Source organism: Haladaptatus sp. DYF46, assembly GCF_021083305.1.
In the GTDB taxonomy this organism is placed as follows: domain Archaea; phylum Halobacteriota; class Halobacteria; order Halobacteriales; family Haladaptataceae; genus Haladaptatus.
Map to the genome: position 1 here is coordinate 1868118 of NZ_JAJFAY010000001.1, position 112906 is coordinate 1981023.

110 protein-coding genes, 4 tRNA genes and 1 other RNA gene (2 of these 115 only partly in view) are annotated in these 112906 nt (G+C 63.5%); 54 read left to right on the forward strand and 61 right to left on the reverse strand.

The window, feature by feature from the left end; all coding sequences use genetic code 11:
• On the forward strand, positions 1-1019 hold the 3' portion of the coding sequence (locus tag LJF34_RS10285) for a PINc/VapC family ATPase (protein WP_231184876.1). It extends 820 nt beyond the left edge of the window; 1019 of the gene's 1839 nt are visible here — the last part of the coding sequence; its start codon lies off the left edge, out of view; it ends in the stop codon at positions 1017-1019.
• A 32-nt stretch (positions 1020-1051) separates the two neighbouring features.
• On the opposite strand, the gene LJF34_RS10290 is transcribed toward LJF34_RS10285, so the two are convergent.
• Positions 1052-2071, reverse strand: a complete 1020-nt coding sequence (locus LJF34_RS10290; protein WP_231184877.1) for an NAD-dependent epimerase/dehydratase family protein — start codon at positions 2069-2071, stop codon at positions 1052-1054.
• A 114-nt stretch (positions 2072-2185) separates the two neighbouring features.
• The gene (locus tag LJF34_RS10295; RefSeq protein ID WP_231184878.1) at positions 2186-2464 is read right to left on the reverse strand and encodes a winged helix-turn-helix domain-containing protein; all 279 of its coding nucleotides are present in this window, start codon (positions 2462-2464) and stop codon (positions 2186-2188) included.
• A gap of 285 nt (positions 2465-2749) precedes the next feature.
• Here LJF34_RS10295 and LJF34_RS10300 point away from each other — a divergent pair, with 285 nt between their 5' ends.
• The 3 genes from LJF34_RS10300 (at position 2750) to LJF34_RS10310 (ending at position 6251) form a co-directional block, all read left to right on the forward strand.
• On the forward strand, positions 2750-3061 hold the full coding sequence (locus LJF34_RS10300; RefSeq protein WP_231184879.1) for a hypothetical protein: 312 nt from the start codon (positions 2750-2752) through the stop codon (positions 3059-3061).
• 2 nt (positions 3062-3063) lie between these two features.
• Positions 3064-4875, forward strand: a complete 1812-nt coding sequence (locus tag LJF34_RS10305; RefSeq protein ID WP_231184880.1) for a ribosome biogenesis/translation initiation ATPase RLI — start codon at positions 3064-3066, stop codon at positions 4873-4875.
• Between the two features lie 122 nt (positions 4876-4997).
• Positions 4998-6251: a hypothetical protein gene (locus tag LJF34_RS10310; protein ID WP_231184881.1), complete on the forward strand. Its 1254-nt coding sequence runs from the start codon at positions 4998-5000 to the stop codon at positions 6249-6251.
• Here LJF34_RS10310 and LJF34_RS10315 read toward each other — a convergent pair.
• Complete coding sequence (locus LJF34_RS10315) at positions 6248-7618, reverse strand: cytochrome P450 (protein ID WP_231184882.1); 1371 nt, start codon at positions 7616-7618, stop codon at positions 6248-6250. The genes LJF34_RS10310 and LJF34_RS10315 overlap by 4 nt on opposite strands.
• A gap of 81 nt (positions 7619-7699) precedes the next feature.
• On the opposite strand from LJF34_RS10315, the gene LJF34_RS10320 reads away from it, so the two are divergent.
• On the forward strand, positions 7700-8365 hold the full coding sequence (locus LJF34_RS10320) for a helix-turn-helix domain-containing protein (RefSeq protein ID WP_231184883.1): 666 nt from the start codon (positions 7700-7702) through the stop codon (positions 8363-8365).
• Here LJF34_RS10320 and LJF34_RS10325 read toward each other — a convergent pair.
• Positions 8347-8883 (reverse strand): archaemetzincin family Zn-dependent metalloprotease, encoded by a 537-nt coding sequence (locus tag LJF34_RS10325; protein WP_231184884.1) that lies wholly within the window; start codon positions 8881-8883, stop codon positions 8347-8349. The two genes, LJF34_RS10320 and LJF34_RS10325, sit on opposite strands and share 19 nt — an antisense overlap.
• Positions 8884-8922: 39 nt before the next feature.
• On the opposite strand from LJF34_RS10325, the gene LJF34_RS10330 reads away from it, so the two are divergent.
• On the forward strand, positions 8923-9312 hold the full coding sequence (locus LJF34_RS10330; RefSeq protein ID WP_231184885.1) for a UPF0146 family protein: 390 nt from the start codon (positions 8923-8925) through the stop codon (positions 9310-9312).
• A 15-nt stretch (positions 9313-9327) separates the two neighbouring features.
• On the opposite strand, the gene LJF34_RS10335 is transcribed toward LJF34_RS10330, so the two are convergent.
• The gene (locus LJF34_RS10335; RefSeq protein WP_231184886.1) at positions 9328-9939 is read right to left on the reverse strand and encodes a class I SAM-dependent methyltransferase; all 612 of its coding nucleotides are present in this window, start codon (positions 9937-9939) and stop codon (positions 9328-9330) included.
• Positions 9940-10038: 99 nt separating this feature from the next.
• Here LJF34_RS10335 and LJF34_RS10340 point away from each other — a divergent pair, with 99 nt between their 5' ends.
• The 8 genes from LJF34_RS10340 to LJF34_RS28930 all read left to right on the forward strand — a co-directional run bounded on the left by LJF34_RS10340 (position 10039) and on the right by LJF34_RS28930 (position 17400).
• On the forward strand, positions 10039-10911 hold the full coding sequence (locus LJF34_RS10340) for a TIGR01548 family HAD-type hydrolase (protein WP_231184887.1): 873 nt from the start codon (positions 10039-10041) through the stop codon (positions 10909-10911).
• Between the two features lie 25 nt (positions 10912-10936).
• On the forward strand, positions 10937-11326 hold the full coding sequence (locus LJF34_RS10345) for a hypothetical protein (RefSeq protein WP_231184888.1): 390 nt from the start codon (positions 10937-10939) through the stop codon (positions 11324-11326).
• A 129-nt stretch (positions 11327-11455) separates the two neighbouring features.
• Complete coding sequence (locus LJF34_RS10350; RefSeq protein WP_231184889.1) at positions 11456-12889, forward strand: PKD domain-containing protein; 1434 nt, start codon at positions 11456-11458, stop codon at positions 12887-12889.
• 71 nt (positions 12890-12960) lie between these two features.
• Positions 12961-13509, forward strand: a complete 549-nt coding sequence (locus LJF34_RS10355; RefSeq protein WP_231184890.1) for a GMP synthase subunit A — start codon at positions 12961-12963, stop codon at positions 13507-13509.
• A 36-nt stretch (positions 13510-13545) separates the two neighbouring features.
• Positions 13546-15399: a DUF2070 family protein gene (locus LJF34_RS10360; protein ID WP_231184891.1), complete on the forward strand. Its 1854-nt coding sequence runs from the start codon at positions 13546-13548 to the stop codon at positions 15397-15399.
• A 65-nt stretch (positions 15400-15464) separates the two neighbouring features.
• On the forward strand, positions 15465-16856 hold the full coding sequence (locus tag LJF34_RS10365) for an FAD-binding oxidoreductase (RefSeq protein WP_231184892.1): 1392 nt from the start codon (positions 15465-15467) through the stop codon (positions 16854-16856).
• Between the two features lie 38 nt (positions 16857-16894).
• Positions 16895-17053, forward strand: coding sequence for a hypothetical protein (locus LJF34_RS10370; protein WP_231184893.1), 159 nt, complete (start codon positions 16895-16897; stop codon positions 17051-17053).
• Positions 17054-17268: 215 nt separating this feature from the next.
• On the forward strand, positions 17269-17400 hold the full coding sequence (locus tag LJF34_RS28930) for a hypothetical protein (protein ID WP_255665835.1): 132 nt from the start codon (positions 17269-17271) through the stop codon (positions 17398-17400).
• Positions 17401-17481: 81 nt separating this feature from the next.
• On the opposite strand, the gene LJF34_RS10375 is transcribed toward LJF34_RS28930, so the two are convergent.
• A complete protein-coding gene (locus LJF34_RS10375) occupies positions 17482-17733 on the reverse strand; it encodes a DUF3194 domain-containing protein (protein ID WP_231184894.1) in 252 nt (83 codons plus the stop codon).
• 3 nt (positions 17734-17736) lie between these two features.
• A complete protein-coding gene (locus LJF34_RS10380; RefSeq protein ID WP_231184895.1) occupies positions 17737-18132 on the reverse strand; it encodes a prefoldin subunit beta in 396 nt (131 codons plus the stop codon).
• Positions 18133-18247: 115 nt separating this feature from the next.
• On the opposite strand from LJF34_RS10380, the gene LJF34_RS10385 reads away from it, so the two are divergent.
• A complete protein-coding gene (locus LJF34_RS10385) occupies positions 18248-19234 on the forward strand; it encodes an NAD-dependent epimerase/dehydratase family protein (RefSeq protein ID WP_231184896.1) in 987 nt (328 codons plus the stop codon).
• Positions 19235-19252: 18 nt separating this feature from the next.
• Here LJF34_RS10385 and LJF34_RS10390 read toward each other — a convergent pair whose 3' ends face one another.
• From LJF34_RS10390 to LJF34_RS10410, 5 genes are all read right to left on the reverse strand, one after another.
• Positions 19253-19546, reverse strand: coding sequence for a hypothetical protein (locus LJF34_RS10390; RefSeq protein ID WP_231184897.1), 294 nt, complete (start codon positions 19544-19546; stop codon positions 19253-19255).
• Positions 19547-19686: 140 nt separating this feature from the next.
• Positions 19687-19953: a KEOPS complex subunit Pcc1 gene (locus tag LJF34_RS10395; RefSeq protein ID WP_231184898.1), complete on the reverse strand. Its 267-nt coding sequence runs from the start codon at positions 19951-19953 to the stop codon at positions 19687-19689.
• A 5-nt stretch (positions 19954-19958) separates the two neighbouring features.
• Positions 19959-20093, reverse strand: a complete 135-nt coding sequence (locus tag LJF34_RS10400) for a DNA-directed RNA polymerase subunit P (RefSeq protein WP_066144577.1) — start codon at positions 20091-20093, stop codon at positions 19959-19961.
• Positions 20090-20368: a 50S ribosomal protein L37ae gene (locus tag LJF34_RS10405; protein WP_231184899.1), complete on the reverse strand. Its 279-nt coding sequence runs from the start codon at positions 20366-20368 to the stop codon at positions 20090-20092. The genes LJF34_RS10400 and LJF34_RS10405 overlap by 4 nt, the downstream gene beginning before the upstream one ends.
• A gap of 42 nt (positions 20369-20410) precedes the next feature.
• Positions 20411-20566, reverse strand: a complete 156-nt coding sequence (locus LJF34_RS10410; RefSeq protein ID WP_231184900.1) for a hypothetical protein — start codon at positions 20564-20566, stop codon at positions 20411-20413.
• A 194-nt stretch (positions 20567-20760) separates the two neighbouring features.
• On the opposite strand from LJF34_RS10410, the gene LJF34_RS10415 reads away from it, so the two are divergent.
• Positions 20761-22305, forward strand: coding sequence for a hypothetical protein (locus tag LJF34_RS10415; RefSeq protein ID WP_231184901.1), 1545 nt, complete (start codon positions 20761-20763; stop codon positions 22303-22305).
• An 81-nt stretch (positions 22306-22386) separates the two neighbouring features.
• Positions 22387-22773 (forward strand): NifU family protein, encoded by a 387-nt coding sequence (locus LJF34_RS10420; protein WP_231184902.1) that lies wholly within the window; start codon positions 22387-22389, stop codon positions 22771-22773.
• A 331-nt stretch (positions 22774-23104) separates the two neighbouring features.
• On the opposite strand, the gene LJF34_RS10425 is transcribed toward LJF34_RS10420, so the two are convergent.
• Complete coding sequence (locus LJF34_RS10425) at positions 23105-24532, reverse strand: DUF402 domain-containing protein (RefSeq protein WP_231184903.1); 1428 nt, start codon at positions 24530-24532, stop codon at positions 23105-23107.
• Between the two features lie 112 nt (positions 24533-24644).
• On the reverse strand, positions 24645-24818 hold the full coding sequence (locus tag LJF34_RS10430; protein ID WP_231184904.1) for a hypothetical protein: 174 nt from the start codon (positions 24816-24818) through the stop codon (positions 24645-24647).
• A 161-nt stretch (positions 24819-24979) separates the two neighbouring features.
• Between LJF34_RS10430 and LJF34_RS10435 the strand changes: the two genes are divergently transcribed.
• Positions 24980-26221, forward strand: coding sequence for a PrsW family intramembrane metalloprotease (locus tag LJF34_RS10435; protein ID WP_231184905.1), 1242 nt, complete (start codon positions 24980-24982; stop codon positions 26219-26221).
• On the opposite strand, the gene ribE is transcribed toward LJF34_RS10435, so the two are convergent.
• Positions 26218-26889: a riboflavin synthase gene (gene ribE / locus LJF34_RS10440; RefSeq protein ID WP_231184906.1), complete on the reverse strand. Its 672-nt coding sequence runs from the start codon at positions 26887-26889 to the stop codon at positions 26218-26220. The two genes, LJF34_RS10435 and ribE, sit on opposite strands and share 4 nt — an antisense overlap.
• Positions 26890-26979: 90 nt before the next feature.
• Between ribE and LJF34_RS10445 the strand changes: the two genes are divergently transcribed.
• Entirely contained in the window at positions 26980-27222 is a 243-nt protein-coding gene (locus LJF34_RS10445) for a hypothetical protein (RefSeq protein ID WP_231184907.1), read from the forward strand.
• A gap of 120 nt (positions 27223-27342) precedes the next feature.
• Here the strand turns inward: LJF34_RS10445 and LJF34_RS10450 are convergent, their stop codons facing one another.
• The 4 genes from LJF34_RS10450 to cca form a co-directional block, all read right to left on the reverse strand.
• The gene (locus LJF34_RS10450; RefSeq protein ID WP_231184908.1) at positions 27343-28848 is read right to left on the reverse strand and encodes a carboxypeptidase M32; all 1506 of its coding nucleotides are present in this window, start codon (positions 28846-28848) and stop codon (positions 27343-27345) included.
• A gap of 85 nt (positions 28849-28933) precedes the next feature.
• Complete coding sequence (locus tag LJF34_RS10455) at positions 28934-30760, reverse strand: ATP-dependent helicase (RefSeq protein ID WP_231185063.1); 1827 nt, start codon at positions 30758-30760, stop codon at positions 28934-28936.
• 261 nt (positions 30761-31021) lie between these two features.
• Positions 31022-31201 carry an HVO_0416 family zinc finger protein gene (locus LJF34_RS10460; RefSeq protein ID WP_231184909.1) on the reverse strand — a complete coding sequence of 60 codons (180 nt, stop codon included), beginning with the start codon at positions 31199-31201 and terminating at the stop codon, positions 31022-31024.
• Positions 31202-31322: 121 nt separating this feature from the next.
• Complete coding sequence (gene cca / locus LJF34_RS10465; RefSeq protein ID WP_231184910.1) at positions 31323-32672, reverse strand: CCA tRNA nucleotidyltransferase; 1350 nt, start codon at positions 32670-32672, stop codon at positions 31323-31325.
• A 102-nt stretch (positions 32673-32774) separates the two neighbouring features.
• On the opposite strand from cca, the gene LJF34_RS10470 reads away from it, so the two are divergent.
• The 3 genes from LJF34_RS10470 (at position 32775) to LJF34_RS10480 (ending at position 33890) form a co-directional block, all read left to right on the forward strand.
• Positions 32775-32847 (forward strand) — tRNA-Asn (locus tag LJF34_RS10470).
• A 103-nt stretch (positions 32848-32950) separates the two neighbouring features.
• Positions 32951-33057 (forward strand) — tRNA-Ile (locus tag LJF34_RS10475).
• A gap of 344 nt (positions 33058-33401) precedes the next feature.
• Positions 33402-33890, forward strand: coding sequence for a histidine kinase (locus LJF34_RS10480; protein ID WP_231184911.1), 489 nt, complete (start codon positions 33402-33404; stop codon positions 33888-33890).
• A gap of 67 nt (positions 33891-33957) precedes the next feature.
• Here LJF34_RS10480 and LJF34_RS10485 read toward each other — a convergent pair whose 3' ends face one another.
• Together LJF34_RS10485 and LJF34_RS10490 are read right to left on the reverse strand one after the other, a co-directional pair.
• The gene (locus LJF34_RS10485; protein ID WP_231184912.1) at positions 33958-34737 is read right to left on the reverse strand and encodes an SDR family NAD(P)-dependent oxidoreductase; all 780 of its coding nucleotides are present in this window, start codon (positions 34735-34737) and stop codon (positions 33958-33960) included.
• A gap of 190 nt (positions 34738-34927) precedes the next feature.
• Positions 34928-36145 carry an acyl-CoA dehydrogenase family protein gene (locus tag LJF34_RS10490; RefSeq protein ID WP_231184913.1) on the reverse strand — a complete coding sequence of 406 codons (1218 nt, stop codon included), beginning with the start codon at positions 36143-36145 and terminating at the stop codon, positions 34928-34930.
• A 174-nt stretch (positions 36146-36319) separates the two neighbouring features.
• Between LJF34_RS10490 and LJF34_RS10495 the strand changes: the two genes are divergently transcribed.
• The 3 genes from LJF34_RS10495 to LJF34_RS10505 all read left to right on the forward strand — a co-directional run bounded on the left by LJF34_RS10495 (position 36320) and on the right by LJF34_RS10505 (position 40000).
• Positions 36320-37405: a phosphotransferase family protein gene (locus tag LJF34_RS10495; RefSeq protein ID WP_231184914.1), complete on the forward strand. Its 1086-nt coding sequence runs from the start codon at positions 36320-36322 to the stop codon at positions 37403-37405.
• Positions 37406-37554: 149 nt separating this feature from the next.
• Positions 37555-39561 carry a 3-hydroxyacyl-CoA dehydrogenase NAD-binding domain-containing protein gene (locus tag LJF34_RS10500; RefSeq protein WP_231184915.1) on the forward strand — a complete coding sequence of 669 codons (2007 nt, stop codon included), beginning with the start codon at positions 37555-37557 and terminating at the stop codon, positions 39559-39561.
• Between the two features lies 1 nt (position 39562).
• Positions 39563-40000: a MaoC/PaaZ C-terminal domain-containing protein gene (locus LJF34_RS10505; RefSeq protein WP_231184916.1), complete on the forward strand. Its 438-nt coding sequence runs from the start codon at positions 39563-39565 to the stop codon at positions 39998-40000.
• A gap of 9 nt (positions 40001-40009) precedes the next feature.
• Here LJF34_RS10505 and LJF34_RS10510 read toward each other — a convergent pair whose 3' ends face one another.
• Both LJF34_RS10510 and LJF34_RS10515 read right to left on the reverse strand, forming a co-directional pair.
• Positions 40010-40537 (reverse strand): winged helix-turn-helix domain-containing protein, encoded by a 528-nt coding sequence (locus LJF34_RS10510; RefSeq protein WP_231184917.1) that lies wholly within the window; start codon positions 40535-40537, stop codon positions 40010-40012.
• Between the two features lie 807 nt (positions 40538-41344).
• Complete coding sequence (locus LJF34_RS10515) at positions 41345-42490, reverse strand: acyl-CoA dehydrogenase family protein (protein ID WP_231184918.1); 1146 nt, start codon at positions 42488-42490, stop codon at positions 41345-41347.
• A gap of 218 nt (positions 42491-42708) precedes the next feature.
• Between LJF34_RS10515 and LJF34_RS10520 the strand changes: the two genes are divergently transcribed.
• Positions 42709-45057: a xanthine dehydrogenase family protein molybdopterin-binding subunit gene (locus LJF34_RS10520; protein WP_231184919.1), complete on the forward strand. Its 2349-nt coding sequence runs from the start codon at positions 42709-42711 to the stop codon at positions 45055-45057.
• 165 nt (positions 45058-45222) lie between these two features.
• Here LJF34_RS10520 and LJF34_RS10525 read toward each other — a convergent pair whose 3' ends face one another.
• Entirely contained in the window at positions 45223-45930 is a 708-nt protein-coding gene (locus LJF34_RS10525) for a nucleotidyltransferase family protein (protein WP_231184920.1), read from the reverse strand.
• On the reverse strand, positions 45927-47156 hold the full coding sequence (locus LJF34_RS10530) for a molybdopterin molybdotransferase MoeA (protein WP_231184921.1): 1230 nt from the start codon (positions 47154-47156) through the stop codon (positions 45927-45929). Before LJF34_RS10530 ends, LJF34_RS10525 begins: the two co-directional genes overlap by 4 nt.
• A gap of 153 nt (positions 47157-47309) precedes the next feature.
• On the opposite strand from LJF34_RS10530, the gene LJF34_RS10535 reads away from it, so the two are divergent.
• The 7 genes from LJF34_RS10535 to LJF34_RS10565 all read left to right on the forward strand — a co-directional run bounded on the left by LJF34_RS10535 (position 47310) and on the right by LJF34_RS10565 (position 55093).
• A complete protein-coding gene (locus LJF34_RS10535) occupies positions 47310-47909 on the forward strand; it encodes an SRPBCC domain-containing protein (protein WP_231184922.1) in 600 nt (199 codons plus the stop codon).
• A complete protein-coding gene (locus LJF34_RS10540; protein WP_231184923.1) occupies positions 47906-48400 on the forward strand; it encodes a (2Fe-2S)-binding protein in 495 nt (164 codons plus the stop codon). Before LJF34_RS10535 ends, LJF34_RS10540 begins: the two co-directional genes overlap by 4 nt.
• A gap of 3 nt (positions 48401-48403) precedes the next feature.
• Positions 48404-50785 carry a molybdopterin cofactor-binding domain-containing protein gene (locus tag LJF34_RS10545; RefSeq protein WP_231184924.1) on the forward strand — a complete coding sequence of 794 codons (2382 nt, stop codon included), beginning with the start codon at positions 48404-48406 and terminating at the stop codon, positions 50783-50785.
• Positions 50785-51681 carry a xanthine dehydrogenase family protein subunit M gene (locus LJF34_RS10550; RefSeq protein WP_231184925.1) on the forward strand — a complete coding sequence of 299 codons (897 nt, stop codon included), beginning with the start codon at positions 50785-50787 and terminating at the stop codon, positions 51679-51681. The genes LJF34_RS10545 and LJF34_RS10550 overlap by 1 nt, the downstream gene beginning before the upstream one ends.
• Before the next feature lie 89 nt (positions 51682-51770).
• A complete protein-coding gene (locus tag LJF34_RS10555) occupies positions 51771-52673 on the forward strand; it encodes a MoxR family ATPase (RefSeq protein WP_231185064.1) in 903 nt (300 codons plus the stop codon).
• Positions 52670-53977 (forward strand): VWA domain-containing protein, encoded by a 1308-nt coding sequence (locus tag LJF34_RS29255; RefSeq protein WP_231184926.1) that lies wholly within the window; start codon positions 52670-52672, stop codon positions 53975-53977. Before LJF34_RS10555 ends, LJF34_RS29255 begins: the two co-directional genes overlap by 4 nt.
• Positions 53978-53983: 6 nt before the next feature.
• Complete coding sequence (locus tag LJF34_RS10565) at positions 53984-55093, forward strand: XdhC/CoxI family protein (RefSeq protein WP_231184927.1); 1110 nt, start codon at positions 53984-53986, stop codon at positions 55091-55093.
• Between the two features lie 89 nt (positions 55094-55182).
• Here the strand turns inward: LJF34_RS10565 and LJF34_RS10570 are convergent, their stop codons facing one another.
• Both LJF34_RS10570 and LJF34_RS10575 read right to left on the reverse strand, forming a co-directional pair.
• A complete protein-coding gene (locus LJF34_RS10570) occupies positions 55183-55647 on the reverse strand; it encodes a FlaD/FlaE family flagellar protein (RefSeq protein ID WP_231184928.1) in 465 nt (154 codons plus the stop codon).
• Between the two features lie 91 nt (positions 55648-55738).
• On the reverse strand, positions 55739-56104 hold the full coding sequence (locus LJF34_RS10575) for a hypothetical protein (protein WP_231184929.1): 366 nt from the start codon (positions 56102-56104) through the stop codon (positions 55739-55741).
• 136 nt (positions 56105-56240) lie between these two features.
• On the opposite strand from LJF34_RS10575, the gene LJF34_RS10580 reads away from it, so the two are divergent.
• A complete protein-coding gene (locus LJF34_RS10580; protein ID WP_231184930.1) occupies positions 56241-57035 on the forward strand; it encodes a response regulator in 795 nt (264 codons plus the stop codon).
• Here LJF34_RS10580 and LJF34_RS10585 read toward each other — a convergent pair.
• From LJF34_RS10585 to LJF34_RS29180, 7 genes are all read right to left on the reverse strand, one after another.
• Complete coding sequence (locus LJF34_RS10585) at positions 57027-58490, reverse strand: lipopolysaccharide biosynthesis protein (RefSeq protein WP_231184931.1); 1464 nt, start codon at positions 58488-58490, stop codon at positions 57027-57029. The genes LJF34_RS10580 and LJF34_RS10585 overlap by 9 nt on opposite strands.
• Positions 58487-59818: a sulfatase-like hydrolase/transferase gene (locus LJF34_RS10590; RefSeq protein WP_231184932.1), complete on the reverse strand. Its 1332-nt coding sequence runs from the start codon at positions 59816-59818 to the stop codon at positions 58487-58489. Before LJF34_RS10590 ends, LJF34_RS10585 begins: the two co-directional genes overlap by 4 nt.
• The gene (locus LJF34_RS10595; protein WP_231184933.1) at positions 59815-60735 is read right to left on the reverse strand and encodes a hypothetical protein; all 921 of its coding nucleotides are present in this window, start codon (positions 60733-60735) and stop codon (positions 59815-59817) included. The genes LJF34_RS10590 and LJF34_RS10595 overlap by 4 nt, the downstream gene beginning before the upstream one ends.
• Entirely contained in the window at positions 60732-61403 is a 672-nt protein-coding gene (locus tag LJF34_RS10600) for a glycosyltransferase family A protein (protein ID WP_231184934.1), read from the reverse strand. Before LJF34_RS10600 ends, LJF34_RS10595 begins: the two co-directional genes overlap by 4 nt.
• Positions 61375-62550, reverse strand: a complete 1176-nt coding sequence (locus LJF34_RS10605) for a glycosyltransferase (protein WP_231184935.1) — start codon at positions 62548-62550, stop codon at positions 61375-61377. Before LJF34_RS10605 ends, LJF34_RS10600 begins: the two co-directional genes overlap by 29 nt.
• Positions 62551-62653: 103 nt before the next feature.
• Positions 62654-63670 carry a histone deacetylase gene (locus LJF34_RS10610; RefSeq protein ID WP_231184936.1) on the reverse strand — a complete coding sequence of 339 codons (1017 nt, stop codon included), beginning with the start codon at positions 63668-63670 and terminating at the stop codon, positions 62654-62656.
• Positions 63667-64098 carry a histone gene (locus LJF34_RS29180; RefSeq protein ID WP_231184937.1) on the reverse strand — a complete coding sequence of 144 codons (432 nt, stop codon included), beginning with the start codon at positions 64096-64098 and terminating at the stop codon, positions 63667-63669. Before LJF34_RS29180 ends, LJF34_RS10610 begins: the two co-directional genes overlap by 4 nt.
• A gap of 113 nt (positions 64099-64211) precedes the next feature.
• On the opposite strand from LJF34_RS29180, the gene LJF34_RS10620 reads away from it, so the two are divergent.
• Entirely contained in the window at positions 64212-64418 is a 207-nt protein-coding gene (locus LJF34_RS10620) for a hypothetical protein (RefSeq protein ID WP_231184938.1), read from the forward strand.
• A 39-nt stretch (positions 64419-64457) separates the two neighbouring features.
• Here LJF34_RS10620 and LJF34_RS10625 read toward each other — a convergent pair whose 3' ends face one another.
• Both LJF34_RS10625 and LJF34_RS10630 read right to left on the reverse strand, forming a co-directional pair.
• On the reverse strand, positions 64458-65888 hold the full coding sequence (locus tag LJF34_RS10625; protein ID WP_231184939.1) for a single-stranded DNA binding protein: 1431 nt from the start codon (positions 65886-65888) through the stop codon (positions 64458-64460).
• A 162-nt stretch (positions 65889-66050) separates the two neighbouring features.
• Positions 66051-66650, reverse strand: coding sequence for a twin-arginine translocation signal domain-containing protein (locus tag LJF34_RS10630; RefSeq protein ID WP_231184940.1), 600 nt, complete (start codon positions 66648-66650; stop codon positions 66051-66053).
• Positions 66651-66814: 164 nt separating this feature from the next.
• On the opposite strand from LJF34_RS10630, the gene LJF34_RS10635 reads away from it, so the two are divergent.
• A tRNA-Arg gene (locus LJF34_RS10635) sits at positions 66815-66887 on the forward strand.
• A 590-nt stretch (positions 66888-67477) separates the two neighbouring features.
• Here the strand turns inward: LJF34_RS10635 and LJF34_RS10640 are convergent.
• Positions 67478-68224, reverse strand: coding sequence for a class I SAM-dependent methyltransferase (locus LJF34_RS10640; protein WP_231184941.1), 747 nt, complete (start codon positions 68222-68224; stop codon positions 67478-67480).
• 344 nt (positions 68225-68568) lie between these two features.
• Here LJF34_RS10640 and LJF34_RS10645 point away from each other — a divergent pair, with 344 nt between their 5' ends.
• Together LJF34_RS10645 and LJF34_RS10650 are read left to right on the forward strand one after the other, a co-directional pair.
• Positions 68569-69186: a DUF309 domain-containing protein gene (locus LJF34_RS10645; protein WP_231184942.1), complete on the forward strand. Its 618-nt coding sequence runs from the start codon at positions 68569-68571 to the stop codon at positions 69184-69186.
• 98 nt (positions 69187-69284) lie between these two features.
• Positions 69285-69725: a metal-dependent transcriptional regulator gene (locus tag LJF34_RS10650; RefSeq protein WP_231184943.1), complete on the forward strand. Its 441-nt coding sequence runs from the start codon at positions 69285-69287 to the stop codon at positions 69723-69725.
• A 23-nt stretch (positions 69726-69748) separates the two neighbouring features.
• Here LJF34_RS10650 and LJF34_RS10655 read toward each other — a convergent pair whose 3' ends face one another.
• The 6 genes from LJF34_RS10655 to LJF34_RS10680 form a co-directional block, all read right to left on the reverse strand.
• Positions 69749-71452 (reverse strand): acyl-CoA dehydrogenase family protein, encoded by a 1704-nt coding sequence (locus LJF34_RS10655; protein ID WP_231184944.1) that lies wholly within the window; start codon positions 71450-71452, stop codon positions 69749-69751.
• Positions 71453-71496: 44 nt separating this feature from the next.
• Complete coding sequence (locus LJF34_RS10660) at positions 71497-71907, reverse strand: DUF5809 family protein (protein ID WP_231184945.1); 411 nt, start codon at positions 71905-71907, stop codon at positions 71497-71499.
• 24 nt (positions 71908-71931) lie between these two features.
• Positions 71932-72360 carry a DUF5810 domain-containing protein gene (locus tag LJF34_RS10665; protein WP_231184946.1) on the reverse strand — a complete coding sequence of 143 codons (429 nt, stop codon included), beginning with the start codon at positions 72358-72360 and terminating at the stop codon, positions 71932-71934.
• Positions 72361-72406: 46 nt separating this feature from the next.
• Positions 72407-72877, reverse strand: a complete 471-nt coding sequence (gene rimI, locus LJF34_RS10670) for a ribosomal protein S18-alanine N-acetyltransferase (protein ID WP_231184947.1) — start codon at positions 72875-72877, stop codon at positions 72407-72409.
• Between the two features lie 488 nt (positions 72878-73365).
• Positions 73366-75345 carry an aconitate hydratase gene (locus LJF34_RS10675; RefSeq protein ID WP_231184948.1) on the reverse strand — a complete coding sequence of 660 codons (1980 nt, stop codon included), beginning with the start codon at positions 75343-75345 and terminating at the stop codon, positions 73366-73368.
• A gap of 130 nt (positions 75346-75475) precedes the next feature.
• Entirely contained in the window at positions 75476-76240 is a 765-nt protein-coding gene (locus tag LJF34_RS10680) for a hypothetical protein (protein ID WP_231184949.1), read from the reverse strand.
• A gap of 127 nt (positions 76241-76367) precedes the next feature.
• Here LJF34_RS10680 and LJF34_RS10685 point away from each other — a divergent pair, with 127 nt between their 5' ends.
• The 3 genes from LJF34_RS10685 (at position 76368) to LJF34_RS10695 (ending at position 80068) form a co-directional block, all read left to right on the forward strand.
• Positions 76368-77054: a hypothetical protein gene (locus LJF34_RS10685; protein WP_231184950.1), complete on the forward strand. Its 687-nt coding sequence runs from the start codon at positions 76368-76370 to the stop codon at positions 77052-77054.
• Between the two features lie 58 nt (positions 77055-77112).
• Entirely contained in the window at positions 77113-77622 is a 510-nt protein-coding gene (locus LJF34_RS10690) for a deoxyuridine 5'-triphosphate nucleotidohydrolase (protein ID WP_342765869.1), read from the forward strand.
• A 472-nt stretch (positions 77623-78094) separates the two neighbouring features.
• Positions 78095-80068: a 5'-nucleotidase C-terminal domain-containing protein gene (locus LJF34_RS10695; RefSeq protein WP_231184952.1), complete on the forward strand. Its 1974-nt coding sequence runs from the start codon at positions 78095-78097 to the stop codon at positions 80066-80068.
• Positions 80069-80098: 30 nt separating this feature from the next.
• Here LJF34_RS10695 and trpB read toward each other — a convergent pair whose 3' ends face one another.
• From trpB to LJF34_RS10725, 6 genes are all read right to left on the reverse strand, one after another.
• Entirely contained in the window at positions 80099-81268 is a 1170-nt protein-coding gene (trpB, locus tag LJF34_RS10700; RefSeq protein WP_231184953.1) for a tryptophan synthase subunit beta, read from the reverse strand.
• An 88-nt stretch (positions 81269-81356) separates the two neighbouring features.
• Positions 81357-82862: an FAD-dependent oxidoreductase gene (locus LJF34_RS10705; RefSeq protein ID WP_231184954.1), complete on the reverse strand. Its 1506-nt coding sequence runs from the start codon at positions 82860-82862 to the stop codon at positions 81357-81359.
• Positions 82863-82918: 56 nt separating this feature from the next.
• Complete coding sequence (locus LJF34_RS10710) at positions 82919-84544, reverse strand: alkaline phosphatase family protein (RefSeq protein WP_231184955.1); 1626 nt, start codon at positions 84542-84544, stop codon at positions 82919-82921.
• Positions 84545-84700: 156 nt separating this feature from the next.
• Entirely contained in the window at positions 84701-86125 is a 1425-nt protein-coding gene (locus LJF34_RS10715; protein WP_303646673.1) for an MATE family efflux transporter, read from the reverse strand.
• A gap of 703 nt (positions 86126-86828) precedes the next feature.
• Positions 86829-86901 (reverse strand) — tRNA-Arg (locus LJF34_RS10720).
• A 145-nt stretch (positions 86902-87046) separates the two neighbouring features.
• Positions 87047-87622: a 2Fe-2S iron-sulfur cluster-binding protein gene (locus tag LJF34_RS10725; protein ID WP_231184956.1), complete on the reverse strand. Its 576-nt coding sequence runs from the start codon at positions 87620-87622 to the stop codon at positions 87047-87049.
• A 170-nt stretch (positions 87623-87792) separates the two neighbouring features.
• Between LJF34_RS10725 and LJF34_RS10730 the strand changes: the two genes are divergently transcribed.
• Positions 87793-88545: an FkbM family methyltransferase gene (locus tag LJF34_RS10730; protein WP_231184957.1), complete on the forward strand. Its 753-nt coding sequence runs from the start codon at positions 87793-87795 to the stop codon at positions 88543-88545.
• Between the two features lie 51 nt (positions 88546-88596).
• Here the strand turns inward: LJF34_RS10730 and gnd are convergent, their stop codons facing one another.
• Positions 88597-89496 carry a phosphogluconate dehydrogenase (NAD(+)-dependent, decarboxylating) gene (gene gnd, locus LJF34_RS10735; RefSeq protein ID WP_231184958.1) on the reverse strand — a complete coding sequence of 300 codons (900 nt, stop codon included), beginning with the start codon at positions 89494-89496 and terminating at the stop codon, positions 88597-88599.
• A 380-nt stretch (positions 89497-89876) separates the two neighbouring features.
• Positions 89877-91067, reverse strand: a complete 1191-nt coding sequence (locus LJF34_RS10740) for a CAP domain-containing protein (protein WP_231184959.1) — start codon at positions 91065-91067, stop codon at positions 89877-89879.
• A gap of 341 nt (positions 91068-91408) precedes the next feature.
• On the opposite strand from LJF34_RS10740, the gene LJF34_RS10745 reads away from it, so the two are divergent.
• The 6 genes from LJF34_RS10745 (at position 91409) to LJF34_RS10770 (ending at position 98519) form a co-directional block, all read left to right on the forward strand.
• Positions 91409-91603 carry a hypothetical protein gene (locus tag LJF34_RS10745; protein ID WP_231184960.1) on the forward strand — a complete coding sequence of 65 codons (195 nt, stop codon included), beginning with the start codon at positions 91409-91411 and terminating at the stop codon, positions 91601-91603.
• Positions 91604-91755: 152 nt separating this feature from the next.
• Complete coding sequence (locus LJF34_RS10750) at positions 91756-94464, forward strand: valine--tRNA ligase (RefSeq protein WP_231184961.1); 2709 nt, start codon at positions 91756-91758, stop codon at positions 94462-94464.
• Positions 94465-94723: 259 nt separating this feature from the next.
• Complete coding sequence (locus LJF34_RS10755; protein WP_231184962.1) at positions 94724-95800, forward strand: metal ABC transporter substrate-binding protein; 1077 nt, start codon at positions 94724-94726, stop codon at positions 95798-95800.
• Positions 95797-96534: a metal ABC transporter ATP-binding protein gene (locus tag LJF34_RS10760; protein WP_231184963.1), complete on the forward strand. Its 738-nt coding sequence runs from the start codon at positions 95797-95799 to the stop codon at positions 96532-96534. The genes LJF34_RS10755 and LJF34_RS10760 overlap by 4 nt, the downstream gene beginning before the upstream one ends.
• Positions 96527-97348, forward strand: a complete 822-nt coding sequence (locus LJF34_RS10765; RefSeq protein ID WP_231184964.1) for a metal ABC transporter permease — start codon at positions 96527-96529, stop codon at positions 97346-97348. Before LJF34_RS10760 ends, LJF34_RS10765 begins: the two co-directional genes overlap by 8 nt.
• A gap of 73 nt (positions 97349-97421) precedes the next feature.
• Positions 97422-98519 (forward strand): aminopeptidase, encoded by a 1098-nt coding sequence (locus LJF34_RS10770; RefSeq protein WP_231184965.1) that lies wholly within the window; start codon positions 97422-97424, stop codon positions 98517-98519.
• A 145-nt stretch (positions 98520-98664) separates the two neighbouring features.
• On the opposite strand, the gene LJF34_RS10775 is transcribed toward LJF34_RS10770, so the two are convergent.
• Together LJF34_RS10775 and rnpB are read right to left on the reverse strand one after the other, a co-directional pair.
• Positions 98665-99693 carry a matrixin family metalloprotease gene (locus LJF34_RS10775; protein WP_231184966.1) on the reverse strand — a complete coding sequence of 343 codons (1029 nt, stop codon included), beginning with the start codon at positions 99691-99693 and terminating at the stop codon, positions 98665-98667.
• Between the two features lie 401 nt (positions 99694-100094).
• An RNA gene (rnpB, locus tag LJF34_RS10780) (RNase P RNA component) lies at positions 100095-100566 on the reverse strand.
• Positions 100567-100682: 116 nt separating this feature from the next.
• Between rnpB and LJF34_RS10785 the strand changes: the two genes are divergently transcribed.
• Positions 100683-101285, forward strand: a complete 603-nt coding sequence (locus LJF34_RS10785; RefSeq protein WP_231184967.1) for a TIGR00296 family protein — start codon at positions 100683-100685, stop codon at positions 101283-101285.
• Position 101286: 1 nt separating this feature from the next.
• Here the strand turns inward: LJF34_RS10785 and LJF34_RS10790 are convergent, their stop codons facing one another.
• Positions 101287-102426, reverse strand: coding sequence for a nicotinate phosphoribosyltransferase (locus LJF34_RS10790; RefSeq protein WP_231184968.1), 1140 nt, complete (start codon positions 102424-102426; stop codon positions 101287-101289).
• Between the two features lie 139 nt (positions 102427-102565).
• Positions 102566-104071, reverse strand: coding sequence for an Hvo_1808 family surface protein (locus LJF34_RS10795; RefSeq protein WP_231184969.1), 1506 nt, complete (start codon positions 104069-104071; stop codon positions 102566-102568).
• Positions 104072-104186: 115 nt separating this feature from the next.
• On the opposite strand from LJF34_RS10795, the gene LJF34_RS10800 reads away from it, so the two are divergent.
• Positions 104187-104759, forward strand: a complete 573-nt coding sequence (locus LJF34_RS10800) for an isochorismatase family cysteine hydrolase (RefSeq protein WP_231184970.1) — start codon at positions 104187-104189, stop codon at positions 104757-104759.
• Between the two features lie 147 nt (positions 104760-104906).
• On the opposite strand, the gene LJF34_RS10805 is transcribed toward LJF34_RS10800, so the two are convergent.
• Complete coding sequence (locus LJF34_RS10805; RefSeq protein WP_231184971.1) at positions 104907-105779, reverse strand: hypothetical protein; 873 nt, start codon at positions 105777-105779, stop codon at positions 104907-104909.
• Positions 105780-105831: 52 nt separating this feature from the next.
• Here LJF34_RS10805 and LJF34_RS10810 point away from each other — a divergent pair, with 52 nt between their 5' ends.
• The 4 genes from LJF34_RS10810 (at position 105832) to LJF34_RS10825 (ending at position 109266) form a co-directional block, all read left to right on the forward strand.
• Positions 105832-106521, forward strand: a complete 690-nt coding sequence (locus tag LJF34_RS10810; RefSeq protein ID WP_231184972.1) for a lipoate--protein ligase family protein — start codon at positions 105832-105834, stop codon at positions 106519-106521.
• A 27-nt stretch (positions 106522-106548) separates the two neighbouring features.
• Entirely contained in the window at positions 106549-107820 is a 1272-nt protein-coding gene (locus tag LJF34_RS10815) for a dihydroorotase (protein WP_231184973.1), read from the forward strand.
• 36 nt (positions 107821-107856) lie between these two features.
• Positions 107857-108567, forward strand: a complete 711-nt coding sequence (locus LJF34_RS10820; protein ID WP_231184974.1) for a sugar phosphate nucleotidyltransferase — start codon at positions 107857-107859, stop codon at positions 108565-108567.
• Positions 108568-108636: 69 nt separating this feature from the next.
• Positions 108637-109266, forward strand: a complete 630-nt coding sequence (locus LJF34_RS10825) for an alpha/beta hydrolase (RefSeq protein WP_231184975.1) — start codon at positions 108637-108639, stop codon at positions 109264-109266.
• A 33-nt stretch (positions 109267-109299) separates the two neighbouring features.
• Here LJF34_RS10825 and LJF34_RS10830 read toward each other — a convergent pair whose 3' ends face one another.
• The 5 genes in view from LJF34_RS10830 to LJF34_RS10850 are tightly spaced (at most 51 nt apart) and all read right to left on the reverse strand, a layout consistent with a single transcriptional unit that may run on beyond the window.
• Positions 109300-109518 carry a hypothetical protein gene (locus LJF34_RS10830; RefSeq protein WP_231184976.1) on the reverse strand — a complete coding sequence of 73 codons (219 nt, stop codon included), beginning with the start codon at positions 109516-109518 and terminating at the stop codon, positions 109300-109302.
• 39 nt (positions 109519-109557) lie between these two features.
• The gene (locus LJF34_RS10835; RefSeq protein WP_231184977.1) at positions 109558-109914 is read right to left on the reverse strand and encodes a hypothetical protein; all 357 of its coding nucleotides are present in this window, start codon (positions 109912-109914) and stop codon (positions 109558-109560) included.
• Entirely contained in the window at positions 109914-110840 is a 927-nt protein-coding gene (locus LJF34_RS10840; protein WP_231184978.1) for an ABC transporter permease, read from the reverse strand. The genes LJF34_RS10835 and LJF34_RS10840 overlap by 1 nt, the downstream gene beginning before the upstream one ends.
• Positions 110837-111850: an ABC transporter permease gene (locus LJF34_RS10845; protein WP_231184979.1), complete on the reverse strand. Its 1014-nt coding sequence runs from the start codon at positions 111848-111850 to the stop codon at positions 110837-110839. Before LJF34_RS10845 ends, LJF34_RS10840 begins: the two co-directional genes overlap by 4 nt.
• A 51-nt stretch (positions 111851-111901) precedes the next feature.
• Positions 111902-112906, reverse strand: the 3' portion of a protein-coding gene (locus LJF34_RS10850; protein WP_231184980.1) for an ABC transporter substrate-binding protein. 711 nt of this gene lie beyond the right edge of the window; the window shows 1005 of its 1716 coding nt (coding positions 712-1716); its start codon lies beyond the right edge, outside the window — the gene reads right to left on this strand; the stop codon is at positions 111902-111904.

Consider the following 112906-nt stretch of genomic DNA (forward strand, 5'->3'; position numbering starts at 1 on the left):
CCACCTTCGCACAGGCCGTCGCGGAGTTCCTCGCCGACAGCGACTTCGCCGTGAAAACGATGGAGAAACCCCGCGACTTGCAGGTCGGACCCGAAGTGACTCAGTACACCGAGTTGGCGGGCGAGATGGAGAAGACGGCCGACTCCCTGTTGATGGTCCGTCCGGACTACACCATCTACGACGAGGTGCGGAAGACGAACGACTTCGAGGTGTTCGCGGACATGCGCCTCGCGGGCGTCGGCATGGTCGGCGTCGTCCACGCCACCCGCCCCATCGACGCGCTCCAGCGACTCATCGGCCGGGTCGAACTCGGCATGATTCCGCAGATCGTGGACACCGTCGTTTACATCGAGGCCGGACAGATCGAGAAAGTCTACGACGTACGGACCGAGGTCAAAGTGCCGGCGGGCATGACCGAGGAGGACCTCGCGCGGCCCGTCATCCTCGTGGAGGAGTTCGAGACCGGAACGCCGGAGTACGAAATCTACACCTTCAACCGGCAGGTCGTCACGGTCCCGTTGGAGGACGCTGACGGGAAGGAGACCGGCGTGTCGCGCCTCGCCAGACAGGAAATCGAGCGCGAAATCCAGTCGGTGTCCCGCGGCCACGTCGACGTGGACCTACAGGGCCAGAACAAAGCCGTCGTCTACGTGGACGAGGACGACATCTCCTACGTCATCGGCAAGGGCGGCGGTCGGATCGACGACATCGAGAACCGCCTCGGCATCGACATCGACGTGCGAACGCACGACGAGAAACCGTCTTCCGTCGGGAGTACGAAGGGGATGGAGACGCCGCGCGGCGACGTCGTGACCCCCGAAATCACGTCGCGGCACGTCATCATCCCGCTGGACGGCCACGCCGGGGAAACGGTCGAAGTGCAGGCCGACGGCGAGTACCTGTTCACCGCGACGGTCGGCCGCGGCGGCGACATTCAGGTCTCCCGCGGCAGCGCCATCGCCGAGGAGTTGGAGTACGCCATCGATAGAGAGCGTCAGATTACGGTCGTATCGGCGTAAGCCCCGAAATCGCGGTCATCTCTCGTTTTCGATTACCGATACTCCGACATCTCCGCGACCACGTCGGACGTGGCGACTCGCCACGTCTCGATGAGCGCGTCCTCGAACGGTTCGTCCTCCCAGTCGTCGATTTTCTCGTTCTCCTCCAACCATTCGACCGTTCGGGCGATGCCGGTCTCGAAGTCTATCGTGTACTCGTAATCCAGGTCGCGTCTCGCCTTGCGGTTGTCGAACGTCGTCGCGTACTGGAAGTGGTCGCGGAGCATTCGGGTTCGCTCCGGTGCAATCGAGGTGAGCACGTCGGTCGGGACGTGGATTAGTTCCGGGTCGGGCGCACCGATGGCGCTGGCGACGCGACGGTGGTACTGGTTCCACGTGATGAACTCCTCGCTCGTGACGTGGTAGGCCTCGCCGTACGCGTCCTCGTTACCGATGGCGTTGACGAACGCGCGGGCCACGTCGTCGCGGTGGCACGCGCCCCAAATCGAGGTGCCGTCACCGTGGACGACGACGGGTTTTCCGGCGCGGAGACGGTCGAGGTAGTACGTTCCCTTCCCGAAGGTGTGGTTGATGGCGCCGCCCTCGCCGTAGGTGCTCCACGGGCGGATGACCGTCGTCTCGAACTCGCCGCGTTCGTGGGCGTCCATGAACACGTCCTCTGCGTCCGCCTTGTTCCGGCCGTAGTCGCTCACGTTCGGGTGTCGTGCGGTGTCCTCCGTGATGGGATTTCGTTCGGGCGGGCGATGGTAGACATCGACGGTGCTACAGAAGACGTACTGGTCGACGTGGGAAGCGACGGCGTCCACCGTCTCACGCGCCGTTTCCGGCGAGAAGCAGACCATGTCCACCAGCGCGTCGGGGTCGGCCTCCGCGACGGCCGCTTCGAGGGAGTCCGTGTCGTGTCTGTCGCCCTGTGCGTGTGTGACGCCGTCCGGTAGCGCCGCGTCGTGGTTGCCGCGCGTGAACACCGTCACGGATTCGCCCGCATCGGCGAGTTGGTCGACGATACCGGTGCTGATGAGGCCGGTGCCGCCGATGACGAACACGTTCATATCCGGATGTCCACACGGGAATACAAAGTGGTGTGGATAGCGGATACCGCGGTTTTTGTGGGAGACAAAGGAAGGGGAAGGAGAAAGGGAGAGTCGGCGAGAGAAACGGCGCGGCTATTCCGCGCACTGAGCGTCCGCACTGTGATCCGCATCCGGTTCCGTCGGGACATCGATTTCGTAGAGGTTCTGGCGGGCGTCGGCGAAGTAGATGTCCTCGTCGACGACGCCGATGTCTTCGAGTCGTTCGAGCGCGTAGCGAACCGTCCGTGCGGACAACATGGATTCGTCCACGATCTGTTTCTGGGTGAGGGATCCCTTGTATTCGAGAACCTTGAAAACGAGTTTGGCACTTGGTGGAAGGTCGTCGATTTGTTCCCGTTCAGTCTGGCTCATCATCGTTACGAATCGAAACACGCCATCGCCATAAAACTATTGAGATGGAGTGGCATGGAAAGGCTTCACAGTGGCCACTACGGGAAGACGAATTCGAAGGACGAAGCCGGTCTCGGAGCGTTTTCGACGGCACCCTGTGCCGACGTTGGTACACTGTCACACGCACACCCCAAAAGTCACCCACCGTCTGTATTCGGGTCCGACGTTCGGACGGTTCTCGACGGGGTGGAGACGGGGGTAGGTACAAGCGAACGTCTTTTGAGGCAGGGTACCCGATTGCCACGCATGGCGACTGAAAAGGCATCAGAGCGACGGGCGGCCCATATCCGGAGCATTACCGTCACGTCGCTCGCTTCGATATCTGGCATCGTCGCCGGGTTCGCGTCCGCTCTGATAGTGGGGACGTCGAACGCGGCGGCGACGGACCAGATGGGATTGACCATCATGCTCGCGTTCGTGATCGTTCAACTCCCGCTGCTGTATCTCATGGGATACGAGTTGGACGGAATCAAAGACACTCTCTTCGTCGCGTTCATGACGTTCTCGCTCTGGTTCATCACGTGGGGTATTCTCCTCATCAACCACGTGGAGCTCTAAGCATGGCGGACGACAGTATCGCGGTCGTGGACTTGGAGCGTTGCTCACCCGACCGCTGCAACTACGAGTGTAAGAACTTCTGTCCCCCGAACCGGACGGGGAAGGAGTGCATCACGCTCCGCGGCGAGGACACGGCCGAAGGGCAACCCGATCAGGTACACATCAGCGAGGAGATTTGCCTCGGCGAAACCTGCGGTATCTGCGTCGAGAAGTGCCCGTTCGACGCCATCGAGATCATCAACCTGCCGAGCGAGCTACAGGAGGACCCCGTCCACCGCTACGGCGAAAACGCCTTCTCGCTGTACGGACTGCCGATACCCCAAGAGGGACAGGTCACGGGGATTCTGGGCCCGAACGGGAGCGGGAAAACGACGGCAGTGAAGATTCTCGCGGGCGAACTCGCGCCCAACCTCGGCCAGTTCGAGGACCCGCCGGGATGGGACACCATCCTCGACCGCTACCGCGGAACCGAACTGCAGGACTACCTCGGTGAAGTCCGGGACGGCGACGTCACCGTCGCACGAAAACCCCAGTACGTCGATAAGATCCCCGACCGATTCGACGGCAGCACCGCCGAGTTGCTCTCCCGAACCGACGAGCGCGGCGTGCTGGACGACCTGCTGGAACGACTCGAAATCGAGCACGTGATGGACCAGGACATCGACAGCCTCTCCGGCGGCGAACTCCAGCGTGTGGCGCTGACGGCGGCACTGGCCCGCGACGCCGACTTCTACTTCCTCGACGAAATCACGCCGTACCTCGACATCAGCCAGCGCGTCACGGTCGCCCGCCTGCTTCAGGAGATGGCGAACGAGCAGGGCCGCTCCATGCTCGTGGTCGAACACGACCTCGCCATCCTCGATTTGGTGGCCGACAACCTGCACGTCGCGTACGGCGAACCCGGCGCGTACGGTGTCATCACGACGCCGAAATCGGTGCGTAACGGCATCAACGAGTACCTGAAGGGCTACCTCAACAACGAGAACATGCGGATCCGTCCGAACGCGATCGAGTTCGACGAACACGCCCCGCGCGAGTCGATAACGTCCGACCCGCTCGTGGAGTACCCCGACCTCCACAAATCGTACGGCGAGGGCGAGTTCTCGCTCGACGTGGAAGGCGGCACGATTTACGAGAACGAGGTGTTGGGCATCGTCGGCCCGAACGGAATCGGGAAATCGACGTTCGCACAACTCCTCGCCGGACGACTCGAACCGGACGAGGGCGACGCGGACTTCGCGCTCGACATCTCGTACAAACCGCAGTACATCGAAATCGACCAGCCGATGCGCGTGGACGTGTTCCTCTCGTCGCTGACCGACGACATGGGAACCTCCTACTGGGACACGGAAATCTCACAACCGCTCCAACTCGAACGCATCATGGAGCAGAACTTGATGGACCTCTCCGGTGGGGAGCGCCAGCGCGTCGCCATCGCGGCCTGCCTGTCGAAACCCGCCGACCTCTACCTGCTGGACGAACCCTCTGCGTACCTCGACGTGGAACAGCGCGTCCGTGCGACGCGCGCCATCCGCCGCTACGCCGAGATTCAGGATGCCACCGTGTTGGTCATCGACCACGACACGTACATGATCGACCTGCTCTCGGACCGCCTGATGGTCTTCGACGGCGAACCCGCACAGCACGGTCACGCCGGACGCCCGAAGGGGATGCGCGACGGGATGAACGACTTCCTCGCCAACCTCGACATCACGTTCCGCCGCGACGAGAACGTGGGTCGCCCGCGCATCAACAAGCCCGGCAGCCAACTCGACCGGCAGCAGAAGAGCGACGGCGAGTACTACTACAGCTAACTCCTCCGTTTCCGTTTTCGACGGTTCGACGCGCCAGCAACTCGTCTTCGGGGAAACCGCCGACATCGACGCCTGACCACGGAACCGAATCTCTTTTTCCCCCGTCCGCGTAGACCCGAATAGTGATTTCCACGCTCTCCTCGTGGCTTTCGGCCTCCGACAACCGGGCGAAACTCTTCGCTGCCCTCGCGGTGGTTCTGTTCGCCACCGCCGGAGTCGGGGCGCTGACGGGACAGGACAGCCCCTACCTGTCCGTGGACGAGCAGCGTCCCGCGACGAACACCCTCGTCGCGTTGCAAGACTATCAGGACGAGGGACGCGCCATCGAGGTGAACCCCGCCGGAAAGATCGTCTGGGAGTACACCGAGGCGGACGACGTGTTCGACGTGGAAGCGCTGGGGAAGAACCGGGTCCAAATCGCGGTGGCCGACGAATTCCCCGATGAGGAGTGTCCGTCCGAGTATCGGGACGACGGCTACGATAACTGCGTTCGGAACTCGCTCCGGGTCGTGGCACAGGACACGAACGAGACCCTGTGGGAGTACTCGTGGTTCGACGCCAAACTGCACGCCCACGAACTCCACGACGCCGACCACTACGTCGTGAACGGGAAGGACCGCTGGGTGATGGTGGACATGGGCAACGACCGCGTGTTCGCCGTGAACCGCGACGAGGAAATCCTCTGGCAGTGGAACGCGACCGACCGCTACGATTTCCCGGAGGACATGGACGAGGAGGGCGACTGGACGCACGTCAACGACGTGGACCGGATTCGACCGGGTGTCTTCCGAATCAGCCTCAGAAACTTCGATACGGTCGCGGATTTACACGTCGAGAACGGGTCCGCTCGCCTCGAACCCGTCGTCGGACCGAACTCATACTCGGAATCCGGGGAGATCCTCTACGAACAGCACAATCCCGACACGCTCGGCGACACGCTCCTCGTGGCCGACAGCGAACACGACCGCATCGTCGAGATCCGAAACGGAACCCTCGTCTGGGAGTACGGCGGGAGCGGCGTCTTCGACTGGCCCCGCGACGCCGACAGACTGCGAAACGGCCATACGCTCGTCGCCGACTCGTACAACGACCGGGTGGTCGAACTGAACGAGAACGGCGAAATCGTCTGGTCGGTCGAAACAGGGTCACTTCCGTACGAAGCGGACCGCCTGCCGGGCGAAGGGAGCAACGGTCCGACCGCACGCGAGGCCGGGATTCCGAACAAGACTCACGAAACGTCCCCCGTCAACGAACGGGTCGCGTGGAGCATCGCGATGGCGAAGTACGTCGTTCCCAACAGCCTCGCACAGGAGTTGATCGTCATTCTCCTCGGCTTGGTGGCGCTCGTCGGCACCGTCGTCGAACGGTGGCGTTAGCGCTTTTTCACGGTTATCTCGATGGGGTTCGTCGGTTCGAGCGTCGTTCCCATCCGCAAATCGAGGTCGGCGGGCGGGGACCCGAACTCGACCCGTTGTGCGAGCGTCGCCAGCACGAGCCGAATTTCGGCGTTCGCAAAGCGCATCCCGATGCAGTGGCGCGGACCGCCGCCGAACGGGAAGTAGGCGTACTCCGGCAGGTCGGCTTCCATCGCGGGCGTCCAGCGTTTGGGTCTGAACGCCTCGGGGTCGTCGAACCAGCGCTCGTCGTTCTGAATCACGAACTGCGGGAGCGTCAGCGAGGTTCCCTCAGGAACCCGATACCCGTCGAAAACGACGTCCCGTTTCGTCTCGCGGAAGACGACGTAGGCGGGCGGGTAGCGTCGCAAGGCCTCGGTGACGATCTTGTCGGTGTAGTCGAGCGCATCGAGGTCGGCCATCGTCGGCGCGTCGCCGTCGAGGACGGTGTCGAGTTCGTCGTTCAGCTTTCGACGCACCCGCGAATGGGTCGAGAGGAGATACAGGCAGTAGGTGAGCGCGAGTGCCGTCGTCTCGTGACCCGCGAAGAGGAACGTCGCCATCTCGTCGCGGAGGGCTTCCTCCGACATCCTCTCGCCGTCCTCGTCCGTCGCGTGGAGGAGAATCGAGAGGAAGTCGTCGCCCGGGGGTTCGTTCCGGTGTTTCTCGATGAGGCGTTCGACCGCCTCGTCGAACCCCTCGATGGCGCGTCTGAACCGACGGTTGGTCGCGGTGGGAACCCAATCCGGGAGGAACGCGTCCACGGACCCCGCATCGCTCTTCTCGTTGATGGCTCGCGTGATGTTCCAGGTCGCATCACGAATCGGGGATCGTTCCCCCCGAATATCCAAATCGAACAACGCCGCCGAGAGGATTCGAAGCGTCAACCGCCGCATCTCCTCCTGTAGCATAATCGTCTCCCCGGTGGTCCACGAGTCGGCGGCCTCCGCCGCGAACTCGACCATCGGGTCGGCGTAGGTGGCGATGCGCTCGCGGTAGAAGGCGGGTTGCATCCTCGTGCGCTGACGTCGCCAGAACTCCCCTTCGCTCGCGACGAGGCCGTTTCCGATGAACTTCTCGCCCGCCTCTCGAATGAATCCGCTCTTTCCGAACTTCGACTCCTCCGTGACGAGCACCCGTTTCACGTGGTCGGGGTGGAGGAGCGTGCAAAACGGCTCGCCCGCCACGGAGTACGAGACCACGTCGCCGTACTCGCGGAGGCCGTCGTAGAACGAAAACGGGTCGCGGAGGAAACCGAGCGTGTTCCCCACGGCGGGATACGATTTCGGACCCGGTGGAAGCGGGTGGTCGTCCGGGCGCTCCGTCGGCGCGGTTTCGGGGGTCGTCATGGTTAGATGTCGGTTCGGCGGCCCGAAGCCGATTCCGTCGAATCCACTAGAGAATTTATAAGCGAAGCCGTATGTCCCGGTATGAAATACGTTCGGCTGACGCTTCGCCACCCGCGGGAGATGCGAAACCCGATGCGGTCGTTCATCATGGAACACGAGGCGATGGAACGGGCGGAACTGCTGAACTGGAACCTCTCACACCCGGAGCGCGATTACGTCCTCTTTCGAATCGTCGGGGAGATGGCACCGTACGCCGATGCGGTGGACGCGGCCCCGCTGATTCTCGATTACGAGTTGACGCCGCTGGACGACGGCTCGTTTTACGCTTCCATCGAACACGAAAAACGCGACGTTGACACCGACTTTCGCACCGCGTTCGCGGGGACGAGCATCCTCGTGATTCCGCCCATCACGTACACGAGCGACGGCGCGATGCTGATGGAGCTCGTCGGGAAAGCCGGCGACATGCGGGCCGTGATGGACGACGTGGACGCCGACATCGACGTCGCCGTCGAACAGGTCGGGGAGTACGACTCGCCGCGGGCGCGGTTGTGGTCGACGCTGACCGAGCGACAGCGGTCGGCGCTCGAAACGGCCGTGGATATCGGTTACTACGCGGTGCCACGCGAAGCGGGCGTCGAAGCGGTAGCAGAAGAGATGGACTGTGCGCCGAGCACGGCGTCGACGCACCTCCGAAACGCGGAGTCGAGGGTCGTCCGCAAACTGGTTCAGAGCACCTGTCGCTGACAGGTGCCACAGAGGTTCTCCTCCTTCACGTCCACCTCGCGGACCGTGGGCGAGAAGTTCATCACACAGCGGTTGTTGTCGCAGTGTTCGAGGCCGAGCGTGTGTCCGATTTCGTGGACGACTTCCTTTCGAACGCGGTCCGAGAAGACGTCCTCGCGCGGTTTCGTCGAGATGCCGCCGTCGGAGGAGAGGCCGTCGGTCGCGGGTTGGAGTCGATAGGTGGAGATGACGCTGCCGCTTCCGTCGAGATAGGCGAGACCGAAGACGTAGTTTCGGCGGCGATAGAAGAGGTCTTGGGGCGTGATGGCGATGTTCTTCTCCCCCGTGCCGACGCGACTCGCCAAGTCGATGAAATCCTCGGCGCGAAACTGGTCGCGGTTGGGGTCGTGAGACCCGGAGGGGATTTCCTGTCGCTCGTGGACCATCACGTCGCAGTCGTAAATCGACCGAAGGGCCGCTGAAGCCTCCCGTTTGACCCGTCCCGTAACGTCCCCCACGGGGACGATGTCAATCAACATGGCAACCCCTATGACCGGACGACCCATAAACATCCCGCCGTGGACCCCAAAATTCGCGACGGAATCGTCCGCAGTCTTGCCGATTTCCGGCGCGCCGTCGAAATCGGAATCGGCAATCGACCGGACGTCGCCGAGGGACTCGCCGCGTCCGGCGTGGCCGTCACCTCAACGGACATCGAACCGCGACCGGTTCCCGACGGCGTGGTGTTTCGTCTGGACGACGTGACCGACCCGGAGTTGGGAGTGTACGAGTCCGCCGACGTGATTTACGCACAGAACCTCCCGCCGGAACTCCACCGCCCCGCACTCTCCGTGGCCGAAGAGTGCGACGCCGTCTTCGTCTTCACGACCCTCGGCGGCGATCAACCGACGGTTCCGGTTCGGCGCGAGACGATTCCGGGCGAGACGCTGTTTTGGGCGCGAGAATAGGAAGGACGGGGACGATTATTCGTCCGGCTTTTCCGCAATTATGGTCTCCGCGGCGTGTTGGTGCGGTTCTCCTCCCGAATCGTCGTCGAAGACGAGTTCGCCCTCCCGCAGGATGTTCCAATCGTCGTAGTAGTCACGGAGTTCGCCGGGTTGGTAGAAGTGTTCGTTGTCCCCCCAGTCGGGTGCGGTCGGAATCTCGGGGTGGTCGACGAACGCGAACAGGACGTGAACTCCACCGTCCGTGGTCGCGGTCTTGAACCGCGCGAACTGTTTCTCGCGGTTCTCCGGACGGAGGTACTGGAGCGCACCGCAGGAGTACACGACGTCCATCGACGGGAAGTCGAGATCGTTGACGTCCGCACATCGCGTCTGGATGTGGACGCCGCGCTCCTTGGCGAGTCGTTCCGCCTTCTCCAAGCCGTTGGGAACCGGGTCCACCGCGAGGACGCCGTAGCCGTGTTCGGCGAGGTACACCGCGTCCCGACCCTCGCCGCTGCCGATGTCGATCGCGGCGGGTGCGGTGCGTTCGGGCGCGAACTCCAGTACCGTCTCGGCCAAGCCGTTCGGCTCCGTCCCCCAATAATAGTCGTCGTGGCCGTAGCGTTTCTGGAGTTCGTCGTGGTCCATGGGGTGCCGTTCGGAAGGGAGCGCCATAGGCGGTTCGCCATATCCCTGATACGCTCGGCGATTCGGCAAACCCTTATCGCCGCGGACGAACGCGATGGTATGAACGTGGACGCGGTCGTACTGGACATCGACGGGGTACTGGTGGACGTGGCGGACTCCTACCGGCGGGCGATAATCGAGTCCGTCGAACGGGTTCACGGCGACACCATCCCCAAGGACGCCATCCAGTCGTTCAAGGACGCATCGGGGTTCAACAACGACTGGGAACTCACCTACGCGGCGGCGCTGTACGTCCTCGCGTCCCGCGAAGGGCTGGACGAAACCGTCGAGGAGTTCACAGACGGCATCGCGGCGAACGGTGGCGGCCTCGACGCCGCCGAGGAAGTCGTCGCGGCGGAACTGCCCGACGACGCCCACGATAGGGTTCGGGCGGCATGGGACCCCGAAACGCTCCGCGACGTGTTCCAACAACTCTACCTCGGCTCCGACCTGTACGCCGAACTCGAAGGCGAAGCGGCGACGCTCGACACGCGGGGATACATCAACGACGAACCCGTCCTCCTCGGGTCCGAGACGGTCGAAACGCTCACCGCGAACTATCCGGTCGGTATCGTCACCGGCAGGCCGAGCGCCGAGGCCGACATCGCCCTCGAACGCGTCGGACTGGACGTAGCCGACGACCACCGATTCACCATGGACGATTGGGAGCAGGGCAAACCACATCCCCACGCCCTGATGACGCTGGGAGAGCGCTTCGACGCCGAGCGCGTCGTCTTCGTCGGCGACACCTTGGACGACGTTCGCACCGCGGTGAACGCCGACGGGACGGACCCCGACCGCGAGTATTTCGGCGTCGGCGTTCTGACCGGTGGCTTGACGGGCGAATCGGGTCGCCGAAAGTACGAAGGAGCAGGCGCGGCGGCGGTCATCGACTCCATCGACGATCTTCCGGCGCTTCTCGGGGGAAACTGATATCTTTCGGTCACGATTCTCCCGTATGGTATCCATCGACCGTCTCGTTCGTATCCTCGTCCTCGCCCTGCTGTCGGCGTTCGTCTTCAGCGCACTCTTCAGTCCGCCCGACCCGTTCACGCAAGTCGTGTTCGCGCCCGTGCTGTTCGTCGCCTCCCTCCCGGTCGCCAGTCTGGCGTCCGACGACCGGTGGACGCTTCGCAACCACAGCCTGTTCTTCCTCGTCGCGTGGGTCATCGGGTTCGCCGGACAACCGCTCATCCGCGGGCTGACCCTCGACGGCACGGCGTGGTTCGTCGCCACCGTCGCGTGGGTTGCCCTCGCCATCCTGTTCGCTGGATGGTTCACCTATCTCGGCCCGGCGGCGAGCGTTTCCCTGAAGGGACCGCCTAAGGAAGCAACAGGCGGAACATAACAAAGCCAATCACGACCTTCCTGTGATTCGATACAGCCACGCTGTCGAGCGTGGCCTTCGGAGAATCGTGTTTATGACGGCTTACACACTGCTACGCACCCAGCATCGCACTCGGAGGCGACCCGTTCGATGAAGCTTCGTCCGGTACTTATCGTCCTCCTCGTCCTCTCCCTGTTCGGAACCGCCGTCGCGCTTCCACCGCCGGGTCTGCCCGGCGACGACCTGCCGGATGCGCCGACGAACCATCACGACACCTACGCCGTCGAGCAGGGTGCGTCCTGTACGGAAGTCAGTCCGATTCAGGGCAACACGAGCGTCGTGGATTTCTACGACTATCGCACCCCGTACACCAATTCGAGCAGTTGGGCGTACGGCTACTTCGGGCCAAAATCGTTCACCCGCGACAACGGGAGCACGATGTTCCTGTATCAGGCCCCCAGCGGCGTGACCAGCCTCGTGATGATCCACGACCGGATGAACGAGACCCGAACCGGCGACAACAACCCGATGAGTACGGTGACGTTCGGGTTCGACGGCCTGCCGAGTTCCGGGCAGTGGGTGCTGATGGACGACACGTACCCGCACCGGGACGACCAGTGGTCGAGAACGCGCCTCGACTGGATATGGGCCGGGTCCCGCACGGACGGCGGCGTCTTTCGCGGTCTGTCCGGGGATTCCGAGATAACCGTCACCCCGTCGTGGAACGAGGATGCGACGCTCTACAACCCGCAACTCAAGCACGAACCGGTCACCTCGTGGGCGTTCCTCTCGGGAAGCGGTGCCAGTCCGAGCGCGACGGGACTCGACATGAACTCGCCCGTGACCGTCCACCCGGGGACGTGTGGTGCCTCGCTACAGGTGACGCTCCGCGCCGCGGGCACGGCCAGCGCCGGAACCCCGATCACCCTCGATGCGAGCCGGACGACGGACTCGGAGGGAACGCCGAAGAAGTACCGCTGGGACTACGACGACGACGGAACGATAGACGAGACGACGACACATCCGACGACGACCCACACCTACACGAAGCCCGGCGAACACGTCGCGCGGGTGACGGTCACGGACAGCAACGGTCACACCGCCAGCGCGACGACGCCCGTGACGGTGAAGCGAACCGAAGCGGACATCCACGTGACGAGCGCGTCGCTCGACCGAACGCAGGTTTCGAAGGGAAAGAAGGTGAAAGTCACCGCAACGTTCAAAAACACGGGCGACGGCGACGGGACGATTCCGGCCGTCCTCGCGGTCGGCGATTCGGTCGGTGACAGAAAACGCGTTCACGTCGCCGCCGGGGGGACGAAAACGGTCACGTACACCTACGAAGCGACCGCCTCCGGGAAACAGGAAGTGGCCGTGAACGGCGTTTCGGCGGGGACGCTCGCGGTCCAGCGATCGACCACGAATCAGGAGACGACGCACACGAAACCCGGCGACAGAACGACCCACGACTTACACGACTCCCAGTCGCTCCCGGGGCCGAACGTGGTGTTCGACCATCCCGGCGTGAGCGGGTTCGTCGTCGCGCTCTTGCTCCTCGGCGCGGCGTTCGTGGTCCGTCGGTAGGTCGACACCCCCTCGGTTCCGGCACGACGGTGACGAGGCGTTTTTAACCGTGCTCTCCATATCGCCCGCCAATGACGAAAATCCTCGTCGTGGACAACCACGGACAGTTCACCCATCTCGAACACCGGGCGCTTCGGGACATGGGCATCGAAACCGAACTCATCGACAACGACACGCCGCCGGAGGACATCGACGCCGACGGCCTCGTCCTCTCCGGCGGCCCGTCGATGGACGACATCGGCAACTGCGCGGCGTACCTCGAACTCGGGGTTCCGGTTCTCGGCATCTGTCTGGGCATGCAGGTCATGGCGCACGTGCTCGACGGCGAAACCGGGGAGGGGGAGTACGGTGGCTACGCCGACGTGAGCGTCGACATAACGAGCGACGACGATCCGGTCGTCGGGTCGCTCGCACCCGAAACTCGCGTCTGGGCCAGCCACGCGGACGAAGTGAAGCGGGTTCCGTCCGGGTTCGAACGAACCGCCACCAGCGACGTCTGCGGCATCGAGGCGATGAGCGATTCCGACCGCGACCTGTACGGCGTCCAGTGGCATCCGGAAGTGGCACACACCGAGGACGGCGAGGAAGTGTTCGAAAACTTCCAAAGCGTTTGTGAGTAGTATACTTTAACTCTCCGCGGCGTAGCCTTTCGCCCAATGACAGCGACCCAGAGCGACCTGGCGAGCCTGTCCCGATACATCTTCCGTGCGCCGCAGTGGTACGCGAGCGTGGGATTCGCGCTCCTCATCGCCGCGATCGCGGGTATCGGGGCCTTCGACTCGCAGTATATCCTACAGGACGCGTGGGAGGGGATCTTCTTTATCGGGATTCCGACGGTCGTCGCGAGCATCTTCACGACGCCGGTGGACCGCCGCCTCGGCGGACAGTTGACCTACAACCGGTCGTCGCTCCTCGCGCTGACGTGTGAAATCATCGTCGTCACCGTGTTGTCGATAGCGGGGACCATCTCGGCGTTCACGGGGATGGGCCAGCAGTTCGTCTTCGACGTGCTCCTCTTCAGCCTCGCGTCCGTCTTCGCCCTCCGCCTCCTCGTGGTGATGGCCGTTTCGCGCACCTCGTTTCTGACCGCAATCGTACCGGCGGGCATCCAGACCGGGGGCGCCGCCGTCCTCTTTTTCATCTACAGCGAGACGATCCGCGTCCTCGAAGTCGGCGGTCCGCTCGTGCAGGATTTGCTCGCCCGCGGCGACAAAGCCCCGGCCGCGTTCGGCGTCATCTCGCCGCGGGACTTCGTCCTCCTCGGCGTCGTCAGCGGGATGTACGCCCTCGGTGTCTACGTCTTTCTCGTCGTCATCGACCGACCGTGGCGACGCAGTCTCGGCGTCAGCGCGCTCGACTTCCTCCAGGGATTCATCGGCCACATCGCGGAGGGAACCCGCGAACTGGAGGACTTCTTCGAGCAGATGGGTCAGCAGGCGATCATCCCCGTCACCGTCCTCTCCTTTCGGCGCGAGGACGAAAGCGAGAAGGCGCGGTTCGTCCTGCCGATGATTCACCCCGGTCCGATGGGCGAAATCGGCGGCGGCAACCTCCCCCGACGGGTCGCCGCGGAGTCGGACGGGATGGCGTTTCCGCCCCACGCGACCGCCGGACACGACTTCAACCTCGTCACCGAGCGCGAAGTGGACACCATCCTCGAAACGGCGCACACCGCCTTCGAGCGAATCGAGTATAGCGACGACGCCAGTCGGAGCGTCAGAGTGCAGGAAGGGGACGCCAAAATCATGGGCCAATCGTTCGGGGACGACGCCCTCCTCGTCGCCACCTACTCCCCCGAGTTCGCCGACGACGTGGAGTACGCGGTCGGATTAGCCGCCGCCGCCGAAGCCCGGTCGGGCGGGATGGACGAGGTGATGCTGGTCGATGCGCACAACTGCAACAACGGACTCCAAGGCGAAGACATCGGACACGTCTACCCCGGAAGCGAGCGCTCGTTTCACATGATTCAGGCCGCGCGGGCGACGGCGGGCGAACTCGGAAACGCCGAGCGAGGCCACCCGGAACTCGGCGTCGCGTGGGACGAAACCGAGTGGACGCCCGCGGACGGAATCGGACCGCTCGGCGTTCGCGTCGCGGTGCTCGACGTGGCGGGGCAACGGACGGTGTACGTGCTCGTCGACGGCAACAACATGGAACCCGGCCTCCGGGACCGCATCGTCGCCGCCGTCGGGGCCGACGATGTCGAGGTGATGACCACCGACACCCACATCGTGAACATGGTCGAGTCCTCGAATCAGGTCGGCGGGGCTATCGACCACGACGAACTCATCTCCCTCGTCACGCGGTTGACCGACGAGGCGGCCGCGGACCTCGAACCCGTCGAGGCGGGCATGGCGAGCGAGTACGCCGACGTGACCGTCTTCGGCAACGACCGCACCGAGACGCTGGCGAGTCACGCGAACGCCGTCATCGCCATGGGTGCGGCGCTGGCCGGGGCGGTCATCCTCGCGGTGACGGCCATCAGCGTCCTCATCTTCTTCCTCGCCTGAGGCTGTCGGAGATATCGCAATCGAGTTTATCCACTTCTCACGCTTACCCTCACTCGGAGGGGAAAATGGCAATCGAAACGACCGAAAGGGGAGTGGAAAGGCTTCGCGCACAGTTGAAGGGAGAACTCGTCACGCCGGGCGACCCGGCCTACGACGAGGCGAGGGGGGTGTGGAACGGGATGATAAACAAGCGACCGGCGATGATCGCCCGTTGCGACGGCGTCGCGGACGTACAGGCCGCGGTGACGGTCGCGCGGGAACACGACATTCCGATCGCGGTTCGCGGCGGCGGGCACGGCGTCGCCGGACGCGCGGTGGTCGACGGCGGCCTCGTCATCGACCTCGAACCGATGCACTGGGTTCGGGTGAACCCCGAAACCCGGCGCGTTCGCGCGGGTGCCGGGGCGACGTGGGGCGACGTGGACCGCGAGACGCAACCGTTCGGCCTCGCGGTGCCGGGGGGCGTCGTCTCCGACACGGGTATCGCCGGACTCACGCTCGGCGGCGGCATGGGACACGTCCGCCGGAAGTACGGCCTCTCGTGTGACAACCTCGTCTCGGCCGACGTGGTGACGGCGGACGGCGCGTACATCACCGCGAGCGAGGACGAACACGAGGACTTGTTCTGGGCGCTCCGGGGCGGCGGCGGGAACTTCGGCGTCGTCACCGCCTTCGAGTACGAGGCCCACCCCGTCGGCCCCGACGTCGCGATGTGTTTCGTCTGGTACGACGGCGAGCGGGCGACGGAGGTCCTCCGGAAGTTCCGGGAGTACGCGGCCGACGCACCCGACGAGGTGAGTCTGCTGCCGTTCTACGCGTGGGTTCCGGACCTCCCCGAGTTCCCCGGGGAGTCGTGGGGCGACTCCTCCGTGGCGTTCCTCGGTTGCTACGCGGGCGACCCGGCGGACGGCGAAGCCGAACTCCGAACGGTCCGGGAGTTCGGCGAACCGGTGGTGGATTTCAGCGGGACGATGCCGTACGTCGAACTCCAGACGATGTTGGACGAGGATTACCCGAACGGGCGTCTCTACTACTGGAAATCTCTCTACATCGACGAGTTGAGCGACGACATCATCGACGCCGTCGTCGCCTGTGCCGAGCGCTGTCCGGTCCCGCTCTCGACCGTCGATATCTGGCAAGGCGGTGGCGCGCCCGCTCGCGTCGGCGAGACGGAAACCGCCTTCGCACACCGGGACGCGCCGTACGGTCTCAACTTCGAGGCGAACTGGGACGACCCGCGACAGACTGACGCGGCCATCGCGTGGGTGCGCGACTCCGTCGCCGAGCTGCGGGAGTTCCCCGAAATCCGCGGGCAGTACGTCAACTTCCCCGGACTCGAAGAGGAACCGTCCTCCGTTCCGTTCGGCGAGAACGCGGAGCGACTCGGGGCGGTAAAGGCCGAGTACGACCCCGACGGCGTCTTCCGCGCTCACGGAAACCTCGAACCGGGAATCTGAACGAAAATCCTATTCTTTCTGTACTCGTGACGGTATGTGTGCGACCTCTCAAACTAGCGCTTGCGTGGCTGTTCGCCTGCTTTCTCCTCACCGTCTTCGCGGCGGTTCCACTGCTCGCTGGTATCGTCGTTGGGTCCCTCGGTCTCGTCGTCTTCGTCGCCATCGCGTACGTCACGATGAAGACGCCAGTGTCGTGACTACCGTTCACCGTTCGATACCCCGAAAATCCCCCGTGTCCCCTTCGGAAGGTCCATCCGTACTCCCGAGCCTACTCCCCCCCAGCGTCTCCGCCGAGGGTTTTCGGGTCGCCACGTTCGGCGTGTTCCAGCGTACAATCGTTCGTGTCGGTCCGCGCGTTCTCCACAAGGGAGGGCGTTTACCACTCGATTGCCGCCGGTTCGCCCCGAGGGAAATGTCTCCCGGTCGTCGGTTGTCCCGACGAGTGACGGGTGGGCGGTTCAGCCCGGAAAACGCTGTCTCACGGCGCGAGGAAAGCGCGCCGAGTCCGCCGTTTTCGGCGGTCGTCCTCCGAGCGGGCCTGTGACTGGCGACGTATCACAGTAACTCAAAGCGCGTTATATCTTATAAGAATTCGGCTTGAATATGCCAGACATGGGAATGAACGTTACGCCGATTCTTCAGCTTCGGCGAACAGCTCATCGACCGCCGCGCGGGCGGCCAAGGCGGCGTCGTTCGCCACCTTTTCCTCGTCCCGACTCGCGTCCGGCGCGTTGAGGTACACGTCCACGTCGAGAACGCCCTCCTCGAACGTTACCGTCACGTCCACGTCCGTAATGTCCGACTGTTTGATTCGGTCGAGTATCAGGCCCTCGGCCGCTTCCGAGGCCGTCTGAACGACCGTCTCGTCGCTGACCATCGCTTACGCGCCGCCAGCGCCGCCGGGACCGGTCGGGCCGGACGGGCCACCTGCGCCGCCACCGAGCATCTCTTGGAGTTCGCTCTGCAGCTTCTCGAACTGGTCGCGGACGCGCTCTTCCTGTTTGTTGAGCGTCTCGACGCGGATTTCGAGGCTGTCGACCTTGTCATCGAGGTCCGACTGGGCCGTCTCGTAGTCGGTCTTGACGAACAGTTCGCCGACTTCGTGGAACATCGTCGCGTCCTCGTCGATGTCGTCGAGTTCGTCGAGCGCGTTCTCCGACTCGGAGAGTTGCGTCTCGGCCTGGTTCTTCTGCATGGCGACCTGTTGTGCCGTGTCCTGAAGGTCCTGCAGTTGCTCGAGCTTTTCCTGTGCTTCCGGTGGAAGATTACCCTGCATACCCGTTCCTTGTCGCCCGGACTGAAAAAGCCCCGCTTTTACGTTCGTGAGGGGACCGTTTCCCGTCGGTAATTCCGGCAAAATTCCTTTCCCCTGTTCCGTCGAACCGTCGAGTATGAACGTCTTCGTCGCTGGCGCGACCGGTGTGCTCGGGCGTGAACTCGTCGCGGAACTCGCGGCACGGAACCACCACGTCGTCGGCCTCTCCCGAGGCGCGCGTGGTGACGAACTCGTCGCCGATCGCGGGGGCGAACCCCGACGCGGGGATATCCTCGACGAGAAATCGCTCGCCGACGCCGCCGAGGGATGTTCGGCCCTGATTCACGCCGCAACCGCGATTCCGACGAGTCGAAAACCGACCGAGGATGAGTGGGTCAGAAACGATCGGGTGCGCGCCGAGGGGGCCAGAAATCTGGTGGCCGCCGCGGAGGAAGTCGACGCCGATAGGCTCCTCCTCCAGAGCATCGTTTGGGTCGCCCGACAACCCGACGGGCGGCCGTTCGACGAGGAGTCATCGCCCGACCCCGACCGTACGACGCGTTCCGCGCTGGATGCCGAGCGAATCGTCAGGCGGGGCGGCGAGGAAGGAGGGTTCGACGTCGGCGTTCTCCGATGCGGTTTCTTCTACTCGCCGGAGTCAGCACACACCCGGCAGATGGGTAGCGGCCTGCTAGACGGGAAGTTCCCTATTTTAGGCGGCGGCCCCCTCGGGAAACGGGATGCGACGCTTTCGATGCTCCACGTCGAGGACGCGGCGCGGGCGTTCGCCACGGCGGCCGAATCCGACGCGACCGGATGCTGGCACGTCACCGACGACGAACCGGTTTCGCTGGCGACGATGCTGACCGCGTTCGCGGACCGTTTGGGTGCACCGGAACCCCGGCGGATACCCGGATGGCTCGCCCGCCCGCTCGTCGGGAGACACTCGGTGCGCCTGCTGACGAAGTCGATGCCGACGACGAACCGACGGTTTCGGGAGACGTTCGACTGGGAACCGACGTATCCGAGCTATCGGGAGGGGTTGGACGAAGTGGTCGAAACGTGGCGAAACGACGGACTGCTCATCGCGGGTGGCGACGGCTACGAATGGCGAGAACAGTAAGTCGGGGACCGGTACGTCTCACTCGCTCTCGAAGAGAACTACGTCCTCGTCGTCCCCGTCGTCCTCGTCGTCCAGACAGAGGGGCACCGGCGGTCCCCAGAGATATCGATGCTGGCCGTCGCAGGCGGGACAATCGTACGTCGCGATTCCCTCGCCGTCGGCGACGCTCGAATCCCAGTCGTCGGGGTCGGTGTGTTCCGTGGCGATGGGCGTCATCGTCTCGGGGCATCGGATCTCGATGCGGTGGTCGCGGTCGAAGTCGGGATTGCCATCGTCGCCCTTCTTTCGCCCGAACGGATTGAGTCCGAACACGTCTATCGCCACCCGAGGAGGTCGCTGCGTTCCGATGTTCGAGGGGTACTGGGGACCGATCTCTCCTGCGGCACGATAGCAACCTAACGAACCCCACGAACACAAAGGCGTCGATGCGATTCGAAACGTTTCTGAAGAATCTAGAGTGACAGTTCCCCGACCGAATCGCCCGTCTCGGCCACCATCTCGGCGACCCCCACCAACGTTTGCCACGTGTTCAGCGCCGCACGGAGGGCGATGAGGTCTTCGGCCTCGACGCGAACGGAAACGGTCCGTCCGTCCCGTGCGACGGTCGTCCGCGAGCGGTCGTCGTCGATTTCGCCGATCTCCTGTCCGACGCTCCGGAAAATCAAGAGTGCACGCTCCTCGGAATCGTACTCGAAATCGAGAAGCGCGTCGTGAGACACGGGCGCTACCGGACGTGAACTTCCTTGACGTCGCGGCTACGCTCTTTCAGCAGGACGCGGTGTCCACAGTACGGGCAGCGAACGCCGCCGTACTCGTCCAGTTCGACATCCCGCTTGCAGCGCGAACACTTGTAGCTCATTCTTCGTCAGCCAGTGCGGCGCGGATGGAACGCTTGACGGTCTTTCCGGCAGGCGTCTGCGGGCGGTAGGTACCGCCGGCGAACGTGTAGCCACACCGACCGCACTCCCAGATACCCGTTCCCTGTCGGTCGACGGTGTCGTTACCGCAGTCCGGGCAGGTGTGGTTTTCGTTCATGTCCGCTTCGATTTCGGAGATGCGCTTGCGCGCGACGCGACCGTATCGCGCCCCGAACCGACCGGCGCTTCCGGTTCGTGATCGAGATTTTTCGGCCATAGTACCGGGAGATAACCCGAGAAGACTGATAAAGCCTTTGAGTTAGACCGGTGGTCGGGCGAGGGCGTACCCGACGACCAGTATCGCCCCGAGCAGTCCGAGTATCGTCATCGGAAACGACGTGAACTGTCCGGCCACGAATCCACCGCCCGATAGCGTCGGAATCGCCGCGAGGACCGCGTCGTAGCGTGAGGCCATGTAATTACATATAATTACGCAGGCCCAAAAGGACTGGGGCTGCCGAGAGAAGCGTGAGTGTCGGGTATCGAAACCGATCGGCAGCGGGAGACACGAAAGTTTCGGCCTCGTTCCGAACCATCCGTGCTGTCCGCCGTTTCGCGTACCGTTCCGTCACCCGCGCTTTTATTCCGTTTCCGACCGATTATCCCGACATGCATCGGCGAGAGTTTCTGCGCACTGCCGCCGTGGGGGGCGGAGCCGCGTCCCTGCTGGCGTCGGGGGGTGTCGCCCAATCCGAAGCCGACCCGTACCGGCCGCTCGGACACGTCGCCATCGAGGATGCGAAGGAAGCCGTCGTCGGAGACGACAGCAACACCGCCTTCGTCGCCACCACGGACGGATTCGCCACGGTGGATATCCGAGATCCGAAACGGCCGAAAGTGATGGCGGAGCGCCACGACCTCCTCGCCAACCACGACGGCGGCCCGCTGACGCAGATTTGGGACGCCAAGGTCGATGGAAATCGGCTTCTCGTCGCGGGACCGGCGAACCCGGTCTCAAATACCAAGGTTCACGGATTCCTGCTGTACGACGTGAGCGACCCGGCGAATCCCGAACGGGTGGCGTTCCACGAGACGTCGTTTCCGATTCACAACGCCGACTTGCAGGACGGCATAGCCTACCTCACGGGGAACAACGGGGATGGGAACCCGCTCGTACTGGTGGACGTGTCGAACGACCGGCCCGAAGAAGTCGGCAGGTGGTCGATGCTGGACTACGATCCGAAGTGGTCGGAGGTCGATTCGTGGGTGCGCACGCTCCACGACGTGTGGGTCCACGACGGGCGGGCCTACCTCGCCCAGTGGGACGCCGGAACGTGGGTCGTGGACGTGTCGAACCCGGAAAAACCCACGTACGTTTCGCACTTCGGCGGTCGGTCACGGAAGAAACTCGCCGCGATTCCCACCTCGCAGGAACAGAACGCCGTCATCGGCCTCCCGGGGAACGACCACTTCGTCATGACGAACGAGGACGCCACCCTCCTCGCCTGCGACAAGGAAGCGTGGGACACCGACGGTCCGGACAAAACGGGTCCCGGCGGCATCGACCTGTGGAACATCTCGGACGTGAAACGACCCCGAAAACTCACGACCATTCGGCCGCCCAAGACGGCCGACCCGAGCTACGACCTCGGCGCTTCCCCCGCAGCGTCGCTCCTCTCGTCCCTGTCGTCCGTCGCCGCCGACCTGTCGCCGATCGGCATCTCCTCGGCCCACGAGTGTCACGAGTGCGGACAGGGGAGTTCGGACGGCCAGTGGACCACGTCGCACAACTTCGATTTCGTCGGCGACCGACTCTACACGTCGTGGTATCACGGCGGCGTGAAGCTGTTCGACGTGAGCGACCCGGCCAAACCGAAGGAACTCGCGTGGTGGCGAAAGCCGAGCGAAGCCGCGTTCTGGACCGCCCAACGGGTCTCCGACGAGGTGTTCATCGGCGGGAGCATGGGACGCCACGGCGACGGCCGCGGCGGTCTCTACACCTTCCCGAACCGCGCGGGCACGCAACGAAATCCGCCGTCGCTCACGGGAGAGGGAACCACGAACCGGAAAACCATCGAATCAGGTGACGAAACCACCACCGAGTCGGACGGCGGCGTGGCCGCGACGACGGGACAACCCGGTTTCGAGGCGGGAATCGCCGGACTATCCATACTCGGCTTCGGCGTCTGGAATCACCTCCGGAATCGAAACTAGGGCGATTTTTCGGGACTAATTCGGCGGAAACCACGGGCGAGAACCCCAAGCTTACCATACTTCGAGTTCCTAGGGGTGAGTATGAGCGAGAACAGCGCGACGGAAACCACGGCGACCGAGGACGGCCTGAAATCGCGGGTCGAACGCTGGCTCACCGCCCAGATGCCCATCATCCAGATGCACGGCGGGACGAGCGCGGTTCGGAAGGCCGACCCCGAATCGGGCGAAGTGGTCATCGAACTCGGCGGTGCCTGCGGCGGATGTTCCATCACCCCCATCACCTCCCAGAACATCGAAGTCGAACTCCTCAAGAAGTTCGACGAGGTGGACGACGTGTCGGTCCGCATCGCCGACGACGGCACCAGCCAGTGGAAAACGGACCAAGCCGAGAGCGTCATGGGCATCGACCGCTCAGAGGGCGGCCGCGGTGGAGAGTTGAACACGCCGGGCGAGAACGAGCACTTCTGACCCACCTTTTGCTGTGGTCGTAAGCGGGGAGCGAACGCAAGCGCGTTCGCTCTCCGCCTTACTCCCTGGCAAAATCTGGACCAAAACCTCGGTGCTCCCTGCGAGGCGCAACGCGCCTCGCGGTCCGCTCCGAGTCCGCTCACTTCGTTCGCGGCGAGCGGCGAGCAATCCGCGGTTGTACAGAACGTAGCGTCCCGCTGACGGTGTAGTATCCGTTTCCGATGATTGCGTAAATGCCGTTCTCAGCGGCTGTGTCACCGGCCGTTTTCGGCGGTCGTGTCGAACGCTGTTTTCGGCGGTCGTGTCGCCTTCCGATACCCAACTTCACGCGCTACTTCGACAGCACCTTCTCGACGCTCGCCGCGACGCTTCTGGCTTTCTCGGCCAGTTCTTCGGAGATGTTTCCTTCCTCGACGGCCGCGTCGAGTTCGTCGTCGTCCACCCGCTCGACGGTTCCGTCGGGGCGCTTTACCACGTCGACGTGGAGATCCACGTAGCGCACGGAGCGGGGGAACAGTTCCACCGGCGTACAGACGTTGACGTAGGTCCCCTTCGATTTCCCATTTTCGCTCCGGTACGCCGTCGGATACCACCATCTTCCCTCCCTGAACTTCGTAATCGCTACGTCGCCGCGCTCTCGGGCGGTTCCGATAGCGTCGTACGTTCCGGAACTCCCCATCTCGCGTCGAACCGTGTACTTTCCGGACTCGGGGTCCGCCTCCGCGACGGTTCCCTTGCCGAGCGAGAGACACCGACCGTCTGGTTTCCCGTGATCGATGAACACCTCGTCGTCCGCGTCGGGGCCGAACTGTCGGAGGGTCGCGCCGGTCGGCATCCCGTCGAACGCCGCCTCGCTGTCGGCGTAGAGGTCCTCGGCGAAATCGACCGCCGTGCTGGCCGAGGAGTCGGCGGCCTTGATTCGGTGATGGCCGGGAAGCGTCGTCGTGACCTCACGGCGGGCCTCGTCCAAGGCGAACCGGGATTCGCGGCCGAACCACAGCCACGCCGTCGCCTCGGGTTCCGCGAGGGACCGCGTGGCGTCGACGTCCGGGTCGTCGGACAACGCGTCGTCGATGGTTTCGGCCCGTTCGACGGCCTCGGAGAGGGCGGCGTTCATCTCGTCCAGCGTGGCGTCGCTGGCCGCGTACTCCCAGCGGACGCCCCACTCGTCGGGAACCTCCGTCGGAAGCATCTCGGTCGTGCGGGCGAGTTCGCGCCTGCTGGCGTCGTCCGGCGCGCTGGCGACGACTTCGTTCACGCCCTTCGAGAGGCTAGCGACGCCGCCGAACACCTGCACATCGGTTCCGAGCAGGGTCCGGTCGCGCGACCACGGCGGTTCGGGGTCGTGGACCTGCACCCGAACGTGGTCGCCCTCGTCGATTCGACGGTCGAGGGCGCGGAACGGCAGAAACCCCTCGCCGCGGTCCTCGTCGAGGTCCACGACGGCACCGCTCCCGAGGGTGTCGCTGACGACACCGTCGAAAAGCGCTCCTCGGGGTGCCGGGTCGTCCCAGTGGAAGGTGTCGATGGCGGTGTCCGCCAACTCGTTCTCGATTCGGGCGACGGTTTCGGAGTCCCCGGAGATACCCGCGCCCTGCCTGTCGTCGGTCGTCTCGATCGCGGCGTCGTACTCGGCGGTTTCGAACGACTCGTCGAACCGTCGTCTAATGGGTGGCGAGGCCTGCACCACGTCGAACTCCTCGCCGAGGAGGCGCGTGAGCGCGGTGGTGTAGATGCCTCTGATTCGGATTCGACTCATGGCAGGGAGTAACACGGGCGGGGTTCGGTCGTCACGTCGAGCGAGAAGGCTTGCATACCCGCCGGTTGGCAGGGAGGGGTTTTCAGGATGACGAGGTTCGGTCGCGAAGAGATCAGTCGTCTGCGGGGACGGTTCCGGTCCAGTTCGCGTCGGTGACGCTCGAATTGGCGTCGGCCACGGATGGCGTTTCCACGTCCTCCGACGGGTCGTTCGATTCGGCTCGTTCGTCGGCAGCCGACTCCTCGTTATTTCGTCGTGTTGTTTTTTCCGGCGGTGCCGAGTACATGATTCCTCGACTGTGGCTCACGGGTGTCATGGTGTAGCGTGATGGGGGGTTCTTCTTATTAAGAGTGACCCTACAGGAATAATACGGCATATAATCACGTATTAGGAATCATAGGTCGCAAATGGCGAACGATTTACTCCATGGCTATGCGAACTCGAAACATGGATGAAAAAAGGGATCCGGTCGCTCGCGGGCTTGGCGACTCGGTCGACCTCTACGGAATCTCTACGTGGGAAGAACGAACGCGTCTCGATTGGTTTGCGACGAAACTGTACGGCGCGCTCGTCGTCTCGGCCCGCACTTTGATCATTCTCCTCGCCGCAGGGATTTTACTGCTACAGTTCGTGTTCGGCGGATTGGCGGTGTTGAGCGACCCGTGGGTGGGCGCGTTCGTCCTCCTCTCGGTCGTTCCCGCGTTCGCGCTTGCGGCCTACATCTGGTACGCCGACGTCACCATGTCGGAACCGCTACCGCTCCTGGTCGGGACGTTCCTCCTCGGCGTCCTGTTCGCCATGTTCGCCGCCGTGTTCAACTCCGCCCTGCAACCGGTGTTTACCGGCGTGCCGCTCTTCGGGGCGGTGCTCTACTTCTACCTCATCGTCGGTCCCGTCGAGGAGACGGTGAAATGGCTGGCCGTGCGGTTGTTCGCCTACCGAAGCGAGAAGTTCGACGCGGTCATCGACGGGGCGGTCTACGGGGCGATGGCCGGGTTGGGCTTCGCAACCATCGAGAACGCCATCTACATCAGCCAAGGCGTTCTGTCGTCCACGGGTACCGACCCGATTTTGAACGCCGGACAGACCGCCGTGTTTCGACTGTTCGCCGGACCGGGTCACGTCATCTACTCCGCGTTCGCGGGCTACTATCTCGGCTTGGCGAAGTTCAACCGCGAGAACGCGGGTCCAATCGCGGTGAAAGGCCTCCTCATCGCGGCGTTCATCCACGCGACGTACAACACGCTCGTCGGGTTCGTTCCCAACGTGATATCCGCCTTCTACCCCAGCGTTTCCACCGAAATCGCCTACATCGCGTTCGTGTTCATCTACGACGGGTTCTTCGGCTACCTGCTCTACCGGAAGATATCGCGCTACCGCGCCATGTACGCCGAGGCCGAGGAATCGAACGAGGAAGACGAGCGACAGGGAATCATCGAAATGGATGAGTCCGGCCAGAAGGAGAGACACGCGCCGTTGCAATCCGGTTCATCGGACGGGAGCGGGTTGCTCGACGAGGAGACGGGGAACGAACTCCTTGGAAACGACGACACCGACTTCGTGAGAGGGGAATGGATCGATTCCGAGAGCGGTACGGATGCGAGGGACGACGAAAGCGGGGAAAGTGAGGAAAGCGAGGAAAGCGAAGAAAACGAGCGTTCCGATGACGCCTCGACGTTCGACTTCTAGCGCTCGGCGAGGAGTTCTTCGGCGTACTTCGCCAGCACGTCCACTTCGAGATGTACGGGGTCTCCGGGTTCCTTCTCCGAGAGGTTCGTCACGCGCCGCGTCGTCGGAATGATGGCGACGGTGAACGTCTCCTCCCCTTTCTCCGCCACCGTGAGGCTGATACCGTCCAGCGCGACCGACCCCTTGTTCACGATGTACTGGCCAAACGCCTCGGGGAGGGCGAACTCGTACTCCCAGTCCTCTCGCGGCGATTCGCCGCTCGAATTCTTCGAGGCCCGTAGCGCCTCGCCATTTTCCGAGGCCCGTAGCGCCTCGCCATCCTCTCCAACTTGGCGCACGTCCACCACCTCGGTCGTCGTATCCACGTGACCCTGCACGAAATGGCCGTCGAGACGGGCGTCGGCCCGGAGCGCGCGTTCGAGGTTGACGACGTCGCCCTCCTCGATCTCCCCGAGATAGGTCTTTTCGACGGTTTCGGCGGCTAGAAACACCTCGAACGACTCGCCGTCGAACTCCTCGACGGTCAGGCAGGCCCCGTTGACGGCGATGCTCGCGCCGCCCTCCACGTCCGAAAGCACCTCGTCGGCCGCGATGGTGAGCCGTCGGCCGCCGTCCGACTCCTCGACGCGACGAACCTCGCCGACCTCCGCAACGATTCCGGTAAACATAACGGAACTGTGACGCTCGTCGGTTGAAAACGGTTCCGAATCCGGGTTCGAGGACGGCGGATTTTTGGTCGGTGGGGCGAAAGTACAGGCATGAAACTGGGCATCATCGACACCGTGAGCCTCGCGGCGACGCTGGTGTTGGCCCTCCCCATCGCGCTCTTCGGCATCGACCGCATCGTCGCGGGACAGGCCCTCCTCGGCGGTGCGTTCGTCGCCGTCGGCGTCCTCATGGTGCTCCTCCGCGAGAAACTGACGACTCCCTCCGACGTGCCCGCCAGCGCCGCACAGAAGGTCGTCGGCAAGGTCGCAAAGACCGACGACGACGAGGAGTAGGGCGAAACACGGCGATTCGAACCGGGACAGGCGACCGGAACTGGGAGGAAGGCTTCCGAGATGACCGCGGCTGCTAGGGACCACCCACGAACCGTTTCGGGAGAACCGCTTTCGACTCCCTCAGTTCAAGTCGTAAATATCGCCGTACTTCTCGGTCACGTAGTCGAGGAAGTACTCCGCCGTGAGCGGTTCGCCCGTGGCCTCCTCGATGAGTTCGTCCGTGGTGTACGTCTGGCCCTGTTCGTGGATGTTCTCGGTCAACCAGTCGCGGATGGGGGCGAACTCCCCTTCCCGAATGAGTTCCATCGGGTCGTCGATTTCGTCCTCGATGGTCGCCCAGAGTTGGGCGGCGAAGACGCTACCGACGGTGTAGTTCTGGAAGCTGGCGAAGCCGCTCGTCCAGTGGATGTCCTGCAAGCAGCCCTCCGAATCCGTCTCGGGGACGATGCCGAGATACTCCTCCATGAGTTCGTTCCAGCGGGCAGGGATGTCCGCCACGTCGAGGTCACCGGCCACGAACTCCCGTTCGATTTCGGAGCGGAGGATGATGTGCATGTGGTAGGTCAACTCGTCCGCCTCGACGCGAATCATGTTGTCCGTGAACACCTGGTTGGCCGCTTCGTAGGCTTCCTCGGGGGTCACATCCTCGAACTCCGGGAAGCGTTCTTTCACGGTCGGGAGGAAGAACTCCCAGAACGCCTCCGTACGGCCGACGTGATTCTCCCAGAAGCGCGACTGAGACTCGTGAATGCCCGAACTGCGCGACTGGCCCAGTGGCGTGCCGTAGGCGTCGTCCCGCAGGCCGAGTTGGTAGGTGGCGTGGCCGAACTCGTGAATCGTCGCGGTCAACGGATCCACGAAGTCGTCCTCGTGGAATCGGGTCGTGACGCGGGCGTCGTACTGCGTCCCGGACATGAACGGGTGCGGGGCGGTGTCGAGACGGCCGCGGTCCCAATCGTAGTTCAGCAGGTCGAGCGTGTCCCGACAGAGCGCCTCCTGGTCCTCCGAGTCGAAGGTTCCGGCGAAGGTGTCGACGGCGATGTCCGCGCCGTTCTCCTGCACCTCCTCGATGAGCGGAACCAATCCGTCGCGGAGTTCGTCGAATATCTCCTCGACGCGTTCGAGGGGGAGATACGGTTCGCCGTCCTCGAACATGACCCCGTACGGGTCCTCCTCGGGTGCGATGTGCTCCGCACGCTCGATGTGGAGTTCCCGGAGTCGGTCGAGGTACGGCGCGAACGTCTCGAACTCGTCTTCGGCCTTGGCCTCCCGCCACGCCGGTTGCGCCTCGCTGGACGTTTCCGATATCTCCTCCACGAGTTCGTTCGGGACCGAAACCGCGCGGTCGTACTCGCGGCGGATTTCACGGACGACGGCGGCCTGTTCGTCGTCCAACTCCTCGCCTTCGAGTTCGTCCAGCAGGTCGCCCATCTCGTCGTCGGTGAGCAGTTCGTGGGCGATGGACTGGAGCGCGGACAGTTGCTTCGCACGGGCGGGTGTCCCCCCCTCTGGCATTTTCGTCTGCTGGTCCCAGTAGAGAACCATGCCGGCGTTGCCGACGTTGGAGATGCGTCGCACTCGGTCGAGAAGGTCCGAATAACCCGATTCTTGTTCGTCTGTTGCCATGATAGATGAGTGCATCGGCAAACGGTATCAATGCACGGGTAGCGGAAACGGACAAAAAACGGAAAATCAGCGGCTGGAGTCCTACTTACTCCGCTTCCGCGCTATCGAGGATGTCCTCGACCGACTTCCCGTTCGGTTCGTTGTACAGCAACACGTCGAGTTTGAGCGTCGGCGCGCCGCTGACGAGGTTCTCCATGACGACGAGGCGCTCGCGGGCACGGCTCATGCCGACGTAGAAGACGCGGCGTTCGTTGTCCGTGAGGATCGGAACCGGGTCGGTTCCGGCGGTGAACTCGTCCACGCTGGGGACCTCGATACCCTCGTTTTCGACGGTCGCCGCCATCTGCTCGACGACCTTCTCGGTCAGGTCGGTGCCGATGAACACGTGGTCGGCCTCCCGACCTTTGGCGCTGTGGATGGTGCCGATGCGGACGCGGCTTCGGTCCATGTCCTGATAGCGGCCGCTGAAGAAGGCGTTCATGGACCGCTTCTGATAGCTCGTGACCTTCCGGACCATGTCCGAGGCGGATTTCGGGCCGGGCATGAACGGCGCGAAGTTCTTCACGAAGTCGGCGTCGAACTCCAGTTCCGTGAGGTCGTCCGCACCTTCCTTCTCCTTGCGCTCGTCGATGGCGTCGAACATCTCGTCGCGGTCGTTCGTGCCGAACGTGGATTCGGTCAACATGTCCGCGAGGCGTCGAGCCTGCAGGCCGTCGATGGGTTCGCCCTCGTCTATCCGCTCGACTGCATCGACGTACTGGTTCAGGCGGTCGGTCCACATCCGCTGGTCGGTCAGCGTGCGGAACGGGATTCCCTCGTCGATGAACTCGTCCACGAAGCGGAACATCTGGTAGCGAGCGCGGAACAGCACCATCACGGTGCCGTCGAACTCCTCGATGGTGTACCGGACGTTCCGCACGAGGTCGAGCATCGATGGGTTCTCCACGGCTTCGACGGTGCCGCCCTCCTTGCGCGGTTTGAGGTTCTTCTCCTGCCGTTCTTCGATGTGTCTGACCTCCTGCTGGACGACCTTGAGGACACGGGAGGGAAGTCGGTGTGAGGTGTCGAGGATGACGTCCTCGCCGCCCTCGCCGAGGAGGAGTTTCGGGTCCGCACCTTGCCACGCGTAGACGACCTGGTCGTCGTCACCCGCGATGAGGACGTTCTTCATGTGGCCCTTCCACTCCTCGTAGATGTCGAACTGGAGCTGCGTGATGTCCTGAAACTCGTCGATGACGAGGTAATCGACGCTGGGGAGGAGGGAGCGCTGTTTCACGCGTTCGAGCATGTCGGCGAAGCCGACGAGTCCCTCGTCGCCCTTGTACTTCCGCCAGCCGCGGATGGCCTCGGGAACGTCGAATCGGTCGTCGCTGCTCGGCCACGTCGGGGTGTACTTGTTCCCCTCCTGTGCGTTCGGGTCGATGTCCGGCGGGAGGCGGACCTCTTCGACGTCCCACTGGAACGGAACGTCGTGCCAGTCGGCGACCTGTCGTCGGGTCCGTTGGAGCCACTGGGAGGTGGCGATTATCTTGTTGCCGAGCGTGGTCGAACGGGCGGTTCGACGACCGGAGCCGCTGTACTCGTCCTCGTATTCCAGCCCGTAGCTCTCACAGAACTCCTGTTTGTCCTTTTCGCCGACGACGTCGCCGCGGGAGAGATTGAGAAGTTCGTAGGCCTTCGCGTGCATCGTACAGACGTTGCCCTGGAGGGAGCGCGGGTTCACGTCGAGTCGCTCCGCGAGTCGTTCGCGGACTTCGTTCGCGGCGGCACGGGTGTACGAAACCACGAGAAGGTCGTTTATCGTGACGCCATCCTGATCGAGAATGTCCTCTACCCTGTCGAGTAGTTCGGTGGTTTTACCGCTCCCCGGCCCACCGAACAACCGGGTCACTCTTGCATCCGTCTCTGCCATTGGCGTAGTCATTACACCAGCACAAGTGCTGGGAACGTATAAAACGACGTGAATCGGACTCGTCCCTCGTGACGCGCTTCGAAAGGGGTGTAGCAGGCGACCGTTCACATCCGACATCGGAGGAATTTGTCACAGATATGCCATTCTGAGGAGGCACAGCGGTCCCTCGACACCACATCGAGTGGGCGGGGTCGGAACGGCGAAGAAAAACGGCATCGAAAGTCGGGAAACGATTCGGGCCGGATACTCGAAAAGAACGGGTTACGGGTTCCAACCGCAGACCGTACACTCCGTCGCTGTCTGGTTATGAAGTCCACCACATTCCGGACACTGCTTTTTGTTATACTCCTGTTCCCAGTCTACTCGTTGCGTCTCGTGGCCGCGGTCTTCGAGGAACTGGTCGAACACGGATTCGTCGTCTCCGGTTGGTGCGGAGGCCATACATGCTATGCTAATGCACACCAAGCATATAACCCTAATGGTCAAACGGACCCACACGTAGCGTTACGTACGAACATCGTGGAAGTGAACGTCGAGAATTCGGTCGGCACGAAATCGGACTTCAGGGCTTCGGGTCGAAGTACCGGGCGAGTTCGGTTCCGAACTCCTCGGCCAAAACGCCGACCTCGTCGCCCGAGAGGACCTCGTACCCCTTCTTCAGCGTCGATTCGACGTGGACACCCAACGCGGCGTCGAGGACGGCGTCACTCCGGAGGAACGACGTCGCGCTCGTAAACTCGCGGTCGCGTTCGACCACGTACCGGTCGTCGTCGATGAACGGCCCGTACGCGTCCGAGTCGGCGTACTTCTCGTAAAACCCCGTCGCGTGAGCGCGAACGTGAACCGGCGGCCCGTCGTGGCGTTCGATCGTCGGGCGCTCGGCGACCGAGAGTTCGAAGAGGAGGACCGCGGAATCGTGGGCGAACAGGTCGGCCCGAAGCACGTCGAAACCGCGCCGCGAAAGCGCATCACTCAACCCCGAAAGCGACTTCTGGAGTTGCGGATACAGTTGGTCTTCGACCACGTCCGGCGCGCCGAAGCGAACCGCGACCGGATGCGTCCCGCGTTCGACGATGAGATTCCGGACTTCCTCGGGCGTGAGCGGGTCCGGCGGATCCGGGAAGAATACCGATTCGCGCGGAGTTTCGAGGAGGGTGCGAGCGTAGTGTTGCACCCGTGCGACGTTTTCGGCTGAAAGAACGGCGGCGACGTTCCGCTCGGGGTCCGTCGGGTCGATGACCACTAACGGATCGTCGAACGTCTCCGTTCCGTGTCCCTCCGGGTCGAACCGAACCGGCGGATGCCACTCCGCCGCCGCTTCGAGTACCTCCCGAAACCCGCCGTATTCGAGGACGAGGAGTTCCGCCAGATACCCGGAAAACCCCTTCGTCCGCAGGTCGCTTCCATACGCGCCGATTCCCTTCAGGAACTGCTTGAACAGCAACACCTCTCCGGCGAGTTCGTCGTCCAACCGCGCTTCGAGGTATTCGGTGTGGAACGGCGTGCGGTCCACCGCCGACTGGATGTCCGTGGCCGACGCGACGCGATAGCAGGGGACGAAATCCACGTCGAAGCCGTCGGATTGCCCCTTCACGTACGGATGCTCCGCGTACTCCTCGTGGCCGTCCGGCAGAACCGCGTGCCCGATTTTCAGTCCGAGCGATTCGAGTTCCTCGCGTCCCATCTCCGGCGGAAACCGAACGAACAGGTCGATATCCCGGTCGCCGCTCGTCCACGTTCCCCGCGCGGTGCTCCCCACCAGAATCACGTCGGCGTCGACCGACAGGTCGGCGATCGCCTCCTCCGCGCGTTCGGTCAGTTCCCGGGCCGCCGCTCGGAGACGCTCGCGTTCCTCCGCGTCGGGTCGTATCGTCGCTCGGACCGCCGAGACGACCTCCTCGAACCGTGCCATCGGGCGAAAGTTTTCCACGAAGGCGTGAAAGCGTATCGATGCGTCCGGATAAAAACGAAAGCCCTATCAAAGGACTCCGTCTACTTGGGAGTGCAGTCAGAAGCCGCCGTAGCTCAGTTGGTAGAGCACCTGGTTGTTACCCAGGTTGTCCCAGGTTCGAGCCCTGGCGGCGGCGCTTCTTCGATTATTCGTCTTCGATGAGAGCGTTCTTTCGAACCGGGTGACTCGTCGGAAACCCGGTACGCTAAAGAGGGATGCCAGATTACGATTGACTGAACGGGCCCTTAGCTCAGTCTGGTTAGAGCGCTCGGCTCATAATGACGTCTGTCGGGTTCAGACGACATGGGATACCGGGTGGTCATTGGTTCGAATCCGATAGGGCCCATTTCTGCCGAACAACTCGCGAGCACCGCGAAGCGTGTGCGAGCGACAGCGTTCGACAGAAATGGGGTTCCGGATTCGAAGTAGACCGGACGCACGGAACGAAGTGAGTACGTCCGGGCGTTGTTCGAATCCGATAGGGCCCATCCAGATTCTGGTTGATTCTGAGCCGACAGCTTCTCGCGAGACGGCGACGAAAGCCCGCCGGTTCCAAATCCGCAATGGCTAGTGGGGCCGCATCGGTTCCGTAGAATACCGCAATTCCCGCCTCGCTGCGAATGTCGGGGAAAACCGGCCGGTTTCGGCGTAGACGACAACTGCATATCCGAGAGAGATATATGGTATCATATGGCATCAAAAATGCCAACAGCGGAGGAGGCCGCTACCGAACGAACCTCCCCGCGGTACGAACCGTGGTTGGGCGCGATCATCGCCGGTCTCGCGGGCGGTGTCGCGATGGGGATTTTCCTGCTGGTTCTGAGCCCCGATGCGCTCACAACCGTAATCCCGGCGCTATACGGACAACAGGGTGCCGTCGCCGGATGGATAGTTCACCTGTTCAACAGCGCGGTTCTCGGGCTCGTCTTCGCCGCGGTCGTCTCCCTGACGTCGCTGCGCAGATACACCGACAGCGAATCCGCGACCATCGGACTCGGTGCCGCCTACGGCGTGGTCCTGTGGGTGATTACCGGATCGATACTTTTGCCGCTGTGGCTTCAGGCCGTCGGCGTCGCTGGCGCGCCATCCGTGCCGACGTTCGCGCTTCCCAGCCTCGTCTGGCACCTCGCGTACGGCATCGTCTTGGGCGCGGTGTACCGGTACGTCATCACCCTCTGAATGGTGACGAAACGCCCCCGATTTTCCACGCGTTCGTGGTTCTCACACGCCGGTCGTTTCGATAACATCACACGTCCGGCGTTTCGAGAATCGGCGGCACGCCCGCCGCCGTCACCGTCTCGCCGACGAGGTACGAGGAGGCTGGACTGGCGAGGAACTGTGCGAGGTCGGCAATCTCCTCGGTGGTACCGATGCGGCGCTTGACGCTCTCGCGGTCGATTTCGTCCGCGCTGACGCCCATCTGGCTCTCGACGCCCGGCGTGGCGACGAATCCGGGGGCGATGCAGTTGACCCGCACGTCGTCGTCGGCCAACTCGTAGGCGAGCGTGGACGTGAGGTTGATGATGCCGGCTTTGGCCGCGCCGTAGTGGCTCATGTGCGGCGACCCCTTCTGTCCCGCGACGCTGGCGAGGTTGATGACGACGCCGCCGCCGTTTTCGCGCATGCGTTCCCCCGCGACCTGCGTACAGTGGTACGTCCCGTGGAGGTTGATGTCCACGATGGTCTTCCAGCCGTTTTCGCTGATGTCCTCGAACGGGGCCATGAAACTCGCCCCCGCGTTGTTGACGAGGACGTCCACGCCGCCGAACTCGGAGACGGTGGCGTCCACGAGGGCGTCCACGGCGTCGCGGTCGGTCACGTCGCATTCGACGGCGACCGCCCGCCCCTCGCTGTCACTCCCCTCGATCCCCTCGGCGACGGGTTCGACGTTCTCCAGTTCGCGCGAGCAGACGACGACGTTCGCCCCGTCGTCGGCGAACCGCTCCGCGATGGTCTTCCCGATACCGCTCGATGCGCCGGTCACGATAGCGGTTTTGCCGGCGACGCTGAACTGTTCGACGGTCATGCGATTCCCTCCGCTGTCGGCCGCTTCGAAGCACGATTTTCCATCGGTAAGTACATCGTCTACTACACCCCCTCGTGTTAATAAATATGGGCCGTGGTTTGTAATCGTTGTCTCGGGTTCCGAGAGGGCCGGACCCATGACGGGGGTGCATGAGTGAGAAGACGGCCGAAACCGAATCGGCCGCGCCGCGCTACTCGGCGTCGTAGCGAGTCAGGTGTTCGACTTCGGCGGGGTCGAGGTCGGAAAACGCGTCTCTGGCGATGACCCGTTTATGAACCTCGTCCGCGCCGTCCACGATGCGGAACTGCCGGACGTTCTCGTAGAAGTCCGCGAGCGGGAGGTCCTTGCCGATACCGTTCCCGCCGCACGTTTGAATCGCGCCGTCGATGGCGTCCTGTACGACGTTCGCGGCGTACACCTTGCTCATCGCCACCTCGATTCGGGCCTCCTCGCCCGCCGCGATTTGCCGGGCGGCGTGGCGGACCATGGTGCGGACGGCGTGGAGCCGCATCTCGGTTTCCGCGACTTCGAACCGTATCGACTGTTTCTCCGAGAGCGGACCGTCGAACGCCTGCCGCTGGTCGGCGTACGCCTTCGCGATGTCGACGGCCCGTTCGGCCATCCCGGAGTAGCGCATGCAGTGGGTGAGTCGCGCCGGACCGAGTCGCCGTTGGGCGATGGCGAACCCGGCGTTCTCCGCGCCGAGGAGGTTTTCCTCCGGAATTCGAACGTCGTCGTACCTGATTTCCGCGTGGCTCATCCCCGTGACGCCGCCGCCGACGTGCGGGATGTCGCGGACGATTTCCACGCCGGGCGTGTCGGCGGGCACGAGGAAGATGGAACAGCCTTCGTAGGGATGGGCGTCCGGGTCGGTGAGCGCCATCACCAACAGCACGTCGGCCTCGCTTCCCTGGGTCGTCCACCACTTGTGGCCGTCGATGACCCACTCGTCGCCGTCCTTCGTGGCCGTCGTCCGGAGCATCTTCGGGTCCGAACCGGCACCCGGATTCGGTTCAGTCATCGAGAATCCGGACTTGGCTTCACCCGCCGCGAGCGGGTCGAGCCACCGTTCTTTCTGCTCCTCCGTCCCGACCAGTTCGAGCGTGTGCATGTTCCCTTCGTCGGGCGCGTCGACGCGGATGGCCGCCGGACCGAGGAGGCTCCGTCCGGCCGCCTCGAAGACGGGCAGCATCTCGCGGAATCCCATCCCCAGACCGCCGTGTTCCTCGGGAATCTGCGGCGCGTACACGTCGTACTCGCGGGCCGCCTCGCGGAGCTCGCGAACGGCGTCGTCCGAAACCGGTTCCCCGCCGAGGTGGTCCCGCTCGACGGGAATGACCTCCCCGCGGACGAACGCTCGGACGCGTTCGGCGACGTCCGTCCCGCGTTCCGGGTCGTCGTATTCCATACCCACAACCCCGGTTCACCAGTGTAAAAATATTTCCCCAGAGTCGTTACCCTCGTAAGTTCTATACCGGAGATGGACGTACAATCGACGTAGGAACCGCGCCGTCGGGGCGGTCAGCGGAACGTGAGAGCCAGAACCGTACCGACCGGCACCGACGGCGAGCGGAGAGGACCAATGACAAAAGACGACCAGATAGCGGGTGACAACGACTACTTCGAACGACTCGTCGATACGGACGCGCTACGGAACTACCTCGCGGCGGAGTTGGGGGAGGTCACCGAGTACGTCGTCTCCCACCACGCGGAGGGACACTCCAACGAGACGCTGTTCCTGACGTGGGGCGATAGCGAACTCGTCATCCGCCGTCCGCCACCCGGCGAGACGGCCGAGACGGCCCACGACGTGCTCCGCGAGTACCGGGTGATGGACGCGCTACAGGCCACCGACGTTCCGCTTCCGGCGACGGTGCTGGCCTGTGAGGACCGCTCGGTCATCGGGAGCGACTTCTACGTGATGGAGCGCCTTTCGGGGGACGTGCTCCGCGACGGGGAACCCGAACGCTTCGGAACGGCCGATGCACGGCAACGAATCGGCGAGGAGCTGGTCGATACGCTCGCGGCGATTCACGCGCTCGACTACGAGGGCGTGGGACTCGGCGAGTTCGGCCATCCTCCGGGCTACACCGAGCGGCAGGTCGAACGGTGGACCAAGCAGTTGGACTGGGCGTTCGAGCGAACCGCCGAGGAGCGCGCCGTCCCCGAACTGGAGGCAGTCGGCGACTGGTTGGTCGAACACTGCCCGAAGGAACACGAACACACGGTAGTCCACGGCGACTACAAACTCGACAACGTGATGTACGGGCCGGGGACGCCGCCGGAAATCGTCGGCGTCTTCGACTGGGAGATGGCGACGCTCGGCGATCCGCTCGCCGACCTCGGATGGATGCTGTCCTACTGGCGCGACGCGGGCGACCCGGAACCGGCGACCCCCGAACTGGTCGCCACGTTCATGGAGGCCGAAGAGTATCCGACCCGCCGAGAACTCGTCGAGCGGTACGAACGCGAGACGGGCATCGAGTACGACCGCGACGGATTCTATCGGGCGCTCGCCGTGTACAAACTCGCGGCGCTCGGCGAGATGTTCTACCGGCGCTACCTCGACGGCAACAGCGACGACCCGATGTATCCGCGGATGGAAGAGCGCGTCCCGGACCTCGCCCGGCGCGCCAAGGGGATTCTGGACGGCGACGAACCGCTGTGACGGGCCGAATCCTTGCGGAAGAGGTGTTAACACACGCAATCAAGATCGATGGGAGACAAACCAATAGATGAGGAATATCGGGCTTTTCTTTACAGAAATAACCGTCGCTCGGTGGAGTTAAGATAACGCGGGACGAAACGCTCCGACGTATGACAGGCACGGACATCGAGCGGGTGACGGTACTCGGGGCCGGAAACATGGGCCACGGCATCGCGGAAGTCGCCGCCATCGCCGGGTACGACGTCACCATGCGCGACGTGGAGGAGGGGTTCGTCGCTGACGGGTACGAGAACGTCGAGTGGAGTCTGGAGAAGTTGGCCGGGAAGGGACGACTGGAGGAGTCCGCCGCGGACGTGCTTGGGCGCATCGACACGACCGTCGAGTTGGAATCTGCGGTCGCGGACACCGACCTCGTCATCGAGGCAGTCCCCGAGCGGATGGACCTCAAGCGGGAGGTGTTCATCGACCTCGACGAGTTCGCGCCGGACGGCGCGATACTGGCGTCGAACACGTCCAGTCTCAGCATCACCGAAATGGCCGGTGTGACCTCGCGCCCCGAGGACGTCGTCGGGATGCACTTCTTCAACCCGCCGGTGAAGATGGACTTGGTCGAAGTCATCTACGGCGACCGAACGAGCGACGACACGGCTGAAGCGGCCTACGAGTTCGCACAGTCGCTCGGCAAGACGCCGATTTACGTGCGAAAGGACGTTCGCGGGTTCGTCGTCAACACGGTCCTCGGCCCGTTCGGCGACGAACCCGCGTGGATGGTGTCGAACGACGAGGCGACGATACGCGAGGTGGACGCCGCGATGGTCCACCGACGGGGGTACCCGATGGGGCCGTTCGAACTCATGGACCTCACCGGAATCGACGTGGGCTATCACGTCCGGAAGGAGTCGGGGCGGGCCATCCCGCCCATCATGGCCGAGAAGGTCGAAAACGAGGAACTCGGCAGGAAAACGGGGCGAGGATACTACAATTATGAGGGAGGAGAGACGTCGGAGATGTCTCAAGCGGACGGCGAAGCCGTCGACGGAGCGGGAGTCAACTACGAACCCGGCGACGGCGAGGGATTCGACACCCTCCGAATCGAGGCGCGGATGGTCAACGAGGCGGCGCGCCTCGTAGGGGAGGGCGTGGCCCGACCCGACGAAATCGACACCGGCGTCCGCCTCGGACTCGGGTTCCCGGAGGGCATCTGCCGACGCGCGGACGAAATCGGCCTCGATGTGATTCTCGATAAACTCGAAACCCTGCGCGAGGAGACAGGCGACGACCGGTTCGAACCGGACGACTACCTCGTCGAACTGGTCGAGGCGGGAACGACCGGCGAGGACACAGGCGCGAGATTCCACGAGTACGGAAACGACGGCGACGGACCCGGCGACTACCGCTTTTTGAACTACGATCTCACAGAAGACGGACTGCTGGCGGTAGAACTCGACCGCCCCGAGCGGATGAACGCCCTGTCGGCGGACCTCTTGGGCGAAATCGACGACCTGCTCGCGTCGGTCGACGTGGACGAGGTTCGGTGCGTGACGTTCGACGGCGCCGGCGACAGGGCGTTCAGCGCCGGGGCGGACATCGGCGGGTTCGCGGACGCCACTCCCACGGACTTCATGGATGTGACGCCGACGTTCGAGACGGTGAACGACTTCGAGCGCCCGACGATTGCGAAAGTCGACGGCTACTGTTTGGGCGCCGGATTGGAGTTGGCGCTCGCCTGCGACCTCAGAATCGCCACGGAAGGGTCCGAGTTCGGATCGCCGGAGATCCGACTCGGCCTCATCCCCGGCGGTGGGGGCACCCAGCGCTTGCTCCGGTTACTCGGCGAGACGCGGGCGAAGGAACTCGTGTTCCGGGGCAACCGCATCGACGCCGACCGTGCGGCGGAGTGGGGCCTCATCAACCGCGCCGTCCCCGACGACGAGTTCGAGAGCGTCGTTTCCGAGTTCGTGGACGACTTGCTCGACGGGCCGCCGATCGGACTCAAAGTGGCGAAGAAGGTGATGAACGAGGGCGAAGACGCGAGCCTCGACGCCGCGCTCGCCATGGAGAGCCAAGGGTTCGGGCTTCTCATGGGAACCGACGACGTGCGCGAGGGGACCGCCGCGTTCCGCGAGGACCACGACCCCGAATTCATGGGGGAGTGACGTGGCGCTCTCGTTCGAAGAACTGGACGTCGGCCACCGGGTGACGACACCCTCGCGGACCATCACCGAGGCCGACGTGGTCAACTTCGCGGGCGTGAGCGGCGACTTCAACCCGCTTCACACCAGCGAGACGGTCGGGGAGGAGTCGGACTTCGGGGAGCGAATCGCCCACGGGGCGCTCGTGTTCTCCGCGATGACCGGCCTCGCACAGCGGGTCCGCGACCGCCGCGCCGAAGTCGTCGCCTTCTACGGCGTGGACCGACTGCGCTTCACCGCACCGGTTCGCTTCGGCGACACGATTCACGTCGCGTTGGAGTTGCTGGAGAAGGAGCGAAAGGAGCACCCGACCGCCAGCGGTGTCGTTCGATACGACGCCGAAGTTATCAATCAGCGGGACGAGGTCGTGCTGTCGTGCGAACTCCTCTCGCTCGTTCGGTAGACGAGCCCGCTATTTTCTGTACTCGTCGTCCAACCCCTCGAATATCTCGGGGTCGGTGCGGAACTTGAGGACGTTGTGAACAACCGAGTTGCGGATGTTGTCGATGACGTCCCCGTGTTCCTTGTAGAACTCGTGAATCCAGCGCGATTCGGCCTCCCTGTTCGGGAACATCATCACCGTCTTCCACTGGTACTCCCCGTCCGAGAGGAAGTAAAACAGCGTGTTGGGGTCGTCGCGGATGTACTCCATCGCGGCGCGCCAACTGTCCGCGAAGTGCTCCGGGTTGAACTTGAACTCGAACAGGCCGAAGATGTAGTACTCCTCGTTCGGGATGATGGCCTCGCGGAACACGCCCTCGTTTCGCATCTCCCGAATCGACTCGCTCACGGTGACGTGCGAGACTTCGATGTCGTACTCCTCCGCGAGGATGGTCGTGAGTTCGCGCGAGGACAACTGCGGGTTCCGCGTCAACTCCCGCAAAATTGCGATGTCCCGCTCCTTGAACTCCCAGTTCGGAGCGTCGGTCGTGTCGGTCATAGTACTCCTTCCCGAGACCGGTTTATCAGCGTTCTCCTTCGAAGGGAACGATGATGGTCGATACTCGGACCTCGGCAGTTCCCTCGAACATTCACGATCAGCACCAGTCACCCACGATCAGTACCAGTAGCGGTCAGCGCGCGGGAGCGAGTGCAACGAGCGGCGCGCGAGGGACGAGCGAAGCCGCGCTGAGCGAGGAGGCTGGGGAGGGGGGAGGGCGGAGGGTGCGGTTGCGGTCTCATTGACGTCTGTTACTGCTTGCGTTCTCGTTGTACCCTCTTGTGGTGTCCCAGCGGCTGTGAGGTAGTCACCATCGACGTCTGTAATTGCTCGCGATACCTCGCGTTACCGTTGCAACTACTGTGATGACGTCCTCGAAAGCCCCCGAACGTTCGCGGTCGTCTGAAGACGTTCCTGCTCGCTTCGCTGCGCGGGCTGCGACTTCCGCGGTCACACTCACTTCGTTCGCGTAACCGCTGCATGGGATATCTGCGCTCTCCGCACAATTCGCGCGGATAGTGGCCCACACAGACGACTAAACTTCGCGCGAACGCCCGGCCCCTTTCAGTCCCAAACCCACACACCGCTTCCGCACAGCACCGCGACAGCCACGTCCTCCCCAACCGATTCCTCCCATCGTCGCGTTGCTCCTCGGTCGTCATCCCTCGCACGCTTCACCGAGACGGCTCGAACGACGAGTTCTCGCCGCCTCGTCAGCGCGCGCCACGGCAGCTAAATGAATCGATGCAATTCACCAGTCGGTTGGCCGGAAGCCTTCCACCCCGCGAAAGTCCGATATCGACCGTGTTAGAGCAGGTCGTCGGAGATGATGTTCTTCTGGATTTCGCTGGTTCCCTCATATATCTTGGTGATGCGGGCGTCGCGGTAGTACCGCTCGACGGGGTGGTCGGTGACGTAGCCCGCGCCGCCGTGGACCTGAATGGCCTCGTCGGCGACGTCGACGGCGTGCTCGCTGGCGAAGAGTTTCGCCATGCTGGCGAATCGGGTCGCCATCCGGTCGTCGCCCTCCTCGACGTGGGAGGCGGCGCGGTAGGTGAGCGACCGGGCGGCTTCCACGTCCGTCGCCATGTCGGCGACCTTGTGCCCGATGGCTTGGTAGTCCTTGATGAGCCGTCCGCCCTGCTCGCGCTCTCCGGCGTAGTCGATGGATTCGTCCACGGCGGCCTGCGCGACGCCGACGGCCTGCGACGCGACGCTCACGCGACCCGAGGCGAAGAAGTTCATCAACTGGTAGAACCCCTCGTTCTCCTCGCCAATGACGTTCTCCGCGGGGACGCGCACGTCGTCGAGGACGATTTCCGCGAGGTCGGAGGCGCGGATGCCGAGTTTGTTGTCGATCTTCGTCGGCTCGAACCCGTCGGTGTCGGTGGGGACGAGAATGGCGCTGATGCCGCGGTGGGGCGGTTCGGCCTCGGGATCCGTCTTCGCCATGACGACGGCGACGTCGGCGACGGTTCCATTGGTGATCCACATCTTGTTGCCGTCGATGACGTACTCGTCGCCCTCCCTTTCGGCAACCGTCTCGATTCCCGCGACGTTCGACCCGTGGCCGGGTTCCGAGATACAGCTACAGCAGGCGGACTCGCCGTCGGCGATTCGCGGGAGCCACTCCTCCTTCATCCACTCGTCGCCGAACTTCCGAATCATGTTCGAGCCGAACCCGCGACTGCCGATGGCGCTCCCGATACCCGCGTCGGCCCGCCAGAGTTCCTCGGTGACGATGATGGACGAGAGGGTATCCATCCCGGCCCCGCCGTACTCGACGGGGATGCCCGGAGCCACGAGGTCCAGTTCCGCCGCCTTCCGTACGAGGTCCTCGGGATACTTCTTCTCCTCGTCGTGTTCGCGGGCGACCGGCGTGATTTCCGCCTCGCCGAACTCCCGGACCGCCTCGCGTATCGCGCGCTGCTCGTCTGACAGTCGAAATCCCATATCCGACATTTGAATTCCAATAAAAAGAGTCTTCGGCATTTGTGTGATTGCTGTTAACCAAAATCGCCAAGAATCCGTACAGTTCGACATGAACCCACCGTCGGGAGAATCGAACGACGATCACGGCGAGCACGGCGAATACGGCGAACCGCGTGCTACACGTCGTTCGCCGGGACTCGACAGTTTAAATTCGGCGACGTGTGATAGCCTGTAACATCATGAGCGAGACACCGGACGGTCCGTTGGTGGGGAGGGACATCGAACGGCGGGAGGATCCGGCCCTCGTGACCGGGCGGGCGACGTACACCGACGACGTGCAGGCGGCGGACGGTACCCATCTCTGCTTCGTTCGGAGCAGATACGGTCACGCGACCGTCGAGGGAACCGATACGGAGGCGGCCGAGTCGATGGAGGGCGTTCTCGGCGTCTATACATGGGAGGATATCGAGGCGTCGGATTCGCCGGGTGTCATCCCGGTCAGGGCGGGGATTCTCGACCACGAGATTCCGGGCCATCCCGTCCTCGCTCGGGGGCGAGTGCGATATCACGGGCAACCCGTCGCCGCCGTGATCGCCGAGGACCGGTACGTCGCCCGAGACGCCGCGAACGCCGTAGACGTCTCCTACGACCGTCTCGATACCGTCACGGATCCCATCGAAGCGACCGACGATGACGCTCCGAGAATTTTCGACGGCGTCCCCGGAAACGTCGTGACCGTCACGGAGATGGGCGATGCGGACGCCGCCGAGGAAGCGTTCGAGGACGCGGACCGAACCGTCGAAGTCGAGTTGGAGAACAACCGCCTCATCGCCAACGCGATGGAACCGCGGGCGGCGCTCGCGGAGTACGACGAGACGGACGACTCGCTGACCGTCACGATGACGAGTCAGTCGCCCCACGGCCACCGCGGAAAGCTCTCGACCACACTGGGAATCCCCGAGAACCGACTCCGCGTCGTCGCGCCGGACGTGGGCGGCGGGTTCGGACACAAGGGCCACCATCACCCCGGCGAGGCGATGGCGGCGTGGTGCGCCCGCGAACTCGGACGCCCCGTGAAGTGGACGGCCACGCGCTCCGAGAACTACCTCGCCGGGGCACACGGACGGGACCACCGCACGACCGCCGAACTGGCGTTCGACGACGACGGAACGATTCGCGGCATCCGGGCCGAGACGCACGCCGGTATCGGCGGCTACGGACTCGGCGTCAGCCCCGCGCTTCCGGGGTGGTACGGACGCCTGCTGGCCGGGCAGTACCGAATTCCCGCCATCCACTGTCGAACCCAGAGCGTCCTGACGAACACCGCACCCGTCCACTCCTACCGGGGAGCGGGCCGCCCCGAGGCCATCTACGTGACCGAGCGACTCGTGGACCGTGCGGCGCGGGAGTTGGATATCGACCCCGCCGACTTCAGACGCAGGAACCAGCTTTCGCCCGAGGAGTTCCCCCACGAAACCGCCGTCGGCGCGAACTACGACAGCGGGGAGTACGAAACCGCCCTCGCTGAAGCGCTCGACGCGGTGGACTACGACGCGCTTCGTGAACGACAATCGGACGAGCGTGAGCGTGAACGGAAGCGGGAGCGAGCAGGCGACGGCGGCGACGATCCGTACCTCGGAATCGGGGTCGCAAACTACGTCGAATCGACCGGCGGCGGGTTCGAAAGCGGCGTCGTCCGCGTCCATCCCGACGGCGGCGTTACGGTCTACGCCGGGACGCACTCCCACGGCCAAGGCCACGGGACGACGTACGCCCAAATCGTCGCCGACGAACTCGGCGTGCCGTACGACGACATCGACGTGGTGGAGGGAGATACGGAACGGATTCCGACCGGTACGGGAACGTTCGGCAGTCGAAGCACCATCGCGGGCGGGAACGCCGTCGCCGAGAGCGCGGGCGAGGTGGCCGAGAAGGCGCGACGCATCGCCGCCGACCGCTTGGAGGCGGCCCCCGAGGACGTCGAACACGAGGGCGGCGAGTTCCGCGTCATCGGCGCGCCGGACCGCTCGATTGCCTTCGAAACGGTCGCGGACGCGGCGTACGGCCGCGGACTCCCCGAAGGCGAGTCCGCTGGACTCGAATCGACTACGTTCTACGAGCAGGACGGGACGGCCTACGCCTTCGGGACGCACGTCGCCGTGGTGGCCGTCGATCCCGATTCCGGCGAAATCGACGTGGAGCGGTACGTCGCCGTGGACGACTGCGGCGAGCAGGTCAACCCCCGAATCGTGGAGGGACAGGTCCACGGCGGGGTCGCGCAGGGACTCGGACAGGCGCTCTACGAGGAGGCCGTCTACGACGACGCCGGGACGCTCGTCACGGGGTCCCTGCAGGACTACGCGGTTCCGAAAATCACCCAACTCCCGTCGATGGAGACGCGGAGTACGATAACGCCGAGTCCGACGAATCCCCTCGGCGTGAAGGGAATCGGCGAGGCCGGAACCATCGCCGCGCCGCCCGCGATGGTCAACGCGGTGTTGGACGCCCTCGAACCGTTCGGCGTCGAGGAGATAGACATGCCGCTGACCCCCGAGCGCGTGTGGCGAACAGTTCAAAATGCGAAGTGAGGTCGACATCGTCACTCGCTACGGATTGTATTTGGGAACGTCTGAATCGCAACTACTGGGAAGCAGCCCTCGAAAGCCCCCGCCCGCTCGCTGACTTGTGGTTGGTATTGCCGTGACTGCAACTACAGACGTCACGCAGAAATCACGTCACCTTTCTTCCCCGTATCACCGGAGTTCTCGCAGGTCGTCGGTCGTATCGACGTCGACCAAGACGCCGGGGTCGTCGGTTTCGACCAACGCGGAACGGTCCCCGTGGAGCAGGATTTCCCGTCCGCCCATATCGCCCTCGACGTCCGCCAGCGCGTCGAAGTGGCGAGCGTCGAAGAGGACGGGGTTGCCGCGCGCGCCGTCGAACGCGGCGGCGAGGGCGTCGCCCGCACCCGCCCGATACGCGGCGACGAGGCGGTCGATACTGGCGGGACTGACGCGGGGCATGTCGCCGAGCGCGAAGACGATGGCGTCGTACTCGCGGCCCCACCGGACGCCGCGCCGGACGGACGTCGCCTGTCCGCGTTCGGCGTCGGGATTCACGAGCAGGGAGACGTCCATTCCGGAGAGTGCGTCGGTGACGGGGCCGTCATCGGCGGCGACGACGGCCGCGACGGCGTCGAGTTCCGCGGCGTCGAGGAGGCCCCGAGCGGCGTGACGGACGAGCGGGGCGGAACCGGACGGTTCGGACTCGGAGCCGACGGAATCAGAACCGGAATCGAGGGATTCCGAATCGGAACCGGAACCCCCGGAATCGAGCGGAGCGAGGAGTTTGTTCGCCGGGCCGAACCGGGAACTCGCTCCGGCGGCGAGGAGGACGCCCGCGACGGACGCGTCGGGGCGAAACGTGGTATCGAACGGCGGCGCGACGACCGGAAGCGTCACGTCACGACCTCCGTGGGGACGAACCGAACGGACTCGCCGGAGTTGAGCGCGGTGCGGATACGGAGGTAGCCGTCCATTCGAAGCACCCGGGCGCAGTCGGCGAGGATGCGCGGTGAGAATCGCTCGCCGTAAATGGGAACGGAGGAGTCATCGTGGCCGAGCGGAACGAGTTCGTCGCCGCGACGCTCGACGGGGACGACGTATTCGGTATCGCGTCCGGGGAGTTCGAGGTCACACGCGAGGGTCGCGTTCTCGGTTCGTTCGTCGGTCGCGCCGGTGAGGAGCGCGCGGCACGCGGAGACTGCACCGAGGAACGCGGCGACCGGTTTGCCGGGGAGCGCGACGGCGACGGTGTCGTAGTCGTCGAGCGTCGCCACGCGGACGTGGCTTCCGGGGCGGACGTCGATTCCGTCCACGACGATGTCGCCGAGGTCGGCGAGCGTGCGGCGGACGTGGTCGCGCGCGCCGCCGCCGGTCCCGCCGCTCGTCAGGATGACGTCGGCCGCCGCCGCGTGGCGCTCGATCGCGTCACGAACGGCCCCGGGGTCGTCGGGCACTGGATCGACGACCCTCGCGTCGTGTCCCCACGATTGGACGAGGGTGGCGAGCATCGGCGAGTCGCGGTCGGGTTGTCGGTTCTCTACCAGTTCGGTTCCGGTTCCGAGGATACGGACCGAGAGCCGTTCGAGGACGGAAACGGTCTCGAATCCGAGGTCGGCGAGCAGACCCGCGTCGGGCGCGCTCAGTCGCTCGCCCTCGGGAATGACCGTCTCGTCGGCGGTGGCGGTCGTTCCGCGTCGGAAGACGTTGCGGCCGTGTTCGACGGGTGGGCCGTCGAGCGTCGTTTCCCGAGCCTCTCCATCGTCGGAATCACCGTCGTCCGTGATCGCGCGTTCGCGTTCGAGGACCGCGTCGGCGCGGGCGGGGAGCGGCGCTCCCGTGGCGATTCTGACCGCTTCGCCGGACTCCATCGAGGGCGGGTCGTCCTCCGCGCCGACCTCGCCGACGAGACGGAGGGGATAGGCGTCGGCGGCGTTGAACGCGAATCCGTCCATCGTCGCGCGGTCGCGCGGCGGAACGTCGGCGGGTGCGACGACGGGTTCCGCGAGGACCCGCCCGCCGATTCGTTCGGGGCCGACTTCCTCGTGGGGAAGGGTGTCGAAAAGCGTGTCGCGGGCGTTCGTGACCCGTTCGAGCGCCGTCCATCGTGAAACCGGATGCGTCACACACGAATCTATGCCACGTCCTGACAAAGGCGTTCCCCCGGAGGGAAACGGATCGAGTACCCAATTTGGGGAAAGCCTTATTGCGTGATCCCTAATGATTACGTGTGACAGATGATGCCAACTATCATGACGACGAGAGGACAGTGATATCGCGTGGAGTTCAGCGATACCTTCGAAATCGAGGACACCACTCCCGAGGAAGCATGGCTCGCGCTCTCCGATCCGGTGATGATAAAGGAGGCGCTACCTGGCTGCCAGTTCCTCGTCCGCGTGGACGACGACGACCCAGATTTCGACGCGCTCAGGGAACAGACGGCGGACGATGAGGACCCGCCGACGCTCCCCGAGGCGGACCCGGAGGACATCGCGGAGCGAGCGTTCGAGGAAGGGGCACACTACGCGGCACTGATGGAGATCGGTGTCGGAAGCGTCAAACCGTCGTTCGAGACGGTCGTTACCATCGCCGAACGCGAGTTCCCCGAGATGGCGGCCGAAGGCGAGGGGAGCGCGAGCAACTCCTCGTTCGAACTCGAAGCGGGAATGGCGCTGGAGGAGACCGAAGACGGCGTCGCCGTCGATTGGAACGCGCAAACGGACGTCTTCGGGCGCGTCGCCCAGATGGGCCAGCGCGTCATCAACCCGGTCGCCAACCGCGTCGTCAGCCGCTTTTTCGGCAACATCGAAGAACAACTGCGAGACGTCGAAACCGACGACACCGGCGGTCTTCGGAACAAAATCAGGGACATCCTATGACGGAACACGACATCAACATCACGGTAAACGGCGACGAGAAAGAACTCACGGTCGAATCACGAACGCTGCTCGTCCACGCGCTCCGGGACGAACTCGGCTACACCGGCCCGAACGTCGGATGTGAAAGCAGCACGTGCGGAGCGTGTACGGTTCACTTGGACGGCGACGCCGTCAAATCCTGTACCCTCCTCGCGGTACAGGCCGACGGCTGTGACGTAACGACCGTGGAGGGACTGGCGGACGGCCCCGAACTCACCCCCGTACAGGAGAGCTTTCAGGAGGAACACGGCCTGCAGTGTGGCTACTGCACGCCGGGCATGATAATGACGGCCGAACAGTTCCTCGAAGACAACCCGGACCCGTCGCGGGAGGAGATCCGCGAAGCGTTGGAGGGGAACCTCTGTCGCTGCACGGGCTATCAGAACATCGTCAACGCGGTGGAGTCCGCCGCCGAGAAGATGCAGGGAACCACGGCGGCGGAGGGGGACTGACCGATGTCCATCGAAACCATCGACGCGGAGGACGTAGAGGTCGAGGAGGTCCTCGGATCGGCCATCAAGCGCCGTGAAGACCCGTCGCTCATCACGGGACGGGCGGAGTACACCGACGACATCCAGCGCCCGAACATGGCGCACATGGCCGTCACGCGGAGCCAGTACGGCCACGCCACCATCGAATCCATCGATACGAGCGAGGCGGAAGCGATGGACGGCGTCATCGCGGTGTACACCGCTGAGGACTTCGACGTCCCCGGCGAACTCCCGGTCGGGTGGTTGCTCGACAGCCTCCGAACCCCGGCCCACCCCATTCTGGCGAGCGAGCGCGTCCGCTATCAGGGCGACGCGGTTGCGGTCGTGGTCGCCGACGACCGGTACGTCGCACAGGAAGCGGCGAACGCGGTGGACGTGGACTACGACCGTCTCGACGCCGTCACCGACCCCGACGAGGCGCTCGAAGACGACGCCCCGGTCCTCCACGAGGAGGAAGGGGACAACGTCGCGCTGGACTGGGAACTCGGCGACGCCGAGAAAACCGACGCGGCGTTCGAGGACGCCGCCACCGTCGTCGAGGCCGACCTGCACAACCAGTATCTCATCCCGAACGCGATGGAACCGCGTGCGACCGTCGCGGAGTACAACGCGGGGTCGGGCGACCTCGAAGTCAACATGACCTCGCAGAACCCGCACCTGCATCGACTCCTGATGTCCGGGGTCATCGACCACCCGGAACACAAACTCCACATCCGCGCGCCGGACGTCGGCGGCGGGTTCGGGTCGAAGATTCACCACTACGCGGACGAGGCGCTGACGGCGCTCTGTGCCCGCGAACTCGAACGACCCGTGAAGTGGGTCGCGACGCGAACCGAGACCTACGAGACGGACGCCCTCGGACGCGGCCACGTCACTCACGCGAAGATGGCGCTGGACGAGGACGGCAACATCACCGGCTTCGACGTGGACACGAAGGCCAGTCTGGGAGCCTACCTCTCGACGTTCGCACCGGCGGTGCCGACGTACCTCTACGGGACGCTCCTCTCGGGACAGTACGACATCCCGGCCATCCACGTCGCCGTGGAGGGCGCGTTCACCAACGTCCCGCCGGTCGACGCGTACCGGGGCGCCGGCCGCCCCGAAGCGTCCTACGTCGTGGAGCGCATGATGACGCTCGCCGCGCGCGAAATCGACGAGGACCCGGCCGAGTTCCGACGGAAGAACTTCGTCGGGGCGGACGACTTCCCGTATCAAACGGAAGTCGCCGTCGAGTACGACAGCGGCGACTACGAGAAGACGTTAGACGAGGCGCTGGACGCCCTCGACTACGACGAACTCCGCGAACGACAGGAGGAACTCCGCGACGAGGACCGATACATCGGCGTCGGCCTCTCGGCGTACATCGAGGCGTGCGGACTCGCACCCTCGGAACTCGCCGGACAACTCGGCGCGCAGGCCGGACTCTGGGAGAGTTCGCTCGTCCGCATGCAGTCGTCCGGAACCGTCACCGCCTACTGCGGGACCTCCGGTCACGGGCAGGGTCACGGAACGACCTACGCCCAGATCATCGCCGACGAACTCGGCGTCCCCTACGACGACGTGGAAATCGTGGAGGGCGACACCGACGAGGTGCCGCAAGGGATGGGAACCTACGGCAGTCGGAGCGCGGCGGTCGGCGGCAGTTCGCTGGCGACCAGCGCCGGGAAAATCGTGGAGAAGGCGCGGCAAATCGCGGCCCACCAGTTCGAGGCCGACGAGGAGGACGTCGAGTTCGAGAACGGCGAGTTCCACCTCGCCGGTGCGCCGGACGAGAGCGTCACCATTCAGGAGATCGCCGGACAGGCGTACCTCGCCCACGACATTCCCGACGACATGGAACCCGGTCTGGAGGCGACGTCGTTCTACGACCCGGAGAACTTCACGTTCCCGTTCGGTCTGCACGCCTGCGTCGTGGAAGTGGACCCGGAATCGGGCGAAATCGACATCGAACGCTACGTCGCAGTGGACGACGTCGGCAACCAGATTAACCCGAAAATCGTGGAGGGACAGGTCCACGGCGGAGTTGCACAAGGGCTCGGACAGGCGCTCTACGAGGGTGCCCAGTACGACGACAACGGCACGCTCCTCACGGGGTCGATGCAGGACTACGTGGTGCCGAAGGCCGAACACATCCCCGAAATCGAGACGCGAAGCACGGTGACGCCGTGTCCGCACAACCCGCTCGGAGTGAAGGGCGTCGGCGAGGCGGGAACCATCGCCGCGCCGCAGGCGCTCGTGAACGCCGTCACGGACGCGTTGCAACCGTTCGGCGTGGACGACATCGAGATGCCGCTGACGCCCGAACGCGTGTGGCGTGCGGTCGAGGAGAACGGAGGTGGGAACTGATGTTCCCGGCGCAGTTCGACTACTACAAAGCGTCGAGCGTCTCCGAGGCGCTCGACCTGATGGAGGAACACGCCGACGAGGAGACCGAAATCCTCGCCGGGGGTCACAGCCTGCTTCCGACGATGAAATCGGGGCTCGCGAGTCCCGACGCGCTCATCGACATCAGCGGTATCGACGCCATCTCCGGCATCGAGACGAACGGGGACGAGACGACCATCGGCGCGACGACGAACTACGTCGACGTCATCGACTCGTCCGAACTCGCCGAGAACGTCTCCGTCTTCCCGAGCGCCGTCGAACAGGTCGGCGACGTGCAGGTCAGAAACCGCGGCACCATCGGCGGCAATCTCGCACACGCGGACCCGGCGTCGGACCTCCCGGCGGCGGCCCTCGCCGCGGACGCGACGATAGTCGTGGAGGGACGCGACGGGGAACGCGAGATTCCGGTGGACGACTTCTTCCTCGGGATGTACGCGACAGACGTCGCGGAGGACGAACTCCTCACCGGAGTCCGCCTCCCGAACGCACCCGACGTCGGCGGGGCGTACGCGAAGAAGCCGAGTCCGTCCTCGGGATACGCGATGGTCGGCGTCGCCGCCGCCCTCGAAGTCGATGGCGACGAGGTGACGTCGGCGCGCATCGCCGCGAACGGCGTGATGGACCACGGCGTCCGCCTCGAACCCGTCGAGGACGCGCTCGTCGGCGAATCGGCGGACGAGGACGCCATCGCCGACGCCGCCGACCACGCGGGCGACGACTTGGACGAGATGCTGATGATGGACGACGTGCAGGCGTCGGCCGATTTCCGCGCCCACCTCCTCACGGTGTACACGAAGCGAGCGCTCGGGACGGCGGTCGAGCGGGCGCGCGGCGACGGCCCGGCGGCCGCCGACTAACCCTTGAACCATCAGCCCCTATGGCAGACCGTGACAGTAATCGACACGAAGACGAAGACGGGGCCGCCCACCCCGCAAGGGAGGCGTCGATGACCGGCGACGGGTTTTCCGAGGTGACCGAGAGCGACCTCCGCGCGGTGTTCGACGACCAGCAGTACGTCGCCGAGGATGACATCGTCACCACCGTGCTGCTGGCGCTTCGCATGGGCAAACCGCTGCTCGTGGAGGGCGAACCCGGCGCGGGGAAGACCGAACTCGCCAAGGTACTCGCCGCGGGGTTCGAGACGGATCTCGTCCGCCTCCAGTGTTACGAGGGATTGGCCGCCGAGAACGCGCTCTACGAGTGGAACTACACGAAGCAGTTGCTCGCCATCCAGTCGGGCGAAGGTGGCGTCGCCGACGACGACTCCGTCTTCGACGAGAGCTATCTGCTCTCCCGACCGCTCCTCGAAGCGCTCTCGGGCGACGGCGAGCGCCCGCCCGTCCTCCTCGTGGACGAAGTGGACCGGGCCGACGAGGAGTTCGAAGCGCTCCTGCTCGAACTCCTCTCGGACTTTCAGGTGTCCATCCCCGAACTCGGCACCGTGGAAGCCGCGACGCCGCCGGTGGTGATACTCACGTCGAACCGCACGCGGGGGTTGAGCGACGCCCTGAAGCGCCGGTGTCTCTACCTCTACGTGGACCCGCCGTCCGCCGAAAAGGAGCGGGCCATCGTGGAACGCAAGGTTCCGGAACTCGACGAGGGCATCGCCGCCGACCTCTGCGGCGTCACCCAGCGACTCCGCGACCGACCGCTCAGAAAGCGCCCCGGTCTGGCCGAGACGCTCGACTGGGCGGAGGCGCTCACCGTCCTCGACGGCGAGGACGGACGGCTTTCGGTCGAGACGGCGCGGCGCACGCTCGGTTGTCTGCTGAAGGACGCCGAGGACGTGGAACGGGTGGACGACGACGAACTGGCGTCGCTCCTCGCGGAGGTGCACGGGGAGTCGTGACGACTCCATCCACGGACCGGCGACTCGCCGACCAATTGCGGGACGAACTCGTCCGGTTCACGAATCGCCTCGGGGAGGAGAACGTCACCGTTCCCACGAACGGGGCGCTCGCCGCCGCGCGAGCGCTGACCGCGGTCGAACGGTTCGAGCGGGATCGTGTGCAGAGCGCGCTCCGAGCGACGCTGCTCACCGACGTCGCCGACCGCGAGACGTTCGACCGACTGTTTTCGGTCTTCTGGGACCGTATCCGCGGCGAGGAGCGCGCCTATCCCGCCGGACCGGCCGACGCGCCGTCGCCCGGCAGACCGAACGTCGGGAACGACGGCCCGATCGGCGCGAGGGAGGACGGAAACGAAAGCGGAAGCGACGAGAGCGGGAGCGACGAGGACGGACGCGACGAAAACGGACGGGCGGGCGGGGCGGAGACGGGAGCGGGAGCGACCGTCTCGCCGGACGGGTCGAACGGCGAACGGCCCATGGTCGCCGCGCGATACAGTCCCAGCGGCGACGGGGAGCGCGTGTCGGCCGAGACCCTCGCCGTCTACGACGAAGAAAGCGTGGCGACGGCGACGGCGGCGTTCACGCGGGCCGTGTCATCGCTGCCGGGGCGGCGCTGGGAGGCCACCGGGCGGGGCGTGGACGCGCGACGCGCCCTCCGGCGAAGCGTCGAGAGCGGCGGCGTGCCGCTTCCGCTTCCCGGTCGTGCGCGAAAGCGGACGGCGACCCGCGGCGCGCTCTTGGTGGACGTGAGCCAGTCGGTTCTCGACACCGTGGACCGCGGGTTTCTCCTCCAGTTCCTCCGCGAGGTGCGACGGACGTGGCGGCGAACGCCGGTGTTCTTCTTCGATACCAGACTCCGCGAGGTGAGTTCGGCGTTCGACGAACCGACGCTGCACGACGCGCTGGCCGCGCTGGAGGCCGCACGAACCGAGTGGGGCGGGGGAACGCGCATCGGTGCCGCCGTCGGGACGGTTCGTGACGAGTACCCCGACGCCGTGGACTGGCGGAGCACCGTCGTCATCCTCAGCGACGGGTTGGAACGCGGGGACACGGACGACCTCTCGGCGGCGATGGCGTGGCTCTCGCGGCGCGCCGGACGGGTGCTCTGGTTGAATCCGCTGGCCGTCTCCCCCGCCTACGAACCGGCCTGCCGCGGGATGCAAGCGTCGCTCCCGTATCTCGACGGACTGTACGGCTTCACGGACCCGGACGACCTGCATCGAATCGCCGACGAACTCTCCCGACACGGTCCCGAGCGAACGCTGGCGGGACCGCGCGGGAACCACATCGAGAACTCAACGTGAGAAGAAATGACTGAAACCGAACGAAGCGAGTGGAGCGTACCGGAACGGGAACTGATGGCGCACGTCCGCGACCGGTTGGACGCGGACGAACCGGCGATGCTGGCTACGGTCGTGGACGTCGAGGGGAGCGCCTACCGACGACCGGGGGCGAAGATGGTCGTCTCGCCGTCGAAGGGCGGCGTCGGCGCGATTACCGCGGGGTGTCTGGAATCCGAAGTCAAACAGCTCGCGGAGAAGGTCCTCGACGACGGCGAGCCGACCGTGAAGACGTTCGATCTGACCGGCGACGACGACGTGTGGGGGTTCGGCGTCGGCTGTAACGGCGTCATCGACGTTCTCCTCGAACCGCTCGACGAGAGCATCCGACCCGCCGTGGAGGCCTACGAACGGGGCGAGGAGTCGACGGTCGCGACCGTCGTGGCGAGCGACGCCGACGGCGTCTCCGTCGGCGACCGAGCGACGGACGATTTCGAGGACTTGCCCGACGAGGTCGAAGCCATGATTCGTGCCGCGGACGTCGAAAAATCGCGCACCGTGAGCGTGGAAACCGACGCAGGAACCGTGTCGGTGTTCGTGGACCGCATCTCCCCGCCGGCCGAGTTGGTCGTCGTCGGGAGCGGCCACGACGTCTCGCCCATCGTGGACTTGGCGTTGAACGTGGACTTCCGGGTGACGGTGGTCACGTTCCGCGGTGCCGACGGTGCGAAGGAACGATTCCCCGACGCCGACCGGGTGGTGGCGACCTCGCCGCGCTCGCTGACCGACGACGTGACGTTCGACGCGAACACCCACGTCGTCGTGATGTCCCACAACTTCATCGACGACCGACTGGCGCTCGAATCCCTGCTCGAAACCGACGTGCCGTACGTCGGGATGATGGGGCCGAAAGAGCGCTTCGAGGAGATGCTCGAAGCGTTCGAGGAGGAGGGCGTCGAGATTCCCGCGACCGAGCGGAAGAACGTGTACACGCCGGTCGGCCTCGATCTCGGCGGCGGCGCGCCGTATCAGGTCGCACACAGCGTGGTCGGCGAGGCGCTAGCCGTCCGGAACGGTCGGAGCGGGGGACACCTCCGAGAGGGAACGAAGTCCGTCCACGACCGAGCCACGGCGGAGTAAGCGGGGTATCGTTCCGCAGTTCCGGTCGGGTGGGAAAACGGAGTATCGCGGAGCGGTCGGGGGGACCGAAAAAAGTCGAAAGAGTCGGCTCAGAGGGATGCGAGGCGAGCGATGTAGACGAGGCTCAGGACGTGGTCGCTCGTATCGAGCGACGCGGGTCCCGTCGAGCCGAATCGGTCCGTCTCCGAGAAGCCGTACATGTACGAGCGGAGGGATTCGTAGGCGGATTCGCTCACCCACTCGACGTCCGTGTAGTACGAGAGCGCGTTGCCGGTGTTCTCGAAGCCCGCCTTCTCGACGAGGAAGTCGAGCCATTCGAAGACGATGACTTCCGCACCGTAGCGGGTCGGCAGTCCCGTCAGATACGGTTTTTCGGGGAGCGACCCGGACGCCAGCAGTTTGGTCTGGAGTTTCAGCAACTCCTCGCGCTGGCCGAGTCGAAGGAGGTCCTCCGCCGCTCGTTCGTCGTCCGCAGCGATGTCGAGAGGTGGTTCGTCCTCGTCAGCCATCCTACGAAGTTCGCGCAGGTCGTAGTTTGCCGGCTTGATACTCATTCTGATATTTAGAAGACAAGCAGCTCGACCTATTTAACTCTTGGTACGAACGGGTTAGAGAAAACGCAGTTCAGAGGGTAGACAGGTGTGGTTACTCGTCCGCGTCGCCGCCGCGCCGCTTCTGTGCGACGACGATGACGCCGAGAAGACTGGCGAGGAGGCCGAGCTTTCGGGTGAGTTTCCCGCTCCCGGCGGGTTCGGAACTGAAGTCGTCCGCACTGACCTCGTCTTCCTCGTCGTCTTCCGATCCGAAACGACGCTTGGCGACGAACAGGGCGAGGCCCGCGACGAAGAGCAGACCGAAGAGCGGTTTCAACAGCGTCGTCAACGACGTTCCCGGCGACTCCGACTCCGCCGTGGTACTCGTGCTGACGGTTGCGGGTGCGGAATCCTCGTCGGGGTACACTCGTTCCTCGACGAGCGCCGGCTTTTCGATATTGATCTTGAGGAGTGACATCACCATTCCATTCGTCACGGAACAACGTTATAGCTTCTGCCTCCGAACGGCTTCCATCACGTTCGAACGTTGCAGAAATCAAATCGGAGAATGCCGGACCCGTCAAACTTACGATGGTCAGCGGAAATCAAGGGATATGGCGATGCCGATCCGCGTGTTGCTGGTCGACGACGAACCGGACCTCGCGGATATGGCGGCCCTGTTTTTGGAACGGGAACGCGACGCGCTGGAGACGGACGCGGTGACGGGTCCCGACGATGCGCTCACGCGACTGAAAGCCGACGACTTCGACTGTGTCGTCAGCGACTACGACATGCCGACGATGAACGGCCTCGAACTCCTCGATTCGGTTCGAGACGACCACCCCGAACTGCCGTTCGTCCTGTTCACCGGCAAGGGAAGCGAGGAGATAGCGAGCGAGGCGATCTCCGCCGGCGTCTCGGGATACCTCCAGAAGGAGAGCGGCACGGACCAGTACACCGTCCTCGCGAACGTCGTGGCGAACGCCGTGGAGAAATACCGTGCGGAGTGTGCCCTCCACGAGAGCGAACGCCGATTCGAGGCCGTGTTCGACGACCCCTTTTCCTTCATCGGACTCCTCGAAACGAACGGGACCGTCATCGCGGTCAATCAGACCGCCCTCGACGCTGTCGATGAGAGAGCGGCGGTAGTCGAAGGAAAACCGTTCTGGGAGACGCCGTGGTGGTCGTTTTCGGCCGACGTGCAGGCGGAGTTGCGCGACAGAATCGACGAAGCCACGGACGACGAGTTCGTCAGGTTTCGGACGAGGAACTGGACGAAAAAGTTGGGCTGTCTCGCGCTCGACGTCATCATCCGTCCGGTTCGCGGCGAGTCCGATGCCGTCGAAACGCTCATCGTCGAGGGTCGGAGCGTCGAAAACCACGACGGATGGTCGGAAGCGCTACGATGAGGGAAACGACCCGCGAACCGCCTCGCCGAGCGTGTGCCGAACGCCGGGACTGACGACGAGGAGGACGCCGCCGTAGACGATGCCGCCGAGCGAGACGAGCGAGAGGAGGTCGGTCCACGACGCCACGGGAACGAACGTGTGGGCGATGGAGACGGCGACGAACATGACGAGACTCGCACCGACCTGTGCGGCCATCGGGCGTGAGACAGGGACGATGCCGACGATTTCGGCCCGGAGGAATCGGAGCGCACCGAGGTACATGACCGATTCCGCGACGATGGTGGCGAGGACGATGCCTATCGGACCGTAGCCGAGCGTGAGGGGGACGCCCAAAACGATGTTGATACCGACCGCGAGCGCCGAGAGTCGCATCGCCGCGTCCGGCCTGTCGAACCCGTTGATGGCCTGCAAGAGCGGGCCGCTCTGCGTGCGAACGACGCGATAGGCGGCGAGACCGATGAGGAGGACGGCGGCGTTCCGGTAGTCCGGACCGTACACGGTCACGACGAGGGGTTTCGAGAGCGCCAGCGATCCGAAGAGGATGGGAAACGCGAGGATACCCGCGTAGGCCAACGTGTTCGAGATGTCGCGGGCGGCACCGCCGACGCGGTCGTCCCGAGCGCTGACCGTCGTCATCAGACCCTGTCCGGCCATATTCGCGACGAATACGGCGGGGAGGGTGAACTTCCACGCGACTTCGTACCACCCGGCCGCCGCCGTGCCGTTGGCGAGGAGGAATCCGAGGAGAAGCACGTCGAGGCGGTCGTAGGTCGTTCCCAGAAAGGTGGAAGGAATGCTGTATCGTGCGTAGTCGGCGAGATTCCGAACGAACGCGCGGGACGGTATCGCGGGACGGGCCGCGACGAGACCGACCGCGAACGGGATGGTAAGCGCGGAGGCGAGGGACAGGCCGAAGACCATCCCGGCCGATCCGACAACGGTCGCGGTGCTGAGCAGGGCGACGAACCCGATTTGGAACGGGAGGGTGAACACCGACCTGAGCGTATCGACCCACGTCGCGGCGCTGATTCGGCCGCGACCTTGGACGAGGCTCGCTATCGTTTCGAACACCGATTCGGTGGCGAGGAGGCAGACGAGCAACAACGGAGCGAGCGCGAGTCCGGTGTAGTTCCGGAGGGCGTCACCCGCGAGGAAGACGACGATTCCCGCGAGGAGGAGCCATCCGGCGTTGAACAGCAGTTGTGCGCCGAAGGCGAAGGGACGGAGGGAGTCGGATTCGGAGACGCGCTTTTTCCCGGCGAGCGACCACCCGTTCATCGGTCGGTCCGCGAACTTCACCAACGCGTAGAGGAGATAGACGCCGCCGAACGCGCTCGGTCCGAGCCATCGGGCGAAGATGACGGTTCCGGCGAAGCCGATGAGCGCCATCGTAAACTGGGCGACGGTTCCGCCCAGCGTCTCGCTACTGAGTTTGGTTTTCGCCGCTTCGCTCATGCATAGCCGAGGTCGCGCAGTTGCTCCTCGACGGCGGAGGAGACGGTCATATCGTTCGTCACGGTGCGCCGGTTCAAGTCGTTCACCAGTGACTCAATTCGTTCGCGTGGCTTTTCTATTTCGCCATCCTCGCTGAAGCCGTCGGGCGTCTCCCAGCCGTAGTAGTTCGGGGCGACCAGTCCGTGCAGTTCCGTATCGAGCGGGCCGATGTCGAACCCGTCGCGGGACAGTGCGGCGCGGTGGCGGTCGGTCAGGCCGTGGTATTCGACCAGCCACTCCGGTTCGTCGTCCGCGTCCGGTTCGCCGAGGAGGTTCCGTCCCCGCGAGTCGCCGTCGATATTCGCGATGTCCAACATCGTTCGATGGACGTCGAGGAGGCTGACCGGGTCCGTACGCGGGTCGGTTCCCTCGCCGATTCCGCCGTCCCCCTCCCTGCTCCAGATGCAGAGGGGTACCTTCGTCACCTCGGGATAGAGGCCACAGAGGTGTTCCCACGCGTCGTGTTCGCCGAGGGCTTCGCCGTGGTCCGCGAGCGTGACGACGTAGTCGAACTCCGTTCTGAGTTCCGCGAAGATGGCGCGATACCGGTCCGCGAGGTATCGAACGCAGTCGTCGTAGGCCTGTCGGATTCGTTCGGGGTCCGCGCCCGGCGACGAGAGCGTCGCCCGGAGACCGTCGAGTTCCGGCGGTTCCACGGTTCGGAACTCCTCGGGCGGGTCGTAGGGGGTGTGAGCCTCCATCAGGTTGACGAAGAGGAACTCGTCGTCGCCGAACTGGGTCTCGCGGACGAACTGGAGCGCCTCCGTCGCGCCATCGTCGCGGGTCGCCCGTCCCATCCCCAAATCGCGGAGTTTGAGGAACGCGCCGCGCTTGAGCGACGGCACGGTGTCACAGTCGCCGAGCAACACGTCGCGGAGGGCGAAGAGATATCGCTGCGGTCCCATCTCCCGCGTCTCGGTGATGAAGCCGTCCCAGTCGTACACGTCCTCGGAGAGGGCGTCGAGTCGCCAACTCCCTTCGAATCGGTCGAACCCGCGATGGAAGTCGAACGGGCGCGAGATGTTGACGTTGGCGCTGAAGGCCCGGGTGGTGTAGTCGGACGAACCGAACGATTCGGCGAGGACCGGTTCGGGGCAGTCGAGGCGTTGTGCCCCGGCGTAGACGCCCAACTCGCTCGGATACTTTCCCGCGAACAGGGAGGCGTGGGCGGGAACCGTCCAGTGGGAGGTCGAATAGGCGTTCTCGAACCGCGTCCCCGGAAGCCAGTCGAAGTGGCTGTCGAAGGCGTCCTTCCGCACGGTGTCGAGGACGACGAGCGCTACGTTCATCGGTATCCCAGCGCCGAAAGGCGCTCGTCGACCGATGCGTTCGATCCGTTCGATGCATCCTCCCCTTCCATCCACTCCTCGGGGTCGTAGCTCCCGGTGTCGGTTCCGCTGGTGATCACCCACGGGACCTCGCGGAGGACGCGAATCGGCGTGCTGTCGGGGTGCCCGTAGACGTACCACTCGCCGAACCCGTTACCGTGGTCCGCCGTGATGACGACGCGCTCGGCGTCGAGGTTGTCGAGAAGGACCTCGACCTCGGAGAGGGCGTACCTGAGGTTGTCGCGGTACGACCGCCACACCTGCTTTCGGGTGAGGTCGCCGCGCCGCAAGCGTTCCCAGACGCCGACGCGCTCGCCGAACTCGTCCTTGCTCATGGCGTCGCCCGGAAGCGGGTCCGGAATCGACGGGAAGTGCGGTTGCATGTAGTGGACGACGAGTTTGTCGGGGTCCTCGCGCCCCGCCGCGATTGCCCGGTCGGTGACGGTTCGGGCGGGAACCGTCCCCAGTTGGTCGTCCCACCCGTCCCGCCACACTTCCTCCAGTCGAGCGAAGTTGTCGGCGTCGAGGTGTCGCGCGGAGTTCGGGTTCGCGGTGACGTGAACCGTATCCGAGCAGTCCCGCGTCCCGAAGTTCGCGCGCATCCACTCGTCCGAGCGGGTTCCGGCCGAATCGAAGCGCCAAACGCGGTCCACGAAGGGGACGTCGGGTGCGACCTCACACATGCAGTCGAATCGACAGCCGTCGAGGACGACGAGCGCGTCCCACCGATGGTCGTATATCGATTCGCCGAACTCCCGGCGTTCGCCGATTCGACGCAGCACCCCCTTGTAGAGTTCGTACGCCGATTTGTCCACGCCGCGCCAACCGTCCGCACGGATCCGGTCGCTGCTCTCGTTCAGCCAATCGTCGAACGTCATCGACTTCCCTCCGCGTACCGAATCCGGTCGACCGCGTTCCAAAAGCCCCGACGCCAGAGCCAGTCGTTGACCCTTCCGAGCGCCGTCTCGGGGACGATACGCTCCTCGTACTCGGCCGGATACTCGCGTTGCAGGCGGGTTTCTTTGTCCGCGTCGATGCTGGCGCGCGTACGGTCGGGATGGGACATCGTGATCGCCGGGTCGTATCGACACGGGCCGTAAGACTCCATCCGCCAACCGAACTCCGTGTCGTCCCGCCACCCCGCGTACTCGCTTCGAAATCCTCCGGCATCGAGCGCGGTATCACGGTCGAAGGCGAGGTTGCATCCGACGTACAGGCCCGTTCCACGATACGTTCGGCCGCCGCTGACGCTCCCTTCGACGCAAACCGCCTCCCGATCGAAAGCGCTCGCGACGCTGGCCACCCAGTCGGGGGGCGGTCGGCAATCGTCGTCGGTGAGGGCCACGATGTCCGCGCTCGCCGCCTCGATTCCGGCGTTTCGCGCCTCACAGATGTCGAGGGTCGCGTCGTCCACGACCAGCACTTCGAACGCGGTTTCAGTCTGGTTCCGTAAGGCGGCGACTACGTCCTCGTGATCGTTCGACGGAACCGTCGGGATCACGACCGAAACGCAGGGGTCACCGGATGCGTATGGGTTTCGTATCATCGGCATCTACTGCGGTGCGTTTTTCGGCCGCCTCACGATGCGTCCTGTCGACCACTTCGCGCAAGGACTGTGCGAACGTCCGCCTGTCGTATCGTCGAGCGAACTCCTGGATATCGTCGGTATCGAAGTCGTCCGGGTCGAACGCCTCGACGGTTTCCCGGAGCGAGCGGACGGTCGGAGCGAATCCCAAGCCGGTCTTCCCCTCCACGACCTGCTGTCGGGTGTACCCCTCGTTCACGCCGATGAGGGGTTTACCCGCGGTCAACGCCTCCGCGCCGACCAACCCGAAGTCCTCGTCCTTCGGCGCGTAGACGACGGCGGTTGCGCGGGAGACCACGTCCTCCACGTCCGGGAGGAAACCGAGCAGTTCGACGTTGTCGTGGGGACGCGCTTTCCGTTCGAGCCGTTCCCGTTCCTTTCCGTCGCCGACGACGAGTAGGCGTTCGTCCAACCCCGCGAACGCGTCGATGACGAGGCCGATTCGTTTCTCCGGCGCGAGTCGAGACCACGTCACGAAATAGCCGTCGTCACCCTCGTCCCGCCAATCCCCGGTCACGGGGGGGTAGACGACCGTGGCGTCCCGATTGTAGTATCGTTGGATGCGGTCGCGGACGAGTTCGCTGTTGGCGACGAACCGGTCGATGTAGTCGTTGGCCTCCTTGTCGAGCGTCCGCCACCACTTCGCGTACCCCTTCAGGGCCAACTGGACGCCGGGATAGTCGAACGCGGCGAGTCGCTCACGGTAGAGGTCATACAGCCATCGAGGCGGGCTGTGCGGGTAGTGAAGTACCGTCTGGTCCACCGGAGGGACGTACGACTTCGAGAGCGGGGCGCTTTCGAGGACCACGTCGTAGTTCGCCAGTTCGTCGTGCGCGTCGGTCCAATCGAGCGCGACAGACATCGTCTCCAGCGGGTTCATCCCCTCGTTTTTCCATTCGAGCAGATGCCCCGAGAGGCCGCGCGTGTACTTCCCCTGCCGTATCGGAACGATAGTCACGTCGTCGGGCGATTCGACGCCGTCCGCCACGTACATGGTGAATATCGGTGCATCGAGCACTCGCGCCGCTTCGATGGCGAATCGTTCGCCGCCCCCCATGGCGGGAAACCGGTCGTGCAATATCGCTACGTCGTGTGAATCCAGCCTCATTGGCCACCCCTGAACGTGAATTCGTTACGCCGCGTTCACTGATAAACCTGAGTGCGTTTTTTATTATGCATTTATTGAAGGATAAAATAGTGGAATTAAGAATCTAGTCGGTTTCAAAAACCGGATGGGAGTCGCGTACGTCCACGATCAGGTCACGAACCTCCTCGTTCACCTCCTCGTCGGGGACAACGGGGTCCATTCCGTCGAACACCTCGTGGACCATCGCGACGCCGTCCGAAAGCGTGTCCAAGCCGTATCCACCTTCGAGGACGAACCCGAGCGCCGCGCCCGCCTCGTCCGCCATCGCTCGAACGCGAGCGGTGAGCATGCCGTATCCTTCGGTCGAAACACGCATCCGGGAGATGGGGTCGTGACGGTGGGCGTCGAACCCCGCGCTCACGAGCACGAGGTCCGGGTCGAAGTCGAGAATCGCGGGCGTGATGAGGTCGTCGAACACCGCTCGGTATTCCGGGTCGCCTGCCCCCGCCGGGAGCGGAGCGTTGAGAGTCGTTCCCACTCCGTCGCTCTCGCCAGACTCCTCGATTTCGCCCGTACCGGGATACAGCCCGTCCTCGTGAATCGAGACGTAGAACACGTCCCCGTCGCCGTAGAAGATGTCCTGCGTTCCGTTGCCGTGGTGGACGTCCCAGTCGATTATCACGACCCGCTCCGCATCGCCGTCGTCGATGACCGCTTGGGCCGCGACGGCGGCGTTGTTGAAGAAGCAAAATCCCATGGCGTCGTCCTCCACGGCGTGATGCCCCGGTGGACGACCCAGCGCGAACGGCGTCGAGCGGCTGTCTTCGCCCGCAAGTGCCGCCTTTGCGGCCCATTTGGCCAGTCCCGCGCTTTCGAGCGCGGCGTCCCACGACTCCTCGACCGCGACGGTGTCCGGGTCCCAGTTGCCGCCGCCGCTCTCGCAGAACTCGCGAAACTCCTCGACGTACCCTGCGTCGTGGACCGCGGTCACTTCGGCTTCAGTCGCGGGCGACGCTTCGACGTATTCGACACCGTGTTTTCGTGTGAGGGCCCGTCGAATCGCACGCAGTCGGTCGGGATTCTCGGGATGCCGCTTCCCGGTATCGTGAGCTAGACAGACCTCGCTGTAGCCGAATTTCATTCGAACAGCCTGAAGTAAGTCTCGATGTCCTCCGCCTTAACCGTTCGCCGGTCCGCGTGATGGGCGAGTATCGTCGCGGCGGCCGCGACGTTGTTGGCGTAGTCTTCGAGGATGTCGGCGAGCGCCACGCGCGCGTCCATCGAAACCCGGTAATCGTCGTCAATATCGAGACGGGCGATTCGGTCCACGGGGGCGACCGGGAGGACGAGATCGTCCTTGTCGATGACCTGTTGGACGCCGAAATCCGCCGCCATCAGCGTCTTCCGTCCGTCCTTCGTCGCCTGTTTCGCCGCGTCTACGGCCAACTCCGCGCCGTGAATCTGAATCCGGCGGGCGAGTTCTTCGGCGGCGTCCGCGCTGACGCGGAGGTCGCCTGCTTTCCGTCGGATTATCGTATCGACCGGCGCAAACGGAAGCTCAACGCTCATAGTCCAAAGCGGAAGTCAGTCGCCCTTAATCTTTCCCTACCGTCCTTTGCGGCAAATCCGACGGGAAAACTGCCAGCACGAATAAAAAGGAAGACGGTGAACTGGCGAACACGATGAGCGATCCACACGAACGCGACCGAACGATGGCAAAGGAAAAAGAGGAGTCCGAGGAAGCGGAGGGCGAAAAGGAGGCCGAGCAGGCCCGCGAAGAGGAACTCGAAGACGAAACGGAAGTGGAGCAAAAGCAAGCCCGCGAGGACGCGGCGACCGAGGAACAGAACAAGGACAACCACCGCGACGAAGAGCCGTTCCAGAGCTAAGGTAGCGAAATCGGTGCGGAGAGAACGGAAAAACCGACGTCAGAAGACGTCTTCGGCGTCGAGTTTCCCGCCGTGGCGTTCGCCGCGCGCGGTGACTTCCTGTCCGAGGTGAACGTCCGCGTCCGTCTCGACGCTTATCGTTTCGTCGCCGTCGTCCAACACGACGGGGTTACCCGCTTGAACGACCGTGCCGGTGAATTCGACGAATTCGCCGTCGTTGGTCGTCGTTGCCGTATCGGTGTTTTCGGTCGTCGTTGCGTCCGTCGTGTCGTCAGTATCGTTCCCGCTTTCGAAGGCACCGAGACCGGTTTCCGAATCGGTCGAGTCGTTCTCGTCGTCCGCACCGGCGGTATCGGTCGGCGAACCGCTGTCGAGGACGGAGATGGTTGACTGCCACCCCGCGGAGGCCTCGATGTCGTCGGCCCAACCGTCCTTGATGGAGACGTCCGCGAAGGCGGCTTTGTCGCCCGGTGCGAGTTCGCGGTCCGCTTTCTCGCCCCACAGCGCGACGCGGATGTCGCCCGTTTCGTCCTGCACGCGGACGTTTTTTACCTGTCCCTCCGACCCGTCGTCCCGGTCGAAGGTCCGCTTCGGGTCCGTGGAGCGAATCACGCCGACGATGTCGGCCGTGTCGCCGATTTCGAGGTCTTCAATAGGCGTACTCTCCGGCACGTATTCGATGTCGGCGTCTATCTCCTCGACGGCACCGCGGTTGCCGACGTGAAGTTCGAGGTTGCCGTCGCGCTCGCGGACGTACCCGTCGACGACTTCGACGGCGATTCCGGCGGAGAGTTCCTCGGCCGCGTCGGCGCGCTCGTCCCAGAGCGTGATTCGGACCCGACCCGTCTCGTCGCCGACGGTGAGGTTGGCGACTCTGCCTTCCGATCCGTCGTCCCGGTCGAAGGTTCGGACGGTTCCCGTGTCGAGCAGTTTGCCCTGCAGGTTCACGTCCGAGAGGCCGAGCGAGAGGTCGGACACCGTGTAGGAGTCCTGTACCTGCACGTCGATCTCCGTGTCGTCGTCGGGTTCCGCTTGATCGACGTTGACCTCGGTCCCGCTGTAACCGTCCGTCGGGCGGCCCTTGATTCGAAGCACCTGCCCCGGTTCGAGTTGCTCTTCAGCGGCCTGCGCGTGTTCGTCCCAGAGCGAGATGCGAATCGAACCCGTCTCGTCCGCGACGTCGACGTTCAGGACGTGGCCGTCCTCCGCGTCGTCCCCGTCGCGTTCGAAGGTCCGAACGTCGCCGATGCTCGTCACCTTGGCAACGAACTTCACCTCCTCGATGCCGGGTTCGATGTCGGCGACCCCGTTCACTTCGCTTTCGCCCAGTTCGTGCGCGATGAGCATTGCGGCGGTTTCCTCGTCCGCAAGCCCACCCATCTGTTCGACTTTTTCCTCGACGGCGTCCCGGAACTCGTCCAGAGAGATGTCGGCGTCGAGGTCCCCGTGTACCTCGTCTATAACGCCCATAATCGTATTCGGTTGCAGGGTTGGCCGTCGCTTAAGCGTTGTCTTTGTGTCGGCAATCGGACGGGGTTCGCCGATCGCGGTGCGGTTCGTTCCATGCAGAACAGTGGTCTCCCCTTCACTGATAAACCTACGTTCCGTGCCTGAATGTTGCTTTCGTCGGCGTTACTTTTCCGCACTCGCGGTGGTGCTCCCGCTGTCGGTATCCGCGACGACTTTCGACTCACCCATGCTCTCGTGCGTGACTGTCACCGACTTCGGGAGCGCCCCTTCGAAGGTGAACGTTGCTCGGTATTCGATTTCGGTGATACACTCGGAACACCCGACGCTGCCGTCCTTCTGCTTGGTTCCCATCGTCACCGTGAACGTGCTCGACTCCGTATCGCATTTCGCGCTCTCGATTTTCGGCCGGGTGCAGGAGTCGCTCCCCGTCATCGACCCCGTGACGACGAGTCGCTTCTTCGACTCCTCGAACTCGATAGCGGCATCGTTTTTCGGCTGACCGCACTCCGTGCTGATGACTTCCAGCGACCGGTCTTTCACGGTCGTATCCGTGGTCGAGGTCTGCGTCGTCGTTCCCGTTTCCGTCGTCCCCTCGGCAGTCGTGGTTTCGCTCGCCGTGGTCGTCGTGGTCTCGGTCGTCCCGGTTCCGCCCCCGTCCGACTCCGAGTTACCCGGACTGCCACCCTCTCGACTCAGACAACCGCCGAGCAGACCGACCGTCGTCGCCGCACCCGCACGTTTCAGGATGTCTCGTCGTTGCATACCACAGAGCACCACTTCCGTTCTAAAAGCACTGACGTAAGGAAAAATGGAAATTTGAGTTATCGACACGGTCGTCGCGTCCGCCATTCGTGCGGGTGGGTCGCATCCCCACACCGTCGTCACATCGCAAGCGCTATTAAGCCGACCGCGAAATGAATGACTGAGTCCTGGTAGGGTAGTGGACTATCCTCTTGGCTTGCGGAGCCAGGGACCGGAGTTCAAATCTCCGTCAGGACGTCATTCTTACGGAATCAACCCGCGAGAGCAGTCGCTCTCGCGGGTCATGGAGGAAGATGACGACTCGGGGAGATTTGAATATGGAAGTCGCACGCCCGCGAAGGAGCGCATGCGACTGAGCAGGAACGTCTTCCTCAATTCAAATCTCCGTCAGGACGTTTTCAGAGCGTCAAACGACGAGCGTAGCGAGGAGTCTACGCTCTGAAAACGACTGCGGAGATTTGAGCAGACGAGACGCAGCGCGCGAACGAATGTGAGCGTGACCGTCTCGGGGAGTTCAAATCTCCGTCAGAGCAAAGCTCTGACTGGCCTCACATTCGCTACGCTCATGTGAGACTCCGTCAGGACGTTTCTGCCAACACCGACGAGCGTAGCGAGTCGTACGTGTTGGCAGAAACGGCTCGCGGAGATTTGAGCAGGGAAATCGCATGCCTGGGAGCGCAACGAAGTGAGCACCCCGGAACGGTTTCACGAGTTCAAATCTCCGTCATGACGTTCACTTCGTTCACGACCTGACTTGCCTCACGCTCGCGTCCGCTCGCGTGAGACTCCGTCAGGACGTTTTTCGAAACGCTACGACGAACTACTCCTCACTTCACCGCGCGAATCAACACCTTCTCGTTGCTGAAATCGGTCACCGCTCCGTCTTCGATGGTCACGTCGTAGACGACTTCGGCTTTCGACCCACGGACGAGTTCGTCCAGTTCCTCGCGCGCGCTCTCGTCCGGATTCGTGCGCTCCGCCCACGATTCGTAGTCGAGGTCCTTGCGCATGGTGACGGATTCCTCGATGGTGAGTCCGGCGTCGCGGAACCAATCCTGCCACCGCGCGACGGAATAGGCCTCGCCGTGGGTCGAATCGCGGAGGCGTTCGAAGCGGTTGTAGAAGGCGGCCAGTTCGTCGTCTTCGGGGACGATGTTATCCTCGAAGGCGACGACGCCGCCGGGCGCGAGAACGCGGGCGACTTCATCCACGAACGCACGCGGGTTCGGGAAGTGGTGGGCCGCGATGCGGCAGGTCACGGCGTCGAAGGTCCCGTCCGCGAAGGGAAGTCGCTCCCCGTCGGCGACCGCGCCGGAGATGGGAAACGCGTCGGTGGCCGTTTCGACCATCGCGGGCGTGGCGTCGGCGGCGATGACGGTGGGCACCGTTTCGGCGAGCACACCGGCGGTGTGTCCGGCACCGCACGCGATATCGAGTCCGCGCGTGGCGTCCTCGCACCACGAGGCGAGGAGTTCGAGGTCCGCACCGTCCCGGTGAACGTCGCTGTCGAGGTAGGAGGCCGCGACGCTGCCGAACGAATCCGTCGTCGCCCGTTTCCGTTCGATGTCGTCCATATGGATCGTAGGACGAACGCCACAAAGGCCGTTGTCGTTCGCGCAGGTTTCGCCGACCGTGCGTTTGCCATGGTGTGACAGGCCAAATATGGCGCGAACCGTGACACTTTTGACCCTTGCGAGAATATTTACTCGTGTATGAGTAAAGTTGAGAACTACCGACTGTTCGTTCGTGACTTGAAGAAATGGGCCGTCAAGAAAACAGCGAAGTAACCGGTATCCACGGTTACACCCACTGACGGTGGCTCCGTCAGGTCCTGCATCACCCTTTTCGAGCCGTTTGTCGTCGTTCGGAAGAGCATTCGTCCGGAGGAGTTTTTCATCGGCGGCGGGGAATGAACCGTATGGACGCTTCCCTGCGGGCCGGGGTCGCAATCTACAACGCCGGCGAGTTCCACGCCGCCCACGACGCGTGGGAGGATCACTGGCTGGACCTCGAACGGGATACCGAGGACGAGCGACTTCTCCACGGACTGATTCAGTTCACGGCGGTGGTGTACCACGCGGGCGACGGGAACTGGGCTGGAATGCGGGGCCTCGCGGATAGCGCGGCCGCGTATCTCGGCGGACTTCCGAACGATTATCGGGGCATCAACGTCGAGGCGGTTCGTACCTACCTCCGCGCGGTTCGGGACGACCCCGAACACGTCGAGCGCAACGCGCCGCCGAGACTGACCAGCCGCGGAATCGTTCTCCGTCCCGACGACCTCGGCTTCGAGGAATCCTCGGTTGCCGCCGTCGTTCTGGCCGAGGAGTTCGGCTACGACGAATCGACGTTCGAACGGGCGGTGGAGTTCGCACGTGCCGACCTGAAATCCGGGGACGAGGGAAGTCGATTCATCACGTTCCTCATGGATTTCGTCCGCCAACCCGAAGACAGGGCGCTGATAGCACAGCGCCTCGGCCAGCACGTCGAAAAGCGGGAGTTTCGGGAGACGGACGTGGACGGGTTGTTCGAGTGACGATCCCGACGTTCGTTCACGACTACCGTTCGCGATGTTCCGGGACGAATCGGACGGTGGGAATGATTTATGTCCGTGACACCCGCTAGAGTCAGACGATGAGCGAGGTTTCCGCGAGCGTCGGACGCTATCTCAGTACGATTCACCTCGTCAGCGAGAGCACCGGCCGTCCGGCCAAAACAGGCGAGTTGGCGACGGCGTTGGACGTGAGTGCGGCCAGCGTCACCGAAATGCTCGGGACGCTCGAAGCGCGCGACCTTGCGACCTACGAGAAGTACAAGGGCGCGACCCTCACGGACGACGGCGAGGACACCGCACGCGAAGTCATGTGGAAACACTGCCTCGCGGAGAACTTCCTGCTGGGCGACCTCGAAATCGACGATCCGGAGGAGGCGCGGGAGATGGGGAACGCCCTCTCGGACGAGGTGGCGGCCCGCATCCGCGAACACATCGACCATCCGTGTGCCGGGGAGTGTAGCGCACCGAAGAGCGAGTACAACGAATGCTGTGACGACGTGCGCGACGCCGAAGCGAAGTAAGCGACCCGGACGGATCTACGCGACTACGCGAACCGGACGATTTTCTCGAACGCATCGAGCGAAAGGGTATCCCCGGAGGGGATTCCTCGCGCATCGGAGCGACCGAACGCGTCGGCGATGAACTGGCGAGCGACCAGCTCCTTCCGTTCGTTGCCCGCCGCGAGTTCGCCGTCCGCCTCCGACAGCAACAGCGCGGCGGTGTACACGTCGAAGACGTACTCGGCCAGTTCCTTCGCGTGGAGTTGAGCGTACTCCTCGTCCGCCGTCGCCAACGTCACCAAGGCATCGCGTAGGTCATCGAGTTCGTCGCGGGTGGTCGCCACGAGGTCGGCGAAGTCGTCGTGTTCCACGCCGTTCAGTCGGTCACGGATCAGGGCCATCGCCGGTTCGTGTGCCTCCTCGCGCGCGAGCGCACGAAGCACGTCGAGCGAGAGGATGTTCGAAGTTCCTTCCCAAATCGGAAGCACCTGTGCGTCGCGGAGGAGGCGGTTCGTGACGAAATCGTTCACGTAGCCGTTGCCCCCGTGGATTTCCATCGCGTACGACGCGACATCGACGGCCATGCTACCGGTTCGGGACTTGGCGATCGGAACGAGGAGGCGCATCAGCGCGAAGGCCTCGTCGTCGCCGCGGTGGTAGCGGTCGAACGCGCGCCCGGCATCGAACGTGAACGCGGTGGCCGCCTCGTGCGCCACGGCCATCTCCACCAAGTCGCGGCGCATGAGCGGATATCGGTCGATTGGGTTGCCGAACGCTTCGCGATTCGCGGCCCGAATCTTGCTCTCCAACAACGCTCGTCCGATGAGACCGCAGGACGCGAAAGCGTTGGCGATGCGTTCGAGGTTGAGCATCTCGGACATGTACCGGAACCCGGATTCCAGTTCGCCGACGAGGTACGCGTCGGTGCCACGGAACTCGACTTCGCCGGTCGGAACGCTGACCGTCCCGAGTTTGTCCTTCAACCGACGGACGAGAACGTCGCGGTCCCCGTCCGGTTTCGTCCCCGGAACCAAAAAGAGCGAGAGGCCGTCAGTTCCGTCGGGCGCGTCCGGCGTCCGCGCGAGCGTGAGGATGGCCCCGGAATCGACGTTCGAGCAGAACCACTTCTCGCCGGTCAACCGCCATCCGTCATCGGTGCGTTCCGCGACGGTTTCGGTCGCACCGACGTCGCTTCCGCCCTGTCGTTCCGTGAGGAACATCGCGCCCTGCAACAGGTCGTCGTACTCGCGGGTGGTCAATCGGTCGTAAAAGTCGGACAGCGGACCGTCGCGGCCGCCGTCGAAGCGCTCCAACACGAGGGCCACGCCCGCGGTCATGGCGACGGGACACGTCAGGCCCACGTCCGCGTACGCGAGGAGGTAGTCCATCGCCAGATGGTGCAGCATGGACGCCGGGGCGTCGCGGTCCGGCGGCGTGCGAAACGAGTCGGCCACACATCCCGCACCGTACACCAATCGCTCGTTTTCGAACTGGGCCGGATGATACTCGATTTCGTTGATGCGCCCTCCGAACCGGTCGTACCGGTGCAGTTCCGGACCGTGTTCGTCGATGGTGTCCGAGTTCGGGGCGACGACCCGCCCGACGATGTCGCCGAACTCGTCGAAGCGCTCCTCCGCCCATCCCCTGTCGCCGGGGTAGGTGCGCTCGACTTCGTGCTGCAAAACGGGGTCGTACTGCCAGTAGTTCATCCCGCGTCCGCGGTCGAACTGCCCGTATTCGACGGTCATACTGACCGACAAATCGGGCGGAAACCAATTAAACCATGTCCCGTTTAAACGACGTCCCGGTACACCCGGCCGAAGGCGATGCGTTGGAGGGTTGCAATCGCCGCCTCCTCCTTTTGCTGGTAGGTCGCCGCGACGGCCGTCTCCGTCGCCGGGGCGACGTGCCACGCGACGTTATCGACGTTGTCGCTTCCCTCGACGTGGACGTCGAACCCGTCGGGAACGTCCGCCTCGAACTCGTCCCGCGTTCCAGTTTTGATTTCGAGGAGCGAGGCGAACAGGGCGTCCCGTGCCGTCGCGACCACGTCGCCCGTCACGCGTTCGCCGTACTCCTCGCGGTCGAAGTCCATCGCCTTCGCCGTCTCCTTGACGACGGTCTGTGCGACCGGTCCGACGTCCTCGTACTGTTCGCGGACAGCGCCTTCGGTCTCCGGAGCGAAGATTCCGTGTGTCTCCATGGCGAGTCGTTCTCGGGGGAGAAACTATTCGTTTTCGTCCTTCGATTCGTCGTCCACGGTCGCCGCGTCGTCGGCGTCCTCCTCGTCGTCGAACATCCGTTCGGTCATCTGGCGTGCCTCCGCCATTATTTGCTGAGCATCAGCGCCCATGGTCGCGTCCCGACCGTAGCCGCCCGCTTGCTGGAGTTCGTCCTCCAGTCCGCCGCCGTGGTCGTGGCCGTGTCCGTTGTCGTGAACCGTATCCTCGAACACCTGCGGGTACTCCGCTTCGTCCGCGTACTCCGTGATTCGAGGTGCGAGTTCGTCGGGACCCTCCTCGTTCCATCCCGGCGCGTACTCGTCGAGCCACGATTCGTGGTCCGAATCGCCGAGAATGGCCGCGAAGGCGAGATGGTTGGCGAGGTGTTCCCCGTCGGACTGCGGCGTTTCACACACCGGACACGCATATCCCATGGATCGGTGTACGGCGTCCGGACTGAAAAGTCGTTCAGTCCGCGGGTCAGTCGAGTTCGACGATCATCACGAGCGCGTCCTCGCCGTCGCCGTAGTACCGTGGTATCGTCCGCAGATAGCGGAAGCCGAACTCCCGATACAGGGAAATCGCCGGGTCGTTGCTCGCCCGCACCTCCAGTTTGACGCTGTACGTTCCGCGCACGTGGAGGCCGGAGAGCGCTTGTTTCAACAGTTCTTTTCCGATTCCCTCTCCCCGACGCGAGGGGTGGACCGCGATGTCCTTGATATGTCCGAGCGCCCGGCCGTGGTTCGGAATCGTGTCGGCGACGACGTAGCCGACGATTTTCATCCCGTCCGTGGCGACCAGAAACGTCGGTTCGTCCACGTATCGCTCGAACGCCGCGAACGGCCACGGTTGGCTGAACGAGGATTTCTCGATTCGAAAGATGGCGAGCAAGTCGGCTTCCTCTGCCGGGCGAATCGAAATCGAACCCGTCTCGCTCGCTGTGGAAGTCACAGATGCGTATTCGACGCGCACAACTAAAACTTCAACCCCACCTTTTTCTGCGGTCAGGTGCCGAGAGCGAGCGCGAAACGCGCTCGCTCTCGGCCTACTTCCCTGGAAAAAGCTGGACCAAAAGCACGGCGTCACCCCGCTTCCGTCGCTCCTTTCAGTCGCTCCGTCGGGGGTTCCTTGGCCCGGAAAATCTTCGATTTTCCGGTGGACAGCTGACCGCTGGCAGGTGTGTCGCTTGCGGTTGCTCATAGAATGTCACACTGCTGGTTCGGTAGCAGGCCGACCAACCGCGAGAACTAGCACACTCACCGCGAACGAAGTGAGCGGGCCGACAATTGAATGGAGCATGGAAGAGCTTCGCTCTTCCAATGCGAAATGAAAAAGGAGTGCTTTTGGTCCAGCTTTTACAGGAAGCCAGCAGGAGTGACGACAACAGTCGTCACTCCTGCCTGCGACCGTCGTAAAAGGTGGGTGCTGAAAGGTGGGTTCTAGTCGTCCGCGGAGGCCGCCGCGTCGCCGCCTTCGACCTGCTTTTTCGTGTGCGGCAGTTTGCCACCGTCGGCGAGAATCTGGCGCTCGCGTTCGGAGGCGTCGAGGGTCGCGGTGAGTTCCCAGTCGTCGTTCACGCGGACCGTGAACTCCTTCTGACCGGAGCGGACCGCTTCCGCGACGTCGTCGACGATTTCGATGTCGTCGCCCTGTTCGAACTTCTCGTAGTCCTCCTCGCTGATTTCGAGGGGAATCAGACCGAAGTTGAACAGGTTGGCCTTGTGGATGCGGGCGAAGCTCTGTGCGAGGACGCCTTCCACGCCGAGGTACATCGGGCACAGGGCCGCGTGTTCGCGCGAGCTACCCTGTCCGTAGTTCTCGCCGGCGACGAGGAAGCCGCCGTCGGCGTCGAGCGCGCGCTGTGCGAACGTGTCGTCGACGCGCGAGAGCGTGAACTCGGAGAGTTTCGGGATGTTCGACCGGTACATCAGGATGTCCTGGGTCGCCGGGATGATGTGGTCGGTCGTGATGTTGTCCTGCATCTTGAGCAGGGCCGGGCCTTCGAGTTTGGAGTCGAGTTCGTCCTTCAGCGGGACGTCGCCGATGTTCGGGCCTTTGATGAGGTCGTCGTCGACGGCCTGCTCGGGCGAGATGAGGTCGGGATCGTCGGCGCTGGTACCGTAGTTGTCACCCAGTTCGAACTCGGGTGCGTCCATGTCGCCGAGTTCGTCGGCGAGGTCTCGGGGGTCGATGATTTCGCCTTTGATGGCCGCCGCCGTGGCGACTTCGGGCGAACAGAGGTAGACGGAGTCGTCCTCGATACCGGAGCGACCCTCGAAGTTGCGGTTGAAGGTGCGGAGCGAGACGGAGTCGGACGCCGGAACGTGGCCGATACCGATACACGCACCGCAGGTCGCCTCGGAGAAGTTGACGCCTGCCGCCATCAGTTCCGCGACCCAGCCCTCACGGGCGAGCATCTCGGAGGCCTGTTTGGACGCCGGAGCGACGATGAGGTCCGTCTTCCGGTTGACCGTGCGGCCTTCGAGCATCTTCGCGGCGGGGAGGATGTCCTCGTAGCCGCCGTTCGTGCAGGAACCGATCATGACTTGGTCGACCGACTGCCCAGCGACTTCGCGGACCGGGACGACCTTGTCGGGCATGGACGGTTGTGCGATGAGCGGTTCGAGGTCGGAGAGGTCGACGACGATTTCGTCGTCGTACTCCGCATCGTCGTCGGGCTGGAGGTCGACGTATTCGTCCTCGCGGCCGAGGCGCGAGAGCCACTCCTCGGTCTTCTCGTCCGTCGGGAAGATGGAGGTGGTCGCGCCGAGTTCCGTTCCCATGTTCGTGATAGTCGTTCGCTCGGGGACCGAGAGCGTATCGACGCCAGGACCGGTGTACTCGAAGATTTTGCCGACGCCGCCCTTCACGGAGAAGCGGCGGAGCATCTCGAGGATGACGTCCTTCGCGGTCGCCCACTCGGGGAGTTCGCCTTCGAGGCGGACGCTGACGATCTCGGGCATCTCGATGTAGTACGGGCCGCCACCCATGGCGACCGCGACGTCGAGACCGCCGGAACCGATGGCGAGTTCGCCCAGACCACCGGGGGTCGGGGTGTGGGAGTCGGAGCCGAGCATCGTCTTGCCGGGTGCCGCGAAGTTCTCCTTGTGGACGTTGTGACAGATACCGTTACCCGGACGGGAGTAGTGTGCACCGAACGTGCCCGCCGCGGAGCGGAGGAAGCGGTGGTCGTCCGTGTTCTTGAAGTCGAACTGGTAGGTCTGGTGGTCACAGTACTGGGCGGCGATCTCGGTCTGGACCTCGTCCATGTCGAGCGCCTCGAACTGGAGCCACACGAGGGTCCCAGTCGTGTCCTGTGTGAGAACTTGGTCGATCTCGATTCCGATTTCCTCACCGGTTTCGAGTTCGCCCTCGACGAGGTGGTCGCCGAGAATCTTTTCCGTCAGTGTTTGTCCCATATCGGACGAATATCGACCCTCCGAAGGTATAAATCCCGCGTGTTTACGTTTTCATCATTCGTGGTAAATTCGGTTCTCGTCCGGCAATCATTGCGAAAATAAAGGAACTGAAAAGGGATGGACGCGACCGTCAGTCGAACCGAACGTCGGCGATTTCGACGTCGGTCACGGTCGGCGTTCCGTCGTCGGCGCGACTCCACGAGAGCGCCGGAACGACGTCGTACGCTTCGGTCCCGTTCTGAAGTTCGAGTCGAACGGTCTTTCCCTCCGCTAGCCAGCGGTTTATCTCGGCCCGTTGGTCGTCGGCGAAGCGATTGGTCTCCCCGGTACTCTTGCCGCGACGAACCGCGACGACGTCGACGGACAACCCGTCGGCGCTGGTCTTCAGGTTCACCCGGAGCGGTACCTGTGCGCGCTCGTCGGTGAGAAACGGGAAGGAGAGGACGGCGTCTTCCGCGTCCTCCAGTCGGTCGATTTCCGTTCCCAATCCCTCCCCGACGGCACCCACCGACTCGCCGACGGCGTGCATCGACTCTTCGACCGATTGCATCGAGTCCTGCACGGACTCCTCGATTTCGCGTCGAAGCCGGTCGCCGAAATCGGGGTCGAACGGACTCGGGTATCCCTTACCGCGGGTATCGCCACCGCGGCCACGACCGCGCCCGTGGCTGCGACCCTGACCGCGGTTTCGAGGGTCGTGTCCCGACGGGGGCGACGTCCCTCGTGGCGAGCGCGCGTGTGGGTTCTTTCCGTGACGGTCCCAGTGTCCGCCGTGTCCGCGCTCCAATCCGCGGCGGAGGGCCTCCTCCCACGAGAGGTCGAGTTCTCGCTTTCGCCGTTTCAGCCGTTCGAACACCTCGTCGTCGTCGATTGAGATCCGAATGTCTCGGCTCATGAAACCGACTACCAGCCGGAGAAGCATAACGGTTTCCATAGAGCACACATCAAATACACATTCAGCTCACAACGAACGCACAACTAGTGCATAGATTTATGAAGTGCCCCACGCAACACCGAGAACGATGCACACACAAAGCGGGCACGACAAGCGGGTTCGAGTCGCGGGAATCGCGACGTACGACGAGGTAATCGCGGACCGGTTGGATGTTTCGGGCGTACTGACCGTCGACGGAGACGTTCGGGTCGAACGGGCGAAACTGTCCGGTGCGACGACGGTGCAGAGCGATCTCCGTGTGGACACGATGACGGTCTCCGGGGCGACGAACGTCGATGGGGACGTGACGGCAGCCGATATCACCGTCTCGGGGTCGCTGTCGGCGACGGGAACGACCGCCGCCGATGCGTTCGAGTGTTCGGGGTCGGTACAGCTCGAACACGTGAAAGCCGACGGGTTCGAGGCGTCCGGCGCGGTCGAGGCCCGGACGATACAGGCCGGAACGGTCAGGATTCGTGGCGCGATAGAAGCGGGACGCGTCGAAGCGGACGACGTCGGATTCGACCTCGTATCCGACTCGGTGGTTTCACGTCTCGTCGGGGACTCCGTCGTCGTCTCCCGGCATCGACCGGACGGGTTCCTCCGGGCGGAACACGTCGAAGGCGACCGCGTGGCGCTCGACCACGTCGACGTCGGAACCGTCGTCGGCGATCACGTGCGATTGGGTTCGGACGCCCGCGTCGAGGTGGTTCGGGCCGACGAACTCGACGCGGCGGACGGAGCGACCGTCGGGACGGTCGAACGACGCGAATAAACGACGGACAGTGTGAGCGAGTGAGTGTCACCCGAACTGCCCGAGAACGGTAACGGCTATACCGTCTCGGACACGCCGTCCGTCTATGTTCGAGAGCGGAACGTTCGTCGCGGAACACGTCTCGGAGGTCAGACGGCAACAGGTGCAACCGAACGGCGTCGATTTGACGTTGGAGACGGTGTACGAACAGCGGGACTCGGGCCGAATCGGGCGCAACGGCAAGGAGATCGGCGACCGACGGCAGGTCGAATCCGAGCAGATAACCGAGAAATCGCCGGAGAACTACTACCTGCCACAGGGCGGTTACATCGTCCAGTACGAGGAAATCATCGAAATCCCGGACGGACACGTCGGCTTCGTGTACCCCCGTTCATCGCTCATGCGGAACTCCTGCATGCTCAACACGGCGGTTTGGGACGCCGGTTACAAGGGGAAGGGTGAAGGGTTGTTGCAGGTCCACCACGACATCGAACTCGAACGGGGTGCACGTATCGCGCAACTCGTTTTCGCCGAGGCGGACCACGACGGAACCTACGACGGGGACTATCAGGGCGAGAACCTGGACTGAGTGGAATCGGGAACGAAGCGAATCGAGAGTGGTGTGAACGATTGACACTAGGAAAATCGATACGACTATTTCTATCGGGTTTCGATTGCGTCGTGAACGAGCGTGGAAGAGGAGGACGTACTGGAACGATGTGTCGAATGCGGAGAGCAGTTGCTCGAAATATACGTCGAAGACGACCGATGTCCCGATTGTCGGGACGAGTAGCAGTTTGGCTGTTTGAAACGGGTACCCTCGCCGTTTGTCGTATTGACGGAGATGGTTCGAAACGAACGGATTTTGCGAAGGCGTTCGTGGACCGAACCCCGGGCGAAAGTCACGCATGATTCTAGGCGCCTTCGCTTCGATATCCCGAGATATAGATGAAGTAAAATCACATGTCCCCCGATGAGGTATATTTGTATCCATAGAATCAGTTATACTATCAACACCTCATAGATACAATTAACATCGAATGATAACTCTACCAGGATGAATGCGACGCGCTACAGCACTCATCCTGCTCGTCTGCATCGTTAGCGCGGGGGCGCTTCCCGCGCTCGGTGTGGGTACCAGCGGGCGACAAACCGATACGGACTCGGCCGACGCGGCCGCGAACAACGCGACGAACGTAACCATCCTCTCCTACAACGACATCCAGACCGCCGCCGCGAAGGACGGCAATCTGCCCCGACTCGTCCATCGAATCGACGAGCGACGGGCCGCTCACGACAACCCGACGTTCGTGATGGGGGGCGGTGACGAGTTGTCACCGCACGCGCTCTCGCCCGTCTCGAAGTGGCACGCGCCGGTCGACGTGTTGAACCGCATCGGCCCGGACGCCGACACCATCGGGAACCACGACCTCGATTACGGCACCGACGAGTTTGCCAACGCGTCCCGCGCCTCCGACTTCCCGTGGGTCGCTTCGAACCTCGTCAACGAGACGACGGGTGAACCCATCGAGGGAGCGAAACCGTACGAAGTCGTCGAGAAGGACGGCGTCAAAGTCGGCGTCGTCGGTGCCATCTACCCCGGCGTCGATGGCTCCGTTTCGGAGAACCTCTCGGCGAACGGCATAACCGCGAAACCGGTCGTTCCCTCGATTCGGAAGTACGAGCGAGTTCTCCGCGAGAAGGAGGACGTGGACGTGATGGTCGTTCTGCTCCACGAAGGGACGAACGGGGCCGAGACGGTCGCAAAGCGGACCGACACCGACGTCGTGCTGACGGGGCACGACGAGGTCGTCTATCGGCCCCGCGTCGTGGACGGAACCATCATCAGCGAGACCAGAGCGCGCGCCGAGTTCCTGAGCGAGATCAACCTCACCGTCGAGGACGGCGACGTCGTCGCCGCGAACGGCCGGTTGCTGAACATCACCGACTCGACGCCGAAGAATGAGACCGCCTCGGACATCATCAACGGCTATCGCGCCGAGGTCGACCTCGACTCGACCATCGCGTACTCGGAGACGCCGCTCGACGCTCGGTTCGCGACCAACTATCACCGCGAGAGCAACTACGGGGACCTCGTCACCGACGCGATGCGCGCGAGAACGGGCGCCGACGTCGCCATCACCAACGCCGGTGGCATCCGGTCGGACGGCGTCTACGGCCCCGGAAACATCACGGGCGGCGACGTGTTCAACACGCTCCCGTTCGGAAACACCGTCGTCACCGTCGAACTCACGGGCAGCGAACTGGAGGAGACGCTCGCGAGTCAGATTACGACGTTGGAGAGCGAGGCCGGACAGCAGTACGGTGCGGAGATGTCGATGCAGGTCAGCGGCGTCGGGTTCGAGTGGGTCGGCCACGAGGGACGCGATCACATTCGGGACGTGACCGTGAACGGCGAACCCGTCGACCCGAACGCGACGTACGAAGTCGCCGTGAACAGTTTCATGAAGGGCGGCGGAGACGGCTACCCGCTCGTTGACAAACCGGTCGTTCAGCGAACGGATGAACTGATTTCGACGGTCGTCGTGGATTATCTGAAGGAGAGAGGACGAATAGCGCCGACGACCGAGGGCCGGATTCAGCGGGTGGACACCACCCTCGATGACGCCTCGGTTCGCCTCGACGAACACGGGAAGGTCGTCATGCGCTTCGATGCACCGGAGGACTACGACGGAACCGTCGCGGACTCGTTCGTGATATCGACGCCCGACGACCGCACCGTCGCGGCCGAGAAGGTCACGTACGACGCCGAGGAGAGAACCCTCGCAGTTCGCTTCGACGACGCCGAACTCGCGGCGCTCCTCGGATGCGAGCGAACGGCGGACCTCGATCTCTACGGAAGTTATAGTTCCTCGAAGTACGACCAAGTTTACTTCAATCACTCGCGGTTGAACGCCGACGTGACCGCGACGCTCGGCACCAACGGAGAACAGCAGGCGGCGAACGAGACGAACGAGACGAACGAGACGAACGACGCGAATCGGCGCACCGTGCCGTCGATGGCGGCCGCGTAATCGCGTTTCGAAACCGTCCCTTTTCGCGGGTCAGTCCCCGAGGTCGAACATCTCGGCGGCCTGTTCCATGTCCTTGTCGCCGCGTCCGCTCAGGTTGATCAGAATCACGTCGTCCTCGTCGCGCTCCTCCGCGAGCTGCTTCGCCAGCGCGAGGGCGTGGCTGGATTCGAGCGCTGGGATGATTCCCTCCGACTCGCTCAGTTCGCGGAACGCGGCGAGGGCCTCGTCGTCGGTGACGCCGGTGTACTCACAGCGGCCGGTTTCGCGGAACCGGGCGTGTTCCGGGCCGACGCCGGGATAGTCGAGGCCCGCCGAGACGGAGTGGACCTCCACGTCGTCGTTCAGGATGCGGGTTCGCATCCCGTGGAGGATGTCGGTCTTTCCGTTCGCCAGCGGGGCCGCGTGACGGGTCGAATCCGACCCGTCGCCGCCGCCCTCCGCGCCGTAGAGTTCCACGGGGTCGTCGCGGAACGCGTGAAAGAGGCCGATTGCGTTCGACCCGCCGCCGACGCACGCGACGGCCGCGTCCGGCAGGCTTCCGGTCTCCTCCTGAATCTGGCGTCGCGCTTCCACGCCGATGACGGACTGGAAGTCGCGGACCATCCGGGGGAACGGGTCGGGGCCGACGACGCTGCCGACGAGGTAGTGGGTGTCGTCCACGTTGTGCGCGAAGTCCTCCAACGCGGCGTCGACAGCATCGGCCAACCCGGAGTCGCCGCGGGTGACTTCGTTCACCTCCGCGCCCATCAGACGCATGCGGAAGACGTTCATCTTCTGGCGCTCCACGTCCTTTTTCCCCATGTAAATCTCGGTGGGGATGTCGAGGAGCGCGCCGACCATCGCGGTGGCGGTGCCGTGTTGACCCGCACCGGTTTCGGCGATGAGTCGGTCCTTCCCCGCCTGCTTCGCTAACAGGGCCTGTCCGAGACAGTTGTTGATCTTGTGTGCGCCGCCGTGGAGCAAGTCCTCCCGCTTCAGGTAGATTTGCGCGCCGTACGCCTCGGAGAGTCGTTCCGCGTGATAGAGCGGTGTCGGCCGTCCCGCGAAGGATTCGAGCAACTTTCCGAACTCGCGCTGGAACTTTTCGGTCCCCGAGATTTCGTCGTAGGCCCGTGCCAACCCTTCGAGCGGTTCTTCGAGCGGTTCGGGGACGTGTCGGCCACCGAACGTTCCGAACTCGGTTGAATCCTGCTGTGACATGGGAGAAGGATACCCGCCCCATGAACATAAGTCTACTCCAATGGACATAAAAACTCACTAATGGACAGATGTGTTCCACTCGGGAGCGCTATTCCTTCTGGAGGTCACGAACGGCGGGGCCGCCGAGAAGTGTCCCGTCGTAATCGAAGCGCGACCCGTGGCACGGGCAGTCCCACGACTTCTCCGCGTCGTTCCACGCGACGACGCACTTCAGGTGTGGACAGACCGCGGAGACGCGGTGACGTTCCCCGCCGTCATCCCGGTATTCGGCGACGGGTGTGCCGTCCTCACGGACGACCCGTGCCTCGCCCCGGGCGAGCGATGCTCCCGCTTTACTCGGTTTCGACACCCAATCCTCGACGAAGCGTTTTCCGACGTTCGCGTTCTCCCCGGCGAGCGAGGGAAGGTCCGACAGCGGCGGCAATCGCCCCGGGTCGAACGCATCGGCCCATTCGCTTCCATCGCCCGCGATTTCCTCGGCGAGGACACGACCCGCCGCGATACCGCCCGACATTCCCCACCCGCCGAACCCCGTGGCGACGTAGACGTGCTTCCGCCACGGCGCGGCGCGGCCGACGAATGGCATGCCGTCCACCGAGCGGTAGTCCTGCGTCGACCACCGGTAGGCGACCTCCTCGACGTCGAACCGTCGTCTCGCCTCCCGTTCGAGCGCTCGATAGCGGTCCGCGGTCGAACCCCCCTGTCCGGTCTTGTGATTCTGCCCGCCGACGAGGAGGAACGACTCGCCCTCCGTCTCGTGTTGCCGGACGGAGAAGTACGGTTCGCCCGACCGGTAGAACATCCCCTCCGGTTTCGGGTCGCGCGTCCGAACGGCCAGCACGTACGACCGTTTCGGATAGTTTCGAGCGAAGTAGCCGGCGGGGTCCAGTATCGGGAAGTGCGACGCGAGGACGACGTCGGTGGCTGTTACCGTTCCACCCTCCGTCTCGACTTCGCACGGAGAACCCGGTCGAACGTCCGTCACTCGCGTCCCTTCGAAGATGTCACAGCCACCCGCCGCTATTTCCTCCGCCACGCCGAGGAGGTACTTCCGCGGGTGGAACTGCGCTTGGTCGTCGAATCGAACCCCCGCCACCGCGTCCGAAACGGTCGGCACTTCTTCGACGAACGACGCGGGAAGGCCGACGCTTCGAGCGGCATCGACCTCCCGCCGCACGTCCTTTCGGTCGTTTTCGTCGGAGACGTACGTGTAGGCGGGTCGTCGCCGGAAATCACAGTCGATAGTCGTCGCCCGTTCGGCGACGGTTTCGATGGCCGCCTCGTTGGCGGCCGCGTACTGTCGGGCGCGCTCGCGCCCGAACCGTGACCGGATCCGGTCGTATTTCAATCCGTGCTGGCTCGTCAGTTTGGCCGTCGTCCGCGCCGTGACGCCCGAACAGACACGGTCGGCTTCGAGGACGGCAACCGTCTTTTCCGAATCCATCAGCTCCGCGGCGGTGGAGAGGCCGGCGATACCGCCGCCGACGATCGCGACGTCGACGTCGACGCCGGTTTCGAGCGAACCGTAGTCGGTTTCCTCCGTCGTCTCCAGCCAAAGCGATGCGCCTTCACCCGGCAAGTCGTTCGCGTTCATTGAAACCCCGGGCTGGATTCGATAGTCGTCGAAATAAGAGAGGTGGCCGTCCGGAGTTACTGCATGTAGCCGAGGTCCGCCAACCGCTCTTCGACGTCCGCGTCATCCTCCATCGAGACGGAGTCGTCCTCATCGTAGGCGGGGTAAGACTGCGCGCCGGCGTCCTCGACTATCGGGATGACGTTGCCGTCCATCCGGTCGCTGTACGGGATTCCGAGCGCGGACATGACCGTCGGGGCGACGTCGAAGAGGTGCGCTTTGGTCGGCATCGAATCCGCGTCGATTCCCTCCCCCTTCGCGGCGACGATACCTTCGAGTTTGTGATTCCACGGTTCGGTCGGCGGCGCGAAGTAGTCGCCGAGCAGTTGTGCCGAGAGGAACTGTCCCATCTCGTTCGGAATCGTCACGATGTCCGGCGCGTTGTCCGCGTTCTTCCCGTGGAAGTACGTCTCGCGCGGCGCGACTTCCCCGAATATGGGTTCGCCGTCCGGGGTTTCGACCCCGCTGAGTTTCTCGATGAGGTCGTCACGAACCTCGTCGTACCGGTCCGGCGGAACGATGCCGTTCGGTTCGCGCCCTTGGAGGTTGATCCGCACGCCGAGTTCGGTTCGGGCGCGCATGTATGCGGCCGACTTCGGGAAGTCGACCTGCTCGTTCGCCGTCCGCGCCACGTTCTTCGGCGCGTACTGCTTCGCGATTTCCGCGAGTCCGACCTTCTCCAATCCGGTTCGAATCCGGTGGGCGGTGAAACCGAACTGGGCCGCCTTCGCGGCCATCCGTTCGAGCGTGTTCGGTTCCCACGTCTTCGTCTCCTTCCCCTCGCGAAGTTCGTCCTGAATCGGGTTCCACGACGGCATTCCGCGGCCCCCCTTTCGAGCCTTCACGTAGCCCTCGTCGCGGAGGAACTCGTTGACGCGGAACTCGTACTTCTCGTACGGTCCCATCCCGTGGTCGCTCGCGATGAAGACGGTGTCCGGGTCGCACTCTTCGAGGAGTTTGCCGACCTGTCTGTCCGTCTCCTCGTAGACGGTCTTTACCTTGTCCCAGTCGCCGTCGAACTCGTGGAAGACGGTGTCGGGCTTTTGGAACTGGACGAAGCCGAAATCGGGTTCGTGTTTGTCGGCCAGATAGCGAAACGCCTCGCCGCGCATTCGAACGAGACTCGTGTACTCGTCCATCTTCTGTGCGTCCGTGTAGTCGGATTCCTCGCGGGAGTAGGTCGGGTAGACGCGGTACTCGCCGATGGCGTCGCGCACCTCGTCCAACAGTCCCTCGGGATGACAGCGTGGGTCCTCGGGGCCGATGAACCCGGGGATGAGCGCTCCGTCGATTTCGTCCGGAGGGTGCGTGACGGGGACGTTCACGACGACGCTCGTGAGGTCGTGTTTGTCCAACAGCGTCCAGATGGCGTGTTCCTCGACGTCACTGCCGCTGACGACGTGAAAGTCGTATCCGTCGTAGGCGACGAACCCACAGACGCCGTGTTTCCCGGGGTTGACCCCGGTGTACAGCGACGGCCACGCGCTCGGCGTCCACGGCGGCATCTGTGATTCCAGCGGTGCGGCAACCCCGCCATCGCAGATAGAGCGGATATTCGGGATACCGTCGTCTTCGTACAGGCGCTCGAAAACGGGCAAGCATCCGGCGTCGATTCCGATGAGAAGAACGTCTACGTTGCTCATTTTTCATCACCCAGGCAGTAGTTTGGACCCGCGGCTTTCGTTTCGTTCGCCAAGCAAGGGGTGTCATCTTGCAGTGCGACGGTCGCCAGACTCATTGGAGGCACCTACACTCTCTAATCATTTTATTATGTTACTCTTAAACCGGACAGCCGATCGTTATTCGCCTTTACCGTCGGCAACCGTCCCGGCGGGGTCGTCGATAACCGTGCGCTTCCACGTACCGCGAGTGAACCAGAGTGCGGCGACGAAGGCACCGATTATATTTCCGCAGGCCATGCCTACCCAGACGCCAGTCGGCCCCATATCGCGGACGAACGCGAGGAAGTACACCGCCGGGACCCGGCCCAGCCAGAGGGTTATCATCGAAAAGGCCATCGCCAGTTTCGTGTTCCCCGCGCCGCGGTACGCGCCGAGGAGGACCTGTAAAACCGCCATGAACGCGAACTCGGCGGAACGGATCCGAAGATACTCGCTGCCGAGTCGGATCGTCGTATCCGCCTGCTGGGTCCCCGTCGCCATGAAAACGCCGACTATCGGGCGTGGGAACAGCAGTGCAACGATTGCAACGATGAGCATCACCCCGGCACCGACCTTCGCCGCGAGCCAAACGGCCCGCTCCGCGCGGTCCGGTTTCCGCGCCCCCAAGTTCTGCCCGACCATGGTGTTCGTCGCGCGACCCAACCCCATCGCGGGGAGGAAGACGAGCGACGCGAGACGGTTTCCGAGGCCGTAGGCGCTGACGACGGGCGGCGCGAACTGGACGACCATCGCGGTCAGCGAGATCATCGCCAGCGAACTCGTGGACTGTTCGAGCGCGCTCGGCGTCCCGATACGGACGATTTTCCAGATGAGATCGAAGTCGGGGACCAGATCGTCCGATCGAACGGTCGGCCCCGCGTCGGTGAAAAACAGGACGTACAGGCCGAGAACGCTCGCCACGGCGCGTGCCGAGATGGTGGCGAGCGCCGCACCTTGGACGCCCATGCCGTCGAGCGACCCGAAGCCGAAGATGAGCAGCGGGTCAAGGACGACGTTGACGGCCACGCTGACCATCATGATCCGCATCGGCGTGCGCGTGTTGCCGTATCCACGCATCAGGGACGTGAAGACGAAGAAGCCGAACAGGAACGGCAGTCCGAGGAAGTACGTCTCCATGTAACGCCGTGCGAGCGGAACGACCTGTAGGGTCGTCGCCCCCTGTGAAGGCATCAACGTGAGCATCGGCTCGGTGAGGAAGTACCCGGCGATTCCGAGGAGAACGGCGAGAACGGACACGAACGTAAGGATTTGGCCCGCGACCTTGCCCGCCGACCCCTCGCTGTCCGCACCGGTAAACTGGGCGACGAGAATGCTCCCTGCCGTCGTAAACCCGCCCGCGACGGAGATGAGGAAGAAGATGAGCGGAAACGCGATACTCATCGCACCGACCGCATCGGACGACAGTCGACCCAACCAGAAGGTGTCCGCGACGTTGTACATCACCTGCAACAGTTGAATGACGACTATCGGCCACGCGAGTTCGAACATCGGTCGCACCAGCCCACCGTCCGTGATAGAGCTGCTGGGCTGTGTGCTGGTCATCGTACTTTCGAAACGAAATAGGTCCGTTTCAATATTTCGAATCGCAAACGGGTCGGTAAGATGTGCCGCAATCCGCCCGACGCGTTGGTGGTCGTTCGCTCGTTTCCGTCCCGAGTACGGAACCGTACGCGCTCGAAATCGGCGAATGGCGTGAAACGTCCCAGCAGCGAGTTAAACGGTTACTAAGCGAGTTTTAACACGTCGTTTCGAGCATCATGATTCCCCGCTCTCCAAACGGGTATCCGATAGAGACGCGGTTTCGCGGACGGCGTCGCCGTAGGGATCACCGTTTCAACCGTGCGATGGCGCTGGCGGGCGTCGAACCGGAGGCAAAGCGACCCTCCTCGGTCCGAGCCACCCATTCGTGGCGGGAAACTTGACGAACGACGGCACACTTTGAGGGATTCCGGACCGCGTATTCTGGAAAGCACTCGAAGGGCATACGCCAACCACAGCGGCCGAAAAATTAAGTAATTGCCAGCTACGAACCGAGTAGCAACCCCCTGAAGCGCGATATCGACGAGTAGGGACGGCGTTACTTGGGTCCGTTTAGACGCACGGGCGTCACAGAGAGCGGGCGCGACGGGATTTGAACTACGCCGAGACGTTCCTGCTCGCTGTCGCTCCACGGGCTGCGACTCGTCTACTTCAAAATCCGTCGTGGAGTTCGGTTCCGACTCACCGTCGTTCGCCGAAACGCGTACGGGCGCGACGGGATTTGAACCCGCGACATCTTGGTCCGGAACCAAGAACTCTGTCCACTGAGCTACGCGCCCTCACCCGTTCCTTCGTGCAGAAGGGCTTTAGTTTTGTGACTCCGCCATCCCGGCCACCGCTCCCCGAGAAAGAAACGAACGGTCGGAAAACGGAATAGAAATCGAGACGTCGGGCGAAGTTCCGAGATGAAAGCGAAGAGCGTCGTTACGGCGTTTCGTTCGTCTCGACGCCGATGTCCGCCTGCGGGTACGCGGTGCAGGAGAGGAAGTACCCATTGTCGAGTTCGTCTTCGCTCAGGGTGTCGTTGTTGCTGTGAACGATGTCGTCGGGTTCCCCGTCGGCGAGTTTCGCACCACAGGACAGGCACTGACCCTCCCGGCAGGAGTAGGGAAGGTCCCAGCCCTCGTCCTCACCCGCTTCGAGGATGGTTTCGTTGCTGGCGACTTCGATGGTTTCGCCTTCGTTGACGTACTCGACTTCGAAGTACTCGACTTCGTCCTCCGGGATGGCGGACGGGTCGAAACCCGTATCCTCTTCCTCTTCACCCTCACCCGCGAGTTCGCCTTCCGCACCGCCGCCGATGGCGACCGCACCGCCACCACCGATGGATCGGTTCATCGGTTCGGGGAAGTCGGTTTCGGGAACGCTCGCCGCTCGCTGGTCGAGCACTTCTTGGGAGATGTCGTCCGCGATTCGCCACTCTGTACCCTTCGTGTAGTGCAGAGTCACCACGATGAGGGCGAGTAGTAGCCCGAGTCCCAGACCCAGTTCGTTTACCATATGGCGGTGGCTACGGAACGGTGGTTTAACAGCATTGTGATTGACGCGGATGCGTGGCGTCACCGAACGGCGTGCATGGGAGAGACGAGTGGGTTGGTCGTGGCATCGGTGGAAGCCGAAGCACATGTCGGACATGCACACTTATATTCGAGGGAGGTGATTCTGTACATATGCCAGATGTCATCGCGGATGCGGTATCGAAACTGCCGCGACCGGTCATCACCGCGTTACAGAACACGCCCGTCGACCACCTCTATCAGTACAGCCGATATCTGACGGTCGACGTGCGGGAGATTCGACTGACGAAGGGGTCTGCGACGGAGTCGCTCTATGCGCCGAAACGCTCGCACCTGTATCGGATACTCGGTCGAGGCGACGAGTACGAACCGCAGTTGACGGCCGCCATTTCCGACGAATTCGATACCGAGGACACGTTTTACGACATCGGGAGCCAGTTCGGGTACTTCACCACGTTGGCCAAGGCGTGCGGCGTTCCGAGCAGCCAGATACACGGGTTCGAAGCGAACGACTACCACTATCGCGTCCTGAACAGGACGCACGCGACGGATGACGCATTCATCACTCAGGCGTACGTCGGGGAGCGAACGACGACTGAGATGCTGGCGCTCGAAACGTACGATGGAGACGACCCAAACGTGGTCAAAATCGACGTCGAAGGGTACGAGTACGGCGTTCTTCGGGGAATGGGGGAGAAACTGGACGGCGTTCGCTGTCTGTTCGTCGAAATCCATCCGAGGTTTCTGGCGCGAACGAACGACACACCGCGGGATGTGTTCGAGTTGCTACGAGACGAAGGGTTCGAACTGACCGCGACGGAGCATCGGGAGGAGAACGCGTGGGAATCGCTTTCGGACGCGGAACTCCCGCAAGACCACGCGTACTTGCTCCGAGCGAAGCGGTAACGACGCGAAAGAACCGCAGGGAAACCCGCCCGAAGTGGCGAGTGAACCCGCTCAGTCCCGTTTCACTTCGTGCCGACCGAAACCGTATCGGAGTCGGTTCGCCAGTCGACGCGAGAAGCGACCTTCGGCGGGCGAACGACTGCCGAACCGCTCGGAAAGCGCCTCGTAGATGAGCGGCACCGGGACCTCCTGTTCGAGCGCCTCTTGGACCGTCCACGTGCCGGTCGAACCGCCAGCGATGTGGTCGGCCACGTCGCCCAAGTCGGTTCCCTCCTCGCGGAACGCCTCCTCACAGAGTTCGAGGAGCCACGAGCGGATGACCGCGCCGTTGTTCCACGTTCGGGCGACAGCCTCCAAGTCGAGGTCGTACCGGCCTTCGTGGAGGAGTTCGAACCCTTCGCCGTAGGTCTGCATCAGCGCGTACTCGACGCCGTTGTGAACCATCTTGACGTAGTGGCCCGACCCCGACTCCCCCATTCGGTCGTGGCCGTCCGGTCCAGTCGCCACGGCGTCGAATACGGGCGTCAGTTCCTCGTAGGCCCACTCGGGTCCGCCGACCATCAGCGAGAAGCCGAGTTCGGCACCCGCCGGGCCACCGCTCGTCCCGCAGTCGAGGTACGCCGCCGACGTCGTTTCCGCTCGGCGCACGGAGTCCTCGAAGTAGGAGTTGCCGCCGTCCACGACCACGTCGTCGCCGTCGAGATACGGTTCCACGTCTTCGAGCGCGGCGTCCACCGGTTCCCCGGCGGGAACCATCAGCCAAATCCGTTTCTCCTCGCCCAGTTGCTCGGCGAGGTCGGCGACGGAATCGGCCGGTTGCCCGCCCGCCTCGGCCGCGGACTCGACGGCCTCCTCGGCCACGTCGTAGGCGACGATGTCGTGTCCGGCAGCCAGCGTTCTGTCCACTACGATTCGACCCATTCGCCCCAAACCGATGACGCCCAGTTGCATGGAAGTAGGTGGAGGTGGGGGTGAAGTAGGGATTGCGGTTCCGGCCGGGCGTCAGGCCGAAGTGGACCGGGAAGGAACGTCTCGAAGTATCGTTGAAAAGCGGTAGTACGCAGGTGTGCCGTTCCTGTCGTCGAAACCGATGTTCAGCCGATAGCCAACCCGCCGAGGATGCCGGCGATCAGGAGCAGAAAAAGGAGCACGATGACTCCCTTCCGCGTTTTTGGATTCATTTCCATCATAAATTGAAGTTCTACATTTATAATATTATTTCAGCTTTTATTGCATTTGGAGGTGAGATAATGGAGGGACCGAATGGACCTCACTGGAGGAACGTTCGCATCGTCGCGGCAAACGCGGGTTCGATGTGGCGCATATCGAACCTAGCAGAAGTTCTGGGTGGCGTACACCTTCCCTTCGTCGGTAACGACGATGCCGATGCCTTCGTTCCGCCACTCCGGCGTCAGGATGTTCTCCCGGTGTCCCTGTGAGTTCATCCACTGTGTGACGATGCCGCGAGCGAGTTCGTCTTCCGTGGTGTACCGAACCGTTCCGTCCGCAGTCGTGACACGCACGTCGTACCACGTCTGCGCGATGTTCTCGCCGCCCGTGAGAGACCGACCGTCACCCGCCGACGCGCGGCAGGTGTAGTCGAACCGGTCGTAGCGGTCCGCGAAGTTCTCCCCCTCGGGCGACGTGTGAGAGAAGTAGTTTCGCGTCGCCATGTCCTCGCTGTGATAGCGCGCGATTTCGCGGAGGTCGGTGCTGAACGCGAGCGGTTCCAGACCCCGGTTCGACCGCTCCTCGTTGACATACTGATGAACGAGTCGCTCGACGTCTCCCCTATCGATGCCGTTCGATGTCGATGGCGGCGTGGTCGTATCAGTCGTCGCGGTAGTCGTCGGTTGGGTAGTCGTCGCGGTAGTTGACGACTGGGAAGTCGTCGGTGGCGGAATCGTGGTCGACGTTGGTGGCGTCGGTGGCGTCGTGGTCGTCGTTTGTGACGCTACCGTCGTAGCCGTAGGGATATCTGGGTCCGTCGTCTCGGTCGTTGTCGTCGGAGAGGACGTCGTTGTGGGGGGAGTTGTCGTAACCTGTGTCGTCGTGGTTTCCGGTGTCGTCGAGGACGAGGGGACGACCGTCGTCGTTGCAGGTGCCACTTCTACTGACGGCGTTGTCGTCGGTGCGGTCGATATCGGAGCGGTCGTCGGCGAGCGCGCGGTCGATGAGGGTACGGTCGCGGGAGTCGTTGCTGGCGAGGTAGATGAAGAGGGAGTCGTATGAACGCTTGTCGCGGGTGACGTCGGTACTCGCTGGCGTGGTTGTGGTTCGTGTTCTAATAACTGGGCCAACCAGTAAAACAAGCGCCAGAAGTCGTCCCCGAAACGGGCCGTTTCGAGGGACGTGCTGGGTTCGGGGATGGCCGAATAGTCGCTATTCACGGACGAGTTCGGTTCGTCGGTCGCAAAAGCGGACGGAGTCGCCTCCGAAGTGAATCCCGACGCGGCGGTGCTCGTGAGGAGAAGAACGAGGAACGCCAACGAGAGGCCGGTGGAGAGCGACCGTCGAGTCATCTCCACCCCCGTAGCGTGTGCGCGGCCGTGAATCGCTGCGGTTCGAACCCATCGAAACGTCGTCGGGACCGTTCGTCGTTATTCCGATCCGAATAGCGCGCCATCATAAGAATATCTGGCCGAAGTACAACATAATATTTTGCATAATCCCATATTGAGTTCAGATAGTTAATGAGAATACGCCGGTGATTCACGAATAGAAATGTATGAGTGGGGACAGTCGTCAATCGCGGATGATCCGGAGCGATCGAAACGATACGGTTCGTTACTATCGGTCGGATCGGCGAATTATTTTCACCGTTGGGCCAAACAAATAACACCGCTGAAGTCGAACGGGAGGTATGGATGAGGAGAGAATCGTCTTGCGACTCAACCTCGTTATCGCCCTCCTTTGTATGTTAGTCGTTCTCATTGCGATACCGTACCTCCTCTTCATCTACGACCACTTCCCGAACTTCCTGTACGCGGTCATCACCGCGCTCGCGACCATGGGCGGACTCGTCCTCCTCCGGACGTATCGAACCGTTCGGAGTTGATTCAGGCGGGAAATGGACGGGAACCTTTATCAGCGCCCACACGCAGAGTCACAAGTATGAGCGCGATGGTGTCGGTAGTACGTCTCTAGCGCAGACGGCGAGCCGATAGTGTTTCTCACCGATTCACCATTCAGCGACAGCAATTTGCAGCCATGACTGACGTTCCAAACGACTACGAACCAGAGCGTATCGAGCGAAAGTGGCGGGAAGAGTGGCAAGGCTCCGACGTGTACACCCCCGACGGTGACTTGGAGTACGTCATCGACACGCCGCCGCCGTACCCCACCGGCAACCTCCATATCGGGCACGGACTCCAGTGGAGTTACATCGACTTCGCGGCGCGTTATCACCGTCTCAAGGGCGAGGAAGTCCTGTTCCCGCAGGGATGGGACTGCCACGGGCTTCCGACGGAAGTGAAGGTCGAGGAGAACCACGACATCCACCGGACGGAAGTCTCCCGCGAGGAGTTCCGGCGACTCTGCATCGAGCACACCGAAGAGCAGATAGACTCGATGAAGGAGACGATGAACGAGTTGGGCTTCTCCATCGACTGGAACGCCGAGTTCCGCACGATGGACCCCGAATACTGGGGGAAGACCCAGCGCTCGTTCGTCGAGATGGAAGACTCCGTCTACCGCGACGAACACCCCGTCAACTGGTGTCCGCGCTGTGAGACGGCCATCGCGGACGCGGAGGTCGAAAACGAGGACCGGACGGGGACGCTCTACTACGTCACGTTCGAGGGCGTTGACGAGCAAAGCTCGTCAGCCCGTCAGACGGAGTCTGACGACGTTGACAACGATAACAGCGAGGAGCGAAGCTCCTCTGGCTCCGCGGTGGAGCCGCGGAACATCGAGATTGCGACCACGCGTCCCGAACTGCTCGCGGCGTGTGTCGGCATGGCCGTGGACCCCGAGGACGAACGCTACGCCGACCGAATCGGCGAGACGTTCGAGGTCCCGCTGTTCGGACAGGAAATCGAACTCGTCGCCGACGACGACGTCGACGGCGACTTCGGAACCGGCGCGGTGATGATCTGTACGTTCGGGGACAAACAGGACGTGGACTGGTGGGCCAGACACGAACTCGATCTTCGACCCGTCTTCACGGAGGACGGCCACCTGAACGAACTCGCGGGTGAGTTCGAGGGCCTGACCATCGACGAGGCGAAGGCGGACGTCGCCGACGCCCTCGCGGAGGAGGGCTACCTGAACGATTCGGAATCCACCGAGCAGTCCGTCGGCACCTGCTGGCGGTGTGACACGCCCATCGAAATCCTCTCGAAGGAACAGTGGTTCGTCGAGGTCGACTCGGACGAAATCGTCGAGAAGGCGAAGGAAGTCGAGTGGATTCCCGACCACATGTACGCCCGCCTCGAAGAGTGGGCGGACGGCATGAGTTGGGACTGGGTTATCTCCCGCCAGCGCGTGTTCGCCACGCCGATTCCCGCGTGGGAATGCGAGGAGTGTGGCCACTGGCACATCGCCGACATCGACGAACTCCCGGTCGACCCGACGGAAACCGGCCCCGCAATCGGCGACTGTCCCGAGTGCGGTGCGGACTCGTGGACGGGCGAAACCGACGTGATGGACACGTGGATGGACTCGTCCATCACGCCGCTTCACATCAGCGGATGGCCCGAGAACCTCGAACTGGACGAGTTCGAACCCGTCGCACTCCGCCCGCAGGGCCACGACATCATCCGAACGTGGGCGTTCTACACGCTCCTCCGCGTCGGCGAACTCACCGACGAGCGCCCGTGGGACGAAATCCTCATCAACGGCATGGTGTTCGGCCCGGACGGCAACAAGATGAGCAAGTCCCGCGGCAACGTCGTCACGCCGACGGACGCCGTCGACGAGTACGGTGCGGACTCGGTTCGGCAGGCGTTGGTCCTCGGTGGCCAACCCGGAAGCGACGTCCAGTTTCAGCCGAAGGAAGCCACGTCGGCCTCGCGGTTCCTCACCAAAATCTGGAACATCCTCCAGTTCTCGACGAACCACTTCGACGAGAACACGCCGACCATCAGCGACCCGGCCTACCGCGACGCGGACCGCTGGATTCTGTCCCGGCTTTCGAACACCGCGGAGAGCGTGGCCGACGACATGGAACGGTATCGCTACGACCGGGCGCTCAGAACGCTTCGGGAGTTCGTCTGGGAGGACCTCGCGGACGACTACCTCGAACTGGTGAAGGGCCGCCTGTACGAGGGACGGCCGGGCGAGCGCAACGCCGCGCGCCACGCGCTGTACACGTGTGTCTCGTCCGTCGCTCGGATGCTGTCGCCCTTCTCGCCCTTCTTCGCCGAGGAGGTGTACAGCTACCTCCCCGGAACCGAGGAGAGCGTCAATCTGGCCTCCTGGCCGGACGTCGAAATGCAGGACGAGGAGGCCGAACTCGCGGGCGAAATCATCGCCGAAGTTGCGAGCGAGGTCCGGGCGTGGAAGTCCGACGAGGGAATGGCCCTCAACGGCGAACTCGGCCGCATCGAACTGTACGCCGACGCCGAGCGCCACCCCGACACCTACGACTTGAGCGAAGCGGTGAACGGCCCGGTTTACCTCGAAGAGGGGCGACCGAACGTGGAACTCGCGCCGGTCGGTGTCAGCCCCGACCACTCGTCCATCGGGCCGAAGTTCCGCGACAAGGCGGGTGCGGTCGTCGGCGCGCTCGAATCGACGGACCCGGCGGAACTCAAGGCACAGGTTGACACGCACGGCGAAATCACGCTGGATGCGGCGGGCGAAGAAGTCACCCTCGACGGCGACTGGGTGGAAATCGAAGAGGAGTACCGCGCCGAAAGCGGCGAGGAAGTCGAAGTGCTGGAGACGGAACACGCGACGGTCCTCGTCTTCCCCTGAAACGGCGGATTCGGCGCTCCGCGATTTTTTGATGACCCGTTTCGCGCGGTGACACTGACGTCTCCGGGAGTGCACCCCACGAGTGGCGACGCTTCCGACCGGAAGTTCCATCTCTGCCGGTCGGAGACCAGTGGCGATGCCCGATCAGTAGCGATACTACACCGGCCCGATGAGAGTGGCGAACCGAGACATATTAACAACATCTAGCACCGAGATAGCAGAAGTTATTAACGATGGTCCAAGAATTGTTAATAGCCTGATGACGAACATCACTCGAAGACGCGCCATCGAACTGGGAACTGCGTTGTTCGCGAGCGGAACCTTCGCGGGTTGTCTCGGGTCGTCCCCCGGCGGGAAGACTGACGATTCGAACGCGATACAGACGTCGTTTTTCGTCCTCACCGATTTCACGAGAAACGTCGTGAACGACGCCACGACCGTCGAAAGCTTGGTGCCGGTCGGCCAGCACGGTCACGGTTGGGAACCGTCGGCACAGGTCCAGCGGGAGGCGATGGAGTCCGACGCCGTCGTCTACATGGGAGACGGGTTTCAACCGTGGGCGGACAGGATGGTGGAGAACGTCGAGAAGGAACGGCCGGAGATTCCCATCGTCGCGGCCAGACGCGGGATTTCCCTGCTTCCCGCGCCGAGTCACGAAGAGAACCACGACGGTGAACACCACGAAGACGAGGAGGACGAACACGACGGCAAAGGTCAGGGAAACGAAACCGTGAACGACCACGAGAAGAACGGAACCGCCCACGAGCACGGTGAAAGCGAAACGGGACACGGCCATGGAGCGAACGACCCCCATTTCTGGCTCGACCCACAACGAGCGAAGCAGGCCGTTTCGAACGTCGAAGACGGGGTTTCGAAAGTGGACGGCGTTTCCGGCGATCCGTTCGTCGAAAACGCGAGGGTGTTCAGGGACAGGATAGACGAACTCGACACGAGGTTCGAATCCGAACTCGAATCTGCGAAGCGGAGCGCGGTGCTGGTCGCAGGACACAACGCGTTCCAGTATCTCGGCGAACGGTACGGGTTCGACGTTCACGCCCTGACGGGACTCGCGCCGGACTCCTCACCGAGTCCCAAGGACGTCCGGCGTGCGCAGAAACTCATCGACGAACACGATATCGAACACGTCCTCGCGCCGGTGTTCGAGTCGGACCGGGCCGCCAAACAACTGGTTTCGGAAACCGACGCGAAAGACCACCTGCCGATCACGCCGATTCCGGGTATCACGAAGGAGTGGAACGAGAAGGACTGGGGATACGTCGAAATCATGGAGCAGGTGAACCTCCCGTCGCTGAAAACGGCGCTCGGAACGAAATGACGGTCGCGGAACTCGACCACGTGACGTTCGGGTACGGCGACCGACCGGTTCTCTCGGGCGTTTCGCTGACGGTCGAGGACGGCGAATTCCTCGGGGTCGTCGGCCCGAACGGGTCGGGAAAGAGTACGCTCCTCGAACTCGTCCTCGGGTTACGAACGCCGGACGAGGGGACGGTTCGTCTGTTCGGTAAACCGCCAGGAACGGGCAGAAAAGGCGGGCGAGTCGGCTACGTCGCACAGAACGTAACCGCGGTTTCGGGAATGCCCGTGACGGTCAGGGAGGTAGTCGCTACGGGTCGGAGTTCACACCTCGGATTCGGATTCGCCGGGGAGAAAGACCGGGACGCCGTCGAGAACGCGATGGAAATCGTCGGGATTTCCGCCCTCGCGGGCCGCCGCGTTGCCCGTCTCTCCGGCGGCCAGCAACAACGGGCGTTCATCGCCCGCGCGCTGGCCGCCGACGCGGACGCACTCGTGCTGGACGAACCGACGGTCGGCGTCGATGCCGAGTCCAGAGGGGAGTTTTACGGCCTCCTCCGCGACCTGAATCGGGATGGCTTGGCCGTCGTCCTCGTGGAACACGACATCGGCGTCGTCACGGAACACGCGGACAGGATTGCCTGTCTGAATCGGAAGCTGTACTTCCACGGCGGGACCGACGAGTTCGAAGCCAGCGACGTGCTGACGGACGCTTACGGGGCGAACCAGCGGCGACTGCACCACGACCATGATTGATATCGCCGAGATGCTGAGCTATCGGTTCATGCGCCTCGCGCTCGTCGCGGGACTCTGTGTCGGCCTCGTCGCGCCGCTCGTCGGGTCGTTCCTGGTTCACCGGGGGATGGCGCTCATCGGGGATACGCTGGCCCACTCGGCCTTCGCGGGAGTCGCAGTCGGATTGTTCCTCGGAAGCCTGAACGTCGGCGTGTCGCCGTATCTCAGCGCGCTCGTGGTGGCGGTGCTCGCGGCGTTGGCGATACAGGTGCTCGCGGAACGGACCGACGCGTACGGCGACGTGTCGATGGCAATCGTGTTGTCGGGTGGGTTCGCCCTCGGAAGCGTCCTCATCAGCCTCGTGGATGGTGGAATCGCGGTCGGCATCGACCGGTACCTGTTCGGCAGTCTGGCGACGGTCACGGCCGACAACGTCTCGGTAATGGTCGTGTTGTCCGCGTTCGTAGTCGGCGTCGTCGCCGTAACGCGACGGCAGCTGTTCGCCGTCACGTTCGACGAGACGGCGGCCCGCGTCTCCGGAATCCCGGTCCGCCGCTACAACCGCCTGCTCGTCGTGTTGACCGCGTTGGTCGTCGTCGCGGCCATGCAAATCATGGGCGTCGTCCTCGTCGCGGCGATGCTCGTTGTCCCCGTCGCCACGGCATCACTGGTTGCCGAAAGCTTCCGACAGTCGCTCGGTATCGGCGTCGTCGTCGGAGAGATCGCCGTCGTCGTCGGTATCACGCTGTCCTATGCGTACGGGCTTGCGGCGGGCGGAACCATCGTACTGACCGCAATCGGCGCGTTCGTGCTGGTGTCCGTCATCGTTCGATGAGAAGCGTCGTTAAAACGAGATTGCCGCATCGCAAACCGCGAGGACTTTTCTATCGGTCTCCGACTGTCGTGGTATGGACGACCGAGTTCACGAACACGCCGAAGTGCTGGTCGATTGGAGCGCACGGGTCGAAGAAGGCGACGACGTCGTCGTCATGGTCGATGAGGGAACACACGACCTCGCCGTCGCCGTCGGCGAGAAGTTGGGCGAACGGAACGCGAACATGCTGACCCTGTACAGGTCCGACGAAATCGTGCGTGCATACCTCCGGGCACACGACGGCGACTTCGACGAAAACCCCGCACCTGAACTGGCAATGTACGAGAACGCGGACGTGGTGCTCGTTCTGAGGGGGAGTCGAAACACGATGGGAAAAGCCGACGTTCCGGGGGAGACACAGCAGGCGTACGAAAAAGCGCGGGCGCTCATTCGAGAGACCCGCCTCGGGACGGATTGGATTTCGACGCTGCATCCGACCCGCGCCCACGCACAGCAGGCGGGGATGGCCTACGAGGAATATCGGGACTTCGTGTACAGCGCCGTCCTCCGCGACTGGGAGTCGCTGGCCGAGGAGATGGGGAAGATGAAGACGCTGCTGGACGAGGGGAGCGAGGTCAGAATCGTCACGGAGGACACCGACATCACGATGTCCATCGAGAGCCGAACCGCGGTCAACAGCTGTGCGTCGGTGGCCTACGACTCGCACAACCTCCCCAGCGGCGAGGTGTTCACGGCACCGCACGCGACGGAGGGCGAGGTGTTCTTCGACGTGCCGATGACACACCAAGGGAGTCGCATTCGGAACGTCCACCTCGCGTTCGAGGACGGCGAGGTCGTGGAGTTCAGCGCCGAAACCGGCGAGGACGTGCTATCCGAGATTCTCGACACGGACGACGGCGCGCGCAGACTCGGCGAACTCGGCATCGGGATGAACCGCGGCATCGACCGCTTCACCGACAGCATCCTGTTCGACGAGAAGATGGGCGACACGGTCCACCTCGCGGTCGGACGCGCCTACGACGCCTGCCTTCCCGAGGGGGAGACGGGCAACGACAGCGCCGTCCACATCGACATGATAACCGACGTGAGCGAGGGGTCGCGGATGGAAATCGACGGCGAAGTCGTCCAACGAAACGGCACCTTCCGGTGGGAAGACGGGTTCGAGGGATAGTGCCGCGAGCGAGTGGCACGAGCGAGCGGGAGTTTTTCGTCCAGATTTTTGTGAGGAGCGGTCGGCGAAGCCGACCCGACGAGTAAAAAGGTGGAACGTGCACCTTCCGGTGGGAAGACGGGTTCGAAGGATAGTTTCGAGCGGTTTACGTCCACCACTCGCTTCGTTTCTCGCGCTCGGAAGCGTGTCGGAACGGGGGTGCGAGTTCCGGTTCTTCGAGTCCGAATCCGTAGCCCAACCAGTAGCCGACGTACCAGCCGACGGCGTCAGTATCGACGCCCGAAATCGAAACCGTCAGCCGGTCGTACTCCTCCAGCGCGCCGTCTCGGTCCGGGTCGGTCCCACGGACGCCGCCACACGAACCGGTCGTCCCCGGACTGCACGGGAGGGTGTCGGGGAACTGAATCAGGACGTCCGCCGCCGACCGGTCGTCGGTGAACGTGAACGAGACGTTCGAGGGGACGGTTCCGGCCGCGCCGTCGGCGTAGTAGTCGAGCGCGTGGCGGACCTGCCGTTTCACGGCCGGTCGGTCCGCCGTCTGGCCGAGGTAGACGGTGAACGACGCGTCGGCCCACGGCAGGTCGCGGTTCGTCGCGTCCGTCATGGGACGGGCAGCGAGCGCGGCCTCGGCGGCCATGATGGACTGCGGCGCGGAGCTGTGGTTCAACCCGAGCGTGTGTCCGAGTTCGTGTTTCAGGATGAGGACGGTCGACTCGTTCGAAAACGAGCCATCGACGTCGATTTCCATAGGCGGGGAAATCTGTGCGGCGTCGGTGATGTACGGCGCGCACCCGACGGCGTGGTTCACGCGAGGACAGCTCTCGACGGAATCGACGAAGTTGACGACGAGGTCCGGGTTCTCGGCGTTCGGGGCGAAATCGTACTGAATCGAGTAGCCCGCGTATCGCTCGCTGTTGCGCTCCCAGTAGTCGAGCGCTTTCCGAACGTCCGCGGAATAGTCGCGCGAACCGCTCGGGCTGTCGTTGATGGCGACCGTCACCGGACCGCCCCACGGGTTCGAGAGGTCCGCAATCGTTCCCGTTCCAGTCACGGTTTCCGTCTCCCCCGTGGGAGGACCCTCCGTCACCGTGTGCGTCGTCACGCGACCGAACTGCGTACCGGCACACCCCGACAGGACGAGACAGACGACGAGCAAGCACGCGCGCCACTTCATTGCTATCGTTTTGGTCCGTCGTGCTATCAAATCTTCCGCCTTCGGAAACGACAGTCGAGAGAAGTGATGTCAGTGAGAGATTATTAGACTGCACCTAATAGCGGTTTTTTCTACCCGTCCGAGGGCGGTAATGGTCGATTGAACGACGATGTCAGACGTTCCCATTCGTTCCGGCGGACGTTTCAAACCGACAGGTGACGCTTTTGAACCGTTCAATTCGTTAATTTTTCGTTGAATATGGAAACTGTGCATAACCATCGTTCTCACTTATTGGGTGTGCTATCGTTGCCCGAACTGGGCAGTATGACGTACATCAAAGCAAGCGCCGCCTTGGCGGTCGTGGCAATAGAAATACTCGCTGGGGTCGCATTACTGGCAGTCGCGTTCGGAATATGAATGACGGCTGAGGGGAGTAAGCCCCCTTCTGTTCGGCCCAGTATTCGGCTTAGCGTCCGAACCATCTCCGGACGTGGTCCGGAGGCGTATCGGGATTCCCGACACGTGACCGGGCTACCAATATGGCACGGACTTGCACCGGCAAGGATTCACCGTTCCACCCATTCTTCGCGGTCGACGTGCTGACAGCGCCAGCACGCGTTAGCGCGACGTTTCACCGTCACGCGTTCCGTGCTGACAGTGCCACCACGCTTCCCTCGGTGGGTTAGCTCCCTCCCCTCTCGGGTCGGTTCGCACACCTCATCGGTCGCGCGAAGCGGTCTCGTTTCTGTTCCAGAGCCAGTGGTCTCCCACTCCGGACTTGCGTCCGGTTGCCTACCCGGCTGGTGGGGGGACTTTCCTCACGTAGGTACCGAATCGGTACCGTCCGCACGCGACGGTCGTCGCGTGCACCGCGGAAACCGGGCTCCCTCTGCCGAGGAAAACTAGCCGTTGCACGCGTTTAAGCCGTTCGATACGGATAGTCACGTCCGCTTAAAGCCAGCCAAGATGAAGGGAAGCGTTGAAGATGTTACTGTGCATAAGCTATCTGTATGTCTGAGGCACAGGCAGTAACCCTCACCTATGAGGATGGCACGCGAGCAGTCGAACTCGCACGCGAGGCAGTAAATTCCTACGTTATCAACGGACAACGAGAACAGCCCGGAAGCATGCGAGAGGCGTTCTACGCACGCACCGGCGTCTTCGTCCGGCTCGAATCCACCCGCGGCCGCGGAAGTCTCCGCGGGTGCGCAGGTGCCTACGACACGAGCGAACAGTTAGGGCACGCAATCGTCGATTCGGCCATCGCGGCCGCGAGCGAGGATTCCTGCGGGTCGGAGATCGAACCGGCCGAGTTGTCCAACCTCAACATCTCCGTCTTCATCGTCGAGGACACGCTGTTGAGCAACGACCCGGCAAACGACATTCGACTGGGCCGACACGGCGTCGCCGTCGAGGGTCGCGGAAGCCGAGCGTGGATGTACCCAACACTCCCCGTCGAACACAACTGGAGCACGTTCGAGTACCTCGACCGAACGTGTCGAAAGGCCGGACTTCCCCACGGCGCGTGGGAGGACGACGACGTGATGGTAACGCTCGTCGATGGCCCCGTGTTCCGGGAGCGAGAACCGGAAGGAAGCATCGAGCGGATATAACTCAGAATTCGACTGCCGCCGCGTCTTCAGTAGCCCGACGAGCAGCCGCGCCGATATCGAACTCGCGCACCAGTTCACCGCCCCGAATCAGCGGCTGAAGCAGCGGCTCGCCCGCCGTCTCGTGGCGCACGAGAGCGACGTGATGGTCGCCCTCGTCGGTTCGATACACCTGTTTTCGACCCGAGAGTTTGCCGCGCTTCGAAATCGGTTCGCCGTCGACTTCCACGATGTCGAGCGCGAAATCGACCGGCTCGGCGTTGCTGATGTGACTTCCGACGCCGAACCCGTCCACGATGTCGGAGAGGTCGCGGAGTTCGTCCGGTCCGAGGCCGCCGCTCGCGAAGATGTCCACGTCCTCGAAGCCGTGGGAGTCGAGTTCCCAGCGGAGTTCCCGAAGGATGTGTTCGAAGTCACCGCGCCGCGATCCGGTGGTGTCGATACGGACGCTGTCCAAATCGTCACCGAGCGCGTTCGCCGCGCGGAGCACCTCGTCCTTCTCGTCGGAGAAGGTGTCACAGAGCGCGACCCGCGGGACCTCCTCGCCGACGGCCGCGTCGAACGCTTGCCACGCCGCTTCCTGATCGCCCGCGCCGAAACAGAGTAGCAGGGCGTGGGGCATGGTTCCGCCGGGTTCCCGTCCGAGTACCTCGCCCGCGGCGACGTGTGAAAAACCGTCGAACCCCGCGATGAGAGCCGAGCGCTCGACGACGGCGGCGATGGACGGGTGAACGTGACGCGCACCGAAACTGAGGAGGACGGAGTCAGGGGCCGCGAATCGCGCGTCGAGCGCGTTCGTCGCCATCCCCGACGCGTGTGAGAGAAAGCCCAACAGCGACGTTTCGTATCGCGCGAAATCGAGATAGCTCCCCTCGATGGACATGACCGGGCCGCCATCGAACAGTCGTCCCTCGGCCATGGCGTCCACGTCGATGGGGAGTCCTTCGAGGAGACGCGCGGCGTCTTTCACGCCGGAGAGGAGTTCGAACTCGCCGGTCGGGAACTGGTCCGCCGTCACTTCGGCGACGACGTGGGGATTCTTCCCGGCGGCTTCGAGCGTCGTTTCGGTGCGAAGGAAGTAGGCGTCCGTCGCGGTTCCGTCTCGGATCGACTCCTCGGGAACCACGTCGAATCGGTCGCTCACGCGAACCACCTGTCTTGCATATCCGGGGTATTCCCGGCGAGAGAGAAAAAGAACCGGATTCGTCGGCGTCGAGAAGCGGAAAAACGCGGGAGTTACGACACGGGATTACGGCAAAGAGGGAGCAGGAAGAGCGCGCGGATTACGACGCGGCGGAACCGTGAACGTCGGAGAGGTCCGAAACCGTCGGCGCGTTCACGATGGTGACGGTGGTACCGTTTTGGCGAACCGAGAAGGCGTCGCCGAATCCGGTGCTGTCCGGCACCGTCCACGTGTTCTCCTTGCCGTCCACCGATTTTGCGTTGTGATAGTTGAGCAGTTTCTCGTAGGCGTCCACGAACTCCGTGGCGTCCTTCTTCGAGTCCCACTCCGTCTTGAAGACGTAGCCGGTCTCGTTTTTCGGCCCGTCGTTCGTGTACACGACGATTCTGTCGCCGTCCCACCCGTTCGTGGGTTTGCTCCGGTAGTTGAGCGGGTCGACCTTCCGGAGGTTCCCCTCCGAGTTCCGGTTGAAGAAGTCGTTTGCAGGGATTATCTGCGTACTCCCCTGGCTCTCGTAGTAGGGATACATGAACATGGCAAAGAGACCTGCTTCGCCGACTTCGCCGTAGTTCGGTCGCCCTTCGGGTTGCAGTCGGGTCCAACCGTTACTCGTCGAATCCCGTACCGAAACCGTCGCCGGTTCGTCGTTCGGATACTTGTTCGGGTGGATTATCTGTTCGGTGCTGGCGGGGGGGTTCGAGTAAACGTCGTTGACGCCCTCCCAACCGGACTGCTCGCGGATGTGGCGAACGAAGGCGGGACCGTCGCTGTACGGCTGATATTTGATGAGATACGGCCCGATGTTGGCGAGTCCGTCGCCGCCGTCGCCGCTTCCCGTGGTGTCGGAGAGGCACGTCCCTTTCCACGCGTTCCGACACCGGTTGCTGTAGAGGGCTTCGATGTTGTTCGCCTCGCCTTCGAGGAGGCCGTCGATGGCGTTGTGTCGCTCGCGGGTGGATTGGTTGAACGACGTGAGGTCGAAGTGCTGGTCCTGTAGCGCGTGCATGAGTTCGTGTGCGAGCGTACTCTCGCTCACGTGCAGGTTCTCGTTGTTGTTCGAGACCAGCACGATGGACTCCTTCGACGGACTGTAGAACCCGCCGATGGACGACCCGGAGTTCGTGTTCTGCACGGCGATCGAGTCGGTCGATTCGCCGATCATGAACAGCGACTCGTACTTCGCGTTGTCGAACAGCCGTCGGTTCCCGGAGACGTTGTTGCTGTTCTGGTCCTTTTGGAACTGCTTCCGGGAGACGATTTTGACCGGAACGTTCTTTTTGAACTCCAGCTCCCGAATCCGTTCGTCGCGGGCCATAGAGCGGTTGACGATGGCACCGATTTCGGACTTGTTCAGCCCGTCACTCTGGTCTATCGACAGGGTTTCGTTGTACCAATAACCGTTCTCCCAGCCGAGAACGTCCGAGGAGGGGTCCGCCGGATGGATGGCCTCGTTCGTGTCCGGCCCGGACACCTCGGTACTGGGATTCTCCGTCGTTTGCGTCACGTTTGGGCCGCTCGTCGTCGTACTCGTTTTCGTTCCCGGGGCCTGCGAACAGCCAGCGAGGACGAGCATGAGGGCGAGGGCAACTACGGTAATCGTTCGCATTCTCGTGGGTGCAAGCTAGAACCCTGATGTAAAAAAGGTCTTGAAAAGAGAGCGAAACGAAAGTCGCCTTCGAACGGACGAAACCGTTTCGTGAAAACCGAACGTATCCCCGAGTATGAACCTCGATTCCGACTCGACAGCCGTCGTCGTCGTCGATATGCAAAACGGGTTCTGTCACCCCGACGGAAGCCTGTACGCACCGGCCAGCGAAACGGTCATCGACCCGATTCGGGACTTTCTCGGGCGCGCCCGAGAGGCCGACGCGTCGATCGTCTTTACCCGTGACGTACACACGCCGGAACAGTTCGAGGGTAACCACTACTACGACGAGTTCGAGCGCTGGGGCGAACACGTCGTGGAGGGGTCGTGGGAGGCGGACATCGTGGACGATTTCAACGTCCGCGAGGGGGACCACGTCGTCACGAAGTACACCTACGACGCCTTCTATCAGACGGACCTCGAAGGGTATCTGAACGCCCACGGGATTCACAACCTGCTCCTCTGCGGAACGCTGGCGAACGTCTGTGTCCTCCACACCGCCGGAAGCGCCGGGCTGCGTGACTTCAGACCGCTCATCCTGGAGGACGCCGTCGGTTACATCGAGGAGGACCACCGCGACTACGCCGTCGAACACGCGGCGTGGTTGTTCGGCGAGGGCGTCGAACTGAGCGATATCGAATTCGAGTAAGGACCGAGGGAACGCCCGGCGGAGAAGAGCGAGCGCACGAAGCGGCGAAGGTTTTTAAACGAAGATGGGACCAGATTCGCGACGATGAACGATACCAGAGACTGAAAGACGAGCATCGAAATCGTGCAGAGTAAGCCAAAACGGAGTTCAGCGAACGCTCACCGAAATCGAGTCGCCGACCGAAAAGTCGTGGCCCGGACGGACGAGTTTCGCGCCGAACTGCTCCACCGACACGAACAGCGAGAGGCCGGTAATCGACTCCCCGTTCGCACGGATTTCCACGTCGTCCCACGTGACGGTGCGGCCGTCCGCCCACCCGATACGCGTGCCGAGGAGTGAAACGGGAGCGAATTCACCGTCTCGCGGTGAGACCGCTCGACCTTCCGGTGCGCGGAGCGCACCGCCTCCCTCGTAATGCGGCAGTCCACCATCAACCACCACGCGGGTCCCATCCCCTCCGAGTACGGCCTCGATTCCAGCGAACCGCTCGCCGGGAGCGGGATGGGTCGGCGAATCGAGAACCACGAACGTCTCGCCCGTCTCGACGACGCGACCCGTCCCGTCCCACGCGAGGGGTTCGATTTCCACTGGAACGTCGAGCGGAAGCGACCCCGAGGCGCGAACGGGGTTCGTCCCGCGTTCCCGGAAACCGAGGTGGATGTGGTTTGCGACCCACGGCGCGAAGAAACCGGAGCGAATCAGTTCACCCAGCGAATCGCCGACGGCTACCGTATCTCCCGGTTCCACGGACGGAGCGATGTGCAACATCCGAGCGAGGTAGTCGCCGGTATCGACCACGATGAGGTGGTCGTGGGCCACGGCGTACGGTTTCGATGGGGCCGTCACCGACCTGGTTTCGACCACCTCTCCGGCGACGGGGCTCGGCGCGAGCGGCGTCCGCGGTTCCTCGCTGTCGGGATAGAGGTCGATGGCACTGCCGTTGTCGTGGGCGACGTACGGCGAGTTGTAGACCGAAAAGCGAGGGTAGCGCGACAACACTTCCGGGGTAAGCCCGACCATGGGATGAGTTTCGACCGGGAGCGTTTACATACATCGGGTCCAATGGGAGGCTATGCGCGTGCTTCGTGGTCGAGCGGAGACCCGTGACGAGGACCGACAGGTCACCGCCGCGATGCTCACGGAAACGGCAGACGCGGGGGAACCTTCGGTTCGCGTCTGGGCGCCACATCGGCAGATAGCGTTCGGACGGCGGGACGCCCGCGCCGAGAAGTACAACGTGGCGAAATCGGTCGCTCGGGCGTGCGATTTCGAACCGCTCGAACGGAGCGTCGGCGGCCGTGCCGTCGCGTACACCGGAAGCACGATGGCGTTCGCCAAAACGGTTCCACTCTCGGACATGCGAACCGGGATGGAGGAACGCTACGCCGAGACGTCCGAGGCGCTCCAACGTGCGTTCTGGCGACTCGGCGTTCCGGCCCAGCGCGGCGAACCCGAAGGGTCGTTCTGTCCGGGCGATTACTCGCTCCAATGGAAGGGAAAGATCGCTGGAATCGCACAGCGGGTTCGCACAGGCGCGGCGCTCGTCTCCGGCGTCGTCATCGTCGATGACCACGAAGTTATATCGGGGGTTCTCGACCCCATTTACGCCGCCCTCGACGTGCCGTTCAACCCGAATTCCGTGGGGAGCATCGCGAAAGTCGGTGGCGACAGCGACCCGAAACTGGTCGCCGAAACCATCGAAGGGATGTTGGTCGGCGACGCGGACGTGACGGTCGAACACGTCCGCGACCGGGAGGTTTAGGACGATTCCCGGAACACTGCCGAGTAGATGCTCACCATTCGGAACGCGACGCTTCCCGACGGAAGCAAGCGCGACGTTCGTATCGAAACCGACGCGGGACGGATCTCTGCCATCGGCTCTTCCCTGACGGAGTCCGGCGAGGTCGTCGACGCGACGGGAAAACTGCTGTTGCCCGGTGCAATCGACGCGCACGTTCACTTCCGTCAGCCCGGCTTTTCGCACAAGGAGACGTGGGAGACGGGAAGCAAGAGCGCCGCCGCGGGCGGCGTGACGACCGTCGTCGACCAACCCAACACCGATCCGCCGACCATCGACGCCGCGTCGTTCGACGTCAAAGCCGAACTCGCCGCGGAATCGTACGTGGATTACGGCATCAACGGCGGCGTCACACCCGACTGGAACCCCGACGAACTGTTCGAAAAGCCGATTCTCGCGCTCGGCGAGGTGTTTTTGGCCGATTCGACCGGGAAGATGGGGATCGAAGCGGACCTGTTTCGGTCGGCGGTCGAACGTGCCACGGACGAATATCTCGTCGTGACTGTGCACGCGGAGAACGCGGATCTGTTCGATTCGGACGCGAAGTCGCGTGACGATGCGGACGCGTGGAGCGCCTACCGCACGGCGGAGGCCGAAGCGGACGCCGTCGAACGGGCCTGTGAAATCGGCACCGACCTCGGCGCGCACCTACACATCGCACACACCAGTACGCCGGAGGGAATCGACGCGGCGGCCGAGGCGGGTGCGACCTGCGAAGTGACGCCCCATCACCTGTTCCTCTCGCGCGACGACCTCGACGAACTAGGGACGTACGGCCGCATGAACCCGCCGCTTCGGAGCGAAGAGCGCCGGGAGGAAGTCTTCGCCCGCGTCGCGGACGGAACGGTCGACATGATAGCAACCGACCACGCACCCCACACCAGCGAGGAGAAGGACGCGGATATCTGGAACGCACCGAGCGGAGTGCCGGGCGTCGAAACGATGCTTCCCCTCCTCTTGGAGGAAGCCCGCAAGGGCACCCTCAGCTACGAGCGCGTCGCCGAACTCACCACTTACAACCCCGCGACGGTGTTCGGCCTGCCGCGGAAGGGCCGTATCGAGGAAGGACGGATGGCGGACCTCGTTCTCGTGGACCCCGACGCGACCCGCGAGATTCGCGCGGACGGCCTTCACACGAACTGCGATTGGACGCCGTTCGAGGGATGGACGGGCGTGTTCCCGGAGATGACGATGGTACGCGGAACCGTCGTCTTCGAGGACGGCGAGTTCGGCGAGAACGTCGGGGAAAACGTTCGCGCGTAGCCCAAAAAATATCATCCCGCGTGAAGAATCGGGAGTATGCAAGCAGTCCTCCTCGCCGCCGGGAAGGGAACCCGACTGCGACCGTTGACCGACGAGAAACCGAAAGCGCTGGTCGAAGTCGCCGGGAAACCGATTCTCACGCACTGTTTCGAAACCGTGGTCGAACTGGACGCGGAGGAGTTGGTCGTCGTGGTCGGCTACGAGGGCGACGAGATCCGGGAGCGATACGGGAAGTCGTTCTCCGACGTGCCGATCACGTACGTTCGGCAGGACGAGCAGTTGGGAATGGCCCACGCGCTTCTGCAAGCCGAACCGTACGTCGACGGCGATTTTATGTGCGTGGACGGCGACTGCGTGATTCGGTCTGACCTCGAACCGTTAGTCGAACGCCAACGGGAGGACGGAGTGGACGCAGTACAGCACGTCGAACGCGTTTCGACCGAAGAGGCACGCGTCAAGGCCATCTGCGATGTCACCGACGAGGGGGAGCTTCTGGGAATCGAGAAGGAACCCGAGGATCCGCCGGAACCGAGTCTCATCGCGGCGGGGTTCGCCGTTTACGGTCCGGCGATGTTCGACGCGTGTGCGGAGACGGAACTGTCGGTGCGCGGCGAGTACGAACTCGCGGAGTCGATTCGGCGGTTCGTCGCCGACAACAGGATGCTGGTGATGCGAGCGGACGGGTGGTCCGTGAATATCAATACGCCGGAGGAACGGGAAACGGCCGAACGACGGCTTCGACAGTGAGCGGTGGGGTGGAGGAAGTGCATCGGAGCCATCACGATTAGGCATGACGATGTCGATAGGTGACGTGATATGCCGGGGGAAAACGCGGTGGAGATACCGGTCGATTCGGTTCGACTGGAGGGAAACCTGCACCTCCCGACCGACGGGGACGGCATCGTCCTGTTCGCGCACGGGAGCGGGAGCAGTCGGAAGAGTCCGCGAAACAACTTCGTCGCCGAGCGACTCCGCGAGTTCGGCCTCGGGACGCTCCTGTTCGACTTGCTCACGGAGGCGGAAGACGAGATATACGCGAACCGCTTCGATATCGGACTGTTGACCGACCGTCTCGTCGCGGTAACGGAATGGGTGGAACGTCGCGCGGAAACCGAGGAGTACCGTCTCGGCTACTTCGGGTCGAGTACGGGGGCCGCCGCCGCGCTTCGCGGCGCGGCACGTCACCCGGAAATCGGCGCAACCGTCTCGCGCGGCGGGCGTGTGGACCTCGCCGCGGACGCACTGGACGACGTGACGGCACCCACGCTGTTCATCGTCGGCGGTCTGGACACCGACGTACTCGAACTGAACCGCGAGGCCTACGACCGATTGTCCTGTGAGAAACGCCTCGAAGTCGTGGATGGTGCGGGACACCTGTTCGAAGAACCGGGAGCGCTGGAATCGGTCGCGACGCTCGCGGGGGAGTGGTTCTCCTCACGACTTTGATACAGGTGTGCCGGTCGCTTCGCGCTGTTCGTGTCAGGAAAGGAAAAACGGGACGAGCGCGAGCAGCAAGCCGAGGAGAACACAGAGCAGTCCATAGGTCTGATATCGAGCGACGCCGAATCCGCCGAGTTCGCCGTGCGAGGCGACGGCGACCGATTGTCTGATTTCGAACATTTCTCGCGGCTTAGCTGTCACGATAATGCCGATACCGGCGAATATGATGCCCGCAAGTAGCGATTCGAGCACGACCATACCAGCCACAAGAATGATATATGGTAAAACATTTGCGGCTCAGTATGCCGCACGTAAGACGAGCGTCATCACGGTCACGCCGAGCATGGCACCAGCGCCCAGACCGCCGATGACCGTCATGGCCTCACGGGAGTCGGCCTCGGTCCATCCCGTGTTCGCGTCGAGATACTCCTGTGCGTTTTCCACCGCGCTCCCCGCGAACACAGATCCCGACCAGCCGAGAACGGCGAATCCGAACGCCAGCGCGGCGACGGCGAAGGTTTTCCGGCTAGCGAACGAAACCGTCCCGCCCGTGGCGACCACGAGCGCGATTCCAATGCCACCGAGCACGAACCCGATGGCACCGAATCGGGAAACGAGGAGAACGCGGGGACGCAGATAGCCGACGAAATCCATCAGTCCACGGCTTCCCGCATCCGCGGGTCGAGCGCGTCACGCATCCCGTCGCCGAGGAGGTTGAATCCCAACACCGTTACGGCGAGGAAGAGACCGGGGAAGAACGACCACCACCACGCGCTCGGAACGCTGAACAGGCCGTGCTTGACGCCGTTCGAGAGCATCAGCCCCCACGAGGGCGTTCCGGGGTCGGCACCGAACCCGAGGAACGACAGCGCCGCGAGGTCGAGGATGGCGAGGCCGAAGTTGAGCGTACTCTGCACCGTAATCGGCGCGAGGCAGTTCGGAAGGACGTGACGGACGAGCACGCGCGGGTTCTTCGCACCCAACGCCACCGTCGCGTCGATGTACTCGTCTTCGAGGACCTTGAGCGCCGCTCCGCGCACGACACGGGCGAACCGCGGCGTATAGACGAGAGTCAGCGCGGCGACTGCACGCCACAGTCCCCATTCATCGGGGAACACCGCGACCAGTGCGAGCGACAGCAGCAGGGACGGAAACGCCAGCAGGATGTCCATCGTCCGCATGATGACGTTGTCCGTCAGGTCGCTGTAGTACGCCGCGACGACGCCGAGACCGACACCGAGAACCGTCGAGGCGACGACCGTCACGGTTCCGAACAGCATGGCGTACCACGCGCCGTAGAGGACACGCGGGAAAATGTCCTGTGACTGCAGGTTGGTCCCGAAGGGATAGGTTTCACTCGGAGCGTGGAGACTCGGTTGGATACCGATTTGTGACTGTTTGATGGCCGCGAGGTCGATGGTCACTCTCGCGTACACCGCCACCACGAGTATGAAGAGGATGATGGTGAGACCGGTGACTGCGAGCCGATTCGACAGGAGTTCGGAGAGGAACGGCGAGGCCCGCAGGCGTTCGAAGAACCCGCGAGAGACCGTTTCACTGTTTTCCGTTTGCGTGCTCATTGTTGGATCCTCGGATCGAGATAGGAATAGGTGATGTCGACGAACAGGTTGACGAGGGTGAACAGGAGCGCGAACGTCAACACGGTGCCCTGCACCACCGGGAAGTCACCGGCTTCGATGGCTTTCACCAGCATGGTTCCGATACCGGGAATACCGAAGACGGTTTCCGTCAGCACCGCGCCGCCGAGCAGGGTGCCGAACTGGATGCCGATGACCGTCACGACCGGAATCAGCGCGTTGCGGAAGCCGTGTTTCAGCATCGTGATTTTCGTTCCCTGCCCCTTCGCGCGGGCGGTTCGGATGTAGTCCTGGCGCACGACTTCGAGCATGGACGAGCGCATCATCCGCGAGATGAGCGCCATCGAGTAAATCCCGATGACGAGGGAGGGCAGTATCAGGTGCATGGCCGCCGACTGAAACGCCGCGAAGTTTCCGTTCAACAGCGTATCGACCGTGATGAGGCCGGTGACGAGGTTGATGCTGTACTCCGAGGCGATACGGCCGCTCGGCGGGAAGACGTGCAGTACCTGGGCGAAGAGGAGAATGAGAAGCGGACCGCTCCAGTAAATCGGGATGCTGATTCCGGTCAGCGCGCCGATTCGGGTGAAGTGGTCGGTCACGGAATCCTGCTTGATGGCCGAAATCACGCCGAGCGGAATGCCGAACAGGATGCCGAACAGTTGTCCGTACAGCGCCATCTCGACGGTGACGGGAAGCCTGTGCAGGAGGATGGTCGTGACCGGAACGTTCTTTCGAATCTGGTAGGACTGTCCGAGGTCGAGATGCGCCGTATCCCAGAGGAACTGTCCGTACTGGACCCAAATAGGCTGGTCCAACCCCATTTCGTGGCGGACCTGACGAACGAACGCTTCCGAGGCCCGTTGACCTGCGACCGCGCGTGCGGGGTCGCCCGGCGAGAGTTGGAGAATGGCGAAAACGAACGTCGCCACCCCGAGCAGCACGGGAATAAGTAGCAACAGACGTTTGATAACGAACCGCTTGGATATCATCTACTTCAATCTCAAACGTCGGGGGGTCAAAAAAGACTCGTTACCGTAGTCTCAGTTGAGTTTAACGAGACGCAGGTACGGACCGCTGATGGGTGCGAGTTTGAATCCGCTGACGCTGTTGTGGACGCCGCGGAGGTCCTTCGCGTGGTCCATGAACACCCACGGCGCTTCGTCGTGAGCGATCTTTCCGGCCTGTTTGTACTTCTTCTTCCGCGCCGCGTTGTCGTAGGTCACTTGCGCGTCCTCGACGAGCTTCATGAAGTCCGTGTTCGCCCATCCGGCGACGTTGAGCGTGTTGAAGTTCTCGGCGTCGAAGCTGACCCAGTCCTGTCCGTCCGGAACCTTGTCGATGGAGACGCCGGGGTGGAGCAGCGCGTAGTGGAAGTTGTCCGGGTCGGCGTTGTCCGTCATCCATCCGAGGAAACACGCGTCGTGCTTCCCGGTTTCCGTGTAGGTGAGGAACGGGTCGAACGCCTGCTGGTTGATGGTCACGTCGATGCCCACCTGGTTCAGGTTGGACTTGACGGTCTGGGCCGCCTGAATCGGACTCGGGTTGTAAGTGCGGGGATTCTTGAACGTCGCCAACTCGAAGGAGAAGCCGTCGCCGTAGCCCGCTTGCTTGAGCAGTTTCTTCGCCTTCTCCGGGTTGTACTCGTACGGACTGAGGCTGTCGTTGTACCCCATCACGCTGCTCGGAATCGGCTGGTTCGCCTGCTTCGCGATGCCCTTGAAGATGGTGTCGACGATGGCCTTCGTGTTGATGGCGTGGCTGATGGCCTGACGGACCTTCTTCTTGCGGAAGGCCTCGACCTTCGCCATGTTGAACGCCATGTAACCGATGTTGATACCCGCGTCGGAGACGAGTTCCGCGTTGCTCGACTTCTCGACCTGCTGTGAGGACTGTGCGCCGAGGCCGTCGATGATGTCGGCGTCGCCAGAGTCGAGCGTCTGTGCGCGGGACGTGTTGCTTCCGACGACGGTGAACACGACTTCGTCCACGTGGGGACCGTCTCCCCAGTAGTCCGCGTTCTTTTCGAGGCGGACGCGGTTGTTGCT

Bases quoted from the DNA above. Each gene is read 5' to 3' on its own strand.
- LJF34_RS10550 (WP_231184925.1), top strand. From the start codon at position 50,785: ATGTTCCCGGCGCAGTTCGACTACTACAAAGCGTCGAGCGTCTCCGAG.
- LJF34_RS10595 (WP_231184933.1), bottom strand. From the start codon at position 60,735: ATGACGTTCGACGATTGGCTGAACGAGAGCAGCGACCGGATCCGTGCG.
- LJF34_RS10680 (WP_231184949.1), bottom strand. From the start codon at position 76,240: ATGAGCCGAGACATTCGGATCTCAATCGACGACGACGAGGTGTTCGAA.
- LJF34_RS10420 (WP_231184902.1), top strand. From the start codon at position 22,387: ATGAGCGAGAACAGCGCGACGGAAACCACGGCGACCGAGGACGGCCTG.
- LJF34_RS10610 (WP_231184936.1), bottom strand. From the start codon at position 63,670: ATGAAATTCGGCTACAGCGAGGTCTGTCTAGCTCACGATACCGGGAAG.
- LJF34_RS10495 (WP_231184914.1), top strand. From the start codon at position 36,320: ATGACAAAAGACGACCAGATAGCGGGTGACAACGACTACTTCGAACGA.
- gnd (WP_231184958.1), bottom strand. From the start codon at position 89,496: ATGCAACTGGGCGTCATCGGTTTGGGGCGAATGGGTCGAATCGTAGTG.
- LJF34_RS10555 (WP_231185064.1), top strand. From the start codon at position 51,771: ATGACCGGCGACGGGTTTTCCGAGGTGACCGAGAGCGACCTCCGCGCG.
- LJF34_RS10320 (WP_231184883.1), top strand. From the start codon at position 7,700: ATGAAATACGTTCGGCTGACGCTTCGCCACCCGCGGGAGATGCGAAAC.
- LJF34_RS10770 (WP_231184965.1), top strand. From the start codon at position 97,422: ATGGACGACCGAGTTCACGAACACGCCGAAGTGCTGGTCGATTGGAGC.
- LJF34_RS10500 (WP_231184915.1), top strand. From the start codon at position 37,555: ATGACAGGCACGGACATCGAGCGGGTGACGGTACTCGGGGCCGGAAAC.
- LJF34_RS10585 (WP_231184931.1), bottom strand. From the start codon at position 58,490: ATGAGCGAAGCGGCGAAAACCAAACTCAGTAGCGAGACGCTGGGCGGA.
- LJF34_RS28930 (WP_255665835.1), top strand. From the start codon at position 17,269: ATGTCTCCCGGTCGTCGGTTGTCCCGACGAGTGACGGGTGGGCGGTTC.
- LJF34_RS10410 (WP_231184900.1), bottom strand. From the start codon at position 20,566: ATGGCCTCACGCTACGACGCGGTCCTCGCGGCGATTCCGACGCTATCG.
- ribE (WP_231184906.1), bottom strand. From the start codon at position 26,889: ATGTTTACCGGAATCGTTGCGGAGGTCGGCGAGGTTCGTCGCGTCGAG.
- LJF34_RS10605 (WP_231184935.1), bottom strand. From the start codon at position 62,550: ATGAGGCTGGATTCACACGACGTAGCGATATTGCACGACCGGTTTCCC.
- LJF34_RS10425 (WP_231184903.1), bottom strand. From the start codon at position 24,532: ATGAGTCGAATCCGAATCAGAGGCATCTACACCACCGCGCTCACGCGC.
- LJF34_RS10450 (WP_231184908.1), bottom strand. From the start codon at position 28,848: ATGGCAACAGACGAACAAGAATCGGGTTATTCGGACCTTCTCGACCGA.
- LJF34_RS10510 (WP_231184917.1), bottom strand. From the start codon at position 40,537: ATGACCGACACGACCGACGCTCCGAACTGGGAGTTCAAGGAGCGGGAC.
- LJF34_RS10640 (WP_231184941.1), bottom strand. From the start codon at position 68,224: ATGGACGACATCGAACGGAAACGGGCGACGACGGATTCGTTCGGCAGC.
- LJF34_RS10570 (WP_231184928.1), bottom strand. From the start codon at position 55,647: ATGAGTATCAAGCCGGCAAACTACGACCTGCGCGAACTTCGTAGGATG.
- LJF34_RS10305 (WP_231184880.1), top strand. From the start codon at position 3,064: ATGGCGGACGACAGTATCGCGGTCGTGGACTTGGAGCGTTGCTCACCC.
- LJF34_RS10490 (WP_231184913.1), bottom strand. From the start codon at position 36,145: ATGGAATACGACGACCCGGAACGCGGGACGGACGTCGCCGAACGCGTC.
- LJF34_RS10430 (WP_231184904.1), bottom strand. From the start codon at position 24,818: ATGTACTCGGCACCGCCGGAAAAAACAACACGACGAAATAACGAGGAG.
- LJF34_RS10295 (WP_231184878.1), bottom strand. From the start codon at position 2,464: ATGAGCCAGACTGAACGGGAACAAATCGACGACCTTCCACCAAGTGCC.
- LJF34_RS29180 (WP_231184937.1), bottom strand. From the start codon at position 64,098: ATGAGCGTTGAGCTTCCGTTTGCGCCGGTCGATACGATAATCCGACGG.
- LJF34_RS10600 (WP_231184934.1), bottom strand. From the start codon at position 61,403: ATGATACGAAACCCATACGCATCCGGTGACCCCTGCGTTTCGGTCGTG.
- LJF34_RS10810 (WP_231184972.1), top strand. From the start codon at position 105,832: ATGCGCGTGCTTCGTGGTCGAGCGGAGACCCGTGACGAGGACCGACAG.
- LJF34_RS10350 (WP_231184889.1), top strand. From the start codon at position 11,456: ATGAAGCTTCGTCCGGTACTTATCGTCCTCCTCGTCCTCTCCCTGTTC.
- LJF34_RS10520 (WP_231184919.1), top strand. From the start codon at position 42,709: ATGAGCGAGACACCGGACGGTCCGTTGGTGGGGAGGGACATCGAACGG.
- LJF34_RS10675 (WP_231184948.1), bottom strand. From the start codon at position 75,345: ATGGGACAAACACTGACGGAAAAGATTCTCGGCGACCACCTCGTCGAG.
- LJF34_RS10760 (WP_231184963.1), top strand. From the start codon at position 95,797: ATGACGGTCGCGGAACTCGACCACGTGACGTTCGGGTACGGCGACCGA.
- LJF34_RS10755 (WP_231184962.1), top strand. From the start codon at position 94,724: ATGACGAACATCACTCGAAGACGCGCCATCGAACTGGGAACTGCGTTG.
- LJF34_RS10545 (WP_231184924.1), top strand. From the start codon at position 48,404: ATGTCCATCGAAACCATCGACGCGGAGGACGTAGAGGTCGAGGAGGTC.
- LJF34_RS10750 (WP_231184961.1), top strand. From the start codon at position 91,756: ATGACTGACGTTCCAAACGACTACGAACCAGAGCGTATCGAGCGAAAG.
- LJF34_RS10725 (WP_231184956.1), bottom strand. From the start codon at position 87,622: ATGGTAAACGAACTGGGTCTGGGACTCGGGCTACTACTCGCCCTCATC.
- LJF34_RS10820 (WP_231184974.1), top strand. From the start codon at position 107,857: ATGCAAGCAGTCCTCCTCGCCGCCGGGAAGGGAACCCGACTGCGACCG.
- LJF34_RS10300 (WP_231184879.1), top strand. From the start codon at position 2,750: ATGGCGACTGAAAAGGCATCAGAGCGACGGGCGGCCCATATCCGGAGC.
- trpB (WP_231184953.1), bottom strand. From the start codon at position 81,268: ATGTCACAGCAGGATTCAACCGAGTTCGGAACGTTCGGTGGCCGACAC.
- LJF34_RS10795 (WP_231184969.1), bottom strand. From the start codon at position 104,071: ATGCGAACGATTACCGTAGTTGCCCTCGCCCTCATGCTCGTCCTCGCT.
- LJF34_RS10355 (WP_231184890.1), top strand. From the start codon at position 12,961: ATGACGAAAATCCTCGTCGTGGACAACCACGGACAGTTCACCCATCTC.
- LJF34_RS10435 (WP_231184905.1), top strand. From the start codon at position 24,980: ATGGATGAAAAAAGGGATCCGGTCGCTCGCGGGCTTGGCGACTCGGTC.
- LJF34_RS10400 (WP_066144577.1), bottom strand. From the start codon at position 20,093: ATGAGCTACAAGTGTTCGCGCTGCAAGCGGGATGTCGAACTGGACGAG.
- LJF34_RS10835 (WP_231184977.1), bottom strand. From the start codon at position 109,914: ATGGATTTCGTCGGCTATCTGCGTCCCCGCGTTCTCCTCGTTTCCCGA.
- LJF34_RS10325 (WP_231184884.1), bottom strand. From the start codon at position 8,883: ATGTTGATTGACATCGTCCCCGTGGGGGACGTTACGGGACGGGTCAAA.
- LJF34_RS10315 (WP_231184882.1), bottom strand. From the start codon at position 7,618: ATGACGACCCCCGAAACCGCGCCGACGGAGCGCCCGGACGACCACCCG.
- LJF34_RS10730 (WP_231184957.1), top strand. From the start codon at position 87,793: ATGCCAGATGTCATCGCGGATGCGGTATCGAAACTGCCGCGACCGGTC.
- LJF34_RS10800 (WP_231184970.1), top strand. From the start codon at position 104,187: ATGAACCTCGATTCCGACTCGACAGCCGTCGTCGTCGTCGATATGCAA.
- LJF34_RS10710 (WP_231184955.1), bottom strand. From the start codon at position 84,544: ATGAGCAACGTAGACGTTCTTCTCATCGGAATCGACGCCGGATGCTTG.
- LJF34_RS10460 (WP_231184909.1), bottom strand. From the start codon at position 31,201: ATGGCCTCCGCACCAACCGGAGACGACGAATCCGTGTTCGACCAGTTC.
- LJF34_RS10385 (WP_231184896.1), top strand. From the start codon at position 18,248: ATGAACGTCTTCGTCGCTGGCGCGACCGGTGTGCTCGGGCGTGAACTC.
- LJF34_RS10360 (WP_231184891.1), top strand. From the start codon at position 13,546: ATGACAGCGACCCAGAGCGACCTGGCGAGCCTGTCCCGATACATCTTC.
- LJF34_RS10620 (WP_231184938.1), top strand. From the start codon at position 64,212: ATGAGCGATCCACACGAACGCGACCGAACGATGGCAAAGGAAAAAGAG.
- LJF34_RS10705 (WP_231184954.1), bottom strand. From the start codon at position 82,862: ATGAACGCGAACGACTTGCCGGGTGAAGGCGCATCGCTTTGGCTGGAG.
- LJF34_RS10665 (WP_231184946.1), bottom strand. From the start codon at position 72,360: ATGGGATATGCGTGTCCGGTGTGTGAAACGCCGCAGTCCGACGGGGAA.
- LJF34_RS10830 (WP_231184976.1), bottom strand. From the start codon at position 109,518: ATGGTCGTGCTCGAATCGCTACTTGCGGGCATCATATTCGCCGGTATC.
- LJF34_RS10645 (WP_231184942.1), top strand. From the start codon at position 68,569: ATGGACGCTTCCCTGCGGGCCGGGGTCGCAATCTACAACGCCGGCGAG.
- LJF34_RS10340 (WP_231184887.1), top strand. From the start codon at position 10,039: ATGAACGTGGACGCGGTCGTACTGGACATCGACGGGGTACTGGTGGAC.
- LJF34_RS10345 (WP_231184888.1), top strand. From the start codon at position 10,937: ATGGTATCCATCGACCGTCTCGTTCGTATCCTCGTCCTCGCCCTGCTG.
- cca (WP_231184910.1), bottom strand. From the start codon at position 32,672: ATGGCACGGTTCGAGGAGGTCGTCTCGGCGGTCCGAGCGACGATACGA.
- LJF34_RS10775 (WP_231184966.1), bottom strand. From the start codon at position 99,693: ATGAAGTGGCGCGCGTGCTTGCTCGTCGTCTGTCTCGTCCTGTCGGGG.
- LJF34_RS10380 (WP_231184895.1), bottom strand. From the start codon at position 18,132: ATGCAGGGTAATCTTCCACCGGAAGCACAGGAAAAGCTCGAGCAACTG.
- LJF34_RS10715 (WP_303646673.1), bottom strand. From the start codon at position 86,125: ATGACCAGCACACAGCCCAGCAGCTCTATCACGGACGGTGGGCTGGTG.
- LJF34_RS10445 (WP_231184907.1), top strand. From the start codon at position 26,980: ATGAAACTGGGCATCATCGACACCGTGAGCCTCGCGGCGACGCTGGTG.
- LJF34_RS10695 (WP_231184952.1), top strand. From the start codon at position 78,095: ATGCGACGCGCTACAGCACTCATCCTGCTCGTCTGCATCGTTAGCGCG.
- LJF34_RS10485 (WP_231184912.1), bottom strand. From the start codon at position 34,737: ATGACCGTCGAACAGTTCAGCGTCGCCGGCAAAACCGCTATCGTGACC.
- LJF34_RS10785 (WP_231184967.1), top strand. From the start codon at position 100,683: ATGTCTGAGGCACAGGCAGTAACCCTCACCTATGAGGATGGCACGCGA.
- LJF34_RS10650 (WP_231184943.1), top strand. From the start codon at position 69,285: ATGAGCGAGGTTTCCGCGAGCGTCGGACGCTATCTCAGTACGATTCAC.
- LJF34_RS10845 (WP_231184979.1), bottom strand. From the start codon at position 111,850: ATGATATCCAAGCGGTTCGTTATCAAACGTCTGTTGCTACTTATTCCC.
- LJF34_RS10415 (WP_231184901.1), top strand. From the start codon at position 20,761: ATGCATCGGCGAGAGTTTCTGCGCACTGCCGCCGTGGGGGGCGGAGCC.
- LJF34_RS10335 (WP_231184886.1), bottom strand. From the start codon at position 9,939: ATGGACCACGACGAACTCCAGAAACGCTACGGCCACGACGACTATTAT.
- LJF34_RS10805 (WP_231184971.1), bottom strand. From the start codon at position 105,779: ATGGTCGGGCTTACCCCGGAAGTGTTGTCGCGCTACCCTCGCTTTTCG.
- LJF34_RS10765 (WP_231184964.1), top strand. From the start codon at position 96,527: ATGATTGATATCGCCGAGATGCTGAGCTATCGGTTCATGCGCCTCGCG.
- LJF34_RS10405 (WP_231184899.1), bottom strand. From the start codon at position 20,368: ATGGCCGAAAAATCTCGATCACGAACCGGAAGCGCCGGTCGGTTCGGG.
- LJF34_RS10815 (WP_231184973.1), top strand. From the start codon at position 106,549: ATGCTCACCATTCGGAACGCGACGCTTCCCGACGGAAGCAAGCGCGAC.
- LJF34_RS10375 (WP_231184894.1), bottom strand. From the start codon at position 17,733: ATGGTCAGCGACGAGACGGTCGTTCAGACGGCCTCGGAAGCGGCCGAG.
- LJF34_RS10655 (WP_231184944.1), bottom strand. From the start codon at position 71,452: ATGACCGTCGAATACGGGCAGTTCGACCGCGGACGCGGGATGAACTAC.
- LJF34_RS10630 (WP_231184940.1), bottom strand. From the start codon at position 66,650: ATGCAACGACGAGACATCCTGAAACGTGCGGGTGCGGCGACGACGGTC.
- LJF34_RS10515 (WP_231184918.1), bottom strand. From the start codon at position 42,490: ATGGGATTTCGACTGTCAGACGAGCAGCGCGCGATACGCGAGGCGGTC.
- LJF34_RS10575 (WP_231184929.1), bottom strand. From the start codon at position 56,104: ATGTCACTCCTCAAGATCAATATCGAAAAGCCGGCGCTCGTCGAGGAA.
- LJF34_RS10840 (WP_231184978.1), bottom strand. From the start codon at position 110,840: ATGAGCACGCAAACGGAAAACAGTGAAACGGTCTCTCGCGGGTTCTTC.
- LJF34_RS10580 (WP_231184930.1), top strand. From the start codon at position 56,241: ATGGCGATGCCGATCCGCGTGTTGCTGGTCGACGACGAACCGGACCTC.
- LJF34_RS10455 (WP_231185063.1), bottom strand. From the start codon at position 30,760: ATGGCAGAGACGGATGCAAGAGTGACCCGGTTGTTCGGTGGGCCGGGG.
- LJF34_RS10625 (WP_231184939.1), bottom strand. From the start codon at position 65,888: ATGGGCGTTATAGACGAGGTACACGGGGACCTCGACGCCGACATCTCT.
- LJF34_RS10290 (WP_231184877.1), bottom strand. From the start codon at position 2,071: ATGAACGTGTTCGTCATCGGCGGCACCGGCCTCATCAGCACCGGTATC.
- LJF34_RS10740 (WP_231184959.1), bottom strand. From the start codon at position 91,067: ATGACTCGACGGTCGCTCTCCACCGGCCTCTCGTTGGCGTTCCTCGTT.
- LJF34_RS10480 (WP_231184911.1), top strand. From the start codon at position 33,402: ATGGCATCAAAAATGCCAACAGCGGAGGAGGCCGCTACCGAACGAACC.
- LJF34_RS10745 (WP_231184960.1), top strand. From the start codon at position 91,409: ATGGATGAGGAGAGAATCGTCTTGCGACTCAACCTCGTTATCGCCCTC.
- LJF34_RS10365 (WP_231184892.1), top strand. From the start codon at position 15,465: ATGGCAATCGAAACGACCGAAAGGGGAGTGGAAAGGCTTCGCGCACAG.
- LJF34_RS10685 (WP_231184950.1), top strand. From the start codon at position 76,368: ATGCACACACAAAGCGGGCACGACAAGCGGGTTCGAGTCGCGGGAATC.
- LJF34_RS10825 (WP_231184975.1), top strand. From the start codon at position 108,637: ATGCCGGGGGAAAACGCGGTGGAGATACCGGTCGATTCGGTTCGACTG.
- LJF34_RS10590 (WP_231184932.1), bottom strand. From the start codon at position 59,818: ATGAACGTAGCGCTCGTCGTCCTCGACACCGTGCGGAAGGACGCCTTC.
- LJF34_RS10565 (WP_231184927.1), top strand. From the start codon at position 53,984: ATGACTGAAACCGAACGAAGCGAGTGGAGCGTACCGGAACGGGAACTG.
- LJF34_RS10660 (WP_231184945.1), bottom strand. From the start codon at position 71,907: ATGGAGACACACGGAATCTTCGCTCCGGAGACCGAAGGCGCTGTCCGC.
- LJF34_RS10540 (WP_231184923.1), top strand. From the start codon at position 47,906: ATGACGGAACACGACATCAACATCACGGTAAACGGCGACGAGAAAGAA.